Raw genomic sequence first — 115,343 nt, 5'->3', positions numbered from 1 at the left:
AAAGGGTAAAAGAATAAAGCTTCATGAATCAGAAGATCAGCTTTTATCAGGGTTGATGGCAAATAAAACCACACGTTATATCCTTATGTTTCCAAGAGATATCTCTCGTTTAGATTCATAAATAATATTAAAATTGAATATCTGAAATCAAAAGATGTTTGCAAATTATAGAATTTCTTATCTTTGCAGAATATGGAATTCACAGCTTCGCAAATTGCAAGTTTTATTGACGGAAAAATAATAGGTGATGAGAATGCACTTATTACAGGGGTTTCTCCAATTGAAAATGGAGAATCAGGACATCTTTCTTTTATAGCACAAGATCGGTTTTCTCATTTTTTAGATACCTCAAAATGCTCTGTAATCATCGTTTCGGAAAAACTTCTGAATGAAAATAGTTATAACCCAACCTTAATTGTAGTAAAAGATGCCTATTTATCTTTTCAGGTCCTGATGAACTTATATCAGGAGATGAGAGGAAGAAAAGAAGGTATTGAAGATGGTTCGTCCATCCATGATTCAGCTGTGATAGGTGATCAAGTGTATATAGGAGCATTTACCTATGTTTCTGAAAAAGCTAAGATCGGCGATGGGTCACAAATTTATCCACATGTATATATCGGTAAAGGGGTAAAAATTGGTAAAAACTGTAAAATAGACAGTGGAGCCAGAATTTACGATTATTGTATTATTGGGGATAACTGTGTCATTCACTCCAATACAGTAGTAGGAGGAGATGGTTTTGGGTTTCAACCCACTGCTGAAGGATTCAAAAAGATTCCACAGCTTGGAAACGTCATTATTGAAGATGATGTAGAAATTGGTTCAAACTGTAGTATTGACAGAGCAACAATTGGTTCTACCATCATTGGAAAAGGTACAAAAATTGATAATCTGATTCAGATTGCCCATAACGTGAAAATAGGACAGAATAATGTAATTGCAGCACAAGCAGGAATTGCAGGTTCTACTACCATCGGAGACTGGAATCAAATTGGAGGTCAGGTAGGAATTGTTGGACATATCAAAATCGGAAACCAAGTGAAAATTCAGGCTCAGAGTGGTGTGAATTCTAGTGTTACCGATAGAGAAACTTTATATGGTTCACCAGCAATTAGCTACAATGACTATTTAAGAAGCTATGTTCATTTCAGAAATTTCCCTGAAATAGTTAACAGAATAAATAATCTTGAGAATAACTCAAAAGATAATACTAATGAGTGATATGCAAAAAACGCTTCAGGAAGAGGTAACTCTTTCTGGAATAGGCCTTCATACTGGTAAAGAAGTAAAACTTACCATCAAACCCGCAAAAGAAAATACGGGATTTGTATTTGTAAGAACCGATTTAGAGGGACACCCTCAAGTTGAAGCTGATGTTAATTATGTAGTAGCAACAGAAAGAGGTACAACATTAGAAAAGCTTGGCGTAAAAATAACTACCTGTGAGCACCTTTTGGCTGCTCTGGTAGGTTGTGATATAGACAATGCAGTGTTGGAAATGGACGCATCTGAGCCTCCTATTTTAGATGGATCTTCAAAATATTTTGTAGAAGCAATCGAAAGTGTAGGAGTGGTAGATCAGAATGTTGCCAGAGAATATCTGGTGGTAAAGGAAGTGCTTACTTACAGTGATCCGGCTACAGGTTCGGAAATCACAATCATTCCTTCAGATACTTACGAAGTAACTACAATGGTAGATTTTGGAACTAAGGTTTTAGGAACTCAAAATGCTACCCTTAAAAATATTTCCGAATTTAAAGATGAAATCTCTTCAGCAAGAACATTTAGTTTCTTACATGAACTGGAAATGCTTTTAGATCACGGATTGATCAAAGGAGGAGATATCTCTAATGCGATCGTTTATGTAGACAAGGATCTTACTCCGGAAACTACAGAAAAATTGAAAAAAGCCTTTGGTAAGGATAATGTATCCATCAGACCAAATGGTATTCTCGATAACCTTAACCTAAATTATCCTAACGAAGCTGCAAGACACAAATTATTAGATGTAATTGGTGATTTAGCTTTAGCAGGGGTGAAAATTAAAGGCAAGGTTATTGCTAACAAACCAGGACATTTTGTAAATACTCAATTTGCAAAAAAATTAAACCGTCAGTGGAAATTGCAGAAAAAGAAAAACGTTCCGGATTTTGATTTAACAAAAGAACCGGTATTCGATATCAACGGAATTATGAAACTTATGCCTCATAGACCTCCGTTCTTATTAATTGATAAAGTTCTAGAACTTTCAGACTCTCATGTAGTAGGATTGAAAAATGTAACAATGAATGAGCCTTTCTTCGTTGGTCATTTTCCTAAAGAGCCAGTAATGCCTGGAGTTCTTCAGGTTGAAGCTTTAGCTCAGACAGGTGGTATTCTTGTTTTGGCAAGTGTTCCTGATCCTGAAAATTATTCTACCTATTTTATCAAGATTGATAAAGTGAAATTCAAAAGAAAAGTAATTCCTGGAGATACACTTATATTCAAAATTGAATTAATAGAGCCTATCAGAAGAGGTATTGTGCACATGCAGGGGTACGGATATGTAGGAGATACAGTGGCAGTAGAAGCAGAGCTTATGGCTCAAGTTGCAAAAAATAAAGTTGATTAAATGATTCATCAATTAGCAGCCGTAGATAAACGTGCGAAAATCAGCAAAAATGTAATCGTAGAACCATTTACTACAATTGCAGGGGACGTAGAAATTGGAGAAGGAACTTGGATTGGTCCAAATGTTACCATCATGGATGGAGCAAGAATAGGGAAAGATTGTAAGATTTTTCCAGGGACTGTAATTTCTGCTATTCCTCAGGACTTAAAGTTTGATGGTGAAGATACACGAACTATTATTGGAGATAATACTACTTTAAGAGAATGTGTAACAATAAATAGAGGAACAAAAGCCTTAGGTTATACCAAAGTAGGAAGCAATTGCCTTATTATGGCGACTTCCCACGTTGCCCATGACTGCATCATAGGAGATAATGTAATTATTGCCAATGGTTGCGGTATTGCAGGACATGTTGAAATCGGAGACTTTACTGTAATGGGAGGTCTATCTGCTGTTCAGCAATTTGGTAAGATCGGAAAACATACCATGATTTCAGGAGGATCTTTGATTAGAAAAGATGTTCCTCCTTATGTGAAAGTGGCAAGAGATCCTATTTCCTATGCTGGTATTAACTCAGTAGGCCTTAGAAGAAGAGGTTTTTCCAATGAGAAGATCTTTGAAATTCAAAAGATTTACAGAGCTATTTTCCAAATGAAGATGAACGTTTCCCAAGCATTGGCATATATTGAAAAAGAAATGCTTCCTACCGCTGAAAGAGATGAAATTCTTCAGTTTATCCAAAACTCTCCAAGAGGTATTGTGAAAGGATATGGAACAGGAAAAGACAGCAACTAAAAGTGCTAAAAATTAAGTAAAAAAAGATAATATATATTTAATGGCAACAAGTAACGATATCAGAAAAGGTCTTTGCATTGAATTCAGCAATGATATTTTTAAAGTAATTGAGTTCCTTCACGTAAAACCAGGAAAAGGTCCTGCATTCGTAAGAACAAAACTAAAATCTGTAACCAACGGAAAAGTATTAGATAATACATTCTCTGCGGGTCACAAAATTGAAGAGGTAAAAGTAATCACAAGAAAGTTCCAGTATCTTTATGATGACGAGAACGGATTCCACTTCATGAATAACGATGATTTTTCTCAGTTATATTTAAATAAAGAAATGATTGAAAACTCAAACTTGATGAAAGCAGGTGAAGAAGTAACAATCATTTTGAAAGAAGCTGATGAAACTCCGCTTTCTGCTGAACTTCCACAATCGGTATACCTGGATGTCATTGAAGCTGATCCGGGTGTAAAAGGAAACACGGCTACCAATGCTCTTAAAAATGCAATCGTTGAAACAGGAGCAAGAGTAATGGTTCCTTTGTTCATTGAACCAGGAGACAAAATTAAAGTGAGCACTGAAGACGGTAGCTACTTAGAAAGAGTAAAAGAATAAATAAAATTTACATAAATTCGGTTTGCATTAGCACTCCGAATTTTGTTTTATAAGAAAATCTATTGTTATGAGATTCCATTCTCCGCAAAAGCTTAAAACGATCGCTGATTTAATTGGCTCAAGGTTTATTGGCCCTGAAGACTTTGAAGTATTGGGAACCAATGAAATTCACATGGTAAAACCAGGTGATATTGTTTTTGTAAATCATCCCAAATATTACGACAAGGCACTAAATTCTGCTGCAACTATCATTTTAATTGATAAAGAAGTAGATTGTCCTGAAGGGAAAGCACTTTTGGTTTCTGATGACCCTTTCAGAGACTTTAATAAGATCAATACCCACTTTACAAGAATTTACAACTTTACAGAAGAACTTCATGATGTTGAAATTGGTGAAGGAACAAGAATCCATTCTTCTGCAGTCATTGGAAACAATGTAAAGATTGGAAAAAATACCTTAATTTTCCCGAATGTAGTGATTGGTGATAGAACAGTAATTGGCGACAATGTGATCATCCAGTCCAATACCGTGTTAGGAGGTGATGCATTCTATTACAGAAAATTAAATGGAAACTTTGACCGTTTAATCTCTGTAGGAAATGTAGTGATCGAAAATAATGTAGAAATAGGTAATGGGTGTACTATTGACAGAGGAGTTACAGATTCTACAGTAGTTGGAGAAGGTTCTGTTTTGGATAATCAGATTCAGATAGGGCATGATACAATCATTGGAAAGAAATGCTTAATAGCTTCTCAGGTTGGAATAGCCGGTTGCTGTGTGATTGGAGATGAAGTCACTTTATGGGGGCAGGTAGGTATCGCTTCCGGGAATAAAATTGAAAGCGGATCTGTGCTCTTAGGGAAAACCGGAGTGAATAGAGACCTCGAAAAAGGTACCTATATCGGAATGTTTGCAGAAGATTTCAAAACTTACTTGAAAAAAGAAGTAAAACTGAGAAATCTCAAATAAACAATTCCAAAGGTTTTGTCCAAAATCAAAGAAATTTAAGTAAATTTGTGAGCATTAATAAAATAATAAATAAATTAAAACAACAATAAAATGTCAATTTTAGTAAACAAAGATTCTAAAGTAATTGTACAAGGATTTACAGGGAACGAAGGTACTTTCCATGCTGGTCAGATGATTGAATACGGAACCAACGTAGTAGGTGGTGTTACTCCAGGAAAAGGAGGAAGCGAGCACTTAGGAAAGCCAGTATTCAACACAGTAGCTGATGCTGTTGAAAAAGCAGGAGCAAACGTAAGTATTATTTTCGTACCACCGGCATTCGCAGCAGACGCTATCATGGAAGCTGCTGAAGCAGGGATCAAAGTAATTGTATGTATTACTGAAGGTATTCCTGTAGCTGATATGGTAAAAGTAAAATCTTATATTGCTGACAGAGACTGCAGATTAATCGGACCAAACTGCCCTGGAATCATTACTTCTGAAGAAGCTAAAATTGGTATTATGCCAGGTTTCGTTTTCAAAAAAGGGAAAGTAGGTATCGTTTCAAAATCAGGTACCCTTACTTACGAAGCTGCTGATCAGGTAGTAAGAGCAGGTTACGGTATTTCTACAGCTATCGGTATTGGTGGTGATCCAATTATTGGAACTACTACAAGAGAAGCTTTGGAATTATTTATTAATGACCCTGAAACTGAAGCTGTTGTAATGATTGGAGAAATTGGTGGAGGACTGGAAGCAGAAGCTGCTAGATGGTATAAGGCTAGTGGATCTACGAAGCCAGTTGTAGGATTTATTGCTGGACAAACAGCTCCAAAAGGAAGAACAATGGGACACGCTGGTGCTATCGTAGGGGGTGCAGAAGATACAGCTCAGGCAAAGATGGAAATCATGAGAGAGAATGGTATCAACGTTGTTGATTCTCCTGCTGATATCGGTGCTACTGTAGCGAAAATTCTAGGATAATATAAAAACAAACAATATGAAAAAACTTTTATTAGCCTCAGCTTTAACCCTTTCTGCTTTATCCTTTGCACAAGTGCAATGGAAAAATACAAGATTCGGGGTTACGGCGGGATTAAACTATTCAAGAGTTTCCAATGCCCATAATCCTTCAGGCCCAAGATATACCTTTCAAGGTGGAGCTTTGGCTTTAATTCCCGTAGGAAAGACAAACCAGTTTTATATCCAACCTGAAGTTCTATACTATGGGGCAGGAGAAACTGGGAAAGATAGTGACGCTAAGAATGCGAGTGGTTATAACGCAGTATATGCTAATAACTATTTGAGTGTACCTCTTTATTTCAAAGGGTACTTTTCAGAATCAGCATCTGAGTTCTTTGGATTATTAGGACCTAGATTTAACTTTTTGATCAACCAAAATGTTAAAGATGCTCCTGCAACCAGACCTTATTATTATCCGGATGGAAGTGATCCTTCACAACCTCCCGGTGTAAATGGAAAAGCCAATAGCTTTAACTGGGGGATAGGATTTGGTGTAGGATATAGCTATAAGAGACAACTTGAAGTAGCTGTAAAATATGACTTAGGTCTTTCAGATACTTACCCGAATCTTGTAAAAGAAAAAGGTGGATCTGATAAGAAAAAATCTGAACAGGTGATCGCTCTTACCTTAAGCTACATATTCAAATAAACTATTTATTCAGAATATAAAATACAATATCCCGGAAATAACTTTCCGGGATATTTTTTTATGCCCTTATGTAAGTAAACAGAGAGCTTATATAGGAAATGAAGTGATTGCATTCTATAATTTTGAATATTTTATTTGAGGATAAGAGATAGGCTTCCTCATTTCTAAAATAAAAAAAGGGCAAATTAGCTTGTTGCCAATTTGCCCTTTAAATTTTCAATGTTTTTGTCCTAGGAATTAGCCCCTAATCCATTTCCAAAGCTCTTTTAAAGTAGCCTTATTTCCGTACATCAAAATTCCTACACGATAGATTTTTCCGGCAAGGAATATCATAAAGACAGTGGTAGCCAATAGCAGCACAATAGATAAGGCAATCTGCCATGCCGGAACTCCGAACGGTATTCTTGCAATCATGGCAACTGGTGAAGTAAAAGGAATAATAGATAACCAGAAACCCATTGGGCCGTCAGGATTGTTCATTAATGAGAAACTTCCATACATTCCCAACGTTAATGGTAAGATTGCAAATAAAGTGAATTGCTGGGTCTCTGTTTCATTATCCACAGCAGAACCAATAGCTGCATAAATAGAACTGTAGAAAATATATCCTAAAAGGAAGAAAACAATGAACACAAAGATGATCAATGGGAAATTCAGCTCCAGCAGACTATGAGAAATCTGGGTGGCAAGCTGAGTCATATCCAGTTTACTAGCAATTTGCTCATTGGTACCGGGAACGGTCTGTTGAAGAGGTGAAAATCCAGTATTTAAAACCAAAGCTCCAATTACTGACATGGTAATCCAGATCAAAAACTGGGTAAGAGCAACCAATGTTACTCCAAGGATTTTACCCATCATCAATTCAAAAGGTTTTACGGAAGAAATAATGATCTCTACAACACGGTTGTTCTTTTCTTCCAACACGCTTCGCATTACTCTTACTCCATAGATAATAATGAACATAAAAGTAACATACATTAAGACCATACTAAGTCCGGATTTAACACCAAAAGTAAGGTCAGAATCTTCTTTATTATTATCTGCAACATTAATTGTTTTCAGACTGAAACTCTTATCAAGATCGTTCAGCTGGGTTTCCTGAATCCCTAATTGTTTGATTTTTTCCTTTTTAACAACATTGCTTATATCAGAAACGATCTTCTGCTTGGTATCAAAGCCCATTTTACTGTTGATAACCAATCTTGCTCCCGATTCTAGCTCTTCGTAATTTTGTCCTTTTAATTCAGGTAAAATTAAGATCCCATCCAGAGATTCATTTCCTTTTAAATTGTTAATCTTGGATTTTTCATCTGCTGCAGAAACAAATACGTAGTTCAGTTTATCATTAGACTTCAGCTGATTCGTAAATAAACCACTTTTGTCAACAACCTCAATAATACTGTGCGATTCATTGGCTTTAAACATTAATCCGATTACGGCACCGAAGGCAATAATCATAACAGGTGCCAATAAAGTCAATATGATAAAGGATTTTTTCTTAACCTGTGTAAGAAACTCTCTCTTTGTAATTAAAAAAATATTTTTCATAAAATTAAGAATGGTTACTTACAGCGTTAATAAACACTTCATTCATACTAGGGATCCTTTCATCAAATGATCTTACTTTTCCTACGTGCACAAGGTCAAGAAGAATATTATTCTGATCCGCTTCATTTTTCAGATCAAAAGAAACGAGACTGTTCTCATTGGAAAAGTTGAAAAGCTCATATTTGTTTCTGAAGCTTTCTAATTGTTCATTATTCACTTCAGAAAGGGTAATGCCAAAAATATTTTTCTTGAATTTTTCCCTAACGTCAAAGACCCTTCCATCAATGATTTTCTTGGAATTGTTAATCAAAGCCACGTAGTCACACATTTCTTCCACACTTTCCATTCTGTGGGTGGACAGAATGATCGTAGTTCCGTTATTCTTCAAATCAATGATCTGATCTTTGATGAGATTGGCATTTACAGGATCAAAACCTGAGAAAGGTTCATCAAGGATTAAAAGATGAGGTCTGTGAAGTACTGTTACCACAAATTGAATCTTTTGTGCCATTCCTTTAGACAGTTCGGAAAGCTTTTTTTTCCACCATTGGTCGATATTCAGTTTTTCAAACCATTTTTTAGCTTCATTCAGAGCATCATTTTTGCTCATTCCCTTTAATTCTCCAAAGTACAGGATTTGATCTCCTACACTCATATTTTTGTATAGCCCTCTTTCTTCAGGCATATAACCGATATCTTTGATGTGATTTGGATTCAGTTTTTCTCCGTTAATTAAGATCTCTCCGGAGTCTGCCTGGGTAATCTGGTTAATGATACGAATGAATGAAGTTTTTCCGGCTCCGTTGGGACCTAAAAGTCCGTAAATACTTCCTTTAGGAACATGGATGCTGAAATCATCCAATGCGACCTTTTTTCCGGTATTATAGGTCTTTTTAATATGTTCAGCTTTTAGCATTAAGTTGTTTTTTTACAATTAGTAGAAAAAAGTGCTTAAAGTTACGTAAATATTAAAAGAGATTGTTATAAAAGAAAAAATCCTGATGATTATCAGGATCTTAATTTATTGTTTCACGATTTGAGTAACTTTCTGCGTGTTGTCGCTCAAAATATAACGGATCAGATATTTTCCGGGTTTTAATTTTTCAATATTGATCTCTCCGGAATTCATATTGACTGTATAATTGGCAACTTGCATACCCAAAATAGAATAAAAAGTCACACTTTTGATTCTCAAAGAAGAATCTTTTGCCTTAATGATAAGGAAATCCTTTGCAGGATTTGGATAGGCAAGCAAAACACCATCATCTGCCTTCTGAGTGATGGAACCCGGCTCTCTAAGCTGAGCTTGTAAATTGTTGGAAAAACCAACAAAAGCGCCTACAAATAAAAATAAAAGTAAAAATTTTTTCATCAAATTTATAATTTCTCGAATATATATAACAAATATAACAAATTCTACAATTTCATACAATAGTTTTTTGTATAACTTATAGTAAATTTGTAGAAACTTATTCAAAAAGTATTCCAAAATGATACATTCAAGAAATAGAAGACTTAGAGTTAATGAATCTATCAGAAGTTTGGTAAGAGAAAATGTGCTTACAACTGATGATTTTGTAATGCCAATCTTCGTAATGGAGGGCGAAAACATGCAGGAACCGATCCTGTCGATGCCGGGAATCTTTAGGCGAAGCATAGATTTAACAGTAAAAGAATGTAAGGAATTATTTTCTTTGGGCGTAAAAGCTGTCAATTTGTACATGAAGGTGTCCGAAAACCTGAAAGATAATACAGGAAAAGAAGCATGGAACAAAAACGGATTGATGCAGAATACGATCAAAGCCATCAAAGATGCAGTTCCGGGAATGGTGGTAATGCCTGATGTTGCCTTAGATCCTTATTCAATCTACGGGCACGACGGAATTATTGAAAACGGAAAAATCTTAAATGATGCTACCAATGAGGCATTAGCAAAAATGTCAGTATCTCATGCAGAAGCAGGAGCAGATCTTGTAGCGCCAAGTGATATGATGGATGGCAGAGTTCAGGTGATTCGTGAAGCATTGGAAGAAAGTGGATTTACAGATGTTGGTATCGTAAGTTACGCTGCAAAATATGCAAGTTCTTTCTATGGACCTTTCAGAAGTGCTTTAGACAGTGCTCCAAAAGAAAATGTTGAAATTCCGAAAGATAAAAAGACTTATCAGATGGATTTTCACAATACTCGTGAAGCTTTGAACGAAGTATTTAAAGATATTGATGAAGGAGCAGATGTTATCATGATTAAACCAGGTCTTCCTTATTTGGATATCGTTTCTAAAGTACGTGAAGCCATTGACCTTCCAATTGCTGTGTATAACGTAAGTGGAGAATATGCAATGGTAAAAGCAGCTGTTCAAAACGGATGGTTGGATAATGATAAAACAATTATTGAAAGCCTTACTTGTTTCAAAAGGGCTGGTGCAGACATGATCTTCACTTATTTTGCTAAGGAGGCAGCGATGATTTTAAATAAATAAAAGAAATTCAAATACCTTTTAAAATAGACTGTCAGTAAGGCAGTCTATTTTTTGTGAGCTTTCAAAAAAAAAAATTTGAAATAATTCTTTATATAGAGAATATTCTTATATTAGAATTCTAAAAATAAAATAGTTAATTATGAAAAATTTAAAGAAGATCGAAAGAAACCAATTGAAAGGAATTAAAGGAGGAGAAGTAATCATTGATGACCCAAATTGCGGGACATTATGTAAAGGTATTTGGCATCCATGCACAATCAATCATGTAGCTTGTCCTGATTAATTGACATACATACAAAAAAGAGATTGCTTGATCAGCAATCTCTTTTTTGTATAATGTAGCTTTTTATCCAAAACATGCTTTATAATCACGATGTCCTTCGCGAATAGGACTTTCTCCGCCTTTATCATCCACACAAACATTGGTAGGGCATAGGTACCAACCAGCCGGACATCTGCCTTCTGAATCAGGAAAACGAATACTTCCGCCATTGATTGTTTTCAAATCTTTTTTACTTAATTTTTTCATAATAATTATTTTTATTGGTTTGTGAGCCTAAGATAATAAAAATATCACACTATTTTGATATATTTTTCTTTTTTCGAAAAAATGAATGCTCAATATATTGGTATTAATTTACCCTTCTTAAAGATGGGTGTTATAAGAGTCTTTTACTACTGAAGTGATGAAACAGAAAATATGATTAAGAAGGCAAACCATTTTATTATTTAAGGGGAATAATGATCATAGAAGTAATATATAAAATAGGCTGCTCAGATTTGAACAGCCATTTTTTTTACCCAAAGCAAAACGAATCTTTTGGATCTATAGGTTTGTTCCCTCCATCATCAAAAATACAGACATTGGTAGGGCAAAGATACCACCCTGGAAGACAATTGCCATAGTCATCTGGGTATCCAATGTATCCGCCGTTGATTATTTTCAAATCTTTTTTTGTTAATTTTTTCATGGTGAATATTTTTATTAATTAGGTACTCTAAAATAATGAAAATATATCATACTGTTTTTGATATTTAATTATAACCAAGGTTTTCTTCCATAAACATAGGTGTCATCAAACTGTTTGTCATCCATACAAAGATAAATGATACCCTCAATAAAAGGAATAATAGAAGCAACCCCACAAGTAACAATATTCAAAACTAATTGGATAATTCCTTCTTTGGTATATCCAAGATAAAATTTATTTAGACCCAGCCAGCCAACAAGAATACCTAATAGAGCTGGAGGAAGCTTTTTTTCTGAGCGGTAAGGGGTAGTAGTTTGCTGTTGGTTTGCTGTGTTTTCTGTTTTGGTATAACCGTAATTTTCCATTTCTTAATGTTTGTAATTGATTTTGTACAATAAGTAGCTCAAAATAATGAAAAGTTACAATGATTTGGAAGTGAATGAGTTTACATGTAAGATCAACAAGTTTACATTAACCTATAAGTGAAGTTTATATTTTTGATATATTTGCCCTATGATTTTACGCGGAGAAAACTTAATCAAAGAATACGGTCCTAAAAAAGTTGTAAAAGGCGTTTCTGTACAGGTTCAACAGGGAGAAATTGTTGGTTTGCTTGGTCCGAATGGAGCAGGAAAAACTACATCGTTTTATATGATCGTAGGGTTGGTTAAGCCTACTTCAGGGAAAATTTTTCTGGATAAACAGGAAATTACTACAGATGCGATGTATCGAAGAGCCCAAAAAGGGATCGGATATCTGGCACAGGAAGCTTCCGTTTTCAGAAAATTGTCTGTAGAAGAAAATATTATGGGAGTATTGCAGTTGACAAAACTTTCAAAACGTGAACAGCAAATCAAATGTGATGAACTGATCGAGGAATTTTCTTTACAGCATGTTCGTAAAAACAGAGGAGATCTTCTTTCTGGAGGAGAGAGACGTAGAACAGAGATTGCCCGTTGTTTAGCTACAAGCCCGAACTTTATTCTTTTGGATGAACCGTTTGCAGGAGTTGACCCGATTGCGGTGGAAGATATTCAAAAAATTGTAAGAAGTCTTGTAGATAAAAATATCGGAATTCTGATCACCGACCACAATGTACAGCAAACCCTTGCGATTACCAACAAAACCTATATTATGTTTGAAGGAAAGATCCTTAAAGAAGGACTACCGGAAGATCTAGCGAATGATCCACAGGTAAGAGAAGCTTATCTTGGAGAAAACTTCGTATACCAAAGCATTTTAGACAAACCGAAAAAGAAAAAATATGCCTACAATATCTGGGCAGGTAATTTTGATTCAAAAGCTCAACTACAGGGATTCGTAGATGAAAATTTTAAACAATTTGATGATTTGAGACTCATGTATGGTTTTGAGGATATTAGCTTTGCTTCATTAGCCAATTCTGAAATTGAACATATCTTTAATGATGTAGTAGATAAAAATGCAAATAACTCATTTGTTTTCCAGAAAAAAGAAATCAATTCACAATATACGCTGGAACAGGCAGAAGCTGAATCTAAAGAGGTAAGCAGATCTGAGCTTCATTATCTGACGACGTATATGTATGAAGGATAACAAATTAAAATAGTATTCAAACCATTGTCTATATGATGATGGTTTTTTTTTGTCAAATTGTATTAAAATATTAGAAGTATTAATGAATTAATATAAAATAATGCCTTTTGGCTTAGATTTTGTAATTTATAATATCTATTAAATTGTAATTATTTAATCGAACGTTTGAATAATGCGCAATGTTATTATAGAAGATATAAACATTAAAACTATTTCATTTCTGTTGTTACTTTCTTATTTAACTAGTTTGATGTTTATCCATATTAATTCGTTATACTTTAAACCTCAGATGTTCTTGCGAGGGGAGATGGTGATTTATAGATTGACAATGTCACTTTAGTAGAATAATTCCGATCAAAGAAGCTGAATGAGAAAATGTAACGAAATAAATAATCATTAAATCCTCAATTGAATTCAGATGTGATCAGGTATAGATTGTCTAATATGTAAAATAACCCAAATGAAGAATATTAACATTAAAAAAATTATTGATATCCTAATGATAATCCTCCTCATAATATTTATCATACAGAACCTAGAAAGCGTTATGGTAAAGTTTATGACCATGAAGTTTGAATTGCCTCTTATTGTATTGATATTAGCTGTTTTTGCATTAGGATATTATACATCAAAAGTTTTTAGAAAAAGATAAATCACAAAAATATATCATTATGGCATTAAAAGAAATATTACAAAAATTAGCAAACGAAAAGAATAATCCGTGTGTAACGATTTCACTTAACACACATCGTACACATCCGGACAATCAACAGGACGAAATTATTCTTAAAAATCTTCTAAAAGAAGCTGAAAACAGGATTATAGATGAATTTGGGAAAAGGCCAGTATCTGAAATTTTGGAAAAAATAGAAAATATTTCCGAAAAAATTGACCATCAGCACAACCTTGAGAGTTTACATATTTTCTTATCAAATGACACGGAAGAAATTATAAAATTAACTTGGGAAACCCGGGAAAATATGGTGGAAATAGATGATAAATTTGCTGTAAGACCAATTATCAAAGCGACAGTAAGAGCTGAGGAATACCTTATTTTGGTTTTGACACAAAGTGGGACTAAACTTTATGAAGCATTGAATGATTCTATAGTGAAAGAAGTTAGAAATGAAGGCTTTCCATTTCCTAAAAATCCTTTTTATATAACACATTCTGATGTGAGAAGTGATGCGAAACAGGTTGATAATCAGATTAAAGAGTATTTTAATAGAATAGATAAATCGGTTGTTGAAATTCATAAGACGTCAAGCTTAAATGTTGTGGTTATCAGTACAACAGATAATTTCAGTAAGCTTATAGAAGTAGCTGATTTACCTCAAATTTATATTGGCCACGATCATAAAAATTATGAATCTGCAGAAGAACATCACATTGTAGAACAAGCTTATGAGATTATCAAGAGTCAACAAAAAGAGAAACGCACTTTAGCAATTGAAGAAATCAAAGAAGCGGTTTCTCAAGGGACTGTTCTTACCGATCTTCAGGAAATCTACCAAGCAGCTATAGATGGAAGAGGTGATCTGTTAATAGTTCATCAGGATTACGAGCAGTCAGTAAGAATGATTGATGAAAGAACATTCGAATATGAGGATAATTCAAAAGAGCCGGGAGTTATTGATGATATTGTTTCTATCATTGCTTGGGATGTTTTTTCCAAAAAGGGGAGAGTTTATTTTACCCATCAGGAAGAGCTTTTAGAATTAGGAAAGATTGTATTAAAGACAAGATATTAAATAAAACTTCTTTTTTTGAAATAAAAAAGCCTGTATTGTACAGGCTTTTTCATGATTTGTTTTAAAAAAGGCTTAATTTTACTAAAGACCTTTATCTTATATCCATGGCAAAACCATTCAACAGAACAGTTACTTTATTTGGGATTTATAAACAACTTGTTCCATTCATCAGACCTTATCGGCCGATGATTTACGGAACTTTGTTTCTTACATTTCTTGGGGCTTTGGCAGCACAGGTAAACCCAATTGTATTGAAGTATACAGTAGATGAGGTAACCAAGCTTACTCATCTTCCTCATCCGATGACAGAAGGAATTCATATCCTGATCATTATTTCTATTATTTTACTGGGAAAGGAGCTGTTGAATATTTTTATCAACTTCGGGCAGAAGTTTTATGGGGAAAAGATTAGAATTAATGTCAGTTCTGTGCTGGCACAATCTGCCATTGATAAAATTTTGGGCTATCGGGTGGCATACTTCAATGATGAAAACCACGAATCTGGAAAGTTACAAATCAGAATTGACCGCGGTATTGAAAGTTTAACAAAGCTAGTACAGAATTTTTTTATTGATATTCTTCCGCTTTTTTCCAATGCTATCATTGCGCTTATCATTATGTACATGCAGAATGTATACGTGGGAGCTGTTTCTACTATTATTGTTCCGATCTATTTTTACATAAGTTCGCTGCAGGCTAAGAAATTGAGTGGGGTACGCCGGCAACTCAGAAATCAAAGGGAGAAGAAAACTTCTGGTCTTTTGAATCTTGTCAATTCCATTATGGTCATTAAAAGTTTTGTTCGTGAAAAATTTGAAGGTAAAAAACAATATGATCTGCAGATGCAGCTGATGGAAAGCCAGATGTTCACCAGAAGAACCAACTTTATTTATGATGGATTAAAAACTTTCATAGAACAGTTTGGAGTGGTTTTAATTATCCTTTTAACGGTATACCTGGTACTCGATCAGCAGATGACCATTGGGGCAATTATGCTTCATATTATGCTTTTCAACAATGTATCAGCACCCATTCGACAATTACACAGGATTTATGATGATATGAATGATGCGATGATCTATGCTGAAGGATATTTTGATATTCTGAATGCAGACAATGAAGCAGAACCGAATGGAAGTTTTGTTGAAAAGAAAATTAAAGGAACTTTTGAACTGAAAAATGTAAACTTTACTTATCCTAACGGAACACAAGCCTTACACGATGTTTCTATGAAAATTGAAAACGGCAAAACGACTGCATTGGTAGGACTAAGTGGGGCCGGAAAATCAACGGTAATTAATCTGCTTTGTAAATTTTATTTGCCGGATTCAGGAGAAATTCTGCTGGATGATGTAAATCTAAATGAATTTGATAATACATTTCTGAGAAGCGATCTGGGACTGGTTCTTCAAAAAAACCACATTTTTCAGGGAAGTATTGAAGACAATATCCGCTACGGAGATATGAATGCTAGCTTTGAAGAAATTAAGGCTGCAGCTAAAAAGGCATATCTTCATGATCAGATTATGGATCTTCCTACCGGTTATCAACATGACGCCACCCAGCTTTCTGGAGGGCAACAACAGAGAATTGCTATTGCAAGACTGTTTCTAAAAGACCCTCCAATTATATTCCTGGATGAACCTACAGCAAGTCTGGATGCCATTGCTACTGAACAAATTAAAAATTCTTTAGATGCCATTAAAGAAGGGAGAACTGTAATCATTATTTCACATTCATTATCTCAGATTCTGGATTCAGATACGATTTATGTGATGAAAAAAGGAAGAGTTGTAGAAAATGGAACTCATGATGAATTGTATAATAAAGAAGGTACCTATCGTGAAATCTTTGATGCCTCAGCACGAAGCTTAAATCTTGATAAGCTGGTGAATACTTTTAAAGAAAATTAATAATTTTGTTGACATATTTTCAGTCAACAAGTGTCAATACATGAACGATCACTATTTAAAGAAACTCGACCGCGTTACAGCCATTCTTACCCAGCTGCAGTCTAAACCTGTAGTAAGAGCACAGGATCTGGCTGAAAAATTCGATGTCAGTGTAAGAACCATTTATAGGGATGTAAAAACCCTTGAGAATGCAGGAATTCCAATCGTTGGAGAAGCAGGAAACGGATACTCTCTGATGGAGGGTTATAAGCTTCCACCGGTGATGTTTACTAAAGAAGAGGTTTTGAGTTTTATTACTGCTGAAAAGCTTATGCAAAAGTTTTCCCATCAGAGTTTGGGAAATCATTATCAGACCGCGATGGAAAAAGTGCGTTCAGTGTTGAGGTATTCAGATAAGAATTTGATTCAGAATATTGAAAAACAGATCGATGTTTTTAATTTTCATACACAGCAAAAGGAAGAAGATTCTCTGAAGAACGTAATACCTATTATTCTGGAAAGTATTGCAGAGAAAACACAGCTGACTATTGAATATCAGACCGTAGATTCAAAAGTGACCAATAGAACGATTGAAGCGGTTGGGATTTTCTTTGAATTTAATTTTTGGTATATCATGGCATACTGTACGTTGAGGAAAGATTTCAGACAATTCAGGGTAGATCGTATTTTGCAGATTTTCAAAACACAGACTCCCTTTTTGCAAGAATATGGCCAGATTAATGATTACAGAAAATCACATGGGAATAAAGTGAAGGCAAAACTCCTGGTAGATAAAAAGATAATGGCTCACCTTGTCAATTCTAAAAAATATTATGGTCTGATTGAAGAAGTAGAAACCGACTTGGGAATGGAACTTACTTTTGAAACAGAATGGATCAACGATGGATTTCCCCGCTGGGTTATTACTTTTGCAGACTATGCCACCATCCTTGAGCCGGAAAGTCTTCGGGTTAGAATGGGCGAATTGCTTGTCAAAATGATGGAAAGACATCAATAAAAACCTCAGCAGAAAACTGCTGAGGGAGATTGACTTTTATTGGCAAATAGATGAAATGGTTTATTAAGGATACTTTTATTAGAATCTTTCCCAGAAGAAAGGCGGTTCAATTCCTAAAGCTCTCAGATAAACATATCCCTGTGCACGGTGGTGAATTTCGTTATCTACAAAATAAAGAATGTTCTCATATACCGGGAACTCATATTGTCCGAATAAATTAAACGTTTCCTGGAAGCGCGTTTCAGTGATTTGTCTGAAGTAATGATTGATAACCTCAGTTTCTTCATCCCATTTTTTAAGGAGTTCTTCTTTGGTTTTTGGGGTAAAACCTTCCTCATTGTAAGCTTCCATATTGTTTTCAATGATTCCTTTTAAAGCAACCCCTCCAATATTGAGTAGTTCTGTTGCCATTTTGGCGAATGGTCTCATTCCACCAATTGAAAATTCAAATAATTCTTTTTCTGGAAAAGCTTCAATTACTCTTCTTGTCAGGTTTCTGTGCCCTTGCCAATCCTTTAATAATTGCTCAGTAGTCATGAATTGCTGGGTTGCTGTTGCTGTAGTTGTCATAATGTATCGTTTTTGTTTGTTATTGTTGATACAAAGGTATGAGCGGGTGATGACAACAGTTTGTCAGTAGGATTTTTGATGATGAAAAAATATTTTATTTCTTTGCTAAAATATTAAAGACTACTTTTCCGTTTAAGATAAGTATATTAATAAAAAGAAAATGATTATTTAGAATTATGAAGAAGTATATTTTGCCTGTTATGGCCGCTTTTTTATTAGTATCATGTAATAAAATTGAAGACAAGATAGATCAAACAGTTCAGGAAACCACAGAAAAGATACAGCAGAAAGCTCAGGAAGCAGTAGAAGAGACTGTTAAAAAAACAGTGAATGAATCTATTAATTCACTAACTAATTCTGAGGATGTAAAGTTCAATACTGTTTTTCCTAACGCCGGATCTGATATGATTTCAGAAGAAAAAGGAAAAAAAATAAAACTTCCTACAGGAACCGAAGGTTATATCTTTAAATACAAAGCAGACATTGCAGTATTGCTTCCTTTTTTAGAAAATCAGGCAACTTCTAATGAAGAAAAATCGGATAAAACAGCAAGAAAAATTGATGGACAAAGTATTATCAATAAAATAAGTCTTCTTTCCAAATTTCTTCCAAATAATACTTTTGATACAAGCTTTTTAGAAGATATTAAAACAGATAAAAGTATTCAGTATTATAAGCTGAAAAGATTTCCTAACAGTAGTACCCTTATCTACAACCCAAAAAACCAGACCATCATACAATACGTAGAGGTAAATAAATAATTTGGATTGGCCGGCTTTTGCCGGCCGTTTTATATAAGAGTCATTACGAGAGTCTAAGACGACTCCGACAAAAAAACTTTGAATTTTTGCCATTTCTCTGATGAAGAGGGAATGTGTACAGTCTTTCAATTGAAATATGGTTGGAAATCGGAGATTTTCAGAAAACTTTAGTACACTTCTCAAGCAGTTAGTGGTCACTCAAAATAACTTAAGTGTTTAAAAACTTTTGCGCCTTTTGTGGCTAAATATATTCTAATAATAGTGTTACATACCTATCATAAATACATTTTACTTTTTACATTGTCCAAAAAAAGGTATTTTAGTACTATGAAAATTTATACAAAAACAGGAGATAAAGGTCAGACGGCACTTTATGGCGGAACAAGAGTTTCCAAAGCCAGTGCAAGAGTTGACAGCTATGGAAATATAGATGAGCTTAATTCATTCATCGGAATTGCAAAAAGTCATATTGAGGATGAAGAAGTTTTGAGACAATTGAAAAAAATCCAGTTTGATTTATTCACGGTAGGTTCAGAAGCGGCAACACCTGTAGATAAACTGATGTTGGCAAACGGAAAATCGCGTCTTCCCATCATTATTTCAGAAACAGAAATCGAGGAATTGGAGCAGTGGATGGATATTTTTGACGAAAAGCTGGAACCTCTTCAATATTTTATTCTTCCCGGAGGTGGAAAACCTGCAACCTTTTTACATGCGGCAAGAACCATCTGTAGAAGAGCAGAACGTTCATTGGTGTTCTTAAATGAGGCTGAAGAGGTACGTCCTGAATTAATAAAATATTTAAACAGATTATCAGATTATCTTTTCGTATTGGCAAGGTATATATCAAAATTAAACAACGAACCGGAAGAATATTGGAACCCGAATGAGAGATAAAGTATTACTTTTCATCAACGGAGAAGCTCCCAGAACTTTTCCAAATCCGGATTATTATGATTTGATTGCCTGTACAGATGGTGCTTTTCATTATCTCAAAAGGATCGGATTTCCTTTAGATAAACTGGATTTTATTTCCGGTGATTTTGATTCCCATTCCGGATCTGATGAAAATATTTACCAGGAAAAATTTATCCATACGCCGGATCAGAATCACACTGATTTTTATAAAGCACTGGATATTATTATTGAAAAAGGAGGGAAGAATGTAGATGTTTTTGGCGGAAGTGGGGGTGAGCAGGATCACTTTTTAGGAAATCTGACGGTTGCTTATGCATTTAAAGATAAATTGGAAGTGAAGTTTTATGATGAATTTTCAGAATATTACTTCATTCCTAAAAATTTTATAATAAAAGGAATAAAAGATAAAATGGTTTCCCTATATCCGTTTCCTTCAGCTGAAAAAATTATAACAAAAGGATTGAATTGGCCCTTGGATAATGGAAGTTTAAACATTACCTCAAGAATCGGAACCCGGAATTTTGCAGTGGAAGATGAGGTTTCCATTACCTATGAAAAAGGAGATCTGTTGATTTTTATTGGCAAAAATTATTTGTAATTTAAAAAAGCATGAATTACAAAAATGGTGTTAATCCATTTTTTCAGATAATAAAATTAATCTGATATTACATCAATAGAAATGGGTTTTAGTATAAAATAAAGTCTATTGGCTTTAGCCAAAACCTAATAATAAAGTAAAATTTTAAACCACAGAAGTCTCAAAATATGTTCTGAGAAGCTTTTTTTGAGCCTTTTGTGGTTAAACAAAAAAAAATATTGAATACATTCATCAAAATATCGGTTGTCACTATTTCATTATTCTGTATTTTCTCATGCAAAACACAGCATTTTGAGCGTCCTGAATATGGTAAAAACCAAACGGAAAAGGTGATTAAGATTAAAAAGGTTCATAATTTCCGGGCAGTTGGCAATATTAAAAATACCGAAGGACGATCTTTAAAAGAAGGAATGTTCTACAGAAGTGCTCATCTTCATAAACTTAAAGAGAAATCTTTTGATGAGTTTGAAAAATTAGGCATTACAGAAATTATAGATTTAAGGAATTCAAAAGAGATTTTTGAGAGCCCTGATCATTTGCCGAATGGAATTACGTATAAGAAATATTCAGCATTTGAAGATGAAGGAGATCAGTTGTCACAGGCAAGAAAACTTGTGCTGAAAGGAAAGGTAAATGCTTCAGATGCAGACAAAAGAATGATTGATTTTTATCGCGAATATGTTACCGAAAATCCGGAAATCATAAAAACCATCATTACAGAGATCCTGGAATCTGAGAAGCCTGTTCTTTATCATTGTACAGCAGGTAAGGATAGAACCGGGATTGTAACCGCTTTACTCCTTACAATATTGAAATTTGATAAAGAAACCATCTATAATGAATATCTTTTGTCCAACAATTTTCGAAAGCCTTTGGTAGAGAAAAGACTTCGATTAGCAAATAACCTTCATTTCCTGTACCCGAAGATGGATTTACAGGTTTTGGAGAAGTTAAGTTGGGTAGAAAAAAGATACCTTGATGCAGCTTTTGGAGAGATTGATAAAAAATATGGTTCTATAGATGATTATATTCAGCAGGTATTAGGTATTTCTGAAGTCAAAAGAGAGGGATATATTCAAAAGTTTACCCTCTGATTATCAGGGGTAAATTTCTCTAAACAACAATATTGTTGTTTTATTTAAAATTATAATAATTTTAACACCTAAAAATCAAACTTTTTTAGCAATTTTGCATTTCTTAATTCACTTGTTTAGAAATGAAAATAAAGTACTCGGAACTTATTGATCAGACATTATATTTTCCTACGGAGGAATTTAATGTTTCTGAGAACAATTTGTTGTTTCACGACGTTCCATTGATGGACGTAGTTGAACAATTTGGCACTCCGCTAAAGATTAGCTATCTGCCGAGAATTTCTCAAAATATTCAAAAAGCCAAAAGCTGGTTTAAAGAAGCTTTTGAAAAAATTGAATATAAAAAGAATTATACCTACTGTTACTGTACAAAATCCAGTCATTTCAATTTCGTATTGGAAGAGGCACTGAAGAACGATATTTCGATAGAAACGTCTTCTGCCTATGATATGGATATTGTAAAATCTCTTTATGAGAAAGGGAAAGTAGATAAAAACATTGAGGTAATCTGTAATGGATTCAAGACTGATGACTATCTGACCAATATTTCAGATATGATCAATAGTGGTTTTGGAAACATTACTCCGATTTTGGATAATTACCGTGAACTGGATAAGCTTACAGAAAGTATAGACTCTACGTTCAATATCGGGATCAGAATCGCTTCAGAAGAAGAACCTAAGTTCGAATTTTATACCTCAAGATTAGGAATCGGATATAAAGATATCATTCCTTATTACAGCCAGAAGATCGCTGAACACCCGAATGCAAGATTGAAAATGCTTCACTTTTTCATTAATACGGGAATCAAAGATACTTCTTACTACTGGAACGAATTGTACAAATGTCTTCGTGTATATGCACGTTTGAAGAAAATTGCTCCTGAAGTGGATTCATTGAATATTGGTGGAGGTTTTCCCATCAAAACCTCTCTGAATTTTGATTATGATTACCAATATATGGTAGAGGAAATTGTTTCTCAGATCAAAAAATTCTGTGAAGAAGAAGGAGTAGAAGAACCAAACATCTATACTGAATTTGGAAGCTTTACCGTTGGAGAAAGTGGGGCAAACCTTTATAAGATCATTTCTCAGAAACGTCAGAATGACAGAGAAAAGTGGAACATGATTGATTCTTCTTTCATGACGACACTTCCTGATACATGGGCCATTTCAAGACACTTTATTATGCTTCCGTTAAACCGTTGGGAGGATAGCTATGAAAGAGTATTTTTAGGGGGATTGACGTGTGATTCAGATGATTATTATAACTCTGAACAACATACGAATGCCATTTATCTGCCTGTTTTCAGTGATACGAAGCCGTTGTATATCGGATTCTTCCATACAGGAGCTTATCAGGAAACCATCGGAGGATATGGTGGAGTACACCACTGTCTGATGCCTCAGCCAAGACACGTCCTTATTCAGAAAGATGAAAACGGTGAATTACAGTATGAAATTTTCCGTGAAAAACAGGAACCGGAAGATATATTGAGACTTTTAGGTTATAAATAATTTTGTAATCAATAGAAACGGGCTAAACCCTGTTTACAAAAAATAATAAGTCAATTGGCTTTAGCCACAACTTATACATAACAAAAGCTCTCAGGATATCTGAGAGCTTTTTTATTTAAAAATATTTTGAAATTTTATCCAGTTCAAGGTCTTCATAATCAGAAACCACAGTGTCAGCTAATGTGTAATCCTGATTTTTTGAATGTGGACTTCTATAAGCAGCACAGAATATGTTAGCTCTGTGGGCTGCCAGAATGCCATTCGTAGAATCTTCAATCACCATACAGTTTTCAACAGATTCAGCTGCCATTTCAGCTGCCAATAGAAAAACTTCCGGATGAGGTTTGGATTCCTTTAAATCCGCACCGCTGATCTTTCCACTGAAATATTTTTCCAGTCCGAATTTCTCAAACACCATATTAATGGTTATCATCGTTGCCGAAGAAGCTAAAATAAGCTTGATACCATTTTCGTGATAATGCTGAATCAGGTTTTTTACTCCTGGAATCAGGTCAAACTCATCATCATTATAAAAATAATCTTTAAAATGTGATCTTTTGATCCCTGCAATCGCTTCATGTGTATGACTCAAGTCAAATTGACTGATTAATGTTTCACAAACCCTTTTTGTTGAAGCACCGGTAAAAGAAGTGTATAAATCTTCGGAAACTGCAATTTCCAATTCATCAAACGTTTTGAAATAGGCTTTTCTATGCAATGGTTCTGTATCTACAATTACCCCATCCATATCGAAAAGAACAGCTTTTAAAGACATATTCTAAGTTTTTCACAAAAGTAGGAAATTGAGCTGAAAGGTGAAAGTTAATGCAGAATTAGGGAAATATCATTTCTTAACTGACTGGGTTTGAGATAAGGAGTAGAGTAAGACCAGAAGATGGAGGCTGGACGTTATTATAAGGAAAGTTCATTTTTACCCAGAAACCTTCATTCACAAACTCTCTCAACTCTTACTCTCCAACTCACAAACTCTTCGTATCTTTGTCATTAATTACAACATTAAAATTTTAAAATAAAGCATGAAAACATACGCAGGAATTCCCGAGGAAAACGCAACGTTAGAGAATTCGAAAGTAATGTTGGTAACTGTTCCTTATGATGGAACTTCAACATGGGGAAAAGGAGCTGATAAAGGTCCGGAATTATTCCTAGACGCTTCTGAAAATATGGAGCTTTATGACATTGAAACACAAACTGAGCCTTACCTTCAGGGAGTCTATTTAGCTGGAGAAGTTTCAGAAAATTCTAGTCCTGAAGCAATGACAGAAGCTGTTTATCAAAAAACAAAAGAGCTATTGAACAATGAAGGAAAAGTATTCACTTTATTCGGTGGTGAGCACTCTGTTTCTATTGGTTCTATTCGTGCAGTAGGTGAGAAATTTGAAAACCTTACAGTTCTTCAGTTAGATGCTCACACAGATCTACGTCCTGAATTCCATGGTTCTACTTCTAATCACGCTTGTGCTGTGTTTGAAGCAAACCAGAAGCATAACTTAGTTCAGGTGGGAATCCGTTCTATGGATGCTGAAGAAGCTCAGTATTTACCAGAAGGTAGAGTATTCTTTGCTCACGAAATTGCTCACAACGAGAACTGGGTGAATGATGTATTGGAAAAAGTTTCAGGAAACGTATATATCACAATTGACCTTGATGCTTTCGATCCTTCTATTGCTCCATCTACAGGAACTCCTGAACCGGGTGGATTACAATGGTATCCAACATTGGAATTATTAAGAAAAGTATTTGAAAAATGTAACGTAGTGGCATTTGATATTGTAGAATTAATGGATTCTCCAATGGCTAAGCCAACAGCTTTCCTTGCGGCTAAGTTATACTATAAAATGCTTGCTTATAACGATATTTATAACAACGATAACTAATATTCCGCAAGAATCGGATTTTTTCTGCCGTATATTCTTTGGAAATTTGTGAGGTAAAAACAATACAAAATGTCCACACAAAGTCAAATAGATTACAACAGAATTGCTAAAGCGATAGAGTATATCCAGAGCAATTTCAGGCTTCAGCCAAGTTTGGAGGAAGTGGCAGAGAATATTCACTTGAGTCCGGCCCATTTTCAGAAGATTTTCACAGATTGGGCAGGAACAAGTCCGAAAAAATTTTTACAGTTCATTAGTCTTGAGCATGCTAAAAATTTACTGAAGGAAGAAAAGGCAAGTATTTTTGATACCGCTTATGAGACGGGACTTTCCAGTACAAGCAGATTGCATGATCTGTTTGTGAAAATAGAAGGAATGTCTCCGGCTGAATATAAAAATGGTGGAAAAAGCCTTGTTATCAATTATAGTTTTTCAGAAAGCCCGTTTGGAAATATCCTGGTAGCTTCCACAGAAAAAGGAATCTGCTATATGGCTTTTGAAAACGATAAAGAAACAGCATTAGGGAATTTACAGCATAAATTTCCTAATGCTTCTTTTTTTGAAAAGCAAGATATCCTTCAGAAAAACGCCTTGTCTATATTCAATAAAGACTGGACGAAACTCAATACGATCAAACTCCATTTAAAAGGTACCGACTTCCAATTAAAGGTTTGGGAAAGTTTATTAACTATTCCTATGGGAAAACTGTCTACTTATGGCAGTTTAGCAGAAAAAATAGGGAATCCTAAAGCTTCAAGAGCAGTGGGGACGGCGATAGGCAGTAATCCTGTGGCATTTCTCATCCCTTGTCACCGTGTCATTCAGTCTACGGGACATCTCGGCGGTTACCGATGGGGAAGTGATAGAAAGCAGATGATTGTGGGGTGGGAGAGTTCACAACTTTACTCCTAAGATATTCTTAACCACAAAGTCACAAAAGTTTTTTAAGTGACAATTAACTGCTTGAGGAGTCCACTTAGGTTCTTAAAAAATCTCTGATTTTATCAATATCTCAGTTAAAGAGAAAAATATTCTCTTCCTGCGGAGGGTGTCACAAATTCTTTGAATTTTTGACGGGATGGTTCACTACTTTAATTATTTCCAAAACATTACGTAATTTGTATTCTTAAAAACAAAAAATAATGCTCAGCCTATTCGACGAAACACCGGATTATCCTCTAAGCCTCTTATCCTATGATGGCACCGTGCTGTACTATGGAAAAGTGTTTTCAAAAGATGAATCTGATGTGTATTATGATTATTTATTGAATCAGATCCCATGGCAAAATGATGAGGCTGTAGTTTTCGGAAAATTAATTCTTACTAAACGAAAAGTAGCTTGGTTCGGGGAAAAAGCATTTGAGTATACCTATTCCAATAGAACAAAATATGCAAAACCCTGGACGCCAGAGCTGTTGAAACTAAAACAGAAATGTGAGGAAGTGTCAGGTGAAACCTATAACTCATGCCTGCTTAATTTATACCATGATGGTAGTGAAGGAATGGCTTATCACAGTGACGGAGAAACCGATCTGAAAAAAAATGGAGCCATTGCTTCCCTGACTTTCGGAGCTGAAAGAAAGTTTTTATTTAAGCATAAAACAACTAAAGAAAAGGTAGAAATATTTCTTGAAAACGGAAGTCTGCTTATTATGAAAGGAACCACTCAGGACAATTGGCTTCATCGGCTTCCCCCTACGACCAAAGTGAAAACGCCGAGAGTAAACCTTACATTCAGAACAATTGAAGAATAAAAAGCTCTCGCAGATTGATAACGCAATCATCTGTGAAAATCTGTGTAATCAGTGGGAAATAATCGTCTTTATTGAAGAATTAAAAGCTCTCGCAGATTAAGCAAATCACGCAGATTTATAACGTCATCTTCTGTATAAACCTGTGAGATCTGTGGGAACCCAAAAATAAAAAAAGCTGTTCATCCGAACAGCTTTTTCAATTTATTTTAAGATTTCAGCCTCAATAGAACTGTCACCGTATACTTTAATAAATGCCTTGGTATAATCTTCCTTAGAAGCAAAATTTGGATTATCCATGAATTTCTGAGGATTTAAAGCAAATAATGGAAACCAAGTACTGCTGATCTGAATCTGGATTTTATGTCCTTTTTTGAAGGTATGAACCACATCCTGAAGCCTGAAGTTTACCGCTGTTTTCTGATCAGGAACTAATGCTTCTCCTTTCTCTTTGGTATTTCTGAATCTTGCAGGCATAATCTCACTTCTTACCATTTGATGATAGTTTCCATAAATCACACCGTCTTTTTTTTCAGCCGGTTTGAAATCTTCGGGATAAACATCAATTAGTTTTACCGCAAAGTCTGCATCTGTAGAAGATGATGAAATATTCAATTTTGCCATAATTTCTCCTGCAAAAGTCATATCTTCTGTCAATACATCGGTTGTAAACGTTAATACATCAGGCCTTCCTACAGCAAATCTCTGATCTTCTGACATATAATTTTTAGGAGTAAAACCATTGAAATCCTTTAAATGGTCAGAACTTAAAACCGGATTATTAGGATCACTATAATATTCTGAATATCCTTGTCCTGAAGTATTTTTTAATGTTTTATCAGAAAGATAGAAATTTACTTTCTGAGCATTTTTAGGAGGATAAGAGGTAAACTCTTTCCATTGTTTTGCTCCGGTATCATACATCAAAGCTTCAGGAAGCCCGGCATCTTCTTTAGTATTTCCTTTCAGATAATGACTGAAGAATTTTGTTTCTACATTTTTCTGGTAATACGTTGCAATACTGTCTCCAAAATAAGTCTCACTGTGAAAATGCTTACCTTGTTCCTGAGACCATCCACCATGAGAGAACGGGCCCATTACAATCGTATTTTTAGCCTTTGGACTTGTTTTCTCAATCGTTTTGTAGATATTTAAAGGTCCGGAAAGATCTTCCGCATCAAACCAGCCTCCAACAGTCATTACTGCGTGGTTGATATTCTTAAGGTGTGGAAGCAATCCTCTTTTTTGCCAGAATTCATCATAATTGGTATGATTCATAATTTCCGTCATGAAGAAATTATTTTTATAGTACTTTTCATAGCCATCTTTCAGGGTTCCCATGTCTCTGTAGAATTTCAAACCATCTTCAGAAGTTTGTTTAATGAAGGAATCCATATACCAAGCCTTTTGCTCTGGTTTTGTTTTCTGAACTCCAAAAACAGGGAATGTTCTGAAATATCCCAGCATAAATCTTCCGTTGTGAAGAAAATCATCATTCCAGAAATCAGAAATAGGAGCTTGCGGTGAAGAAGCAACCAATGCCGGGTGCTGCGCTAATGTTCCTACAGCTGTATAGAACCCGGGATAAGAAGTTCCGAATTGTCCTACCTTACCGTTGTTATCTTTAACGTTTTTTAAAAGCCAGTCTATAGTATCATAGGTATCTGTACTTTCGTCAACATCTTTTTTAGTTTTACGTTCTACCTGTGGAGTCATATTGGTGAAAGTTCCTTCGCTCATATATCTTCCACGTACATCCTGATACACAAAAATGTATTTGTCTTTCATCAGATAGGTGTTAGGGCCCACTTTGGTTTTGTATTCATTTTCACCATAAGGAGCAATGCTATAGCACGTTCTCTGCATTAGAAACGGATATTTGTTCTTGGTTGAAATATCCTTAGGAATATAAACAGCAGTGAAAAGTTTCACGCCATCACGCATGGGGATATAAAATTCCTTCTTGGTAAAGTTATCTTTAACGAAATTGTCTTTTTGTTCCGTATTCTGAGCCTTTCCAAGAATGAAAAGAAGAATGAATACAACTGAAATAGGGGTCTTCATAAGTAAAATTTGTGGCTAATTTAGAAATAAAAATACTTTCCCAGCATTTTCTCAGATGAATCTTCCTTTAAAAGTGGATTTGTTTTGATTTTTTACTGTTGATTGTGGAATTTGTAATAGAATTTTGGGGTGGAAGGATGGTCATGGGCGGATAGAATCACCCTGTCAAAATCGTAGATTTTGTCACTTTTCCAATGGAGGCGAATATTTACGTCTTCAACTGAGATATTAATGAAATCTTAGGTTTTCGGGAGCTTAAGTGTACTTCTCAAACAGTTAGGAGTCGTTTAAAAATAACTTAAGTGTTTAAAATTTTGTGACTTTTTCGGTCAAAACTAAAAAAGCCGGAAAATTTCCGGCGATTTATAAAAATATATATAAGTATGGTGTTTATTTCTTTTTCGGTTTTTTACCGGCAAACTTATTGAGTTTCATACTAAGGGAAAACATGATGTATCGTTTCAGGATCAGATCTTCACGGTCTTCAAAATAAGAATCCGTAATCGTTCTTTTTACACTTTGATTTTGATTCAGTACATCATACACTTTGATTTTTGCGGTCAGCTGTTTATTGTAGAATGAATATCCTACACTGGCATTCCAGAAGTAGAAATCTTTTTTGAATCCCGGAGCAATATTTGAATTGGTATTATAAGAAAAATCATTTCCTATGAAAAAGGTCTTTTGAAACAGATAATTGGTGACTTCAACCTTTAAAGACTGGTTGGTTGTGTTCACTGTGTTCACATTATAGTTTGTATAGTTTGAAAAGCTATATCCAAGACTATAGGAGGGTTTTATGGTAAAAATATCTTTGATTTCATAATTCAGGTTAAGCCCTGGGTTGAAGCTATAGGCCCTGCTTTTATATGCTTCACCATTGATGAATCCATTATTGTAATTGTAATTCATACTGAATCTTGGAGCTATTCTTAGCTTATGGTCATTCCATTTAAACGTTTTGGTTAAGCCCGTGCTGAAGCTAAAGCTTTTATTTCCGCTTATATTGCTGTAGGTAATAATCTGCCTTCCTGAATTATCATATTTGGAATAATTGATAACATCATTATTTCTATAGGTGAATCCAGCCATGATATAATAGTTTAGATTCTTGATGATGTTATAACTGTTGAAAGATAGGTTTGTTTCATTGCTCCAGGTATTTTTAAGATCGGGATTTCCAGTATTGGTAATTAAAGGATTAGATTCGTCCTTAAAAGGAATCATTTTTCCGGGATCAGGAATCGTGAAACTGGAAGAGTTGGATAAAATCAATGACTGGCGATCCTTAAAAGAATATCGGATATTGGTTGAATACCTGGGAAGGACAAAGTTTTTCTGAAGGTTGTACAATTGCCCATTAAAGACGGAATTTACATTCATATCTGAGATATCAGCATTTACCATAGCCCATAAGCCGAATTTCTTTTTATAAAGATAATAAGATAGCTCAGGGGTAAATTGATTGATTCTTTGATCCATACTGTTGGAAAGACGGGTATTGTATTGAGAATACTGTCCTGTGGCAGGATCAAAATCATTGAAATCCTTTATATCTCTGGTTAATTTTGAGTTGTATTGTAAACTAAAACCTATTGTTGCAGAATCTGAGACAGGTTCCGTATACTTAGCCATAAAACTATAATTATTATCCTGGGAACGGGTTTTCTGCAACTGATCGCGGTTGTCGGTAGTCATCCCGGAATCTTTATAAAAAGTATTCAGTGACTGATTGATATTATTATTGTTAGACTCAGTAATAGAAGTATTGATCATGGCCATCAATGATCTGTTCTTTTTCCGGAAGTTTCTGAAAAAATTAATATTGGGGCTGAAAGTATTGGTTTCTCCTCTAGTTTGAGTGATGTTTTTACTTTCATTCAAAAGTTGATTATCTTTTAAAGTAGAAGATATGGATCGCCCAGCGCTGAATGTTTCTGACTTTGAAAACGAAGGAGCTATATAAACATTGGTCAGTGAATCCAGTTTTATTCCTACTGAACTGTTGAAATTATATTGCCTTGATTCATTTTCATTACTGCTCTCAGAATCCGTTTTAAGAGTAGAGTCGGGAAGAAGGGTCGTTTTTGAAGCTTTGGAACGGGTTTCTGTTTCAGAATCTGTATATTGTAAGCTGAGGTTGTCAAGATTAGCATCTTTTCCAAGTTTGTCATTATAATTCAGTCCAAAGCTGCTGAATTTTTGAATTCCGCCTCCCTGCTGACCGCTGCCACGTCCCATGGTATCAAAAATCTGATCTCCTGAACTGCTCTTTGAATTAATGTTATTAGCGGATGCTAAAGCACTGATTTTGGTATCTCCTTTAAAATAATTTAAAAATACATTTCCTTCATACCGCTTATCAGAACCATATCCCGCCAGTATTTTTGAAATAAGGCCCTTGTTCTTTTTCTCATCAATATTAAAATTAATGGTGGTATTTTGAGATTTGGGAGCTCTTTTGGTCAGTTCCTCTTCTTTAGTTTTAGTGGTGGTAAATTGGATATTTTTAATGATATCTGCGGGAAGATTTTGTAATGCTGTCTTTCCATCTTTATCAAAAAATGGTTTCCCATTGACCATAATCTGGTCTACGGCTTTTCCATTAACTGTAATTTTTCCATCATTGCCTATCTCTACTCCCGGAACCTGTTTTAAAAGCTCATCAATTTGACTGTCTGGGCGTACTTTAAGGGCAGAAGCATTAAATTCTATGGTGTCATTTTTAATTTTTACCGGAGAAACCGTGATCTTTACTTCATCGATATTAATCACCTTCTTTTTTTCAAGCTGTATATCACCCAGGGATAATGACTGCTCAATGTTCTCAAGAGCCTTTGAATAAGATAATTTTTCGGTATCAATTTTTAAAAATGACGGTTCTCTTACCTCATCAGTTTGCAATGAGAATTTTCCTTCTTTATTGGTTGCTGTATAGTTGATGATGGATGAATCTTTAGCCTTTAGCAGATATATGGTGGCATTTTCTACCGTTTTTTTTTCCGGATCAAATATTTTTCCGTCAATATGAAGTCTTTGAGCATGTACAATCAATAAATTGCATACCAAAAACACGAATAATAAGATTTTCTTCATTGAGCTTTCCAAAGCGTAAAAATAAAAAAACATCCCAATATAGGGATGTCTCTTAAGAATATTTCAAAAAATATTTTTATGCTCTTAAATATCTTGAATATGCATATCCTTCCTGGCCGTCAGCAGTTTTTACTTTCCACCAGTCATCAGAAGTCTGCTCAATTAGCGTTACAGCAGAACCTTTTGCAGCTTTTCCAACTACAGCAGCTTCCGTAGAAGGCTCTTGTCTGATGTTCAGATTAGATTCATCTGTAGCTACAGTAAGAGAAGCCCCTGAAGCAAGACCTGCAACCTGTACATCAATATTGATATCTGAAGCAGAGTAGGTAGAATCAATAGCTCCTAAAGCATTCCAAACAGCATCTTTCGCTGCTGTATTGGAAGCATCTCCGGAAACATATAAAATTCCGTCCTGTTCCTGAACCTGTAAGTTTGAAATCCCAGCAGACTGAGCTGCTGAAACTACGCCTGAATATTTATCTTGTAATGTGCTCATTTTAAATTAATTATTTTACTGTGTAGTTAAATTTTACTTTACCAACTTTTAACGCATCTACAGACTGCTTAATTTTCTTAGCCTGTTCTTTAGAAACATTTCCTGTAAGAGTAAGCTCGTCATTGATAACTTCTACTTTTACTGTAGGGAAATCTTTTACTGCATCCTGAACTTTTTTCTGAACAGCAGGATCTACAGCAGATTTAGTTTCAACAGGTGCTGGAGCTACTTCAATTTTAGACATGTCCATTACCTCTTTTACTCCTTTAATTGCCTTTAATTGGGCTATCATAGCATCTTTAGATTGTTGATCCGCGAAAGTTCCGCTTAAGTGAGCCACACCTTCTTTTACTTCAACAGAAGCATTGGGATTAGATGTTACTACAGTGGTAGCCTGAGTCTGAAGATCGGCATCAGAAACTTTTTTCTTACAAGAAACTGCCCCGAAAGATACAGCTACAGCTAATGCAGCCATTGCGATAGTTTTTTTCATATTGTATATTTATTAATGTTGTTATACAATCAAATGTAATAATAAAATTTGTACCAAAAGAATAAAAATTCAATAAATCTTTCTTAATTTTTTTACAATATTTTCTGAACCAGCGATTTAATTTTTATGTTTCAAAAACTTAATATGGCTTTTAACATGATTAGAATAAAATATCCTGTCAATTCAAAAACCATTATATTTGCGCAAATTGAACTATATATATGAAAGGACAGAATAAACTTTTTATAGCAATTATCATCGCGCTTATCCTGGGAGTAGGAATTGGAGGAATTGTACATGTGCAGTATCCAGAAAGCGCAGTACCTTTTTCCAAGAACATCAAACTGCTGGGAACGGTTTTCATTAGGCTGGTACAGATGATTATTGCACCTTTGGTATTTACTACACTTGTTGTGGGAATTGCTAAAATGAGTGACATCAAAATGATCGGAAGAGTAGGAACAAAAGCAATGCTTTGGTTTATTTCCGCTTCTTTGATTTCTCTTTTTATCGGGTTGATACTTGTGAATTGGCTGGAGCCGGGGCATGTAACTAAATTACCGGTTCAGGACGTTGCTTCAGCAGAAGATCTTTTGAAAAGCAGTAAAAGTTTTTCATTAGAAGACTTTGTAAAGCATATGATTCCTAAAAGTTTATTTGAAGCCTTTGCAACCAATGAAGTATTGCAGATTGTAGTGTTTGCGATTATGTTCGGAGTTGCTTTAGCTAATTTAGGAGAAGAATACTCTAAACCAGTGGTAAAACTTTTTGATATCATAGCTCATGGTATTCTTAAAATGGTAGGATATATCATGTGGTTTGCCCCTTTAGGAGTATTGGGAGCAATTGCAGCTGTGGTAGCTACGAATGGCTTTGAAATCTTTAAAGTGTATGCCATCTATCTGAGAGACTTCTTTTTTGCATTGGGTGTCCTTTGGCTGGTTCTTTTATTGGTAGGATATTTTATCTTAGGTAACAGATTATTTGATTTATTAAAAAGAATCAAAGAGCCGTTATTAATTGCATTCTCTACAACCAGTTCAGAAGCGGTATTCCCGAAATTGGTAGAAGAGCTTGAAAAATTCGGTTGTAACAGTAGAGTCGTATCTTTTATTTTACCTTTAGGATATTCTTTTAACCTGGATGGGAGTATGATGTATATGACATTTGCCTCTATTTTTATTGCTCAGATCTATGGAATTGAAATGACAATCGGACAACAGATCACAATGCTTTTAGTATTGATGCTAACTTCAAAAGGAATTGCCGGAGTTCCGAGAGCTTCTTTGGTAATTATCGTAGCAACCTGCTCAATGTTCGGAATTCCACCAGAAGGAATTGCTTTAATCTTACCGATTGACCACTTCTGTGATATGGGAAGAAGTATGACCAACGTATTAGGAAATACGCTGGCTACATCAGCAGTATCGAAGTGGGAAGGACAATTAACCGAACCTTTAGACAAAATTTAAATAATGAGTTTAACAAACTTATCACATTCTAAAAGCCATATTGAAAAATATGGCTTTTCAGTTATTAATGAAGTATTTGCAGAGGCAGAAGTTGCTCAAATCATTAACGTTCTTGATACTATAGACACTTCAAAAGAGAACTTTAGGAAATCTGGAGACCTATTTGCTATCAGACAGTTTTTAAAAGAAGTTCCGGAGATTAAAAACCTCATCTTTAATGACAATATTCAAAACCTCATCAAGGAAATATTTGGTGATCGATATTTTGTGGTAAAAAGTATCTATTTTGATAAACCGGAAACTTCCAATTGGTATGTGGCTTATCATCAGGATCTGACCATTTCAGTTGATAAAAAGCTGGAGCTACCTAATTTTGGCCCTTGGACTACAAAGCAGAATCAGTTTGCTGTACAACCACCATTAAGTATTTTAGAAAACATCTATACGATCAGAATTCACCTGGATGATACGGATGAACATAACGGAGCTTTAAAAGTAGTTCCTGACTCTCATGCAAAGGGAATTTACAGACCGGAAACTATAGACTGGAATATAGAAACTGAAGAGGTTTGTAAGGTTGAGAGAGGTGGTGTAATGCTTATGAAACCTCTTACGCTGCATGGCTCAAACCGAACAACCAACGGGAAAAAAAGAAGAGTCATTCACATTGAATTTTCTGATATGGAGCTGCCGGAAGTGTTGCAATGGGCAGAAAGAATGAATTAATAAAAGATAAAGCTTTTCGAAGGGCTTTATCTTTGGTTTGAAAAGCTGAAGTGAACTACTTTAGATGAACCTCCATTTTCCATCATTTTTACTATTATACAGAAATTTCATCAACAAAGATATATGTTTCACCACCAGTTTTCTGATGCCATCCGGGAAGTTTTCCAAAATAATAAGCTTTTACTTTAAGGTATCTTGCTTCGGTAGGAAGAATTTCTGTGGTAAAATCTTTGGTCTGAATTTTTTCATCTTTGGGATCAATATCATTGTCTATAGTATTCAGTAAAATAAAATCTTTAGCGTTCATGGAGGCATAGTATTCTACTTTTTTAGGCATTATAATACGTGCCTTATTGTCCTGAAGATAAGTAGAGGAAATCTGGGTGATTTGCAAAGGGGACTGAAAATCGATTACCGCTTCAAAATTGTGTCCCAGATATCCCTGCCAGTCTCCTTTTTTCCAGTCTATATCCCCTCTGATCCCATCGATTAATGCTAATTTTCCGGTGGCTTCATATTGAGGATCAACTTTTGAAAGAGTGGTTACTTCCCAGTAATTAGGTCTTCTGTTGAAATTTGCAGTTGCAATTGAGCTTTTTTCCCTTTTTCTTTCTGTATAGGCTTGAATCCGTGTGGTCCTGCTGATAGTGAATGGCTTTTTGTAAACTATGAATTTCTTTTTTTTATTGACATCATTAGCATCCATCATCATATAATAAATTTTATCACCCGGACTTTGTGGAATGATCTCAACTTTTGTAGAAAAATCAAAGATTCTGTCTGCTTTAATGTGAGGAGAAGCAATGACCTCCTGAAGAGTAGTAGTATGATCTTTAGGTTGAGAATGATTTTGTGCATCAATAATCTGGGTCATCAATAAAGACAATACAAACAGTCCTTTTTTCATGTTTTGATATTATAATGGGTGAATAAATCAAGTACAGTACCAAATATGAGGAGAAGGATGAAAAAATTGAGATAGAATGGGCTGGAAGCCGGGAGAGAGAAGCCGAAGGTTTTGTAAGAGATATAGATAATTTGCGGTCTGTCGATTATAATTAATTGATAAGTTTTGAAAATCTTATTAAAGAAATATCATTTGTAAGCAGATTTCAATAACCTCCCCCTTCCTTGCTTCTTTTCTTCAAATGTAATAAAACCCAATTTCAAGTTGTCCTATATAAAACTATGATTATCAAATTACATGAAGAAGATATTACTTTCAGCTATTATTTTGTTACCAGCAGCTCTTTTTTCTCAAACTATTACAGGGAAAATTACACAAACCGGAAAAGCCATTTCTTATGTGGAAGTGATTGCTGTAAAAGGTCAGAAAAAGCAGACTGCCATTTCTGATGAAAAAGGAAATTACTCGCTACGTCTTTCTGAAAATGGGAATTATACTATAAAACTGATTCAGGATGGAATGGAAATTTCCAATACAGATATTGCTGTGAATGGAGACGTAAAACAGGACTTTTTCATTGAAGAAAAAAAAGAAAAGCAAATTGAAGGAGTTACTCTTACAGCCAGAAAAAAACTGATTGAAAGAAAAGCTGACCGATTGGTTTTCAATGTTGCCCATTCTGTTGCCTCTCAGGGAATGGATGGAGCAGATGCGCTAGCTACAACGCCATTAGTGAAAGTTGATGAGAATGCCGGAGTTTCTATTGCCGGGAAAAGTGGTGTTGCTATTATGATTAATGAACGAATTCTGAACTTATCTTCAGCAGAACTTGTGACGTATCTTAAAAGCCTGAGATCAGAAAATATAGAAAAAATTGAAGTGATTACTGCTCCTCCTGCTAAATATGAAGCTCAGGGAAATAGTGGGCTTATTAATATCGTTCTGAAGAAGAATCAGAATCTGGGATGGAACGGAAGTTTTACTACAGGTTTTCAACAACAGACTTATTCAGGCTTTTCAAACAGCACAACGATCAATTATCAGAATGAAAAATTACGTTCCTCTTTGAAATTAAGACAAAGCAAATATCAAAAACATTCTTTTGAAAATTATAGGATAACAGGAGCAGAGGGGCTTAAAAGTCATGATGACAGAATAGACTTTGGGGATGGATTAGGCGCTAATCTAAGTGTTGATTATCAGCTGGGAAAGAAATCAAATATCGGGTTTATCTATGATTATGGAGTTGGGCATTCTAATATGGACATTCAGAATACTTCAGATTATTTTCAGAACGACAATTATACCAATACATTGTCTACTTATGCAGAACATAGAGGAAAATCCACACAGCAGACAATAAGTGCCTATTATGATGTCAAATTTGGAAAACGGGACAATAAACTAAGTATTACGGGGAATTATTTTTCTAATCTACCCAAAACTACCATAGATTTTACTACTATAGAAAATTCCGGAGATCAGTTTATTGTAAAATCGCCATCAGTGGTAGATTATAAAATCTATTCTGGACAAGCGGATCTTACTTTACCTTATGAATTTGCTAAAACAGAAGCTGGAATAAAGTTCACCAATTTTGATAATAATTCAAGCATTTTCTATCAAAATCTGGAGGATGGAAATTATGTAACGGATGTTTCGAAGAGTAATGAATTTAAGTACAATGAGAAAAATTATGCTGCTTACTTCAGTCTTGAAAAATCCTTCAATGAGAAATGGTCTGTAAAAGCAGGGCTTCGTTATGAATATTCTGTAGTGAAAGGAAATTCTCTCACTTCCGGACAACAATCGGAAAGTTCCTATGGGAATTTTTTCCCTACCGCTTATGTGAGTTATAAGAGTGATGAGAATAATACATTCAGTCTTAATTATTCCAAAAGGATTGATAGACCTGGGTTTCGTGCCATCAATCCGTATCGCTGGTACACCAATATAAATTCTTATTTTACCGGGAATCCTTTCTTACAGCCGTCTATCAATCATAATTTTGAATTTTCCCATGTCTACAAAGGGAAATTATCCACCACCCTTTATTTTCAGAGAACATTGGATGGATTTGGACAGCTGGCCAGCCTGTCCGGGGAAAGCAGAACGAGTACTTTTTTCAATTACTATAACCAAAACAGTATAGGTGCTACAATAAATTATTCCAATACATTCTTTAAACGTTGGGAAACCAATTATTCTGCAGATATTGCTTACAGCAGTATGGAGGTGTTTGCTACAGATGCCTTAACAAAGAAAGGATATAGCTATGTGTTCGATTTTCAGAATAATATATCACTGGATAAGAAAAAAAATATTCAGCTTATTGCCAACTATTGGCTCCGTCTTCCTTCCAATTTTGGAAATAAATATTCTGCTTTTGTAGGAAATTTTGTAGCAGGATTCAAGATGAACCTTATGGATAAAAATCTGCAGATGAGTGTCATTGTTTCCGATATTTTCAAGCAGGCAAGAAGTAGAGGAGAAATCTATTTTACAACTGGAACACATTATTTTAATAATTACTATGATGCCAGAAGGCTCACTGTATCAGTAACCTATACTTTCGGAAATAAAAAGGTAAAAGGAGTACGCCGTAATGTGAATTTTGACGAGAAAGATAGAGCGAATTAAGGCTGGAAGCTTGAAGAAGGATGTACTATCAGGCTATTGATAAATTGTAGTTTTTTGATTGCAATTTATTGACAGATTTTGGAAAAGAAATAGGCTGGAAGCTGGAAGAGGGATGCAGGAGGTACTGTCAGGTTATTGATAAATTACAGTTTTTTGATTACAATTTATTGACAGATTTTGGAAAAGAAATAGGCTGGAAGCTAAAAGAGGGATGTTGGAGGTACTTTTCATTTTACAACAATTAATTGAACTTTTATGGAAAGGTTTATATTTCAGTTAAATAAAATTTCAGTGGTTAATACACTACTATAACTTCCAGCCTCCCTCTCCCAGCTACACCTCGCCTTCAAACAAGTTATTAAGATATTCCAGCTTATGACTTTCATACCTTGTAGTTCCCAGGTATTTTTTCCATGCCTGGGACTCATGGTAAACAATGCCCATTTCCCAGACACAGTAAGTCGGGAGGTGGGTTTTATTTCTGTCCCATATTTCAAATTTTCCACTTCCGTCATAGTAGACGCTTTCCCATAATTCATTTTCACTTCGCCATGTACATACCAAAAGAAGGTAATTTTCGCCACATCGATGCATAATCACAAATCCAAGATCTTCGATATTTTGAAAGTTCTCATTGGCATTTTCAATGCATATTTTTGCATTTTGAATATCATCTGAAGAAATTTCTGAGGGATTATTGGCTAAATCATACCATTTAAATCTTGTTTTTCCTATCCTGAAGATTTCCTTCGGTAATGCATATTTAGATGGATAAGCAATAGTTTCCATAGATTTTGTTTTGGTGTCGGGTGATCCTTCATGATGAAAAAAGAAGATAAACAAAATTTTTAACGATCTGATTTATCACCTGATATTATAGATTTTATTGATTCTAAATTACCGAAAAAAAACGTAAATTTGTAAACAATTTATATTTATATGTTGACGAAAGAAAAGGTTCAGGATTTCCTTAAAGAAATAGAAGTAGACGATTTGGTGAGTAATTTTCAAGTTATGGGTAATGATGTTTATATTGACATGACGGCTCATTCACCTGCAATGCACGAAAAGAAAAAGCTGGAGGCTGCCATGAAGCAGGCTTTTGCCAGTGAATTTGGAGAAGAGATTCATTTAAAACTTAAAATCGTTTCTCCGGAACCTAGTGAAATTCAGCAAAGTCAGATCAAAGGAAAACAAATTCCCGGAATTCAGAATATTATCGCTATTGCTTCAGGAAAAGGAGGAGTAGGAAAGTCTACCGTTTCTGCAAATATGGCAGTTACGCTGGCTAAAATGGGCTTTAAAGTAGGTTTATTGGATGCTGATATCTATGGTCCTTCAGTTCCTACGATGTTTGATACGGAAGGAGCAAAGCCAATTTCTGTGGAAGTGAATGGAAAAAACCTGATGAAACCCGTTGAAAATTATGAGGTAAAAATGCTTTCTATAGGATATTTCTCAGGGGCAAACCAGGCTGTAGTATGGAGAGGTCCTATGGCTTCAAAAGCATTGAACCAAATGATCAGAGATGCTGCATGGGGAGAACTGGATTTCTTATTGATTGACCTTCCTCCGGGAACAGGTGACATTCATTTATCCATCATCCAGGAAGTTCCTGTAACAGGAGCAGTGATTGTAAGTACACCTCAGCACGTTGCTTTGGCAGACGTAAGAAAAGGGATTGCGATGTTCCAAATGGAAAGCATCAATATTCCGGTTCTTGGATTAATCGAAAATATGGCGTATTTTACACCGGAAGAACTTCCTGACAATAAATATTATATCTTTGGAAACCAGGGAGCACAATATTTAGCTGAAGATCTTGGAATTCCAGTATTAGGAGAAATTCCTTTGATCCAAAGTATCAGAGAAGCTGGAGATGTAGGAAGACCGGCAGCCCTTCAGGAAGGATCTAAAATTGCAGATATCTATACTGAAACGGCAAGAAAAATGGTAGAAAGCCTTGTAGAGAGAAATAAGAACCTTCCTCCAACTGAGGCTGTGAAGATTTCCACAATGGCAGGTTGCTCGCCAAAAGCAAAATAATAATAACTTTCAATCAAATTTGAAAAAACCGAATTGAACTGAAAAAAATATGGAAACAAACATAACGCACGAAGATACAGTAACAAGAGTAATGGAAGCTCTGGAAAGCATCAGACCGTTTTTGAATAAAGACGGGGGTGATATTGAGCTTATTGACGTGAAGGATAATCAGGTTTTTGTAAAACTTCTGGGTAACTGTTCCGGATGCTCGTTGAATTTTTCAACCTTAAAATTAGGGGTGGAAAATACAATCAAACAACATGCTCCGGAAATTGAAAAAGTAATAAACGTAGAATAAAACTCTATCTGAGATATTAAAAAGACAGGCTTTTGTATAAGGCCTGTCTTTTTTGTTTTCTGTTTCAAAAAGGCTTGATAAAGAATGGTTATCAAGCCTTAAACAAATAATCTAAAAATATAAGGTAACTCTATACAATTTTACACTGTTGTCATTGACTACGTCGAATCTTCGATTTCTGACGAAGGAAGAATCTCATATATGGCTTAGATTCTTCATTTTACTTCGTTGTATTCAGAATGACAGACTCATAATAACTAAAATATCACGATGAGTGTAAAATTGTATATAATTACCAAATATCATTATGAATTCTGAGTGAGAAATTTCTTATAACTCTCCTCATTTTTATTTTGTATAAAATTAATTTAGTGAAATCTTTACATTATAATCTTCAAAAATTTCGAGAATTTCTTTGAATTTAGATTTGAGTAGTTTTTTACTTTTTTGATGGTTTATCCAAATTAATTCTGAGACGGATTCTACACCAAAATTACCACCAAGACAATCATATAATGCAACTAAATTACGACCGAAATATCCTCCAGGTCCATGAATTTCCTCTCCCAAAGTACAGAGGAAACCATCCAGATTATGAAATTCATTTCCATCAATCTGAATGGTAATATTTGTCTTTGGCTTATCAATATTGTTGGAGTTTAAAGCACATACAAGCCATCCTTGTAGTTCATCTTTTTTGAAAGTCTTCCAAATATTTTTTTCAGTGATTTCTTTATTGATTTTCTTATCCAAAGCTCTTTGAAAGCCTTTAGGATGCTGCCATACATGACCCACAAAAGTGATATTATTATGTTTGGATTTGATGATCTTGATATTACTTATGAAAGTACGTGCTACAATATTTTTTTGTTCATCCAATACAGATATGAAACCATGGTTGTCATACGCTTTTGAAGAGCTTTCTATAGCAGATTTAAAGGCATCCATATCATTAACATTGAGAAGTTTTACCTTTTTATAAGCAATGCTATGAGTTCCTTCAATATTTTTTACCTCATCTATAAAGCTAATGATTTTAGAATTTTCACCCTGATCTAATTCAAATCCAAACATATAATTTATACCGAACGTTTTATTGTTTTGAAACCTTATTTCCTACTCCGGTAAGAGCGGCATTAGGTTTTCCTGATTTTGTTCCTGAACTTCTATAGTAAACTGTATTATTACCACCTTCTATAGTAACGTTATCCACTTTATCAATGTATATTTTGTTACCGGTTCCTGAGACCGAAACTTTTCTTGCACTTCCTTTAACGGTTACCGTATTATCGCCTCCTGAAACCTCAACATTTCCCCCATTTAAGGTATAATTAAGAGTATGGCCTACACCGTCTACCTGTATTGTTTTACCATTAGACTGTTCTACACCTTTTGTAGATTCCGTTTTTCTGGATTGAGAAAATGCAGTGCCTGTTCCGAGTAACAGAATCGCTAGAATACCTGCTGTTTTAATACTTTTCATATTGAATTTGGTTTTTGTTGTGGGTAAATATAAGTACAAAATAATTTTCTCATAGTTAATCAAAAGTTAAATGATTGCTTTTTTTGAGGAAGAAACTAAGCTATTTCAAAAGTGTAGATAGAACACTGTTTGTACTCTTAATTTAAATCCAACGATTTACTCAGTGAACTTTTTATGGTAAAGAGAAAGCTTTCAGGAATCATCCTTGTCAAGGTTTAAAACCTTAACAAGGATATTAGCCGTTTCTAACTTCGAGTTGGCATCATCATAAAAAAAGCCTCTAAAATAGAGGCTTTAATCAAATCGTAAAATGTAGATTATTTAACAATAACTCTTTTAAGGTGTCCTTCTGAGGTTTTTACAAGGTAAACTCCTGTAGAAAGGGTTGAGGTATTTATTAGCAAAGCATTTTTTTCCTTTCCAATCAGCTTTCCGGACATATCATAGAGTTCATAGTCCTGTTTTCTGTTGAAATATAAAGTATTTCCTTTATTCACCGGATTTGGGAATAGATTGAAGGTCTCTTTTTCAGATTTTACTTCGCCAGTTGCTAAAGTGGGTGACTGGGCCACTTCATACATAGATAAAGTTCCACTGATCTCATTGGCAATAATAGCATACCCTTTCTGAGTTGTAGTATTTTCCGGAGCAATATAAATGATTCCTTCAGGGCCGTTATCTCCACCGTACGCTGAGGTAGAACGGGAGTGTTTATAATCTGTAAAAGTAGGATTGTTTGGATTGGTGATATTGTAAACCATTACGCCGCCTGTTCTTTCCAGGGTAATGAAAGCATAGGTTTGCCCATTAATTTTTCCAAGAGCAACTCCTTCCGGCTCAGGACCTTTTGCCCGGCTTCTGCTTTTAATGGTATTAGACTCATTATCTGCATTGAAAATTAATGGATGATTAGCAGCAATATATCTTTCAAACTGATCTCCGCTGTCATAGACCTGTTGTTTCGTATCCGCATTAAAAATAGAGAACGAACGGGCTCCTAATGCTGCAATTTCTTCAAAATCGGCATCGCCATCAGTATTTCCGGTAGCAGATGAAACTCTGAATCTTCCCAGGTTGTAAGAAGCCTTTAATATATCGGCATTAGGGAAAATTGCAGGATCTAAAGTATAAATGTTGGCTCCCACAGTTGTTCTTTCACTGTATCCGGGAAGATCTTTTTCATCTCCTTCATTGGCGGTTACAATATAGTTGGTATTTCCTACCTTATAATTTTGTACAGCATCAGGAAGGTAGTACGCTTTTACAGGCCAGTTGGCGATAAGAATTTCTCCATTATTATCTGATGCATCAAAACCATTCCCCGGAAGACTCATATCCTTTTTACCTAGGCCCCAGATTCCCGTAATATTTTTAGTGGTAAGATCTACTTCAGCAATGGCGTTATTTTCCTGAAGCGTTACCCAGGCTTTTTGGCTGTCAGTACTTACTGTAACATATTCAGGTTCCAGATCTTGTGAAAGCGTATTGTTGGTTCTTACTTTTCTTAAACCTGTAGCGGTTAAAGCAGCTACCTGAGAATCAAAATTATTAAAGTTCAGAGTAGTGACGTTATTTTGGGTAAGGTTAGCAATACCTCCTGAAATATCAATAATACTGATGGTTCCTTCAGGATCTACCGTATAAGTATCATTAGGCTCTCCTTCATTAGCAGTAATCACTTTTGTTCCATCTGGAGTAAAGGTTACCATATCCGGTAGAGCTCCTACGGTTACTTGTTTCAGGAAATTTCCGTTAATATCAAAGAAAACGACAGAGCCATTTTGTTGTGGGTTGGTATTTGGAGAGGCTGCTGCAATAATCCCATTTTTTACAGCAATACTGGTGATACCGCCGTAGGAAGCCATATTGACGGTCTTAATTACCGATGGAGTAGTAGGACTACTGAAATCAATAATATCAAAGACATCTGTAAGAGAGCTGATGGTGAAAAGCCTTTGAGTTGCCGGATCATGGACAACAATTTCTGTAGAACTGTTATTGTTTCCGGAAGGATCAAAGCTTCCAATATAATTCAGTTTAATCTCATGAGAAGGAACAGGTGCTGGCTTATCATTATCTACAATATAAATGGTTGCAGAGTGATCTCCTGAAATGGTTGCTCCTGTTGGGTTTTCAAGACTTACTACAAAATATTCTGCTTTTTGTTCTTCCAGTGTATCATCAATAATAGGTATATTGACTGTATAGCTCGTGGTGGAAGGATTGATATTGATGGTTTGATTTGCTAGTGTGAAATCATTGCTGTCTGCCGTACTGAAAGGAGCCGGTTTTACAACCAGATTCACTGTTGCTGTAGAAGGATTTGCTACGTTAATTTTGAAAGCCAATGTCCCTGCATTCTCTTCCACTTTGATGAAGTTTTTCTCAAGAGAAATAGAGGTCCCGGCAGTGGTAAATGTGGAGGATGTTATGGCTGTTACTGCATTGTCACTAAAATCTTCAACCGTATTGGGTTTAAGCGCCAGATAATACATTTGGCCCGGTACTAAGCCGGAAGTTGGAATGATCGTGATGGTGTTGTTGCTAAAAGTTGTTGTGAAGGGAACTTGGGTGCCTGTAGCGTTTCCTAGACGGAAGTCTACAAGATTTTGTGCATTAGAATCGGTGATCGCAGAATTATCGGTCAATCTTACATTTTCATTAAAGGAAATGGTAGGATTAATAATACTTGAAGCGTTATTGGTATTGTTAGTTGGAAGATACGCGGTGGTTGGTGGAGTTGTATCAACACCTCCAGCCGGACTTGCATCTACCGTAAAGTTGTCAAAACGGTTGTTACCACCTGTTCCGCCGCCTATTGCAGAGAATTCAACCTTTAATTTAAAGTTGGGGTTATTTGAAACACCTGCTACGGCAGAAAAATCAAAACTAATTAATTGTGGATTGGCATCCTGAGGGGTAACAGTTTGATAGGGCACAAAAGTAGTTCCATCCGTTGTATAAGACCATGTCTGCGTTCCCGCTCCCTGTCCTGATCTTCTGGTTGTAAACTTTACGATGACATTATTGTAACCTGTTGTTGGCAGATTAAACTGTAAAGCACCCCCAATAGGATTGTTGAATCTTAAATGGGTTCCGGATAGATCTCCGTTTCTGGCATTGAGATTATCAATATTAAAGTTTTGTCCGGTACCGCCGGCAAAATCTATTACGCTTGTCCCTCCTGCTATAGAGACAAGAGAGCCATTGCCCAGTGTAGATGAAGGTGCAGTGATGGCGGCTTCGGATGAATTATTGTTAAAATTCCAATAATGGATAAGCGTCTGTCCGAATAGTCCGCTCTGAAAAAAGAATGCGGCTACAACAGACCCTTTTAATAGGTAGTTGTTGATCATTTTTGACTTCAATTAGATATTTACAAAAATGAACTTTATGTTTGATAACTATTTTAATAGAATTTTAAGAAATGTTTAAAAAATAGGTCTTTTTCTGATAATAAATAGAATTACGGTATTGAGATTCAGTTATTTTGCAGTTTTACCTGAAAAGTTTAACATTGTTCCTGATTTAGCTCCTTCCAGAGGATGTTTTTGCATATACAGAAACCCTGAAACTGCAGTCAGAACCAAGAGTACAAAAATAACCAGAACAATTCTTTTTAACATGTCTCTCATATCGCTAAATTTTTAATATCTCGAATTTCTAAAGTTGAAGAAGGATAGCCTTTTTTGACAGCATTGATCATTGCTTTTCCAACTTCATGTAAAGTTAGTGATTTTGATGGTAAAAAAATAGGAAAAAACCAAATAAAAGGTTTGAAAAACCATTTCACATTAATTTGGCCCTCAACAGGTTTCATAAATCCAGGTCTGAAATTATAAGCTCCTTTAAAACTCATTCTTTTTAAGGTGTTTTCTGTTCTGCCTTTCACTCGTGCCCACATCAATTTTCCGCTTTCAGTGCTGTCGGTACTGGCTCCGGATACGTAATTGAATACTATTTCGGGATTTTGATGTAAAACAGCTTCTGCAAAATGTATCGTGGTTTCGTAAGTGATTTTGGTGTAATCTTCTTCATTCATCCCCACGCTGCTTATTCCTGCACAAAAGAAACAGGCATCATAACCTTTGAGATTTTCATCATGGATATCGATGGATAAAAAGTCCGGAACGAGATATTCTTTCAGTTTAGGATGCTTTTTTCCTGATGGTTTTCGACTGACACTCAGGATCTCAGATACATTGGGATTTTCAAGGCATTCCATTAAAACACCTTCGCCTACCATTCCGGTAGCTCCTGTAAGAATTATTTTGATTGAGTTCATTGTTTTGCTATTGATAGTTGTATGACGAATAAGGGTAGAGAATTACTTTATTTTTTTTTAGATAAAGTAAAAAGTAAAAAGTAAAAAGTAAAAAGTAAAAAGTAAAAAGTAAAAAGTATTGCCGTTAAATACCTATTCTCCATACGGACATCAATATCAATAAGGATGAGCTTTAGCCAAAAGCTAAATAACGTGATGATTTGGGGTGTAATTTTCTGTTTGTAATGATGTTGAGATTGGCTTCGTCACATTAGTAATGAACGGCAAAAGTAGGTGATGAGCGATAAGATTTTAGCCCTGATTGAAACGGCATCCTTTTTCTGTATGGCTTTTGAAGATGAGGGTGAAAAAGATATAGTGGAAAGCAGGAATAGCTTCTAAAAAATAAAACCGAACAACAATTGTCCGGTTTTGATGAAAGTATGTTTTAAAACTATTTCTTATGTTGTAATTGGCTGTAAATATTCTGGATTAATCCATCTGCAACGGAAATTTTCGGAACAAAAATTTTATTGATATCCGACCAGGCCATTACGTTGTTGAAAATACTTAAAGCATGAACCAATACATCGGCTCTGTCTTCCCTAAGGCTATGTTTTGTCATTCTTTCTTCTACAGAAAGCTCATTAAATTCTTTGTGAACCTTTTTCAGATGGGCTAAAGACATTGGTTTGCCGTCTTTAGTTTTGCTCATGGAGAATACCTTATTGATATTACCTCCTGATCCGATGGCCACAATTGGTTTTTTGCTGACAATATTCTTTTTAATTTCTTCCCTCATTTCCTTCCAGTTTTCTATGGTAACAAGATTGTTAAGAAGACGGATTGTTCCGATATTGAAAGATCTTTCATAGACCATTTTACCGTTTTCATAGAAGGTAAGCTCTGTGGAACCTCCTCCTACGTCAATATATAAATAAGCAAACTCTTTGTCAAGACCTTCTGCTACATGGTTTTCATAAATCAAGGTAGCTTCTTCATCTCCGGAAATAATTTCAATATTGATACCGGAAGCTTCCTGCACTTGCCTGATAATTTCATCACCATTGGCAGCATCACGCATGGCACTGGTGGCACAGGCTCTGTAATGGTCTACTTTGTAGATCTTCATCAGGTCGCTGAAAATCTTCATAGAATCAACAACCATTTTTTCTCTTTCGGGACCTATTTTTCCTATGGTAAATACGTCCATACCCAATCTCAGAGGGATTCTAAGAAGGTTGAGTTTAATGAATTCCGGCTTTTTATTATTTATCTTTACTTCATTGATGAGAAGGCGGGCTGCATTACTCCCTATGTCTATCGCTGCTATCTTCATTTTTTTAATAGTCTTTTATAGATTGCTTATATAAAGGTAAGTCTTTACCTAAAAATTTCTCAAAATTATCAAAAAAATAGAAATCAGTAGTATTATTTCTGGTACTGATCATAATATAAAAATAATTTTTCTTTCTGAAAATGCTGCTGCTGTACGGTTCTTCTCCGTAATCATAAGGAGATTTTCCCTCTTTATTTACAAATGTACAACCTGGGTTGCTTATTCTTCATTACTTATAGTCCTCGATAGAAAAATGAGAAATTGCCTTTTGTTGAGCACTGACAAATACAACAGGAATCAGAAAAAAAAGAAGTTTTATCATTTAAAAATGTGTCATTTTTTATTGGTTTTAGCCTTTAGATAGTTATAAGTTTCTATTTGTGATCTGCATTCCTTTTTATCATTCCTTATGTATTCATTGCTCAGCTTTTTATCTAAAATCCTTGCTTTTACATTATCTCTAAGCTGAATGTCAAGAATGTCTTTTAATTCTTTTTTAAGGTTCTTATCGGTTATTTTGGCAGCTGCTTCAATTCTGTAATCAAGGTTTCTGGTCATCCAGTCGGCAGAAGAAATATACATATCTTCAGCTCCTTTATTGTAGAAGTACATTACTCTGGCATGTTCCAAATACTCGTCTACAATACTGATAGCCTTAATTTTTTCTTTAAATTCCCTTTGATTTACAGCACAATAAATTCCTCTTACAATGAGTCTTATGGTTACACCTACTGTGGCTGCGTCATATAATTTTTCAATTAATAATCGGTCACTTAAAGAATTGGCCTTAACGATGATTTCAGCTTTTCTTCCTGCTTTAGCTTCTTCAATTTCCCTATCAATATGGTGAACAATCTTTTCACGCATAAATTGGGGGCAAACCAATAAATTTTTACAGGTTTTCAAAATCGGAAGATAGTCATCTTTTGGTTTTTTCAGTACATTGAATACTTTGTTGATGTCTGCCATTATCCCACGATCAGAAGTCAGAAGCAAATGGTCTCCATAGATTCTTGCTGTCTTCTCGTTGAAATTTCCGGTACTTACAAATCCATATTGGATGGTTTTGTTGTGGGCTCTCTTTTTTATAACACAAAGTTTCGCATGAACCTTTTTGTTTGGAAGCCCTATCAGAACGGTAATTCCTTCCGGCTCCAGCATCTCTTTCCACTCCAGATTAGATTCTTCATCAAATCTTGCCTGCAGCTCAAGCATTACTGTTACTTCTTTACCATTTCTGGCTGCATAGATTAATGCATTGCTTATTTTTGAATTACTGGCCAGTCTGTACGCCGTGATTTGTATGGATTTTACATCCGGATCCATGGCTGCTTCACGCAGAAGATCAATCACCGGATTGTATTTATGATAGGGGAAAGTAAGCAGTACATCTTCCTTCATGATGACGTCTGTTACTCTTTCGCCATGTTCAAAGGCCTGATGAGTGAAAGAAGTTCTTTCAACAGGTCTTGTATAGGTTTCAAAAACATCAGGGAAGTCCATAAAGTGTTTGAAATTATGGATTTTTCCTCCGGGAATAATGCTGTCTTTCTTGGTCAGGTTTAGTTTTCTGATCAAGAGTTCCAGCAGTGCCTTATCCATATCTTTATCAAAAACAAAACGGGTAGGTTTTCCTTTTCTTCGGTTTTTAAGCCCCTTTTCTATTTTTTCTGCGAAGTTGGTACGGATGTCATTATCCAGATCCAGTTCAGCATCTTTGGTTACTTTAAAAGCATTAGCGGCAAATTCATCATATCCGAAATAAGAGAAAATGTGAGGCAAGTTGAAGGTAATTACATCTTCAAGAAGCATTACATTTTTTTCTTCAGGATTTTCAGTTGGAAGCAATACAAATCTTCCTACAAATCGGGAAGGAATTTCAATAATGGCGTAGTTGCTGGAATATTGCCAGTCTTTTTTCCTCATGGCCACTCCAAGATAGAGACTTTTATCTCTGAGGTAAGGCATTGGGGTATTTTCATGAAGAAGAATAGGGATTACATTAGATTCCACCACTTCGTCAAAGTAGTTTCTGACAAAATCTTTTTGCAATGCTGTCAGGTTTTTAGAATTTTTGATAAAGACTTTATGATCTGCCATTTCAGTCTGGATAGTTTTCCAGGTTTTATCGAAATTCAGCTGTTGCTTCATCACAATTTCATTGATTCGCTGAAGAATTTTAGAGGGAGGCTGATAAAAGGACTCGGCAATTACCTTTTCCTTAAAGTCCATGGCACGCTTTAATCCGGCAACACGTACCCGGAAGAACTCATCCAGATTGTTAGAGAAGATTCCAAGAAAACGTATTCTTAAATGTAAAGGAACTTTTTCATCCATGGCTTCCTGTAAAACCCTTTCATTAAAGGCTAACCATGTAATATCTCGTGGATTAAAGTGTAATGACATTCTAAAAGTGTATATTTTATCAAAAGTAATAATTCGTCCAGTTTCTGGCTCTATTTCTTAGGTTAAACTTTGATTAATTTTAATAGATGAAAAATAGAGAGGCACTGTCAACTTTTTATGATCGTATCTTAATGATATTATTTACTGAATAGTATTATTTGTCTATATGTTTTCTATGATGTGTGATTTATTTGTGGATTTTATTATATTTGAATATAAACACTAAAAACAACACAAATGATATACTCCCTAATCTCATCTACATGAGATCGTCCCTAATTCTTTGAGAAGAACAATTGACCATCAAATATTTAACGAATATTAAGAATAAAAGTTTCCTTTTGGGAGATTGGTTCACTATTTAAAAAACACACAAATGAAAAACAACACCAATGAAGTTCCCTCGAATGAGGAGTATTCAAAATTAAGAAAAAGAGCCTTTACCCACGAGAGCAATGCTAAAGCTATTTCGGAAAATCAGATAGCAGGAATTAATCGAGTGGTAAAACTTGAAGTTCATGCGAATGGCAAACCTGTCACGCATTTCAAACACTTCAAACTAATACAAAGTGCCGTAAGGCATCATGAATTTGAAATTATTCTTGCCCATGACAGTCTGGAAAACAAACAGACTCAAAAGCTGGAAGATGCCCATAAGCTATTGGGGAAAAGATTAACCGCTACTTTCTCTTACAAAGATGTAGAAGATACACCCAACATGTCATTTGTAGGAGTAATTACTCGGGTTGGGTTCAGCCGGGAAAAGACCAGTCTTGGAGATATTGTCCTTAAAGGGCAAAGCCCAACGATTTTGCTGGATGGAGCTTCCCATACCCAAAGCTTTGGCGGAAACCAACCCGTAAATATGGGAATTATTGCTAATGAAATCCTTAAACAGGGACTTGACAGCTCTGATTTTGATTTTAATATTGATACCAATGATACCTCTCAGATTCTTTATAGCAGTCAGTATGATGAAACACACTATAATTATCTGGCAAGAATGGCTGAAGCGTATGGAGAACAGTTCTTTTATGATGGGTATGTTCTGCATTTTGGAAAGCTTCCAAAATCCGGTAATCAACACATCCAGTTAATTGAAGGTAGCAATGTGAATGATGTAAGGATAGAACTCAGGGCAGTTCCTATCAAACCACAATTTTATGGTTATAACAGTAGTGAAAATGAAAAGCTGACTTCAGGAGAAATATCTGTAAAACATTTGGGAGATTTAGCCCAGACAGCTTATAAAAATAATAAAAGAATTTATAAGACTCCTTCTTTAAGAGTAGCTCCCATAAGGGCCGTTACGCATCTTGATGTAGAATATTCCCAAAAAAGTGCTTCTGGAAGTAAAGCCGTAGAGGTCATGAATGTTTCAGGCTCAACTTCCATTCCTTTCCTTCATCCGGGATGTGTGGCAGATATAAAAATACGAGAGCAGGACTCCAACAAAACGAACCACCTTACGACCCTTATGATTACCGAAACGGTTCATGAGGTAAATGCCCGAGGATATTATACCGGAAGCTTCGAAGCTATATCTGAAGGAACAGGCTATATGCCAAAACCGGAATTTTATATTCCAAGACCAGAGCCACAGATTGCAACAGTAGTTTCCAATACTGATCCTTCAGGACAAGGGAGAATCAGCGTAAGATTTGACTGGCAGCTTAATGAAACCACTGATTTTATCAGGATGATGAGCCCTGATGCAGGAGGAACAGACCAGATTACACAAAATCGAGGATATGTAGCGATCCCTGAAGTAGGAGATCAGGTAATGGTTAACTTCCAACATGGACATCCTGACAGACCTTTTGTGATGGGAGGAATGTTTCATGGCGGAACAGGTCTTGGAGGCGGTGCTAATAATCACATGAGATCCATACAGACCAAATCCGGAATAAAAATTCTGATGAATGATGATGAAAAGAGCGTGAATATTATAGATCCTAGCGGAAATAACTACCTGATGGACGGACAGGGAAATATTATTATTACAGCACCTAATGATATTACCTTCAATGCAGGTGGAAACTTATCAATGAATGTTGGACAGAATATGAATACTACAGTTCAAATGAGCTCAAATGAATCTATAGGAATTAATAAATCTTCCAGTGTAGGAATGATGAATATGCTTACGGTAGGAAAAGATTTTGTCACCAATGTCATTGGAAAACTTACGCATTACGTAAAAGGAGATATGGAAACCTATGGTGAAAAAGGACATAAAACCATTTCCTTAAAAGGGATGGAAGTAAGCAGTGGAAACAAAATAGAGCATCATGCTGAAAAGGAAATCAACAACAACAGTAATGAAAAATCTAAAAATCACTAATCAATTCTTCTTTCAGTGAACAAAAATAAGGTAGAAAATGGAAGGTTTTAGTAAAGAAAAATTTTTAATACCACGGGCATGAGTATAGAATATATAGTAGAAGGGAAGATAAAAACTCAGGTAAAAGGAGATTATCTGCTATTTTCTAAGGAAAATATCACCCACAATAGCGAAAACTCTCTGGAACAATCCGGGAAAGAATCCGGAGTTAGCTATAATAAAGCCAAAACGGTACATCCTAATGATAAGCCCGTTAACTTATTGGAGGTAAGACTCAATCTTTTTTTTGATGGGACGCAAAACAACAAGACCAATACCGATCTTGGAAAAGATTATGAGAAATCTAATCACGATGATGACAGCTATACCAATGATTATTCTAATGTAGCCAAGGGGTTTGATGCTATAGATCCCAACGCTGAACATCAATATGGAATATATATAGAAGGAATTGGAACCAAAGATGGGGAAAGTGAAATGCATTTATGGGGGAACGTTCCAAATAGAGGAATTTTATTTGGTACTAACGGACGTGGGGTAAAGGCAAAAGTAACCAAAGGATGTGTAGAAGCAGGAAAGAAACTGGCAAAATATACCCAGAAAGACATTCATCTGAAAGTAAACGTGTTTGGCTTTAGCCGTGGGGCGACCGCAGCAAGGCATTTTCTGCACATTGCAACTAATCCGGCTACCGTTCTAAAAGGATCAAGGAATAAAGGAATGGCTGTTCCCCCACACCCGGCTGAAGGAGGGTTAATAGAAGTCAGTCAGGATGATCAGCTTATCCTTAATCATGGGTATTTTGGAGCCTGTCTGATTGTCAATAAGGTAATTCCTAAAAAAATAACATTCAACTTTGCCGGGCTATATGATACGGTAGCGTCCTACGGGCTGGATCACCGTCCAAAGAACATAGGAGATATTACTATAATTCCTGGGGATACTGAACAACTTGGGCTGAAGGCTGTGAAAAAATCCTATTTCACTCTGCAGATTGCTGCTGATAACGAATACCGTGATAATTTTGATTTAACGAACATTGACAGTGCAGAAGCCGCGGGATTACAATTTACACTCCCCGGTGTACATTCTGATATCGGAGGATGCTATGTGAATCAGGCTGAAGAGAAAGTAGAATTGTATGAAGAAAGAGAAAATGAAGGCAGAAGATGTGAACAATTTAGAAAAATACTGATAGAAGAAGGCTGGTATACTCCGGAAGAAATTGTAGTGAAAAAAATTATCTCGGCTTATAAATATGGAGTTAATACCAAATATATATTGGTAGGAACGAGAAGACCTTTTAATACCTATGATAAAGTCTCTCTTAATACAATGTTTTTTTACTCAAGACAAGAGCAATTTGGGGTGAAGTATAAGACAAATGGAATAAATGATAATCAAATAGCAGATCCTTTCCTAATTGAAATACATAATCAGTTAAGAAATTATATGAATGCTTGTAGTACATTACGAAATACTTATGTAGAAGAATTCAATAAAAGTCACTCATCAGGAGATTATCTTGAGAAATTAAAAGCTATACATTATGAAGATTTTGTAGATTTAGATCAGCTTAAAATATTGAGAAATAAATACCTTCACTGGTCTGCCAGTGCTACTAAAATGGGATATGGGCCAAGAGTAGGAAAAATAACTAATGCTAAAGAGCGTACAAGAAATATACAAGATGGATAAGATAAATCGTAAAATACAATCCCTCATACAAAGCATATTATATACTGTATTATGCTTCAATTTAACACACTGTCAAAAGATGAATGATAAAAAAATGGCTTTCCATGTGGAAATATCGCAGCCTGATAATAAATACGAAGTTACTCCCGTATTCGATAAAATAAAAACCTTGGAAGGAAATCATGCAGGCTTGCCTTATGGGAGCTCATCGGGAAACTGGGGCGATTCAGGAAAATCATGGACAGAACAATACGGAACGCCTATTGGAGCAGATATTACCTATTATTCCAGATACGAAAATCTCTATTATCATTTGGATGTAGACTTTCCGATGGATACTATAAAGGATTATATGGAACGAGCCTATTCCATTTGGGACGACTTGAAAGGTGAAACTCAGGAATATAAAAGGTTAGGAAGAGGATATCGTGCTTCTAATGGAATTAACTCTTACGACAGTTTTTCTACATTGGTTTTCGGTTTTGCTCCTAAAGGGATGGTCGTTGTATGGCTTAATTTTGGAAATACCCGTATTGAACTGGGGCGTTACCAGGCACAGCCTGTTACAGATCCAACAGAAATTGCCAAAGCAAAAGAAAAATACATGGCAATGTACCGCATAAGTCCGGAACGTTACGAAGAAGCCAAGAATGAATTATTTATTCCTGATGCCAGTCCCAAAGAATGGGATGATTACAGACAACGTTACCATTGGCGACCGGTGGTAACTTCTACAAATCCTAAATTCAGATTGTTTGAAGTACTCAATTATACTTATAATGGGGAGAAAGAAGGGGCATTAAGACCATGGGTTTTAAACATGCCATACAAAGAAAGAGCGATTCCTCAGGAAATGGTATTTACATGGGAGACCGGAAAAGAAAAGCAGGAACAGCGAAACGCACGAGCTTTTTTCAATTGGGAACAGACTAACGAAGCGTTTAAACAGGCAGGCAACAAAATTGATATGCAGGTAAAAATTGCAGCAGACAATAGTTCTATTGAAATTTTACTCAATGGTAAACCTTTAGAAACAGACAGTATTCGTATTTACCAATGGTCAGGGGATTATAAGGAAAGTTATAAATAATCCAATATTGATAGTTGTATGAGAGTGAATATAGGATATGTTTTGCTGAGTGTTTTGAACTTCATACTCTGTATTCATTTAATACAATGTCAGAAGATGGATGATAAAAAAATGGCTTTCCATGTGGAAATATCGCAGCCTGATAATAAATATGAAATCACCCCTGTATTTGATAAAATAAAAACATTGGAAGGAAATCGTGCAGGCTTGCCTTATGGGAGCTCATCGGGAAGATGGGGTGATTCAGGCTCAACTTGGACAGAACAATATAGAACTCCTATTGGAGCAGATATTACTTACTATTCCAGATATGAAAATCTCTATTATCATTTGGATGTAGGCTTTCCGATGGATGTTATAAAAGATTATATGGAACGAGCCTATTCCAGAGTAGAGAATCAGAAAGGAGAAACTCAGGAATATAAAAGATTAGGGAGAGGCTTTGAATCTGGAGGAGGAAAGGCTTATGATAGCTTTTCTACATTGGTTTTTGGTTTTGCTCCTAAAGGGATGGTCGTTGTATGGCTTAATTTTGGAAATACCCGTATTGAACTGGGGCGTTACCAGGCACAGCCTGTTACAGATCCTGTAGAAATTGCCAAAGCAAAAGAAAAATACATGGCAATGTACCGTATAAGTCCGGAACGTTACGAAGAAGCCAAGAATGAATTATTTATTCCTGATACCAGTCCCAAAGAATGGGACGATTACAGACAGCGTTATCATTGGCGTCCGGTGGTAACTTCTACAAATCCTAAATTCAGATTGTTTGAAGTACTCAATTATACTTATAATGGTGAAAAAGAAGGAGCATTGAGACCATGGGTTTTAGATATGCCTTACAAAGAAAGAGCAATTCCACAGGAAGTGGTCTTCTTCTGGGAAACGGGAAAAGAAAAACCGGAACAGCTGAATGCTCGCGCTTTTTTCAACTGGGAAAAGACTAACGAAGCATTTAAACAGGCGGGCAACAAAATTGATATGCAGGTAAAAATTGCAGCAGACAATAGTTCTATTGAAATTTTACTCAATGGTAAACCTTTAGAAACAGACAGTATTCGTATTTACCAGTGGTCGGGCGATTATAAGGAAAGCTATAGGTAAGTCTTTCTATCAGTTTTTCTTTTTAAAGCATCTGTCAGAACACTCCCTTTTTTAACCCTTTTTCGGAACATAAGAGAAAAAATTTCCACATTAAATAAAATGAAACCTTGATTATTTCAGGGTTTCTGTCTTGATTGTGTCATTTTGTCACAAAAAGGGATATGGTACAAATGTTGTGAAATAGTGAGTGTAAATTAAATATAAAAATTAGAAAAAAATAAAATATTATGAGTAAAATAATTGGAATTGACTTAGGAACAACCAACTCTTGTGTTGCTGTAATGGAGGGTAAAGACCCTGTTGTTATTCCTAACGCAGAAGGTAAAAGAACGACTCCTTCTATTGTAGCATTTACAGAAGATGGAGAAAGAAAAGTGGGTGATCCTGCAAAAAGACAGGCTGTAACGAATCCAACAAAGACCGTTTACTCTATCAAAAGATTTATTGGTACACACTTCAAAGAAGATGCTGCCGAAATCTCAAGAGTACCTTATAAGGTTGTTGCTGGACCAAACGATACCGTAAAAGTAAAAATCGACGACAGAGAATATACACCACAGGAAATTTCTGCAATGACACTTCAGAAAATGAAGAAAACAGCTGAAGATTACCTTGGTCAGGAAGTAACAAGAGCGGTAATTACTGTTCCTGCATACTTCAACGATGCACAAAGACAAGCGACTAAAGAAGCTGGTGAAATTGCAGGTCTTAAAGTAGAAAGAATTATCAACGAACCTACAGCGGCAGCATTAGCTTACGGTCTTGATAAAAGCCATAAAGATCAGAAAATAGCAGTATATGACCTTGGAGGAGGTACTTTCGATATCTCTATCCTTGATTTAGGAGATGGTGTATTTGAAGTATTGGCTACAAACGGTGATACTCACCTGGGAGGTGATGACTTCGATGACGTGATCATCAACTGGATGGCTGACGAGTTCAAAGCTGAAGAAGGGGTAGATTTGAAATCAGATGCTATTGCTCTTCAAAGATTAAAAGAAGCAGCTGAAAAAGCAAAAATCGAATTATCTTCTTCTGCACAGACTGAAATCAACTTACCTTATATCACCGCTACAGCTACAGGTCCTAAACACTTAGTGAAGACTTTAACTAAAGCTAAATTCGAGCAATTATCTGCTGACCTTGTAAGAAGATCTATGGAGCCGGTTGCTAAAGCATTAAAAGATGCAGGTTTATCAACTTCTGATATCGATGAGGTAATCTTGGTAGGAGGTTCTACAAGAATCCCAATTATCCAGGAAGAAGTAGAAAAATTCTTCGGTAAAAAACCATCTAAAGGAGTAAACCCAGATGAGGTTGTAGCAATTGGTGCAGCGATCCAGGGAGGTGTATTAACAGGAGATGTAAAAGACGTATTACTTCTTGACGTTACTCCACTTTCTTTAGGTATTGAAACGATGGGTTCTGTATTCACTAAATTAATTGAAGCGAACACTACCATCCCAACTAAAAAATCTGAAGTATTCTCTACAGCTTCTGATAACCAGCCAGCAGTAAGCATCAGAGTAGGACAAGGAGAAAGATCTATGTTCAACGATAACAAAGAAATCGGTAGATTCGACCTTACAGATATTCCACCATCACCAAGAGGAGTTCCTCAAATTGAAGTAACTTTCGATATTGATGCGAATGGTATCCTAAGTGTATCTGCTAAAGATAAAGGAACTGGTAAAGAGCAGTCTATTAAAATTCAGGCTTCTTCAGGTCTTTCTGACGAAGAAATCGAAAGAATGAAGAAAGAAGCTCAGGAAAACTCTGCAGCAGATGCTAAGAGAAAAGAAGAAGTTGAAATCTTCAACAAAGCTGATGGATTGATCTTCCAAACTGAAAAGCAATTGAAAGAATTCGGTGAAAAACTTTCTGCTGATAAAAAAGCAGCAATTGAAGCAGCTCACGGAGAATTAAAAACGGCTTTCGAAGCTAAAAATTCTGATGATGTAAAAGCTAAAACTGAAGCATTAGATGCAGCATGGATGGCAGCTTCTGAAGAATTATATGCAGCTGGTCAACAGCCAGGTGCTGATGCAGGTGCTCAAAACCCTGGTGGAAACAACGCTGGAGGTGAAGATGTACAGGATGCAGACTTCGAAGAAGTGAAATAATTACTGATTAATAACAGTTAATAAAACATAGAGAAACCGTCTTAGATAACTATCTAAGACGGTTTTGTTTTGTGGTATTTGCTGATTTTATTTTTTTGTGTTTTTGATTAATTATTTGTATCAGCATAATGGTAAACTTAAGAACATATACAAATTGATATCGTCAAAAAGTTATATACATTTGTACTCCAAACAATAAATCATATTAATTATAGTTGCAAATGAAATTGAAATTATCTTTTATTTTGATTATATTTTTTATAGCGATCAGGGCACAATCAAAAAATGATTTAAACTCTGAAGAGAAAGAATATATTTCAAAGTTTATATATCCAATAAAGACTTTTAATCCGGAAGAAAGCGACAATAATGATTTGCTGATCTTAAACAAATTAATTGGAAATTCTACAATAGTAGGATTAGGAGAATCTACTCACGGTTCGAGTCAAGTGTATCAAATGAAATATAGGATAAGCAAATATTTGATAGCTCATAAAAATTTCAATGTCTTTTCGCTCGAAGCCAATATGCCTGAAAGCTTTTTAATGAATCAATATATTCAGGAAGGAAAAGGGAATCCAAAAGATATTCTAAAAGGGATGTATTTTTGGCTGTGGCAAACCGAAGAAACTTTAAATTTTGTTGAATGGTTAAAAAAATATAATGAAAATCATGATTCAAAAGTATTTTTTGATGGTTTTGATATGCAGTATGCAAAAGGAGCGATAGATCAGATAAGAAAAATATATCAGGAAAATCACTGGCCCGAACAAGAGATTAATGAACTTGAAACTGCTTTAAAAGAAAACAATAGAGGCTTTAGAACTTATTCTAAAAAAGGTCAAAACACTATATCTGAGTATCTGTTTTTAATAAAACAAAAATCTATCTCAATAAAAAATCCAGAAGAGAAATCGCGTTTCCTGCAAAATGCAGATATTATCAGACAATATATCGGACTCAGTTTTATTAAGAGGGACCAATTTATGGCGGAGAATGTTCAATGGATGAAAGAAAACTATCAGAATTCTAAAGTAATTGTCTCGGCTCATAATTATCATATTGCCAAGTTAAAATCAGATAGAATGGGGTATTGGATAAATGAAATGTTTAGTAAAGATTTTGTAAATTTTGGATTTGCCTTTTATGAAGGTACTTATTCTGCAAGTATTGATGGTAAACTAGGTACTTATAACTCAGAAAGAGCAAGGCCGGGAACATTAGAATATAAGCTTAATTCACTCGATATTCCAATTTTTATTTTGGATTTAAAAGCAATCAGAAAGGATGACAACAAACTTGGCCATTGGGTATTGAAAGATATTCTATTTCGTAAAACGGGATCAGGGACAGATAAAAATGAATTCAAAAAAACAAATGTTGCTAATTCTTTTGACTATTTGATATTCATCAATAAGTCAACCAATTCAAAACTTTTAAATAGTATTTCAAAATAAAGATATCAGAAGCTACTATTTAATTATAAAATAACCCGACGGTAAAGGAAGTTTACCGTCGGGTTTGTTTTTTCAAAAAAAGTTTATCAAAAGAAAAAAATATAATTGTAAGGCTAAAGTTTTAAGTTATAAAAATTTACATAGATTTGCTGATGTGAATAGTATCTAATAAGTAACCTTCCAGACAATAGTTTTTGAAAAAGAATCACATTCATATTTATTCTGAACACGATAGTTTTCCTAACAGCACATTGGAAAACTTTTATATTAACTATTACCAGGATGTAAATCTTAAAAATACGAATAGACTTACTATACATCAACATACTTATTACGAAATTATCTGGGTAGAAAAAGGAAGTGGAATACATACAATTGATTTTGTTGATTACCATTATTCTGGTCCGTGTATTTTCTTATTACACCCAAGGAATGCTCATAAAATTCAAAAGGATATATTATCTTCTGGTGGAGTTATCAAATTCAATGAGCATTTTTTTACCAATGATGAGCCTGCTTCAAAATTCTTATTAAAATTTGCCGTTTTTAATGATATTGATGTTCTTCCGGTTCTTAATTTATCTATATCTGAAGCAAAAAAAATCAAATATCTTTTTGAAATTATTTTTGCTGAAATCAATGAAAGGCAAATTCCGATGACAACATTAGTTTTAAGTCTCTTAAAGTCTCTATTGTTAAAGATATACCAAATCAAAAAAGAAAGTTTCCCGATTGATAACCTTTATAACCCAGCTTCTATCCGGTATCAGGAATTTCAGGAATTGGTAGAAAAATATTTCAAGCATCAGCATACCCTCACTTTTTATAGTGAGAAGCTTAAGTTTTCAACCAGAACCTTAAATGAATTGTGTAAAAAGAATAGCCATAAAACAGCTCATCAATTAATCAAAGACAGACTTTTATTGGAAGCTAAAAGGATGTTGACTTATACTGATTTTTCTGTCAAAGAAATTGCTTTTCAATTAGGTTTTGATGATTCTTCATATTTTACCAGGTTTTTTATTGTAAATACTCAGATGAGTCCTACGGCATTCAGAAAGCTAAACTCTTAGCTTCCCGAAAATCCATTTCTTTTGATGTTTTGTCCATTTCATCGGGATGATCTTCTTTATAATTTTGAAATATGAAATTCATGGAAGTCTGAACTATCATAATGCTTACGTATTTAATGATTAGTAAGACTTCATGAATTAACAAGAACCTTATTATTATAAAAAGAATAAAATGAAAAAAATATGTACGGCTTGTGGGACTCAGTTTCCGGAAGGTTATCATTTGACGTTGTGTACAATATGTTCAGAGGAAAGGCAATATGTACCTATGGAAGGACAGTTCTGGACAACGCATGAAAAATTATCAGAAACGTATAAAACCAACATTCTGAAAATCAGAGAAGATCTTTATGAGATTACAGTTACCCCAAGATTTGCCATAGGACAAAGAGCTTTTCTGGTTCTTTCAGAAAATGGTAATATTCTTTGGGATTGTATTCCTTTATTAGACCAACATGTAATCAATTTTATCAATGAAAAAGGAGGAATAAATGCCATCGCTATCTCTCATCCTCATTACTACAGTAACATGAATGATTGGGCGCAGCAATTTAGCTGTCCTGTTTATCTTAATGAATTTGATAAAGAATATATTGTTGAAAATGGAGAATATATCCATCTTTGGTCTGGTAGATCATTTAGATTATGGGATGATATAACAATTGAAAATATTGGTGGTCATTTCAATGGAAGTAGTGTATTGATGCTGAATAATGATCCGAAGAATGGAGTGATGCTTTGTGGAGACACCATGTATCTTTCACCGAGTATGAAATTTTTTGCTATAATGTACAGTTATCCTAATAGAATTCCTTTAGAGAGATCTGAAATAGTAAGGATAAAAAAACGTCTTTCAGAATTGAGTTTTGATTCTGTTTATGGTTTCTATAGTTATCAAAATCTGACCATAAATGCTAAAGATATTCTTGAAAAGTCTATAGAGCAATATTTGAAGTAAAGAATTATCTATAATTTTAAACCTGATATTAAAATTATAAAATCATTACCATGAAAAAAAATCTTTTAAAAAAGGAAGCTGCTGATCTTATTATTGCAAGAGTTAAGAATTTATCAGCAATTCACCAACCTCAATGGGGAACCATGACAGCCAGTGAAATGCTTCATCATTGCAATTCCTGCAACCGGCAAATCTTGGAAGAAAGCAGAGGTAATAAAAAGACTCAAATAAAACAGTACCTGTTGAGAATTCTCGCTCTTTATATCGCTCCCGATTTTAAAAAGAATATCCAAGGTGAACCGGAACATAATGCCAAAGGCAAAACAAATGAGTTTGATTTTGAAAAGTATAGAAATGAGTTTGTTAATTTAATTAATAAATTCCCTGGCAATACTCGCTCTTTAACCCTTTCTCACCCTGCTTTTGGAAATATTTCAACCCACGAATGGGGCATAGCAGCATACAAGCACATGGATCATCATTTGAGACAATTCGGAGTCTGATTTTCTATTTCATTGGCTATTTTTATCCTTTGCTATTCTTAATTTTTACTGTATATTGTAATAAAAAATGAACTTCTTACAGGTATTTATACAAACTTCAGATATCGTAATGGGGGCTGCCTTATTTGGAGTATTGAGCTATATCATAGGAGGTGGTATTACTGCACTCATTACCTATATAATGATTCCGAAAACATTGCCTAAAAGTAAATCTTATTATAGAAATATCTTTTTAATTGGGGGAGCCGTGAGCTTTATTCCTGTTTTTATCCTTCTGTTGTACTTTTTGAGTCTTTAGAATTGACGGTTTTTTCATAAGGAGTATGTAGATTTGAAGAATGAGAGTAATATAATTTCTTTTTTTATTGTTTATTTGCGAAAACTATTTTGCATATCATGAATTATACTAAAGGGAAACTCATTACTTATTCTTCTTTACTGACCCTTTTATTAGGAATACTTACCAGTATTATTTTTTATAATTTTTATAAAGGTGAAACAATAAACGGCTGGATCTCATATTTTTATCTGTTGAAGCCTTTATACCTGTTTAAAGCGCCTTTAGAAACTCCTTTTAATCTGTGGGAAACCATTATTTATTTTATTCTCTTTCTTGGGATTATTTTTTACCTGAAAACCAAAGGAAAAGAAAAAAGATTGCTTGGGTTTGTTTTTTCTGTGGTACTGATAAACAATATCATGTTAGTGCTTTTCGGAATTTTTAATAGTTTATATTTTTCTTTTAACCCTCCGTCAGAAATTTCTTTGGAAGGCCAATCTACAGCTATAGCTTCAATAATACAACTTCTGATTCAGATAGGTTATAGTATTGTGAGCTTCATGGTTCTTAGAAAGATCAAACAGGAAAATGAAAAAGAAAGAACAACTTCTGCTGAAGCCCCGAAATATACTGCTCAATGGCAAAGAGGGTTCCATTTGCTGATTGACAGCTTGGTAATGATAGCTGTGTTTACAAATTTTGTTTTGGGATTTTCCTTCACTTTAAAGAACAATGACATTTTCCAAAGCTACTTTAATAATTATTGGGGTTTGGCAGTCATCATTGTTTTGATCAGGCTGGTTTTTTATCCCGTTTTTGAATTTTATTTTGGATCAACGCCAGCGAAATTCTTAACAGAATCAAGAGTGGTAGATCAAAATAATAATCAACCTGGATTTAAGACTATTTTTAAAAGAAGCCTTTATAGAAGTATCCCTTTTGATTCTCTCTCTTTTTTTAGCAAAAAGGGATGGCATGATTCATTTTCTGAAACCTCTGTTATCACAGAAAAAAAAGAAGGAGTACATCCAAAACAGTTTTTGTGGATTCTGGCTTTTGCTGTTCCGGTTCTCACTTATCATTATTTTATTAAAGAAAAAATAAGCGACTATAAATATACTCAGCTTTCAGAAAAAGAAGAAGGATATGATGAACAATGGTATGCTCACAGCAGAAATAATATTAACACCAATCAACTTTATGTAGTTCAGGCTATGGATTATGCTCCTGATAACAATGTCTTAGGTTTAAAGATAGAAAAAATCAAAGGAGATGATGTAGAAGTAAAAAAAATAAAGCTGATGGATGGTTTTAGCAATGATTTTTGGGGAGTGAAAATGGATTATGATCGTCAGGTTGATACTGCTCAGGTTTATACCATATCCCGTATGAAACTGGAAAATTTATTTCCACAAAATAATATGGAAAAACATAAGGGAGTCCATGCTCAGGATCTGTTCAATAACGGAGTAAGATATAATTTTAACAATGTATATGAAGTAAATGTTCCCTATTTCGATCTGGGAAATACCTTTTATGATACCCAGCAGGAAACTCAAAGTAATAGTGGTAAATTGATCATCGGAAACAGAGGGAAAAGTGGAAGAGTTATTTCTGTTAAAAATATAAAAGGTGACATTGTCTGGAAAGATCATTTTCCGGTAAATTTTGGTGCTGCAAAAGGGAATACTGAAGAAAAAATTGTATTAAAAACCAATTATTCAACTAAAACGAAAAATAGTACCTCTGAAATTACAGTAAAAGATTCTCTAAATAATCAACAAAATTATATTTTAGAAATTAATGAAGGGGTTTTAAAAATTTTTAGGGTAAAATAATGTTCCCTATGGATTCTATTATATTGCTGTATCTTTATCGTTTCAATTTTATCATCGGAAATACAAAATATATGAAGAAGATCATCTGTATCATAGGGCTGCTGGCAGTGTTGGCAAGTTGTAACCAATCTGAGCATACAGGGCAGCAAAAAGATGAATCAAAAGAAGAGAAGTCTTTATCCAAAGAACAAGAATCAAATCCAAAAGAATCGAAAGACAGGATTTCCAAAGAAGAAGCTGTAAAGTTGGCTGTAAAACAATTTGAAGCTTATTTACCTAAGATTCTTAAAACTTATGATGATGGAGTCATTGACCTGCAGGATCCTCATGTTGGAGATTTTACCGGTGATGGGATAGAAGATGTAGCTATTTACTGGAATATTGCCCCTGAAGGCGGAAATGCACTGATAGGACAGGGATTATCCTTATACAAAAATGATGGACATTCCGTTAAAGTGATAGCCGGATATGAACCGGATTACCTGTTTGCCTTTGATACCATTAAAAATGGAAAAATTATTGTAGAAAAACTGGAATATACCGAAGAAGATGGAAGATGCTGTCCTTCAATAAGGACTAAACATGCCCTAACCATCAAAGGAAGTAAAGTATATTAAATGAAGCTAACCTCTTAAAAATCTGAGATATTCGAGTTTTTAAGAGGTTTTTCTATTTTCCAAAATATTTTTACCCCATTCATTGATATTATCCAACAATGGAATGAATGAAGTGCCCAGCTCTGATAAGCTATACACTGTTTTTACAGGAGGTTTTATTCCGAAAACAGTTCTGGTAATCAACCCATCTCTTTCCAACTGCCTCAACTGAAGACTTAGCGTTGTTTCAGTGATAAAGGAAAGGTCTTTTTTGAGTTCCCCAAACCGCTTGTCTCCGTTTTTTAAGTGACAAAGAATTACCCCTTTCCATCTTCCGCCAATAAGGTCCATGACAAAGCTTACCGCACAGGGATAAGATTTTTGGTCAACATTGATATAGGAAGTCTCACATTCTTTTTCCATCTTTTTTATAGTATCTAAATTGATAGTTATTTTATTCTAAGGCTGAGGAATCTATTTTTACACAATAATAGACATAAAACAGGAAATAATAAAATGTATCAATTAGCACAGATTAACGTGGCCAGAATGATTGGGATGAATATTGAAGACCCGGTAATGAAAGAATTTGTAGAGCATTTTGATTCAGTGAATCAACTGGCGGAAGAGAGCAATGGTTTTGTATGGAGATTAAAGGATGAAGATAATAATGCCACAGGTTTTAATCCGTTTAATGATGAGCAGGTGATCATCAATCTCTCTGTATGGAAAGATAAAGAATCATTAGAATACTTTACTTATAAGACTTTTCATGTGGATTTTTTACGAAGAAGAAAAGAATGGTTTCAAAAATATGGGAAAGCGTATTATGTACTGTGGTGGATTAAAGATCATCAATATCCAAGTATAGAAGAAGCGTTGGAAAGATTAGAATATCTCCAGAAGAATGGTCCTTCGGAATATGCTTTCAGTTTTCAAACTGCATTTCAGAAGCCGGAATTAAATTTTTAAGGCTAAAAATCTAAATTTTGTATCTTGTCTGTTCATTACCAAATATAAAATTTTAATATAATATATAATCTCCCATGAAAAGCATTCTGATTGTACTACTTGGTCTTCTGTTTTCGGTCTCCATCTACGGGCATAAAAATAGGTCTGATGATGAAATTTCTGCCCAGGATAAGATTCTTTTACAAAAATTCTGGAGAGATTTTACAGATGCTGTGACCAGAAATGATAAGGAAAAAATAAAAACACTCTGTGAATTTCCTTTCTATTGCAGACCTTGTCTTAATTATACAGAATATAAAAACAGTAACCCTGTCACAGTGAAAGTAACCAAGGAATTATATCATAAAAAACATTATAAAGTCTTTTTTGAAAAAGAGCTAAAAGCTGAAGTTAAAAAACATCGGAAATTTAATGTACAGTTTTTTCATCCTTATTTTAATAAAGAAGTGAATATACACGGAATTTCTTTTTTATATACGCTGGTTCCGCCTTCAAAAACTAGAGAGGGTACTCAGGGAATGATTACCCTGGTGAAAAAAGCGGGAAAATTTAAAATAACCGGAATTGACATTATTCCATAATTTAATCTAAACCTAAAAAAGAATTGTTAGAAGAAAAATCATAGAAGGAATGATAGCTAAGTTTAAGATGGTTTTGGTGGGTTATTAAAACTCAAAGTAACTTCTAGCTTCCCGCATTAAAACAAATCATAAACGATGCTGATGGGGCCATGGCTTTCCTTTCCCTGTTTCGCAAAGTAATTTTAAGCTTCTCAAAAACTGTCCCCAGGTGTAATTACATTCAGCGAACATAGGCGAGTACATATCCCATCCTTTGTGATAGAAAATTAATAAAGTACCGCTGTCATATACTAACTGATCAATTTGGCCTGCCATTTCCGGATGCATTTTGCGTAATGTTTCTTTATCTCCTGATAAAAGATGAAATGAAATATCAGTTCCTATCCACTCATGAGCGCCTGTAATACAATGCCACTGAATTTCTTCAAAAGGAACAAGCTTTACAATTTTCATTTCTTTAAAATAATCCGGACCAAAAGAGAACCGGGCAATGCTACCCACTTCAGTACTGGTTTTGGTATGGGGTGTCCACCACGCAGACAACCCGGATTGACTGGTGATGGCATGATAAACTTTTTCTCTTGATGCACCAATCAGTAAAGAATGATAAATGTTCGACATATTCAATGATGAGTTATAATGGTTTGGTTTTTAATTTAATACTAAAAATACAAAATAAAAATAAACCATAAAAACGAAAACTATTTCTACCATCATTTCAAATTATTAAAGGAACAAATATCAAATGTAATAGTGGCCTAATAAACCGTTTTTTGTACTTTAGTAATGATAAAACTATGCTGCCATGAGAAAAAAGAATTGAAGTCCAATGTTTTTTCTACAACCGAACAATGATATCTATTGTTTTGATATTACCAGCTATAAGACACCGTTGAACATCAAAAAGTAATAAAAATAAAACCACTAAAAATAGTAACAATGAAGTTGACAAAATACTTATCCTTATTCTTTCTGATCGGATTACATCTGGCGTACTATGGACAAAAAAAACAGGTAAATCAACCGTTGCAGATAAAGGCTGAAGTGTTTACTCAAAAAATAATCCATCTGATTACTGAGAAGAATTATACCGCCTTGAACCAATTAACAACTAAAAAGGTGTATTGTTCTCTATGCTTTGATGAAGCACCGGAAAAAAGTTATTTTATGGGAAAAGATCTTTTTTACAATAAACATGTCAGTACTATTTTCAACAAAGAATTATTGGAAAGACTGAATCGTAATGAAACAGAGTTTTCCTATGATGGAGCTGATCCCGGATTTAAAGACAGAGATTATATAGTATTATACACCACTTATCGCCCAAATGAATTTGGTGACGGCCATGAAGGGGCTCAGTTTGTCTTCTGGCTAAAAGAGGAAAAAGGAAACTTTAAGCTTTCTGGAGTAGAAACCATACCTTAACAGATTCAAATGTTGAAAATATTATCATTTTTATGGATAGCTGTCTATATCATGACCGCCTGCAATTGTGCCAAAGGAAAAAATGATGCTTCCAAAAAAGACGATGGTATCATTTCAAAAATATATCACAAAAGTGGCTCTAATGATACAGATACTCTATGGGTTTCACAGAATGACTCTACTGTTTTCAGACAGGAAGAGGTTATGATAAAGCATCCTGACAGTTATCCCAAATTAACAGTACGCTATAATTTGATAAATCCTAAAAATAATGCGTATTATTTCATTTATAATGACAAACAGCAACTGATAGAAGAAGGAAAATATACGGCTCAGTACATGTATGAAGGAATCACTTACAACGATGGTAATTTTTATAATCTCAAGAGCTATTCTTATAAAAAGAACGGGAAGCTGCGAACGAAGCACTATCAGGAAGACGGAAGAAATTTTAAAACCGAGTTTTTCAATAATGATGGACAGTTGACGGAAATAAAATATTTCAATAAGAAATCTTCAGATATAGAAAAAGTGGAGATCTATAAAAAAGGAGAGCTTAAAGAAACCAGAATCTATAAAGGATTTAATAATTATGATACCGTGAAAGCAGGGGAATAGCTTTTATTTTGTTTTCGGATTATATTGCACCTATTTTTAGAATAGTTTGAAGATGTTAATAAGAGTAAATGGATCTGGATTTTAACTTTAATTCGTCCCATTAATGTCTTTTAGGTCTTATGAGATAGTAGAGCTGGTTTTCTTCATCAATTAACAGCATATAGTCTCCGTTTTTAGGCTGGTATACAAAATAAGAAAAAGGATCTTTTACAGCATTATCAGGATGTTCTATGATAACATTCTGTTTGTAATGCAGTACTTTTTTGGGCATCTTGATGGAAAAGTAAGACGTCCCTGTCCATCCCTGACGGCCGGAACTATTTCCGGTTCCCCAGCTTAGGTTTTTTAAGCTCCAGAAAGTATGGGCATTCCATTTTTCTTTTTGAACATGTTCTCTTTTAATAAGTCCTGAAGGTTTATCTACCTCATAGCCGGAATTTCCGTAGTTAATTGATTTTTTATTAGGAGTGTTCTTCGGATAGCCGTGCCAGTCTTTTTCAGCGTAAAAATAATTCCAGACATTATCTTTAAATACAGTCAGTTTATATTTATACTCATTTCCGGGTGATTCGGAATGAATAATGTCATCATACATATAGTCTCTGTTGGCAATGATATCTTCCGTTTCTGCCACGGAAAATATTTTAGCATCATCTAAATTTTTATAATGATAATGTGTAGTGTCACCATCTTTCATCCAGTTGCTGTAGGTGTTCTGATCTACATCTACAATATAATCATTGAAGGTTTGATAATTATGGATACCATTTTCAGTATTGTACTTGTATTGAAGGCTATCTGTTATCTGACCTTTCAGGTTTATTTTATACCATGTATAGGTATTATCCTCGCCTTCTTTTTCAGAATTATGATCTCTTTTGGTAATGATGACAATAGTGCTGTCGTTTTCCTGAATGACAGGTTCGTGGATCCCACGGGACAGTTTAATGATTTCATAGTCATTATCTTTCAGGCTGTCTAGTGTGGGATATGATTTATATTGTTTCGGAAGTTTTTCAGATCTGAGCTTATACCGTTGATAATACATTTCCGAATCAGGCAAAATAATAATGGCAATGGCAGCAATGCTCCAGAGTATAACAGATTTTTTTTTAAAATTAAATTTCATCGTGTTGGTTTTTTAGTCTTTTATGAGGGAAGGCAAAATACGATAAAATAAAGAATCTCGAAAATAAAATGTTGTTTGTATTGATTTATATAAGAGATTTAAAAATAGTTGATTCTATTATCAAATGCTATAATTTTACTTTAATTCTGAAAAGATAGTGATACTTATTTAAAACAATATTTCATGAAATGCCCTATTGATCAGATTAGAACCATCTACCGTAAAAAAAACATACTAAAACCGGGTTTTCCCTGTATTGAGAATTATAAATAATTTTTATATTCACGAAAAATATAAATGAATCATGAAAAAAAAATATCTAAGTGCATTGTTTCTATGTACTACTTTGGGAGTTTCAGCTCAGCAAACAGAGGTCTATTTTAAATACGATGAGGCCGGTAATCAGCGATATCGTGGGCCTGAAGTTAGTTCTAAACAGACAACTGATACTATATCAAAAACAGAATCTCAAACAACTTCTTCATCCCAATCCCTAGCTATAGATGAAAAAGAATTCTGGAAGCAGATCCGTTTATATCCCATTCCGGTTAATGATGTATTAACGATTGATTGGACAGATAAAGTAGACGGCTTAATTGAGTCTGTATCTCTTTACCAGCACAGTACTGTCAACTGGAAGTTCCAACAACAAAACATACCTAGTCTGAATAAACAGCTAAAAATCAACATGACCGGCTATGATTGGGGAGTGTATGTACTACGTTTTACCTTAACGGATGGAAGAATTTTCAGTAAGAACATTACTAAAAGATAATAAAAACACAATTTGAAATCATGAAATATTACAACAAGAAAATAAAATTATTTTCTACTTTTATCTTGTCCTGTATATCCATTTTAGGATTATCGCAGACTTCATCCCCTCAAAAATTTCACGACACCAAAGGAAATATAGAAGTAACCCAGGCGGGACAGCTTCAATATACATTACCTATTGATCTTCCTCCCGGAGTAAAAAATACAGCACCCAATATGAGCCTTGTTTATGTGAGCGGGGCCGGCAACGGACTGGCAGGTTATGGATGGAATATTTCGGGAATTACATCAATCTCGAGAGTTGGGAAAAATTTGGAGAAAGATGGCGTTAAAAAAGCTGTAAAGCTCGATTATTATGACCACTTCAGCTTTAACGGACAGCGTTTAATTTTGAAATCAGGTGAATACGGTAAAGATGGGGCAGAGTATGTGACTGAAAAATATTCGAATATAAAGATAAAATCATTTGGGACTCTGATCGGACAGATACAGGGGCCCTTTTATTGGGAAGTTACTTTTGAAGACGGCTCCCAGGCCTGGTTTGGAGAAACGTCTGCTGAATCGGCAACGGCACGAACTTTTATTGATTATAATATTGTAAAGTCAAAAGATGCAAATGGTAATACCGTTAAATACAACTATCAGCTAGAGGACAATGTTGCTGTTATCAAAAGTGTTGAATGGGGCGGAAATGAGGATCAGAATACGCCACATTTTAATAAGATTGAATTTACTTATACTACAAGACCGATACCTGAGACTGCCTATGTTGCAGGAATGCTCTTTTCACAGTCCAAGCTGCTAGCATCTATTACCATATCGACAAACAGCCAGCAGTACAAAAAGTATAATGTTTCTTATAAAAAAGACCTTCAGGAAACAGGCTACAGGTATCTGGATAAAATAACAATTTTAAACGGCAAAAATGAAGAAGCCAATCCTGTGACTTTCACTTATGAAAAATCAATGGATCTTCCCAATCCCAATATAAGAACATGGGAAACCAGTTCTTCATTAAGGCCTAAGGAAGGGGAAGACCTTGTAGGCGATTTTGATGGTGATGGTAATCTTGATTTATTAAGATATCATTCTGCAACATCACAGACCATACAACAGATCGGTTTATACCTGTACAGTAACCTCTATAATGCGAAATATAATGCAATAGTTCCAAGTTATTTAGGAAACATCATTACGCTAACGGATTTTAAGGGTGCCACAGCCGTTAATTTAAAAAAGGGTAACCTGATTCATAACCGGCAGGGATTTGTTACCAATAAATCTGTTACTAATCCTTCTACATCGAAAAAAGATCTGGAGTTATCTTTTTATAGCCTTACAGGGAGTAATCAATTGAATCTGGATTATAAAAAGGTTATTCCCTCTGCAAGTTGGGACCACACTTCCGGAACGAGCCAAAATGGAACAAAAACAGAAGTTAGGGGGTTAACAGGTGTTGATTTCAATGGTGATGGTTTAAGTGAATTGGTTTTAAAGCTTAGTGATAAGGTGTGTAGCTCAATACCTGCAAACAATTCTGACAAACTTCCTTTTGAGTGTAATTATTATATGAGGTACCACGTTATTGACCCTGATGAATCGATCCCGAATAACGAATGGTTTTACCTTTTAAATCTTTATCCTGATTTTGAAAAGAGGGATAAGGATGTATTTACTACTCACAGAGTCGGTGACTTTAACGGAGATGGGATATTTGACTTCCTGAAATTGGATCAGAATAAGAAACCATTCCTTATTACTTTTCAGAAAAACCTTCAGGGAAAGTATACTTCTGAAGTAGCTCCTTATCCAATAAACTCAGTGAACAATCAAAGCTTGCTCGGTCTTTGGGAAGACTGTGTGGTTGGAGATTATAATGGGGATGGTCTTAGTGATATCATGGTACCCAGTTCAGATGATTCGCCTCTTTGGTATCTCTATACTTCAAAAGGGAATGGTTTCATAGATAATACTGTAAATTTTGAGAAACCGAGAAAAAACAGGGTAGTGACTAAGGACCCAAATGATAGAATAGATGTATTGAACCCTAGAACTTATGTTGCCTATGATATTAATAATGATGGAAAAGCAGAACTTATTCGCCTTACTTCGGATAGAATGTATCTGAAAGACCATATTCAGGATAGTAACCAAGGGGTAAGATACCTGAGGGTTCGTGGCACGACGGTAAATGTATTCTCAACTTTTGGAGGTGGGGGAAACCCTCCTGCCAGCGATAGCCAACCTTATCCAAATAATACTATTCTGTATTTAAATTCCAGCAATATTGATGCAGAGCTGGCAGTCAATGAAACTGATAAAGTAGGTCTGTCTGTGGACCAATGGACAGGAGCGATGCTTCGGCAATTTTTATTAGTTTCAATGGTTCCTGCTGTTGGATATGCAGCTGGTGTAGAGCAGCTAATATCCTATCATTCTTATTATGATATTTCTAAAGAAGCCCGTATCCAAAGTATCTCACAAGGAGGGATAACGACGAATATTACGTATAAGCAGTTGGATAGAAGCATAAACCCGGGATTATATGATGTTTCTCAAACAGAAAACTATCCGTATGTTCAGGTTAGCCAATCCGTGGGAATGTACGTTGTTTCGGGTCTTACCCAGTCTACGGCGACGGATAAAAAGGTGAAGCAGGATTTCAGGTATAGAGGGCTTACCTCAAACATCCTTGGAAGAGGAATGATTGGATTCAGAAAAACAGCCCTCAGCTCATGGTACGCAGATGGATTTGAAAATACTAAAGTATGGTCCGGCGTTGAAATTGATCCTACAAATGAAGGTATCCCGATTAAAGAATGGTCAATTAGAACCAATGATGAAACTAAGATATTTCCGGCCGATATTTCTGAAAATAATACCCAGTTATTAAGCTTTAAGTCTACCACCTATCAAGTTGATAAACTCTTGAACGGACAGCTGATAACCACTGTTTCGAATGCTGATAGAGCTAAGGTGGTTACTGTAATTCTTCCTAAAATCAATAAAGGAAAGGACTTTTTAACAGGTATTACCGCTGAAAGTACAATCACTTATGGAGAATATTATCTTCCGGTGCAAAATACTTCGAATATCAATGCTGGATTTTCTTTAAAGACTTCTGCTTATGATTATAATAATAACCCTACAGGAGCAGGTAAAGATTATTATATCGGGCGCTTGAAATCTAAAACGGACGTTGTTCAGGCATATAATGATACCAAATCGGGTAAGGAGGAATATACCTATGAAAATACGAATCTGAAAACGATAAAAAAATGGAACACTGACAATACAGGATATCTTCTGGATACCTTTCAGTACGACGGGTTTGGAAATGTACTTCAAAAAGTGACTGCCAATAGTGTGGATTCCCAGACAGAAACTTCAAAAACCGAATTTGACGCAAAAGGAAGGTTTGTTATAAAGAAGACCGATAATTTGGGTCTGGAGACTCAATTAACTTATAATGATTGGGGGCAGCTCCTTACCCAAACAGATCCGATGGGAAATACTGTAAGTAGCACCTATGATGCATGGGGGAAATTATTGACCTCTAAAACCAATTTAACCGGAATGACGACGTATGCCTATGATAGGGATAGTAATTCCAATACCACTGTAACTCAAAACAAACCGGATGGTGATGTATCAAAAACTTTCACTAACAGATTGGGGCAAGAGTACAAAGTTTCTGCTAAAGCTTCGATGCAGGGACAGTACATTTCCAAAGAAACCCAATATGATATCTTGGGTAGAAAAGTCATAGAATCGGAACCCTATTTTGAAAGGGAAAATGCGAGCCAATGGAATGTGATGGAGTATGACGATTCTGTTTTCCCTGCCAAAGTAAAGGTTACAGCATTTACCGGTATGCGGTCTGAGACTGTTGTTTCAGGTCTTACAACAACTGTTACGGAATTAAGCGGGTATGGAAGGGTCACATCCAAAATCAAGGATGCTTTAGGTAACGTAAAATCTTCCACTGACAAAGGAGGAACAATACAGTTTTCCTATAATGCTTCAGGGGACCAGACGCAAGCGAAATATGCAGAAAATGTTGTGACTACGAAATATGACGCATGGGGGCGAAAGTCTGAATTTAATGATCCGTCAAATGGCATCTATAAATATGAGTATACAGGTTTTGGCCTGCCTAAGAAAACGATAAGTCCGAAAGGAAGTAAAGAATATACTTATAATACTTTAGGGCAGCTAATTTCGCAGAAAGAATTTTCTACGATAGATAACGGACAGACAACCAATAAAACTATTTCTTTTACTTATAATGGAAAAGGACAGATTACTGGCAAATCAGGTACGGTTAAAGGCCAGACCTTTAGCACTGTTTTAACCTATGATCCGCAGGGAAGATTAATTTCCTCAACTGAAAATAGCAATGGAAAAACCTATACTGAAAAAGGGATTACCTTTGATGATAAGGGAAAGGTCGTTTCTTACGAAAAAGAAGTACAGTCTGGCGGAATCTTAACTAAGGTTGCTATAGAAAACATCTACAACGCCTGGAACGGAGAACTCCATCAGATTAAAGACAAGAATTCTGGTAAGATTCTTTGGGAGCTGAAAGACGCAAATGCAAAAGGACAGGTTTTAAAAGCTAAACTAGGGGAATCTGAGATTTACAATAGATATGATCCAACTGGTTTTCTTCAGGAAACTAAACAAGGGGCTTCTCTCCAGCAGCCAATTCTGAATATCCAGTATGCTTTTGATGCGGTCAAAAATGAATTGATGTTCAGAAAAACCATGGGTGATTTTTATATTGAAGAATCTTTTGATTATGATGATAATAACCGTCTTGTTAACTGGACAGATCCGGTAACGGGAATTAAACCCTCTGCAAGCAGGAACCTATATGATGTAAAAGGAAGGATTACAGAAAATGACGCTGTAGGAACAATGAAGTTTGACAATTCTGCGAAAATATATCAGCCCACCGGTATGACCTTAAATTCAGCGGGAACGCAAAACTATAAGGGAGATCTGATTCAGACTATTCTTTATAATGAAAATAATGATCCGGTGTATGTTCATGGAGAAAAGACACGTCTCAACTTTGGGTATGGATTAGGGAATATGAGACAGAGGGTTGATATCGAAAGACTAAAAAGCACAGGGGGAGTTTCTGAGTTAGATAAAAATGGAGACGGGATTTGGGATCCTAATGTACCTCAATGGCAGCTGGCAATCTCTAAGTTTTACAGTGAAGATGGAAGCTTTGAAGTGGTGAGAGATCAGTCTACGGGGCTGGAAAAGCATATTCTGCATATTGAAGGAGGGCCGTATGAATCTAATATCATATATTTGAAGAACTTTGGTGAGACTTCCGGTTCTTATAAGTTTTTGCATAAAGACTATATAGGAAGTGTCCTTGCCATTAGTGATGAAGCCGGAAACAAGCTGGAACAAAGGCATTATGATGCGTGGGGGAATTTTACCCATCTAAAATTAGGTAACGCACCCGTCATTACAGATAAGGCAACTATTCAGGGAAATTATTGGCTTATTGACCGTGGGTATACCGGCCATGAACATTTTATGGAAGTGGGCATTATCCATATGAACGGGAGGTTATATGATCCTTTGCTCAGAAGGTTTTTAAATGCTGATGAAAATATTCAGGATCCTATGAATACCCAGAATTACAATAAGTATGGGTATGTGATGAATAACCCGCTGATGTATAACGATCCTGATGGAGAATTTTTGTGGTGGGCAGCCGGAGCTTTAGTAGGTAGATATTTAAATGGCGTAGCTGCTAATGGTGGAAACTGGAACCCCGGAAAATGGGATTGGGAAAGAACATGGAGTGCAGTTTTGGGAGGTGCTATTGGTGGAGCCGCTGTTTCAGGAGCATTGGGGAATATAGTAAATAATGGCGGTGCCATTAAAAACTTCTTACCAGGAATTGTTTCAGGAGGTTTGAATTCTGCTTTTAGTGGTGGCAATTTTTTGGGTGGTGCTATTGGTGGGTTATCTTATTCTGCTAGTGTATTTACCAACAATATTACTTCTACAAATGGAATTAGTACTAGCTACAAATATATTATTTCTCCAGGATATGAGTATTCAGGAGATGATTGGGAAGGTTTAACAAAAAGCATACTGTTAGGCTATGTTAGATCTAATTTCTGTGAAGATTGTTCTTATGGACAACTACAACAAAAGGCTGGAACTAAGTTTGAAGAAGCATTTCATAGTATAATGAGAATTAAATTATCTAACTTGAATTATACTAGTAATAAAAATAAATTTCAAGGAATGTATAAAGATAGGCCCAGAAATACAATACCTGATGGGGTATTTGATATTGTCGATATGCAATTTGATAGTAGATTTAAGTTCAAGACATATTATGGGGCAGCATTTGCAGAAGTCAAAGCGATGGATGGTACTTTGTATAGCAGTTCAAATCAAGGACAAATTTCCTCAATGCTAAATTATATGGGATTTAGTAATGCAGTACAAAAAGCAGGAAGAGGAAATCTTATGATAGGAACAACTTCAGATACTTATGTTGCGCCTAGCTTATATGAACTTTCTAGTAAAATGAATATCAGTATTATTCATTATAGGGCATATTATAGAATGGTTTCTGGCACAATGCACATCCGGTTTAGTTATAGATGGACAGACACTACGGATTCAGTCATCCTAAAATAAAGTATAATATGAGAACATTATTTTTTTTAATATTAATGGTTAAATTTAATATCATGGGAGCACAGAATAATACAGGTCAGGATTACAAGGCTATCACTTTTGAAGAGTCGAAAAAATATGACTTCAGAAATATGAAGGATCATGAATATTCTGATTATAATGGCGCTACTTCGCTTTATGTTGATGACAACACATTATTTGTATTTCCCAATATAGACAGAGGAAGCTGTTTAATTATATCAAAAGAGAAGTATGAGCAAATGCTTAAAAACAATTCTTATCCTGTTTTACCTGAAAATAATACTCCATATTTTTTGTATAAAGACCTGATGAATAAAGAGGGCTTCACAAAGGAAAATATGATTAGAATTTTAAAGGATATTGGGTTGGATTATAATGAAGAAACTTTCTACAGTGATGCAGAAAAACTGGCGAAAACTTTATCCAAAGAGGATAAGAAGAAACTTTTGGTTCCTGCATTGTATTTTATTGGCGAAGACCTGCATAAGCTTTGTCAAGATGCTGAATGGAGTTTTAATAAAAGATGGTATTTTCATCCGTTTACTGAACCCATCTTATTTTATGAGGATCGGTCATATTCATTTTATGACTTAAATATTTTATTAGAAGAAAAGCTTTTAAAAGGGAAAAATATAACATTTAATAAGATTTATAAAAGAGTTGAAGGATATTATTTGAAGAAAAAGTGGATGTTTGATTAAAATTAAAATATCAAATAAAAGTAATTACTTAAATAATAAAAGCAAAAGCAGGAATTCCTGCTTCTGCTTTTTCCAGATTCACTAAAACCGCTAGGTTCTAGGAGAAATTTTATGTTCTTTAGTGGAAATGTAGCTCAACATGTATATTAATTTACGGATACGAACGATATCAAATTACTAAAATAAATGATGGTAACGAATAGTCAAAAGTATCCCCGCCATGAACATTTTATGGCATGAATGGCAGGTTAGAAGACCCAATACTCAGAAGGTTTTTGAGTACCGACGAAAACATCCAGGATCCTATGAATACCCAGAATTACAATAAGTATGGGTATGTAATGAATAATCCACTGATGTACAATGATCCCAATGGAGAATTTTTGTGGTGGGCAGCCGGAGCCTTAGTTGGGGGATATTTAAATGGTGTAGCTGCGAATGGTGGAAACTGGAACCCTGGGAAATGGGATTGGGAAAGAACATGGAGTGCTGTGCTAGGAGGGGCTATAGGCGGAGCCGCTGTATCAGGTGCATTGGGGAATATAGCCAGCAATGCAGGAGCCATTAAAAATTTCTTACCAGGAATTGTTTCAGGGGGATTAAATTCTGCTTTTAGTGGTGGTAATTTCCTAGGAGGTACTATTGGTGGAATATCATATACAGGTAACGTATTTGAGAATAGAGTTACTTCAACTGATATTTTAAGTAAAAATAACAAATATATAATCTCTCCTGATTATTATGAGAATAGATCATCATTATATGATTTAACGCCACAATTGATGGGAGTTTATGCACATAGAGCAATGGCTAACTATTTTAGTACTACACCTGGATTACAGGAGAATTGGTTTCCAGAAAGAACTCAATCTATGTGGAAATGGGATATTAAATTAAGACCAGATTTGTATTATATGAATAATGGTACTAATTCAGTATGGGAACTGAAGCCAATGAGACATTTTATGGAGTCGTCGCTTTCATTGAAAGGGAAATATCAAAATCAGGTATATGCTGATGCCCTAACAATGCTTAAAAATGAAAAGTTTTATGTGGGATCATCGCAAGGATCCCCTATAGCACCGATACATGGTAAATTGGTAACTGATTTTATAACAGGGTATCAATTTAGTTATACTGTTCCTATGGGGACTGATGGTATGATTTATTATAATTGTATAAACTGCCAAAATCGTCAACGTGATCCAGTAAGACAGCCACAGTCTCAAACAGCTAATCAAATGGGAACGGGTTTAGCTGTAGCCTTAATTGTTTTAAATGTCCTTATCAGATTGATTCCTAATTAATAAATAAATTTATGAACGAATTTGCACATATAGAATTAGACGGGAAAAAGTTTGTAGATGAAACACTTCAATATATTCTTGAAAATCAAAAAAAATGTTTAGAAAGTAGTTTATTTATATGTATCCTAGATCCTAGAATTAAATATGGTGATTTAAATGATCATATTGAATTTCTTAAGGAAAGATTATCACATCTAGAGTTCTTTATTGATTATGATACAGTAAGGTTTGAAAATAAAATGGGGGGGTACCAAGTCTTGGGAACTGATAATTTAGGTAGAACTATTGACAATTCTAGAATATTAACGCCTTTAAAAACTGAAAAAGAGAATTTTTCAAAGGAAGTATTTTGGGCGGATCCCAAAGAGGAAGAATCTTATCAAAAAATATGTCAATTCAATTGTTTTGAAGACAAAATAGTTGATGAAAAAAAACTTTATAATATATTGATAAATAGTCCCTTCTTCAATGTAAAAGGATGGATACTTTATTATCAGAATTTATTAGATTTAAAGTTTGCAGAATTTTCTGAAAAAATTGTTTTTGGAAAAACCATTATAAAATATAAGCCTTTTAAAGGAAAATATTTAATAGGTATAGAAACGGATTATCAATCATGTAAAATTAATTTTAGAAAAGGATCATGGGAAGCCCCAGAATATAGGCTAATTATCTTCGAAAAAAATGGCACAAAAAAAATATATAAAACTGTTGTTTTTGAAAAGTTTATGCACCCATATTTTGATCCTCCAGCATTTTCTTTTTGGTGGTTCTTTGGATCTAAAACAATTAATGATGTCAACGATATTGAAATTGTTATGGATAATGGAACAAGGAAAGATTTTCTAGATAATGGTACTATAAGATTGTATAATACGGATGAGTTTTCAGATGATTATAAGCGCCATGCTTATTTCTATTATGATATGCTGTATCATACTACGAAGGAATATATAAGATTTATAGAAGAATCTTTCAATCCTGAATAGTAATTCTTTCTCAATCAATTATAAAAACAAAAGCGGGACTTTTCCGCTTTTGTTTTCTTAGGAGTTACCTTCAACCTAGCTAGAATGTGTACTGTTTACAGCTATCGGGAGCCTTAGTAGGCCGCTGTATTAGGAGCATTAGGGAATATAGCCAGTAATGCAGGAGCCATTAAAAGTTTTTTAGCCGGAATTGTTTCAGGGGGATTAAATTCTGCATTTAATGGCGGAAACTTCTTAGGAGGTGCAATTGGTGGTATTTCTTATACTGGAAATTTTTCTGGTAACAATGTAACGTCCACAGACGGAATTAATGCCGGATATAAATATATTGTTTCCTCTGAGGAAGAATATTCAGGCGGAGGCTGGGATGACTTGACAAAAAGTATATTACTCAACTATGTTAAGAATAATTTTTGTACAGATTGCTCATATGGAAGATTACAACAAAAAGCAGGAACAAAATTTGAAAACGCTTTCAATGCTATCATGAGCTCGGATTTGGCCTCATTTAATTACATGAGTAATGATGAAAGAATTGCGGGGATGTATAGAAATAGACCAAGAAATACTATCCCTGATGGTGTTTACGATTTAGTGAGAGATGAGATAGAATATAGAAAGGATAATGTTAAAATCGGCCCTTTTAATATCAGAATACCAATTCCAACAGGATTGAACACTACAAGATATTCAGGTGTTCTATATGCAGAAGTAAAAGCTATGGATGGCACATTATATAGCAGTTCCAATCAAGGTCAATTGTCTGCAATGATTACCTCTATGCACACTAATAATGGTGTTAATAGATTTGGTGGTCAATTTTTGATAGGAACGACATCAGATACTGTTATTTCACCTAGTATTATTTCACTGGGAGCGAGTTTTGGCAAAAGTGCAATTAATATTGTTCATATGACCAGCCAATACAGAATTATTTCCGGAGCAATGCAGGTCAGGTTTACCCAAGGATGGGGCAGAGTAACAAGTACCGCTTACATCAAATAATTTGTATTATGAAAAATATAATATTTGTAATTTTAATTTTAAAATTTACTACTATGTTCAGTCAGAAATATGTGACAATAGATAAGAAAGAAGTTTATAATAAATATCCCTTGGAAACTTTACAAAAAATAGAGCGTCAATCAAAATTCAACCTTACTACCGCAACCAAAGTTGGCGATAACCAATATTTACTAGAGGCTATGAAGGGTGAAAAAAGTATTTTAGTTTCTAAAGAAGTATATGAAGAAATGTTTTCTAATAATAATTTTCCATTATTTCCTGAGAATGATACCCCATACTACAGAAATAGGGATTTAATGAATAATGAAGGTTTTACAAAGGAAAATATGTTGAAAATATTAAATGAATTAAATTTTAACTATCATCAAGATACCTTTTATCGGGATGTAGAAAAATTATCAAAAACTCTATTAGAAGACGATAAAAAAAAACTCTTTATTCCCATGTTATATTTTATAGGTGAGGATTTACGTGAACTTTGCCCGAAAGCCAATTGGAATTTTAGCCCCGTTTATTATTTTCAACCTTTTAATGAACCTCGTTTGTTTTATAAAGAAAATTCCTATTCATTTTATGATTTAAACGTATTATTAGAAGAGAAGCTACTCCACAGTAAAAAAATAACATTTAAGAACATTTATAAAAGAGTTGAAGGGTATTATTCGAAGAAGAAATGGATGTTTGATTGACCCTTGAAGTTTTTATTAAGTCTACGCTATCGTCTATTAAATTATCACACTAGAAGCAGGAATTCCTGCTTCTAGTTTCTTAGAATTTACTTTCAACCAACCTAGAATATGCATTGTTTATAGTTATCGGGAGTCTTAGTAGGTGGATATTTAAATGGTGTAGCTGCCAATGGTGGAAACTGGAACCCTGGGAAATGGGATTGGGAAAGAACATGGAGTGCTGTGCTAGGAGGTGCTATTGGGGGAGCCGCTGTTTCAGGAGCGTTGGGGAATATAGCAAGCAATGCAGGAGCCATTAAAAGTTTTTACCAGGAATTGTATCAGGAGGATTAAACTCTGCGTTTAGCGGAGGTAATTTCTTGGGAGGTGCCATTAATGGAATATCATACACAGGAAACTTATTTGATAATAAACTGACTTCTACAGGTAAGGATATAAGTTATAGATATATGAGATCTTCAGATACTGAAAATGGAGTATTTGGAAATTACCTGGGATCAACGAAAACAGATCCATTGAGCGTTGTACTAAGTATTTATGGATTAGATCCCAAAGCTCCGGCAAATATATACAGTCTTAGTATAATTGCATCATTATTTGCACCTAAAGATGCTTGGATTGCAGTTGGTAATAATGATACAATGAATGAATGGGCAAAAGATTATATTAAGTTTAGTATTGATAAAGATGGACTTTATATTGATCCTGCAAATTCTAAAGTCAGAATAAAAGGGATAACTAATCCAGTTACTGGAAAAATAATATTGGCCCCAGGTCTTTTTAATGGAAAGAAAACAAATTATGGGTTAGGTGATGTAGTAATACATGAAGTTGGTCATTTTGAGAATTGGAAGAAAAATATATTGCAGGGTAATCATCCATTGATTCAAGATTTGAATGAAGTTTCATCTTATATGAAAGCAGCAGAATGGACAATAAAACCAGATCCAGGAATAAAAGATTATTTGAATTCAATAGTAGATTATATGTTAAACCTTAGAAGATAATAAAATGAAAAAAATCATATTAATAACAGCCTGTTTTAGTTTTATTTCTTGCTCTACACAAATGAAACTAAATAAGAGCAAAAATATTGATATACTTATAAAAGTACCTGTAGAGCTCATTGCAGATAAGCCAGTAATTTATACCTTTAAAAATAATACTGATCAAACATATATTATTGATCCATATGGTTTTGTGGGGAAATCATATTGGGAATTGAATAATGAGGTATTAAATCCTATAAATTTTTCGAGAGGATATTACTCTAGGGAAGATGAAGACTGCGGAAATGATTTAATTATTTTGAAACCTAAGCAAAAAATTGATACAACTTTAAGTCTAAATTATATGGAAAGAGGCATATATGATTTTTCCAAAGCAGGTAAATATAGTAGAATTGTGGAATCAAAGCATAATAAAGATAATGGTATGCCTTCAAGCTGTAAACAATATATTAATGAATTGGAAATTAAGGGATATCATTTTTTAGAAGATAGTATTGTTGCTAAGATTCCATTTATAAAATAAACGCTTCTATAAATCATTGGTTTATGTCAATGTAAGTTCGTTTTGAAAATATATTTTAAACAAAAGTAGGAGAAATTCTGCTTTTGTTTACTTAAAAAATTATTGCTATTCCTACTTACATAACGATTTGAATAGTGTATTCTAGTTTTAGCTAGATTCAGACCAAAGGATCGTGGAACCCTGGAAAATGGGATTGGGAAAGAACATGAAGTGCTGTGCTAGGAGGTGCTATTGGGGGAGCCGCTGTATCAGGTGCATTGGGGAATATAGCCAGCAATGCAGGAGCCATTAAAAATTTCTTACCAGGAATTGTTTCAGGGGGATTAAATTCTGCTTTTAGTGGTGGTAATTTCTTAGGAGGTGCTATGAGCGGTATTTCTTTATACAGGAAATTTATTTGATAATAGAATGACTTCTGCAAATACGAATGACAAACAATATGCTAGATTAAATCAATTATTTAATTCAGAAACAGCTACAATACTAGGTAAAACATATTGGCTAGATTTTTGGAGAAAAACGGAATAATGCCTTATAATCCTGCTACTGCTACGAGTTTGAATAAAATAATATCATTGTTTTCATCACCTGGGCAATGGGTTAAAGTTGGAGATGCAAGCACTATTGTTGATTTTTCTACAGGATATTTAAATTATTCTGTAAATTCTACTACAAAACTTTTAGAATTATTTATAAATGGTAATTTAGAAAGCATAGCTTGGGGAGTAACGAATCCTATAAATGGTAAAATAATATTAGCACCCCGTTTAATAGATAAAATAGAGCATAACTTTTGGGCAGCCTCGATCGTTATACACGAACAGGATCATTTCTCTAATTTTAAAGCAGGCCTTTATCAAGGTAATAGTTATATTGCCCAAGAACTAAATGAGTTGTCAGCTTATAGAGCTGCTGCCAAATGGACAGGGTTTATGGAGAAACAAGGACTTGTTCATTTACAAAATGTTATTGAATATTTTTTAAAACTATCTGAAATTAAATTTTAATTATGAGAAAAATTATTTTATTACCTTTTTGTTTTTTATTTATTTTTTGTTCGAATCAAATTAAATTGAATAAAGGAAAAGATATTGATATTATTTTTCCGTTAAAACATATTGATACCCAATCAACAGAAGCTACTAAGGAAATTATAAAAAATAACACTAATAATACTTATATTATTGATCCTTTAGGTTTTTATGGAAAATCTTTTGTGTTAGAAAATGGAAAAGTATTAGATCCTTATTTATATTTTAAAAGTGGATATTATTCTAGAAATGATAGATCATGCTACGAAGATTTGATTATTTTAAAACCATTTCAAACAATACATCATTCAATAATCTTCGATAAAAATAATCGAGCAGTTTATAGATATACGAAATCTAATAACTACGAGGAGATTATTAAATCCGTTCACAACAGATATAATGTCACAATTTTAGGTTGTGAATCTTATGTCAAAGTCTTAGAGGCTATAAGGTTTTAGAAGATAGTATAGCAGCTAAAATTCCTTTACAACCTTAATATCTTATTAGAAAAAAGCTTTTAAAAGGTAAAGATATAACATTAATAAGATTTGTAAAAAAAAATTAAGAATACTATCCAAAGAAAAAGTGGTTGTTTGACTAAAATTAATCAATTAAATAATCCACCAAAATGTGGAATTCCTGCTTTTGGCTTTTAAAGTTTTGCTTTAACCAATATTTATAAACGTTCTCTGATGAAGAATTACTATGTTGCAGGCCTCTTGAACCTTAATAGATGGATATTTAAATAACAAATCATGCAACTCAGGGAAATGGAATTTGGAAAAATCATAGAACATGATATTAGGAGTTGCTGTTTCAAATACATTCCGGGAAAATCTTTATTCATGATGTAATTTGATAGTCAAAAATCCATTTTTTGAAGTGAAGAAAATCATAGGTAGAAGTCAGCCTATCAACAAAAGAAAAATACCTACATTCGTATGGCATAAAATAAAATTCAATGAAATATTCAAAGATTATTGTCATCGTTGCGCTATTGCTGTTTCAGCTGGGTGCAGCACAGGAAAAAGCGGATGTTGTATTAAAGAAAGCATCTACTGAAGCGAAAGTGGGTAAGAAAAATGTTTTATTAGTATTTCATGCTTCGTGGTGCAAATGGTGTAAGATGATGGAAAAAAATATGAATCTTCCAGAAACGCAACCTATTTTCGGGAGCAGATTTATCACAGCTTATGTAGATGTTCAGGAAAGAGGAGAGAAGAAATCTCTTGAAAATCCTGGTGGGCAGGAATTGATGAATAAATACAAAGGAGAAAATGCAGGGCTTCCGTTTTGGCTGATTTTAAATCCGGAAGGAAAAGTGCTGGCAGATTCATTTAATGCCAAAGGAGAAAACTTGGGATCACCTTCCACTCCAGAAGAAGTGGCCACTTTTATCGCGAAGCTTGAGAAAGCTTCAAAACTGAAGAAGGAAGAGATTTCGATCATTGAAAAGGTATTTACCAAAAAGTAAAAATTTCTGATTCACAGATCAGAATAAAATCGCCTCAAATACTGTTATTTGAGGCGATTTTTTATCTATTAAAACTTATTTTATAATGATCTTAAAAGTAAAATCATTATTCTTTTTCTTTGCATTGTAAGCCAATTTCTTCTTTATATTTTATTTTCCAAAATAAATCTGGTCCTGCTTCTGCTGCTCATTATAAATAATCTGGAAGCTTACCGGCATATACTGATAAAGAAGTTTCCAATGGGCAATCTTAGCGTGTTTTTTAAAGCTTTCAAAAGACCTTACGAAGATATTTTCAATCATCGTTCTTACATAGGAATTTCCATTTCTGTAAAGTCCGTCCATCAGTTTGATATGATGGGCAATAATGTTGATCTTTGATTCCTGCAGCAGACCTTTCAGATAATTAACCGTCATTTGCATAATTCCTGCAAAGTTATCCTGTACAGACAACTGTATGATTTCATTGCGAAGTCGCGGATAGAAAAATTTTAAGTATTCAACAGCTATTTTTTGATTAATAGTTTGCATTTGTACTTTCATCATAATTAAGAATTTTTCAAACACTTTTTATTGCAGCGAAATGTATACCAAAATTTAAAGACATGCTGCAAAAATAAATACGCCTACAATCACAGCGATGTGAGTGATTAATATCTCTGAATTGTGTCTGTTAGTCGTGTTTTTCCATGTTTTCCAATCGGAAATTCTTCTGATTTTATTTTTCATAATCTATTGATTGTGAGTTATTTTAAATTTTGTTTAATTTAAACACTTTGTAATGAAACAGTCTAAAAATGTAATAAAAGCTTTATATGCCATGACTGTAAATTTGTCTTGAATAGCTGTTTTTCAGGTCCGAAGAAATGTGACTGAAGATCATTTGTCTGTATTCTTTGCTGCAAAACGCTGTAAAATTGTCCAGAGAGTAGATAAAAGTGTTCTCAATGGCATTTTTTAAGAGGATATCTCCATCCATGTACATTTTGTCAATCTTTTGTAAACTTTTGAACAACAGATTACTGTCATTCTGGCGGATCATATTTTTGATACGTTCCGTGAAAGTCCGGATCACACTGTATGAATTGGGGCTTTGGGTTTCATTTAATTCCGTTTCAAAGTCAGGAAACAGCTCATTGATTTCCTGTACAGCTTGTAAATAGTTCATAGTATATAGTGTTAAATATGGTTTTGTTCCAATAGTTTGATGAAAGCTCCAAACATGAAAATGATTAAAAACGCAATAAAGAGAAGATGATAAGGCTTCAGCCATTTAGGAGTTTGCGGTCCTCTGCTTTTTAATCTTCTTAGTTTGTCTATTCTGTTCAATGTTTTCAAGTCCATTTTTGTATGTTTTGAGAATCATGATGCCAATGGTATACCTTTGAAAATGGATTTTATTTAATATGTTGATATGTAATTACTTGTGTGTTTTGTGCTGATGGTTTTAATTGAGAAAAGCATTTCAAAATGATAAGGATTTTATCAAATTGGAAGAAACAGGAATCTTTTAACAGCATTACCTGTTTTTGAGATCAACCACAAAAGTCACAAAAGAATTATAACACTTAAGTTATTTTTAAATGACAAGCTTGATGTATAAGAAGTACACATAAGTTTTGAACATCTACGATTTTCATCTTTTGAATTTATCTTTTAAATTTTCCAATGTAAACTAAATTGGAGTCTTTGTACTTGTCATTCTGAAGAAGGAAGAATCTCAATAACAACTAGAGCAAAGAGATTCTTCATTACACTTCTGAACTACGTTCGCAAACCTTCAGTGTGTATTCAGAATGACAAGTACTAACCTATTAAAGTATCATCAAAGTTTAATCATAAGGAGATTTCTCAAGTGAACTAAAGTGTTTAAAAATAAAACTTTTGTGACTTTTGTGGTTTAAAAATTGAGTACCATCAAACCTGTTTTTTAAGTTTCAGGAAAAGAATAGAATGAATATCTTTGCAGTCCAAATATTCAGAAGATGTTTTCAAAAATTATAGTACACAGAGTCGGAAATAAGATCAACGGAGATTCTCTAACGCTTTCCCAGGAGGAATTGAAGCTGGAGGAAGGAATGGCAGAGATGCTTGAGGATTACTTTTTAGGATCATTCAAATCGGAAGAAACTTTTCATTTTTACAGTGATACCTATCTGGTGAATAACCCGGTTTACAGTGCGGTATCTGAAATTTTTGAGGATAAATCCAAATTTATCTGGGAATCTGAAAATATTGCCAAACACCTTTTCGAAGCGGCTGAGAATCCTAGAGTTCAGAGTGGAGAATTATTTATCGTTCTTTTCGAAGATGAAAGTGACCGTCCTGACAGAGTGGATAAGATTGGAATTTTTAAAACCGAGAAGAGAGAATCTTTCCTTAAAATTAATCCTGCCGAAGAAACATTTGATATTGAAAAAGATCAGGGTATTGGGTTATCTAAGATTGACAAAGCAGCTCTGATATACAATAACGATAAAGATACAGGGTATGTACTTTCCGTGGTTGACAACAACAAAAACGGAGATATGTATTACTGGTTTGAGGATTTCCTAAAGGTAAAGCAGCGTGATGATGAGTATTTCCACACTCAGGAAGCATTGATGGTTTACAAAGATTATATCACCAAACAGCTTCCACAGGAATTTGAGGTTTCTAAAGCAGACCAGGCAGACTTTCTGAACAAATCGATTAACTTCTTTAAAGAAAAACAAGAATTTAAATTAGATGATTTTGCCAGTGAAGTATTGGGAGACGAGCATGTAATCGAGAGTTTTGTTAACTTTAAAACTGATTACGAGCAAGATATGCAGGTGAATATTGCTGAAGAATTCCCCATCAGTGAAGCGGCGGTTAAGAAAACTCAAAGGCACTTTAAAAGTATTATTAAACTTGATAAAAACTTCCATATATATATTCACGGCGACCGGCAGAAAATCGAAACCGGAGAAGATGATAAAGGGAAGTATTACAGATTGTATTTCGAAAAAGAAGTATAACAAAGAGTCCTTTTCATAATAATATCATAACTTTATCACGCACCGCAAAATAACAGTTATGAAATTTATGATCATTTTCTGGACACTTTATATGCTGGTTTTCTGCATACCATTTCCTATCTTCCTGTATATAATGATTGAGGAAGTAAGTACAGAACCGAGAAATTCATTAGCCGTGAGCTATGGATATCTCGGTTTTTCTATTTTTATCTGGATATATGTTCTCTTTTTTCTCATCAATAATCTTATGATGAAGACTTTAAAAGAAAAGAAAACGATCAGCCATATCATGCAAAATGGAATTCCCAGAAATGCTGAAATTATAGACTATAAATTGGTAAAATACAATCCAAAGAACAATATGAATATGATTCATATTGTTCTTTCTTTTCAGAATCTAAGAAATGTACCTATCCGACAGGAAATGATGTTTTATGATACAAAACCACAAGAAAAAAGATTCGAGAAGGGGAAAGCGGTCAAAGTTCTTTTAAATCCTTTACCATCCAAAGAACCTTATTTTATTTTAAGGGGTATGCAGACTAAATTTAAAATCAATAATCTGACGATACGACTTGTATTTATTGCATTTATGATTGTTTATATAATAGGGCTTTATAGCTATTTTTATAGTAGGGAATCTTTTGATTTTGGGTGGAGGTTTCTGACTTTTGTGCATCCCATTATTCTCAGTGGTGTTATATTCTTAGTTACGGTCTTGATAGTCAGTTATATTGTTGGGAAATTTGTGAAAAATAAAAAAGATGAACAAATTCTTTTTGCCGGAAGAGATGCTGAGGCACAGCTTATCAGTGTGAATCAAACAGGCTTAACAGTGAATGACCAACCACAGCTTATATTTCAGGTCAGTTTTAAAGATTTTAGAGGAAATGACCACATTGCCGTTTATAAAAAGGTTGTGAGTCTCTTAAATCTTTCCTCTGTACCCAAATCAGGAACTATAGAGATTATATATGATGAAAATGACCCAAAGAAAATCATGATTCCGAAGATATTTTAAAAGGTAGGAAGCTGGAAGTTACTTTCGGTTTGGTAATTATATACAATTTTATACTGGTGCTGATATTTTTTTACTATGACTCTGTCATTCTGAATGAAACAACGTGAAATGAAGAATCTCTTTATTGTAACAGGTATTGAGATTCTTCCTTCGTCAGAATGACAGTAGTGTTAAATTATATTAGTAACCTTAAGTTATTATTGTTATTATTGATCAATGGAGACAATTAATTCTACATTCAATAAAAAGATAATTGGTTATGTTTTATGACCTTCATGGCTTTCATCTTTCAATCTAGCTAAATCCGAAATATTGATTCCGAACTGACGTTATTTACTATCTTTACTTTCTAACTTGATCTTATGAAAACAACTATCATCGATTTATCCAAACCTATTCAATATAACGCTGGAGATCCATGGTTTATGAGAGTGAAAATAAAACATAAAGCGCATAGAAAATCCCATTGGCTGATCCGTCTGGCATTAAATCTTCCCTTCAGACTTTTTCCTAAAAACTGGACTGGTTGGGCTGATGATACGATCAAAAATATGGGACTCCATGCGACAACCCATATTGATGCACCATGGCATTACGGTCCTGAGGTAGAAGGAAAACCTGCTAAAACAATCGATCAGATTCCATTAGAATGGTGTTACGGAGACGGTATTGTTATTGATTGCAGCCATAAAGAAGACTTTATAGCCATCACTATAGAGGATTTGAAAAGAGATTTAGATAAAAACGGAATTACCATTCAGGAAGGAAATATAGTTTTGATCAGAACTGGCCGGGATCAGCTGATGGGAAGTCCTGATTTTGTAGAAAAAGGAACCGGAATGAGCAAAGAAGCTACTGAATGGCTGATTGATCAAGGAGTAAAAGTAATGGGAATCGATCAATGGGGATGGGATTTACCATTAAAATTTATGGCTAAAAAAGCAAAAGAGCTCAATGATCCGGAATATTTCTGGGAAGGTCACCGGGTAGGAATAGAAAAAGAATATTTACATATAGAACAGCTAACTAACCTTAAAGCATTACCTTCTTCGGGTTTCAGAGTCTGTGTATTTCCATTAAAGATTGTAGGAGGTTCTGCGGCTCCGGCAAGAGTAGTGGCCATGATAAACGAGTAAAAGATGCGGGGTAGGCTTGGAAAGTAAAAAGGTAGATTCACTATTTTATATGTTGAAATTGTCGAGGGTTTACAAAACCACATAGATTTCTATGTGGTTAATCATAAAGTCTTTATACTAAACTATTTCTTTTTAAAGAATAAAGCTCTGTTATATTCAAAATTCATTCTGGCAATATTCAGTACAGAGATACCTTGCGGACATTCTACTTCACAAGCTTCCGTATTGGAACAGTGCCCAAATAATTCAGTATCCATCTGGAAAACCATATCCAAAACACGCTTGCTTCTTTCTTCTTTGCCTTGAGGCAATAATGCCATGTGAGCTATTTTTGCAGAAGTAAACAAAGCGGCACTTCCGTTTTTACAGGTTGCCACACAGGCACCACATCCGATGCAGGCAGCAGAATCAAAAGCCTCTTCAGCAACCTGATGCGTTACCGGAATAGCAGTCGCATCCGGAGCCTGGCCGGTATTTATTGATACGAAACCACCGGAAGAAATAATTCTGTCAAAAGCAGAACGGTCTACTTTTAAATCTTTTTTTACAGGAAAAGCTTCTGCACGAAAAGGTTCTATCAGAATTGTTTCCCCATCTTTAAAAGAACGCAGGTGAAGCTGGCAGGTCGTTGTATTTTTTAAAGGGCCATGTGCAATACCGTTAATCATCATTCCACATTGTCCGCAGATTCCTTCACGACAGTCGTGGTCAAATTCTACTGGTTCATCTCCTTCGGTAATCAGTTTTTCGTTTAATGTATCTAACATTTCAAGGAAAGACATGTGAGAATTTAATCCTTTAAGGTCATAGCTGACCAGTTTTCCCTCACTTTTTCTGTCTTTCTGTCTCCATATCTTAAGGTGTAAATCCATAATTTTTGTTTTTTATTTGTAACTTCTTACCGTTGGCTGTATTTCTTCGAAGGTTAATGGTTCTTTAACCAGTTCAGGTTCTCCATTTTCACCTGTCCATGCCCATGCTGAGATGAATTGATATTCTGCATCATTTCTCATTGCTTCTCCATCCGGAGTTTGGTATTCTTCACGGAAGTGAGCTCCACAGGATTCATTACGGGTTAAAGCATCATAACACATCAGCTCTCCGATTTCAAAATAATCAGCAACACGACCTGCTTTTTCCAGTTCAGCATTCATCTTATCCCCTTGTCCGGAAACCCTTACGTCTTTATAGAACTCCTGTTTTAGTTTTCTGATCTCCTGAATAGCATATTTAAGCCCTTCCTCGTTTCTTGCCAGTCCGCAATAATTGTACAGCAACTTTCCTAATGTTTTATGGAAGTAGTCAACAGTTTTGGTTCCTTTGATATTCATTAAATCTTGAATCTGATTTTTAACAGCATTTTCAGCCTGTTCAAACTCTGGAGCATCCGGTGAAATTTTCCCGGTATGAATTTCATCTGCTAAATAATTTGCAATAGTATAAGGAGCGATAAAATATCCGTCTACAGAAGCCTGTAAGAGAGAGTTTGCTCCCAATCTGTTGGCTCCATGATCTGCAAAATTAGCTTCTCCCAATGCAAATAGTCCCGGAACAGTGGTCATCAGTTCATAATCTACCCAAAGACCTCCCATGGAGAAGTGAGCAGAAGGAGAGATCATCATTGGTTCTTTATAAGCATCATATCCTGTAATCTTAAGATACATGTCGAATAAATTTCCGTATTTCTCTTTGATCTTATCTTTTCCTTGTTCTTTAATCGCCTTGGAAAAATCCAGGTACACTGCATTTTTCAAGGGACCAATTCCGAATCCGGCATCAATTCTTTCTTTGGCAGCACGGGACGAAATATCTCTTGGAGCCAGGTTTCCAAATGCAGGATATCTTCTTTCCAGATAATAGTCTCTTTCATTTTCAGGAATGTCATTCGGGAGTCTGTTTTCATCTTCTTTTAAAGGAACCCAGATTCTTCCGTCATTACGCAATGATTCAGACATTAATGTTAATTTAGACTGATAATCTCCGGATTGCGGAAGGGAAGTAGGGTGTACCTGAATCCAGCTCGGCGAAGCCATTAAAGCTCCTTTTTTATGTGCTCTCCAGATCGCAGAACCATTACATCCCATAGCTAATGTAGACAGGTAATAAATCTTTCCATAGCCTCCGGTTGCTAATATTACAGCATGGGCTGCATGTCTTTCAATTTCTCCGGTATCTAAATTTCTTACGATAATTCCTCTTGCTTTCCCATCAATCGTAACCAAATCAAGCATTTCATGTCTTGAAAACAATTGTACAGAACCTTTTCCAACCTGTCTCATCAAAGCCTGATACGCTCCCAGAAGCAACTGTTGTCCGGTCTGTCCTCTGGCATAGAAAGTACGGCTTACCTGGACCCCACCAAAAGAACGGTTATTAAGGTACCCTCCATATTCACGACCAAAAGGAACGCCTTGTGCTACAGCCTGATCGATAAGGTTTAAAGAACATTCTGCCATTCGGTACACATTGGCTTCACGTGCCCTGAAGTCGCCACCTTTCAAAGTATCAACGAACATTCTGTACACACTGTCACCATCATTTTTATAATTTTTAGCAGCATTTACTCCACCTTGAGCCGCTACAGAGTGTGCTCTTCTCGGACTGTCCTGAAAACAAAATGCCTTCACATTATATCCCATCTCTCCTAAAGAGGCAGCGATAGAGCTTCCGGCAAGACCTGTTCCTACAACAATCACATCAAGCTTTTTACGGTTGGCCGGATTGACAAGCTTGGCTTTCTTTTTATAATATGCCCATTTTTGTTCCAATGGGCCTTGTGGTATTTTTGAATCTAAAATCATGATGAGGTCTTTTTAATGATAAGTAAAGAATACATAAACAGGCATAAGGGCAAAACCTAAACTTATAATGACAGAGTAGGCTGTTCCAATAATTTTAACCCATTTCACAAATTTAGGATGGTACAATCCAAGAGTTCTTACGGAGCTGTATAATCCGTGGATCAGATGATAACATAAGGCAATCATAGAAAGAACATAAATCACCACGTACCACCACTCTTTAAACACTGTTACGACCAAAATATATAAGTCCTTATTTCCATTCTCATCCAATGGTGGGTTTCCGAATTTATAGACATACCAGAAATTTTGGAAATGAATGACCAGAAAGATCAGGATTAATGTTCCCAGAATTCCCATATTTCTGGATGCCCATTTGCTGGCTCTTCTACGTCTGTCGTTCTGATAATCACCACCGGATTTTTTGTTTTTCAGAGTAATCATCAATCCGTCTAGGGCATGCAGAATAATACTGGCATACAATACATAAGAAACTATTTTGATGATGATATTTCCTGATAAAAAATGAGAATAGGCATTAAATTGCAGATGGGCTTGTTCCTGGGGGAGAAAAAGCTGAAGATTTCCGAGGAAATGAATCAACAGGAAGAATCCCAAAAAGAGTCCTGTAAGGCACATCAGCATTTTTCTTGACAATGTTGATAACATATATTTGATTTAATAATTAATAATATCCTAAAACTTTCATCCATAAGCCTCCTACAACCATGTAGATGATTAAGAGCACGATTCCTATTTCAAGGCCACGAAGCCACCAGACTTTCAGATCAACATATCCGCTGCCGAAGAATACGGGAGCAGGTCCGTGCCCGTAATGAGTAAGCACTCCATAAATTGATCCCATGAAACCTAGCATCATTGCTAATAACATCGGAGGAATGCCTAAAGAAACCCCTACACCCAATAAGGCTGCATACATAGCCGCTACGTGAGCTGTAGCACTTGCGAAAATATAATGACTGAAGAAATAGACGACAATAATAACCGGGAAGGCTACCTGCCAGCTTAAGCCTCCGATTTGAACTTTGATAAGGTTACTGAACCAGCCAATGAAGCCCAATTCATTCAAAGAACTTGCCATCATGACCAAAACAGCAAACCAAACGATGGTATCCCATGCTCCTTTTTCACCTTTTACATCTTCCCAAGTTAATACTGAGGTTAATAGCAATAAAGTTAATCCGATAAAGGCTGTAGTTGTTGCATCAATAGAAAGTGCACCACCAAAAATCCAAAGGAATAAAAGGATAAAGAAAGCCAATAGCATCAACCATTCATTTCTGGAAATAGGTCCCATTTCTTTTAATTTCTGAGCGGCCATTTTCGGGGCATCACCTGTTTTTTTCAATTCAGGTGGATACAATTTATACAATACCAAAGGAACAACGAAGAACGCTACTAAACCGGGTAGAAAACCAGCCGCTGCCCAAGACATCCATGTGATATCAATTCCAAGGTTGGCGGCAAATTTCTGGCACATAGGGTTACTTGCTGTTCCGGTTAAGAACATAGAAGAAGCGATGAGGTTCATATAGTAACTGTTCAATGTTAAAAATGAACCCAATTTTCTATGAGTTTCGGGTTTTTCAGGAACGGAATCAAAGCTTATGGCCATAGATTTCATGATGGGGTAAATAATTCCCCCTCCTCTTGCCGTATTACTAGGGATAGCAGGAGCCAGACAAACGTCTGCAAGTCCTAATCCATAAGCCAGCCCTAATGAACTTTTACCGAAAACCCTGATGAATAAAAAGGCAATACGGTTTCCAAGTCCTGTTTTAATAAATCCTCTGGCAATAAAAAATGAAATCCCGATCAGCCAGATCACTTTATCTCCAAATCCGGAAAGTGCTTTGGTAATAGATTTTCCCGCGTCTCCGGGAGCCACTACTTGTGTAAGCGCTGTAAATCCTATGGCCATCATACACATGGTTCCCATAGGAGCTGCTTTTAAAATAATTCCTAAAATGGTTGCGGCAAAGATGGCAAACAAATGCCATGCATTCTGGGCAACTCCCTCAGGTGCCGGAATGAACCAGATGATTAACGCAACGACAAATGTGATCGCAACGTTTTTAATATTAATTTCTTTCATAATACTCACTATTTAATCTGTTAAAATCTACTTTGTACCTGAACGATGAATAGATTATTGTTGTATTGATTGGTGTTTTCTACCTGATATTTGTAGCGGTCAAATTGTACTCCCAGTTGAATTCTGGCCCCATAATTTTTCAGAAATTCTAATCCTACCATTGGTGTGATGGTTTGTCTGGGGTTGGATTCCATTCTAAAATTGGTGTCTAGGTATTCATATCGGCAAGACAATTCAAAAGCACTGAGATTTTTGTGATTGATTTCATATCTCAGATTTGGAAGGAAATAGACCCCTCGAACCAGATACTGGTCCGGATTATCAGGTCTTATTTCAGGAGCGATAGAATTGTATAGAACGTGATTGGTGGCCTGTTTGGCTTCCAGTTGCATATCAAGACTCCATTTGGGATCAAAATGAATCATTGAGCTGAGATCAACCCCTACAGCATATACTTTTTTGCTGAAAACTTCACCAATCCCTCCGTTTAAACCAACATTGAAACTGTATTTCTTGGATAATCCGAAAAGTAAACGGGTAGAATATTGTTTTCCGTTGTCATTATCATTGATTTGGTTTTTTCCGTTTCCATTCACTACAGAGACCGCATATTGGAGGGGAATTTCTCCTAATTTTACTTGTCCTGTGGCAGAAAGCCCTATCTGGAAACTCGTCCAGCCCAGTTTCCCAAATTCGGAATACTGATTAGACCAGTCCAGGGATTTAATAATATCGATAGGATAAGTCTCCTCAATACCAAACCAGGGTCTAAACTGGCCCACAGTGAATGCCAACTTGGGACTGAAGGTATATTTCAGATAAGCATTTTCAAGAACTCTGCTTTTAGGATCGTTTTTAAAGTCGGCAAGGTTGGCCAATGCAACAACTTCAGTACGCTTACTGATTTGTGCCCGTACCTGAATCCTCATGTATTTCAGCATGAAATTATTGCTGGTTCCTGATCCGTCAGAATGATGAAGTCCGTTGACGTCAACATCCTTGCTCATTCCTACCAGATAACGTGCCTGAAAAAGTCCTTTGATCTGAAGCTGAGGATATTTTACATGATCTTCTTCTTGTGGTTGGGGGGTGGTCTGTAGAGAGTCTTGTATTTGTGCATTTGCTGAAAACCAGCCCATGAGTATACACAGAATCAAGCTTCTCTTTTTTAATGAAAAAAAGGCCATATCTATTTGTTTAATTTTTGCTTTTTTGAATTTTTAATAAGCATAAAAGTTCCTGTCTCTGTCCTTGAAAAGCTGAGGTAATGCACTGAGCGTGCCCATGAATGATTACTAAACCCTTCCGTTACATCTCCGATGTATACTTTTCCAGAGGAAGGAATGATCATTTACCTCATCCTGAATGTAATCATTCATTATGTACAGAGACTCAGGTGCTTCTAACCTATTCTTATATAAAGAAACACTTAAGTCCAAATCTTTACTTTTAAACCTGAATTTTTTATTCTAAGCCTAAAAATCTGAAAGATGGAGTTTCTTTGAAACTAGTGTTCGATTTACCGTGATAAGTTTGATAGTTGCTTAGATCAAGCTTCATTACCTTCCCTTTTGCGCTTAGGTCAAAATCTTTAAGATCTACCCAGAATGTGTTGGGGGTAAAAACAGTTTCAAAATAATACACCAGATTTTTCTGATCCGAAACAGAGCGCCATCTTGTAGAAGAAATATTGGGCTCGGTAGGAGAAGAAATACCGTAAGGGACAGAACAGTTTCTGATCACACTAAACACGCTGGCCACAGCAGTACGGGTATCGGCAGTTTTTGGAATTGCATCAATATAATAAGAAGCTCTTACAAATCGGTCTGCAGCGCGATTGGTTCCCGGAAGCATGACAGTTCCCGGTATCCCTTTCCAGTAATTATTAAGTGCAAGTTGTTCGTCAAAAATAGGAGAGTTAGTCATTACTGTGTAAGAAGGATCATGATGAATAACCAGTTTTCCGTTAATATATTCAAATACAGCACTATCTCCTGAAGCATCAGAAAGAGAAAGATGAATGGTGGTAAACCTTTCCGTTCCTGGAATATAGTCACTTACGACAACGAAGGGTTCTTTTCTTGAAAATTCTACGGCTTCTTTTACCGTTGAGAAATTATCAAGATAATATTGGGCCCATAAAGAAATAGCCAGTCCCTTTTTACTTCCTTTAGGATCAAATTTTGGGTATTGAGATTCCCCCAGCCATAATAAGTTCGCTACCAATCCTTTTTCATTCATTCCATCTGAAGAAGCAATATCCCAGCTAGAGCTGATGATGCTTCCGTATTTTGAGCTCCATTTTACAGATTTAGGACCAGTTTGACCATTACGGTCTATTCCTTTTGGAAAAACCCAAAGATTGGCTGGAATTTCATCACGCCAATCCATAGAACGGGCGGTAAGAATAGTATTTTGCGGACCTTTGTACACCACGCGGGTGCACGCTTCTGATGGATTCCATAATCCTACTGAAAGGACAAGAGAAAATAAAATTAATGGGAACTTTTTCATAATAGTATTATTTGAATTTAAATTTTATATTGAATTTGTTGTGAATAATTCAATGTATTTTGATCATATTCATTATTTGGTGATATAAATTTAGCAAAATTTAGTTAAATAACATAATTAATTTAACTGATAAGCTGCATTTCATGTTATGAATCATGCTTTAAGGAATGTTAATTTCATTATTGGGAAATTTTTCGTATATTTTAGAAATGTCGTAGTGAAATCAGGCGAAAAACAATAATTGTTCAATACAGATAATTGCTGGTTTTTTATTGTGTGATACCACATGAACAGGGTGAAAATTAAATACCACATCACCAAAATCAGTTAAAAAAAAGCCTTATATTTGATAGATAGACTGAAAGAGATATGAATTTTGTAGAATGTCACGAAGAACCTATCCATATTCCAGGCTCTATACAAAGTTTTGGTTATTTGATTGGTATTGATGCAGTATCTCATTCCATTACTTTTTTAAGCCAGAACCTATCGGATATTTTTAAAATCAGAAGCTTGAATGAGCTATTTGAGAGAAAGCTTACGGATTTCCCAGAAAGTTTTGAGAATATTATAGAGTCAGATATTTATACTTCACTGGATCGTTTTACCAGACGGGAAAATGAAACGTATTTTGATAAGATCATTATAGGTGAAAAAGAATACCACTTTTCTGTTTTCAGAAGTGGCGGGTCTATTTTCCTGGAATTTGAAGAAGTTCTAATTAATCCAGATAAACGGATTTCCAATAAATATGATAATTTTTATGTTATTGATGATGAACAGGAACTTTGGAACCATCTTCTAGAAACTCTTTCTAAGGTGGTAAATTATGACCGTACAATGGTGTATAAATTTATGATGGATGGTTCCGGAAAAGTAATTGCCGAGAAGAAAAATGAAGAGATGGAAAGCTTTCTGGGACTTCATTATCCAGAATCTGATATTCCGAAACAGGCTAGGGAACTCTATCTTAAAAAAAGAAAAAGAATCTTCAGCAATGTATATGTTGATACAGTCCCGATCTTGAGTAAAACAAATAACAATATTGATCTTAGTTTTTCTGCATCACGGGCAATGTCTCCTGTTCATGGGCAATATCTTAAGAATTCAGGAGTTTCTTCCAGTTTCAGTATATCGATTATTATTGATAATCACCTTTGGGGGCTGGTAACCTGTCAGAATGTACAACCTAAACATATTGATCTTGAAGATAGGGTTCAGGCTGGCATTTTTACGGCCTTGGCATCTAATGCTTATTCCTCTTTTAAATCAAAAAATGAACTGAATTATCGTCTTGAACTGAATGAAAGAATTTCTGATCTTAAAGCGGAATTTTTAAAACATAATCATTTATTTGATTCTCTGTGGGAAAATAAAGTTGAAATGATGAATCTGCCGGAAGCGGATGGTTTTGCCATTATATCTGATGAAAACATAGTTACTGAAGGAGATGTTCCGGCTATGGATTGTATTAGCAGAATTGTACACTGGGCATTGGAAAATACGAGTGATAGAATTTACGTTAACCGTAGTTTTCTTAGAAATCATGGTGCAGAACTCGAATTATCAGAAAATGCAGCCGGAATTATCATTTATTTTATTGAGAGAGATAAAAATGAAATGCTGATCTGGTTCCGTAAAGAATTTAATGAGCATATTGACTGGGCAGGAAATCCGGAAAAGAAATTAGGTGTGTTTTCTCAAAATGGAGAAGACAGACAGATGATTTCTCCAAGAACTTCATTCCGCATTTTTACTGAAAATATTAAAGGCCATTCCAAAAGATGGAATTCAAGAAATGTGAGTGCGGTACAAGCTGTAAGGGATCTTATTTTAGAAACTTCTCATAAGAATTATAATGCCATTAAAAGGCTTAATGATGAGCTTAAAAAAGTGAACGAAGAACTTGATAGTTTTTCCTATACGATTTCTCACGACCTGGGAACTCCTTTAACAGTTATGAAACTGAATGCACAAATGCTGTTAGGAAATCTCACGGATGGTTCTGAAAAGAGCAAAACTAAAATTAATACAATCATTGAGGAGATCGACAGCATGGCTGAAATGATGCAGGATGTCTTGCAGCTCAGCAGGGCCAAACACAGTGAGATACAGCTGGAAAGTCTCAAAACCACTACTACGATTCAAAAGATCTCAGATAATGCCAGGATGACTTATGGAAGCCCGAGAAGTGAGATTATTATTAAAGAATGCCCTGATGTTTTGGCTGATAAGACATTACTTCATCAGGTATTTCTGAATATTATCAATAATGCGGTCAAATATTCATCTCATAAAGATCAGCCTAAAGTGGAAATTGAGGGAACGGAAGACGGACAAACTATTGTTTACAGAATTTCAGACAACGGAATTGGGATTCCTGAGGGGGAAAAGCATAAGATGTTTAAGATCTTCAACCGGATGGATAATGCGAAGAAATTCAAGGGAAATGGAGTAGGATTATCCATTGTACACCGTATTATGAAAAGGATAGGCGGAAATATAGATTATGAGAGCAACAAAGAAGGAACTTCATTTATTTTAACGTTTAAAAAGCCTTACATTTGAGAAACTTTTAAAACGTAATTATGGTATCAGAATATCTTAAGCAAAATACAGCAGACTATCACGACGCAGCCGAGAAACTTTTTAATTCTGAAAAAATTTTTAATAAAACCTTCACTTTAGAAGATTATAAAAAGATTATCCATACCAATTATCTGATGCTTCTTCATAGTGAAGATAAAATATTCAGCAGCCTTTCCGAAAAGTATGCGGATAAACTTCAGCTTGCTAAAAGAAAAAAGCTTCCACTTATTGAAAAGGACCTTGAAAGCCTTTCTTTGGAAAATCAGTTGGCCTCTCACGATCTTGAATTTGAGAATGAACATGAAGCTTTGGGAGCAATGTATGTGATTGAAGGTTCTACATTGGGTGGAAATGTAATTGCTAAACAACTTTCTAAAACGGAAGGTTTTGATGCGGTGACTTTTAACTTCTTCGGATGTTATCAGGAGAATACAGGACCTATGTGGAAGAACTTTAAAGAGGTTTTGGATACTGAAGTGGCAGAAGAAAAGTATGGAGAAGTACTATCTGGCGCAAAAAAGCTGTACTCATTTTTACTGAACGTCAACTAATTCCTTTTAATTCGAATAAATTTCCTGAAAAATTGCGCATTTTTTCAGGATTTATTAAATTTGGGAAGTTTCAAATTTAAATAGTAACTCAACAAATAAATAATTAAAAAAGTAACAATATGAAAGTAACTGTAGTAGGTGCAGGCGCTGTAGGAGCAAGCTGTGCAGAATACATCGCAATGAAGAACTTCTGTTCAGAAGTAGTTTTGGTAGATATTAAAGAAGGGTTTGCTGAAGGTAAAGCAATGGATTTGATGCAAACAGCATCACTTAATGGATTCGATACAAAAATTACCGGAACAACAGGAGATTACAGTAAAACTGCAGGTTCTCATGTAGCAGTAATCACTTCAGGGATTCCAAGGAAACCTGGAATGACAAGAGAAGAATTGATAGGTATCAACGCAGGTATCGTGAAAGAAGTTACTGAAAACTTAGTAAAACATTCTCCGGAAGTAATCATTATTGTGGTTTCTAACCCAATGGATACTATGGCTTATTTAGTACACAAAACTTCAGGTCTTCCTAAGCACAAAATCATCGGAATGGGTGGTGCATTAGACTCTGCAAGATTCAAATACAGATTAGCTGAAGCATTAGAAGCTCCAATTTCTGATGTTGACGGTATGGTAATCGCTGCTCACAGTGATACAGGAATGCTTCCATTATTGAGCAAAGCTACAAGAAATGGAGTTCCAGTTACTGAGTTCTTAAGTGAAGATCAACAAAAATATGTAATCGAAGAAACGAAAGTAGGAGGTGCTACTCTTACTAAATTATTAGGAACTTCTGCTTGGTATGCACCAGGTGCTGCTGTTTCTGTAATGGTTCAGGCTATTGCATGTGACCAAAAGAAAATGATTCCTTGTTCATTAATGCTTGAAGGTGAGTACGGTCAAAACGATATCTGCTTAGGAGTTCCTGCGATCATTGGAGCAAACGGAGTGGAATCAATCGTAAATGTAACATTGACTGCTGAAGAGCAATTGAAATTCGCTGAAGCTGCTAATGCAGTAAGAGAAGTGAACGGAGATCTTAAATTCTAATCTACTGAATTTTATATAGAAAACTCCGCGCCCAAAGGGCGCGGGGTTTATTCAAATAAATTGGTTTGGATTGATTGATTTATAGATTGGATATTTGCCTTATTTGAAACTATTTTTCTTATTATAGATGATAAATTTTTACGATTTATAATAACAATATCAGTTTGTTGATTAATTAATTGTCTATTTAAATCATACTTTGGGTTTTTTATATCTGTTTGAGGATCATAAATGACGGAGCGAGCAATAGAATAGTTTAAAGCATATTCCATAGCTAATCTAGATCCACTATCATTTCCTAACTCATTTTTTGCATAACTAGCTGATAATATAACATTATCACTAAATAAAGCTTGTAATCGATTACGTTCTTGATATCTACTATTTAATTCAATTTTAGATTTAGCATCTTCGTAATATTCAGTAACTAATAAACCATTATTAGCTATAATATCATTTGCTAATTCCTTGTTTGTTGCTGGTAAGATATTACTTAAGGAACTAGGTAAAATAGCAATTGTTTTCCCTTTTGAAAGAAGAGCCTGCCTATGGGCAATGGAATCACACCCTAATGCTAAGCCACTAACAATATTAGCTCCATTTTTTACCAATTCAGAAACTACTTCTTTTTCAATTATTTCAGTACTATTATCAGGATCAAGTAAACCTATAACAGTGATGTTTTTATTTGTAGGTTTTAATAGATTTATATTTCCTCTATAAAATAAAACAATTGGATGTTCACTATTTTTCACTTTACCACGATATTGGGGGAAGTCTTTATCACCAATAGCTACAACTCCATCAATTCCATTTAGATTATTAATTTTATTTTCAACCATTTTTTTATGGGTTATAAAATCATTAATTGTAATAATTGAATCTTCTTTAGAGTCTTTATTTAATAGAGATACTAAAGTTTCAATAGGTTTATTAATTGATAGATTTCTACTAATCCAAGCTTTTCCAATACCTTTATAATTTTTAGCAGTTAATACATTAATTACGTTATCTGAATATTTCATTTTTTAATTTTTTAAGTTATCCTCTATAGCCAATTGAATAAAAAAACACAGATCGTGCTCCATTATCATATAATGCTTGAATAGCATCTTCATCAATATTAATACTACTTGTATATATATCATCTATTAATAATATATTACTATTGGTAATAAAATTCGAAAATCTGCATGTTTCATTAGTTATTCCTGGAAATGGTTCGCTACCATTATTAGTATAATTAGTTAAATTCAAATTTTTAAGATGAGTTGTCATTGTATCTTGATATCTTGTAATGTATTCTGTTCCATCAACGAAATCATCAATTCTATTGATTACATTTTTAACTGTAGATTTAAATCGCAATTGATTAATGGAATAGTTAACTTTTGCCCTAGGAACTACACAAACGGTTATGTTAGGCAAATCTAATGAATTAGAAATCAATTGCAAATCATTCATAAGAACATTTTCTAGTTGTTGGGCCGCTTTATTCAGTTTATCTAGAGAAAAGTTGTTAAATGTATTTTTTAAATCATTAATATAATCAGGATTTCCAGGATTATTCATGCCAGTGTAAATAGTGTGATAATAGCCTTGAATGTTTTGGTTCAAAAAGTTATTTGCATAAATTGTAAATTTTTCCATAATTATTTTTTAATTAAATATTGAATATATTTTCTTTAGGTATTCCTGCTAATTCTGCAGAAACAATTTCTGTTTTTTCATTTTCAAAAACTAGTATAGAGCTCGGTTTTATTTTTAATGTATTTATAGCATTTTTATATTTATTAATATCCTTTCTTTCTAATTCTTCTTGATAAATTTTTTCAGTAAAAAGATTTGAAATTTTATGGTATTCTAAAGTTTTTTTTGCTCTTTCTTTGCTAGAATTTGTAACCAAAACAATTCGATTAGTATTATAATATAGCTTTAATATATCTGCTATAGTAGTATTTAATATTGTTTCGCATAAATATTGTGGATATATTTGTTTTTTTACATTAATAATATCTTTGTATTGTGATGGATTTAGATTAGGTAAAAAAGAATAAATATTATTTCTATTAAACCTTTCTTTAGGATTATATGATGGTATATTTATTTTTGTTGTAACTACTCTTTTAATGGCTTCATAATATGATAAATAGTTAGCAAAGTTTGTATATATTAACGTATCATCCATGTCAAAAAATAATACAGATGCATTATTAATTTTCAAAAGAAAATCAAATAATGAATTGAAACTATTTTCCATTTATTTTTTTTAGAACATCTAGTAATTCAGGTATTTTATTTACTTGTGATTCTGTCCAGAAGTAACGTTCATTATCGATAACTCCATAATCTTTTAAATAAATAGAAATCCTTCGAGTGTTTTTTTCAATATAAAAATTGAAAGATATTTCCTTAGAATTAAAAATATAATTTGTTGATTGTTTATTTTCTGTTTTATCTTTTATGTTCGGAATGACATATTTTTCTATAAACTGAATAAATTCTTCTACTTCATCCACGTCAAGCCATGAAGTTTTGAAAAAGTCTTTTGATTTTCCCATGAAATCTGTTTTTGCATTCATGTTAACTTGAATGGATTTCATTTTTTGATTTGTTTTAAGGTTTATTGCTTCAACCGGAAAAAAAGATACTTGCTCTCCCAGACCAGATCTGAAATCAGCAGTTACATTCCAATCTTTATTGACTTGGGTAAAGTCAGCATTACTGATAAAATTTCTAGTAGTTGAATTTAAATTGGTTTTTTCTTGTGCGAAGGAGAATAAGCACAAGAATAAAAAGAAGATAGTAGAGACTCTTCCCATAATAATTGAGTTTTTAGATTATAGTTTTTACTAATATAATAATTAAATTTCAATGCATATCAATGGATTTTAATCAGCTTTCTAAACCTTTATTATCATAATAATTCAATTTATTCTTTGATAGCTAATTTAAAAGAATTGATACTGTGAAGCAGTATGAAAAAATGAATTGCCTTGTTTATGGTTTTGAAAAACAATTACTCAAAAGTAATTGTTTCATCGCCAAATCTATTACGGAAATCCGTAAATAAAGTATCGGCGAGGCCAAAGGCCTCGCCGATACTTTATTATAAAATAATTATTCAGGTACTCAGAGAAGTCAAATAATATTATCTTCCCTTAGCTTTATCACCTTTGAATGTCATAATTGTACTGGTCACCACAGTTACTAACTTTCTTTCAGTATTGGTGACTTCACAGAGATAAACAGTGATTATTCTTCCAGATTGGTTTTTTCCATCACAACAGGTTGTAAACATTGAGTGATATGATCCTTAAAGTTCGATGAATAATCATATTTTTGCTTGAAATTATAATAAAACCATGCAGCTAAATACAGAAAGATTAGTTTTACGCGATATAATCATTGAAGATAAACAGGCTTTTTTGATTATCGTTCAGATGCTGAAGCCAATAAGTTTCAAAGCTGGATTCCTGAAACGTTAGAAGAGGTGTAAAGCTTTATTCAGAGAAATAATAGAGAATTTAATACTCCCGAAAGCTGGTATCAGCTTTTGATCACTCATAAGGAAACAAAAGATGTTATCGGAGATATTGGAATTCATTTTTTAGGAGATGAAAACCTGCAAGTAGAATTAGGAATTACATTAAACACAGCTTTTCAGGGGTAAGGATATGCTTCTGAAGCATTAAAAGGAGTTATTGATTTCCTTTTTAATGATTTGAATAAACACAGGATTAGTGCTTCTATTGATCCTGATAACACCGATTCACTGAAATTAATGGAAAGAATTGGTTTAAGAAAAGAAGGGCATTTTGTAAAAAGCCTTTTCTGGAAGAATAATTGGGTAGATGATGTGATTTATGCGGTTCTTCGAGAAGAATGGATTAAAAAATAAAAAAAACATCTCAACTGAGATGTTTTTTATTGCAGGTTGATATTCTATAGTGACTTCCTGCTTTTATCTTTCGAGTTATCAATAAAAATCATAATACAAACTCCACTCTCCAGTCTCTTTATTCTTCGCAAACATAAAGCTTCCACTGTCAATCACATTCAAATGCGCTTTATTATCTGAAGACACCTGAAAAACAAATTCAAACCCATCTCCAAACCCATCTTTGAAACCAATGCCGGGCTGACAGAATGATGGGTAACCACCCAATTTAGTACTATAACAGTGCTTAATGATGTCAAAATAGCTGTTGAAATGCCCTTTTCTTTCAAGTTTAACAATTTCAGAGATTAAGTTGTAATCTATATCTTCAATTCCGCCACCATCCCATAAAGGGGCATCTTTAGGATATAATTCGGAGCGTAAGGGAAATGGTTTTAAATAAGAAACCGGACTTTGCAAATCCTTGATGACAATATTCTCCAAATTATCATATTCCCGAATAACCCAATTGTCACCCATTTTTTCAAGCATTTCCGGAAAGTCATGGGAGATAAATACAGTAATTAATTTTTTATCCTTTATCAGTTCCGGTACAAAAGGCTGGTTGGGAAGATAGAACTGGATAAGCGGCATCATAGGATCTCCATTTTTATCCAAAGGAATCTCTTCATCTTCAGCATAGGCAAATACCCGCCCGATCCATGATTCTTCTAATACGTTCAGAGGTCTGAAACCACCAGTAAAAAATTCTGTAGCAGGCCTTTCTATTTTATCTTTAATTTCCTGAATTCTGTTATCCATTTTGTTATAAGTTATTAGTTTTCATCTTCTTTAAAATCTTTCCGAGCCAGATTCAGATATCCGTTGATTTGAGTTTTTTCTTCTTCTGTAAATACATCAAGTTTCAAGGTCATTTCTATAGATTCTGAAAGGGAAATTTGTTGATTATGCTGGATAAACGCAAAACAACCGAGAAATGAAACTTCATTGTCTTTTAATTCTTTTATTTTATCGCTCAGTTCCTGTTGGTTCAATGTTTTACAGGCAATGGCAGCTTCTTTTATTTCATTAATGGTCATAGTAATGGTGTGCTGAGGTTTAAGAAAATTCAGCAATTTTTTCAAATAATCCAGGATAATTGACTACCAAACCATTATCATCGACTAAAATGTCAGCCTCAAAATCGGTTTGAAGATTGTCATAATGATAAGTATGGGGAGCAATTCTGGTATATTGCTGAGTCACCGGTTTTACCAGGTTATTCAGAACATCAATATAAATGACCTGGATTTTCTGGGCATCGTTTTCAGCCAATATAAGGTTGTTGATGGGTAAGGTATTCGTAAAAGGAGTTAATGAGATATCAATGAAGGGAATTTCTTTAAAATCGGGATTGATTACATTGTTGATCTCCCAGCCGTCCTGTAATTTTCTCCCGGTTAATTCATTTTTAACCGTGTTGACTTCAGATTTGATGATAAATTCCTGGATATTCCAATTAATATCGATGATTAATTGATAATCTACAGTATACATTTTACTTTCATAGTAACCAATAATTCTTGATTCTACGATTGAGCCTTTATCATTTTCTTTAAGACTGAAATATTCCAGGGATTGAAAAGCAATTCCTTGCCAGATCAATGTTTTCATTTTATTTTGGATTGGTGTTAATTTTTTTATATTCTTTTGATCAGGAATTCCGGTTATTGAGAAATTCTCCGTTTCCTGATTCTGCTTAATGTTTCTCTGGCTACTCCCAGAAATGAAGCCAGTTGGGACAACGGAACTCTTTGTAATATCTCTGGATGTTTTTTTTCAAGATATTCAAGTCTTTCCTGCGCTGAATACAGTTTGAAGAGGTTGGAGAACTCTTCCTGTTTGTAAGCAATTTGTCGAATACAATGGCGCCCCAGAGACTCTATTTCAATGTATTGTGCTGCAATTTTAAAGAGTATCTCTTTATTAAAGATAACAACATGTAATTCTTCACAAGCCATCATATTGAATTCCGAAGGTTTTCCACTGCCAAAACTACTGATATTGGTAGCAATTTCATTTTCAAAAAAGAAATCAGTGTTTTTTGTTACACCATCTATTTCGTAATAAGACTTACAGTATCCTTTATCAATGTAAAATAATGATTGACATATTTCGCCTTCCTTTAAGATCAGTTCATTCTTTTTATATTGTTTTTCGGAGAGTGCAGCTTGAAGTAATGTCCAGCTTTCATCTGAAAATGGAGTGAGAGAACGGATATAGGTAAGAAGGTTTTCCATGTGAGATATCTATACTTTTTTATTTTTAGGAATTTTTAAAAGAAGTACAACAGCCCATGTTTGAAAAATAAGTTGAAAAATATTGATGATTCCGAGAATTGGCTCGGTGCTTAAATGGGTTATTATTACAGGTATTCCAAGGATACCGATCACAAAAAGAAAGATAAACAGATATTTTGCCACTGCATTTCCCTTTCCGATCATATAACCGGTTCCAAAGACAAAAGCAATTACTGCGATTGAAATGAAAATTGCCAAACCTGAATTTAATTGTTCTGATGTCCAGATTAAACCGGCAATTCCTATTGCTCCAGACAGGTAGATAAGATTAGACGCTTTTATGTGATTAGGATGTATTATGACGGGTTCATTACTTCCAACTGTAGAAATAAGAGAGTTAATGTGATCCTGTTCTTCATTCGTAAATGTTCTTCCTCTTGACTGTAAAATTTCATAAGCGTACTGTATCGCTTGAGGTACAAATTTACTGTCAGGTTTTATGTATTGCTCAAGTTCTCGGTCAGACATTTTCTCCAGAACGTTTTTCTTTGTATCCATCTGATATAAGGTTATCTTTTTGCGAAAATACTGAAATTTTAATTTAATGATTTTGTTAATAAAGTTTGTTGTCTTTTTTGTAATTTTATTTAATAACAAATAAACTGTAAAAGATTAATCGACTGTTCTGTTATGAGAAAAATAATATTCACTTTGTTCTTTATTCCTGTTGTATTTCATGCTCAACAAACGGTTCAGCAGGATACTGAAATCCTCAATTATGTTTCACAGGTAAGTACAGATTCTCTGAAAAGTCATATCAATTCTTTGGTGAGCTTTGGAACAAGGCATACCATGAGTTCTACTACAGATTCCAAAAGAGGAATAGGAGCTGCGAGAAAATGGGTGTCGAAAAAATTCAATGACTATGCAAAAAACGCAGCTGGAAGAATGGAAGTCTTTATGCAGAATCAAACCATCCAGCCGGATGGAAAAAGAATAGACCGACCCGCTGATTTAGGAAATGTTATTGCCATTATTCATGGAACCAATCCTAATGATAAACGATTGTTTATGATGAGTGGACATCTGGATTCAAGGGTAAGTGATGTCATGAATAACAAAGACAATGCTCCGGGAGCCAATGATGATGGAAGTGGAGTAGCAGGACTTATAGAAAGTGCCAGAATATTGAGTAAATCTAAATTTCCGGCAAGTATTGTATTCGTCGCTTTTTCTGGAGAAGAACAAGGATTGCTGGGTTCTAAAATGCTGGCTGAGAAAGCAGCTAATGAAGGTTGGCAGTTGGAAGGTTTGTTGAATAATGACATGATTTCAAATAATCTCAGCAGTGATACTCATTTGATTAATACTCATCAGCTGAGGGTCTTTTCAGAAGGTCTGCCTCAATATGAGTTGGATAAAAAAGCTCAGGAGATTAGAAAATTCGGACTGGAAAATGATGGCGAATCGAGACAGCTGGCAAGATATATTAAAGAAATAGGTGAACGGTATGTAGATAATCTTCAGGTCAAATTAATCTACAGAAACGATCGTTTTTTGAGAGGTGGAGATCATACGCCTTTTGTTGATAAAGGATTTTCTGCTGTACGATTAACGGAATTCAATGAGAACTTCGATCATCAGCATCAGGATATCAGAAAAGAAAACGGAGTACAGTATGGAGACTTGCCTGAGTTTATGGACTTTGAGTATTTTAAAAAGAATGTAAGCGTAAATATTGCGGTTCTTGCAAATCTTGCAAAATCCCCTTCAAAACCTGAAAATGTAAAAATAGAAGTGAGTAAACTTACCAATTTTACAGATCTTTCCTGGGAAAAGCCTAAATCAGGAGAGGTAGCAGGATATTATGTATTGTTACGTGAAACGGATGCTCCTATGTGGCAGAAAAAAATATTTACCAAAGAAACTGTTATCAAGTTACCTTATTCTAAAGACAACTATTTCTTTGCCATACAAGCCGTAAACGCTTCCGGAAATGAAAGCTTGATCGTTTTGCCGAAAATAAAATAAATTTAAATATGAATAGAAGCGGGCTCAAGCCCGCTCTCCAATACATAAACTATCTATTGACTGTAGCCAAAGCCTGAAAATTTTCACAAGCTATTCTATATCCAATGTCATAAAAAGAGCAATTTCATCGGAATTATTATACAATCTTGTATTTACTCCGGTGATATTAAACCCCATTCTTCTATAAAACTGTATGGCAGGATAGTTTGTGTTCTGTGTTTCCAGTTCAATAACCCGGCAGTTAAGGTTTCTGGCTTCTTTAATTGCGCTTTTAATCAGCAGGATTCCCAATCCCTGTCTTCTGTATTTTTCATTCACAAGAATGTTTTCGATATAGAAGCTATTGTTCCAGGTTCTGTGTTCACAGATGATCCAGCCCTGAAGTTCACCATCTGCAAAAGCTCCGAAAGATGAATTTTTTTCAATGATTGTATTGAGTTCTTCGATATCATCAGAATTGGTTTCCCATACTTTAGTGTAGGATAATTTTTTTTCTCTCAGAGTCAATTCAAAGGTGCCACTGAATTCTATTGAAGAAACAGAGTAGATGATATCTGTTGAATATCCATTATGTCCCCATTCTAAACCAGAATTGGAAGTCAGCTTTTGTAGTTTTTTAATTTCCACGGAATATGTTTTATTGAATTTCAGTACAGATTTCTACAAGGTAATTGTTGGGATCTTTAATGTAAGCAGTCTTTTGTCCCCAAGGTTTTACAGCAATATCTTGATACAGAATGGCGCCGTTTTTTACAGCTTTTTCAACTAAGGTTTCTACATCGTCAGTTACAAATCCCAATTCAATCCCAAAAGGTTTAGCTTCTGTTTTGGAAAGGAGAAATCCCTTTTTAATATTGGAGCTGGCCAGAGCAACGGAAGCAAAAGAAAGAGTCGTTTCTCCAGTAATCAGTTCTCCATAATCTTTTTCAGGAGTAATGAATTTTATTTTTGCATCGAAAGTATTTTGGTAGAAATTCATTGCTGATTCTACATTTTCTACATACAAAATGACATATTTAAACTTAATCATGTTATTAGATTTAGTGTAGTTTTGGAATTCAATTTTGTTTTATTTTCTATCTATAATATATTCTTCATCTGCAATTAGCTCAATGTGAGGACCATGTTGAGGATAATATTTCAAACCTTCAAGATGCCCAAAATAAAGCGCATATTTTTGAGTAAGTTGTCTTACTTTATTTCCAAATGAATTAAGATTGATGGATTGAACGGCATCTATTCTTTGGCGGCCATTCGTAAAGAAGAGCATTAGATTGGAATGAGTACTGAAATCATAATCTTTATAATAAAATACATTGATATTTTCTTCCCGGCAGATAGAACCAAGATCATTGATGAAAAATTTTTTATCTGCTAAAGGAAGGTTACAGTCAATCCTTATAGAAAGATTTTCCGCATTATTCTTTTTTAAATCTGAACCTACAATTTGTAAAAAGCGATGTTCATTGGTCTCCCAATTTTCTCCTTCACTATGATAAGCTTTAGTAGATTGTGTTTTAAATGGAATGTTAACATCCAATAATACTGCATTTTCACGAATCAACAGAGCTTCCACTTCCAGGGCAAACTGAAAATAGAAATCAAAGAGCTGATGATCTCCAACACTGATGATAAGCTGATTATCATTGATATTAAGAAACAAAAATACTTCTTTAAACCTGGTTCTCAGATTTTCCAGTTTTTCGATAAAATCATTGATGTCTTCCACCTGAACTCTTGCTGCCAACTCTGCATCATTATCTGCATGCCCGCCATATCCCTCAAAAAACTTAAAAAACCTGAAATGATATAAATTTTCAGGGAATTTAAAGTACCAATATACTCCTAAAATCATGATGAATGGGGTTGAGAATTGAATAAAGATCAAATTTAAATAAAAATTCACGTTCTAAAACATTCAAAACTCCTAAATTTGTGATCAATAAAATTTTACTTGGATGCTTAGGAACATTTCAATTGCGGCAGCTACTTTTTTGTCCGTAGTTACAATCAATGCACAGAAGAACAAAAATTCTCAATTGGAAAGACCCAAATTAGTAGTAGGTCTTGTAGTAGACCAGATGCGTTGGGATTATTTATACCGTTTTTACAACAAATATGGAAATGACGGTTTCAAAAGACTTTTGAATACCGGTTATTCTTTAAATAACGTACACATTCCTTATGTACCTACCATTACCGCTTTAGGACATACTTGTATTTATACAGGATCTGTACCTGCGATTCACGGAATTGCCGGAAATGACTGGACAGATAAAGAAACAGGTAAAGGTGTATATTGTACTGCCGATGACAGCGTTCAGCCAGTGGGGACAACCAATACCAAAACAGGAAGCCACTCACCTAAAAATCTTTGGTCAACTACAGTAACGGATGAGCTGAGGCTGGCAACAAATTTCCAAGGGAAAGTAGTCGGAGTTTCTTTAAAAGACAGAGCTTCTATTCTTCCTGCAGGTCATACACCAAACGGAGCTTTCTGGTTTGATGACAGTACAGGAAACTTTATTACCAGCACATGGTATATGAATGATCTTCCTCAGTGGGTAAAATCATTCAATTCTCAGAATTTACCGGAGAAATTGGTAGCTAATGGGTGGAATACTTTGCTCCCGATCAATCAATATACAGAAAGTGCACCAGACAATTCTCCTTGGGAAGGATTATTAGGTAGTGCAAAAACACCTACATTCCCTTACAATGATCTTGCAAAAGATTATCAAACCAAAAAAGATAATATTCGTTATACTCCTTTCGGAAATACGTTGACATTGAAGTTAGCAGAAGCTTCTGTAGAGGGAGAAAAATTGGGAGGTGATAATATTACAGACTTTTTAGCCATCAATTTGGCTTCTACGGATTATGCCGGGCATAAATTTGGACCGAACTCAATTGAAGTGGAAGATGTTTATATCAGATTAGATCAGGATTTAGCACAATTCTTCAATTATTTGGATTCAAAGGTTGGAAAAGGACAGTACACAGTGTTCCTTTCTGCTGACCATGGTGGAGCACACTCTGTAGGTTTTTTAAAAGAACATAAAATTCCTACGGGATTCTTTGGAGAAGGTGCTGAAAAGAACCTCAACCAAAAGCTGAAAGATAAATTCGGAGCTGATAAATTGATTAACGCTATTGATAACTATCAGATTTATTTCGATAGAAAAGTATTGGCAGACAGCAAACTTGAATTGGATGATGTAAGAAACTTCGCTGTTAAAGAACTGGAAAAAGATCCTACTGTTTTATATGCAGTTTCTGTAGACAGAGTGTCTGAATCAAGCATTCCTGAGCCAATCAAGCAAAGAATTATCAATGGAATCAACAGACAAAGAAGTGGGGATATTCAATTGATCTCTCACGACTCTATGCTTCCGCCATATTCTAAAACAGGAACTACTCATAGTGTATGGAACTCTTATGATTCACACATTCCGTTGATCTTTATGGGTTGGGGAGTGAAACAAGGTGAAAGCAATAAGGCTTATCACATGACGGATATTGCTCCTACAGTTTCTTCATTACTGAAAATTCAGTTCCCAAGTGGAAATGTTGGAAATCCAATTACAGAAGTTATAGGTCAATAATCTTAATAACATATTAAAAAA

General features: G+C 34.7%; 111 protein-coding genes and 1 pseudogene (1 of these 112 running past the window's edge). 66 read left to right on the top strand and 46 right to left on the bottom strand.

Going from position 1 to position 115,343, the window contains the following annotated elements:
* The 8 genes from EL260_RS20445 to EL260_RS20410 form a co-directional block, all read left to right on the top strand.
* Positions 1 to 121 carry the end of an HD domain-containing protein gene (locus EL260_RS20445; protein WP_123857356.1) on the top strand. It extends 1,106 nt beyond the left edge of the window, so 121 of the gene's 1,227 nt are visible here — the last part of the coding sequence; the start codon falls outside the window, past its left edge; its stop codon occupies positions 119 to 121.
* Between the two features lie 71 nt (positions 122 to 192).
* Positions 193 to 1,224 carry a UDP-3-O-(3-hydroxymyristoyl)glucosamine N-acyltransferase gene (lpxD, locus tag EL260_RS20440; RefSeq protein ID WP_123857355.1) on the top strand — a complete coding sequence of 344 codons (1,032 nt, stop codon included), beginning with the start codon at positions 193 to 195 and terminating at the stop codon, positions 1,222 to 1,224.
* Complete coding sequence (locus tag EL260_RS20435; RefSeq protein ID WP_045500260.1) at positions 1,217 to 2,614, top strand: bifunctional UDP-3-O-[3-hydroxymyristoyl] N-acetylglucosamine deacetylase/3-hydroxyacyl-ACP dehydratase; 1,398 nt, start codon at positions 1,217 to 1,219, stop codon at positions 2,612 to 2,614. The genes lpxD and EL260_RS20435 overlap by 8 nt, the downstream gene beginning before the upstream one ends.
* The gene (gene lpxA / locus EL260_RS20430; RefSeq protein WP_068944369.1) at positions 2,615 to 3,409 is read left to right on the top strand and encodes an acyl-ACP--UDP-N-acetylglucosamine O-acyltransferase; all 795 of its coding nucleotides are present in this window, start codon (positions 2,615 to 2,617) and stop codon (positions 3,407 to 3,409) included.
* Between the two features lie 40 nt (positions 3,410 to 3,449).
* Positions 3,450 to 4,016, top strand: a complete 567-nt coding sequence (efp, locus tag EL260_RS20425; RefSeq protein WP_045500255.1) for an elongation factor P — start codon at positions 3,450 to 3,452, stop codon at positions 4,014 to 4,016.
* 67 nt (positions 4,017 to 4,083) lie between these two features.
* On the top strand, positions 4,084 to 4,986 hold the full coding sequence (locus EL260_RS20420; protein ID WP_123857354.1) for a UDP-3-O-(3-hydroxymyristoyl)glucosamine N-acyltransferase: 903 nt from the start codon (positions 4,084 to 4,086) through the stop codon (positions 4,984 to 4,986).
* Positions 4,987 to 5,076: 90 nt separating this feature from the next.
* A complete protein-coding gene (sucD, locus tag EL260_RS20415; RefSeq protein ID WP_002977143.1) occupies positions 5,077 to 5,949 on the top strand; it encodes a succinate--CoA ligase subunit alpha in 873 nt (290 codons plus the stop codon).
* Positions 5,950 to 5,965: 16 nt separating this feature from the next.
* Entirely contained in the window at positions 5,966 to 6,637 is a 672-nt protein-coding gene (locus tag EL260_RS20410) for a porin family protein (protein WP_123857353.1), read from the top strand.
* A gap of 237 nt (positions 6,638 to 6,874) precedes the next feature.
* On the opposite strand, the gene EL260_RS20405 is transcribed toward EL260_RS20410, so the two are convergent.
* The 3 genes from EL260_RS20405 to EL260_RS20395 form a co-directional block, all read right to left on the bottom strand.
* On the bottom strand, positions 6,875 to 8,185 hold the full coding sequence (locus tag EL260_RS20405) for an ABC transporter permease (RefSeq protein ID WP_123857352.1): 1,311 nt from the start codon (positions 8,183 to 8,185) through the stop codon (positions 6,875 to 6,877).
* A 4-nt stretch (positions 8,186 to 8,189) separates the two neighbouring features.
* On the bottom strand, positions 8,190 to 9,101 hold the full coding sequence (locus EL260_RS20400; RefSeq protein WP_123857351.1) for an ABC transporter ATP-binding protein: 912 nt from the start codon (positions 9,099 to 9,101) through the stop codon (positions 8,190 to 8,192).
* 105 nt (positions 9,102 to 9,206) lie between these two features.
* Positions 9,207 to 9,557: a T9SS type A sorting domain-containing protein gene (locus EL260_RS20395; protein WP_123857350.1), complete on the bottom strand. Its 351-nt coding sequence runs from the start codon at positions 9,555 to 9,557 to the stop codon at positions 9,207 to 9,209.
* Between the two features lie 118 nt (positions 9,558 to 9,675).
* Here EL260_RS20395 and hemB point away from each other — a divergent pair, with 118 nt between their 5' ends.
* Together hemB and EL260_RS25725 are read left to right on the top strand one after the other, a co-directional pair.
* Positions 9,676 to 10,665, top strand: coding sequence for a porphobilinogen synthase (gene hemB / locus EL260_RS20390; protein WP_123857349.1), 990 nt, complete (start codon positions 9,676 to 9,678; stop codon positions 10,663 to 10,665).
* Between the two features lie 139 nt (positions 10,666 to 10,804).
* Entirely contained in the window at positions 10,805 to 10,948 is a 144-nt protein-coding gene (locus EL260_RS25725) for a bacteriocin-like protein (protein ID WP_164464451.1), read from the top strand.
* 63 nt (positions 10,949 to 11,011) lie between these two features.
* Here the strand turns inward: EL260_RS25725 and EL260_RS20385 are convergent, their stop codons facing one another.
* From EL260_RS20385 to EL260_RS20380, 3 genes are all read right to left on the bottom strand, one after another.
* On the bottom strand, positions 11,012 to 11,194 hold the full coding sequence (locus EL260_RS20385) for a bacteriocin (protein WP_123857348.1): 183 nt from the start codon (positions 11,192 to 11,194) through the stop codon (positions 11,012 to 11,014).
* Between the two features lie 268 nt (positions 11,195 to 11,462).
* A complete protein-coding gene (locus EL260_RS25720) occupies positions 11,463 to 11,636 on the bottom strand; it encodes a hypothetical protein (protein ID WP_164464452.1) in 174 nt (57 codons plus the stop codon).
* A gap of 68 nt (positions 11,637 to 11,704) precedes the next feature.
* Positions 11,705 to 12,001, bottom strand: coding sequence for a TM2 domain-containing protein (locus EL260_RS20380; protein ID WP_123857347.1), 297 nt, complete (start codon positions 11,999 to 12,001; stop codon positions 11,705 to 11,707).
* Between the two features lie 148 nt (positions 12,002 to 12,149).
* Here EL260_RS20380 and lptB point away from each other — a divergent pair.
* From lptB to EL260_RS20360, 4 genes and pseudogenes are all read left to right on the top strand, one after another.
* Positions 12,150 to 12,875, top strand: a pseudogene (lptB, locus tag EL260_RS20375) (LPS export ABC transporter ATP-binding protein); the annotation flags it as partial.
* A gap of 1,007 nt (positions 12,876 to 13,882) precedes the next feature.
* Complete coding sequence (locus tag EL260_RS20370) at positions 13,883 to 14,962, top strand: baeRF3 domain-containing protein (protein ID WP_123857345.1); 1,080 nt, start codon at positions 13,883 to 13,885, stop codon at positions 14,960 to 14,962.
* Positions 14,963 to 15,147: 185 nt separating this feature from the next.
* A complete protein-coding gene (locus EL260_RS20365) occupies positions 15,148 to 16,875 on the top strand; it encodes an ABC transporter ATP-binding protein (protein WP_123860589.1) in 1,728 nt (575 codons plus the stop codon).
* A 40-nt stretch (positions 16,876 to 16,915) separates the two neighbouring features.
* Positions 16,916 to 17,872, top strand: coding sequence for a helix-turn-helix transcriptional regulator (locus EL260_RS20360; protein WP_123857344.1), 957 nt, complete (start codon positions 16,916 to 16,918; stop codon positions 17,870 to 17,872).
* Positions 17,873 to 17,950: 78 nt separating this feature from the next.
* Here EL260_RS20360 and EL260_RS20355 read toward each other — a convergent pair whose 3' ends face one another.
* Positions 17,951 to 18,442 (bottom strand): DinB family protein, encoded by a 492-nt coding sequence (locus EL260_RS20355; protein ID WP_123857343.1) that lies wholly within the window; start codon positions 18,440 to 18,442, stop codon positions 17,951 to 17,953.
* Positions 18,443 to 18,618: 176 nt separating this feature from the next.
* Here EL260_RS20355 and EL260_RS20350 point away from each other — a divergent pair, with 176 nt between their 5' ends.
* From EL260_RS20350 to EL260_RS20330, 5 genes are all read left to right on the top strand, one after another.
* Complete coding sequence (locus EL260_RS20350) at positions 18,619 to 19,203, top strand: hypothetical protein (protein ID WP_123857342.1); 585 nt, start codon at positions 18,619 to 18,621, stop codon at positions 19,201 to 19,203.
* Positions 19,204 to 19,530: 327 nt separating this feature from the next.
* Complete coding sequence (locus tag EL260_RS20345; protein ID WP_115969229.1) at positions 19,531 to 20,100, top strand: cob(I)yrinic acid a,c-diamide adenosyltransferase; 570 nt, start codon at positions 19,531 to 19,533, stop codon at positions 20,098 to 20,100.
* Entirely contained in the window at positions 20,090 to 20,719 is a 630-nt protein-coding gene (locus EL260_RS20340) for a thiamine diphosphokinase (protein WP_123857341.1), read from the top strand. Before EL260_RS20345 ends, EL260_RS20340 begins: the two co-directional genes overlap by 11 nt.
* Before the next feature lie 218 nt (positions 20,720 to 20,937).
* Entirely contained in the window at positions 20,938 to 21,813 is an 876-nt protein-coding gene (locus EL260_RS20335) for a tyrosine-protein phosphatase (RefSeq protein WP_123857340.1), read from the top strand.
* Between the two features lie 122 nt (positions 21,814 to 21,935).
* Positions 21,936 to 23,330 (top strand): type III PLP-dependent enzyme domain-containing protein, encoded by a 1,395-nt coding sequence (locus EL260_RS20330; RefSeq protein ID WP_123857339.1) that lies wholly within the window; start codon positions 21,936 to 21,938, stop codon positions 23,328 to 23,330.
* A 115-nt stretch (positions 23,331 to 23,445) separates the two neighbouring features.
* Here the strand turns inward: EL260_RS20330 and EL260_RS20325 are convergent, their stop codons facing one another.
* Positions 23,446 to 24,105, bottom strand: a complete 660-nt coding sequence (locus EL260_RS20325) for an HAD family hydrolase (protein ID WP_123857338.1) — start codon at positions 24,103 to 24,105, stop codon at positions 23,446 to 23,448.
* Positions 24,106 to 24,367: 262 nt separating this feature from the next.
* On the opposite strand from EL260_RS20325, the gene speB reads away from it, so the two are divergent.
* The 3 genes from speB to EL260_RS20310 all read left to right on the top strand — a co-directional run bounded on the left by speB (position 24,368) and on the right by EL260_RS20310 (position 26,982).
* Positions 24,368 to 25,228 carry an agmatinase gene (gene speB, locus EL260_RS20320; protein ID WP_123857337.1) on the top strand — a complete coding sequence of 287 codons (861 nt, stop codon included), beginning with the start codon at positions 24,368 to 24,370 and terminating at the stop codon, positions 25,226 to 25,228.
* 69 nt (positions 25,229 to 25,297) lie between these two features.
* Positions 25,298 to 26,140 (top strand): bifunctional helix-turn-helix domain-containing protein/methylated-DNA--[protein]-cysteine S-methyltransferase, encoded by an 843-nt coding sequence (locus EL260_RS20315; protein WP_123857336.1) that lies wholly within the window; start codon positions 25,298 to 25,300, stop codon positions 26,138 to 26,140.
* Positions 26,141 to 26,370: 230 nt separating this feature from the next.
* The gene (locus tag EL260_RS20310; RefSeq protein ID WP_123857335.1) at positions 26,371 to 26,982 is read left to right on the top strand and encodes an alpha-ketoglutarate-dependent dioxygenase AlkB family protein; all 612 of its coding nucleotides are present in this window, start codon (positions 26,371 to 26,373) and stop codon (positions 26,980 to 26,982) included.
* Between the two features lie 201 nt (positions 26,983 to 27,183).
* Here EL260_RS20310 and EL260_RS20305 read toward each other — a convergent pair whose 3' ends face one another.
* The 4 genes from EL260_RS20305 to EL260_RS20290 all read right to left on the bottom strand — a co-directional run bounded on the left by EL260_RS20305 (position 27,184) and on the right by EL260_RS20290 (position 33,128).
* Entirely contained in the window at positions 27,184 to 29,043 is a 1,860-nt protein-coding gene (locus EL260_RS20305) for a CocE/NonD family hydrolase (protein WP_123857334.1), read from the bottom strand.
* Positions 29,044 to 29,433: 390 nt separating this feature from the next.
* Complete coding sequence (locus EL260_RS20300) at positions 29,434 to 32,139, bottom strand: TonB-dependent receptor (RefSeq protein WP_123857333.1); 2,706 nt, start codon at positions 32,137 to 32,139, stop codon at positions 29,434 to 29,436.
* 76 nt (positions 32,140 to 32,215) lie between these two features.
* A complete protein-coding gene (locus EL260_RS20295) occupies positions 32,216 to 32,635 on the bottom strand; it encodes an SH3 domain-containing protein (protein ID WP_123857332.1) in 420 nt (139 codons plus the stop codon).
* 10 nt (positions 32,636 to 32,645) lie between these two features.
* A complete protein-coding gene (locus tag EL260_RS20290; RefSeq protein ID WP_123857331.1) occupies positions 32,646 to 33,128 on the bottom strand; it encodes a BON domain-containing protein in 483 nt (160 codons plus the stop codon).
* A gap of 221 nt (positions 33,129 to 33,349) precedes the next feature.
* On the opposite strand from EL260_RS20290, the gene EL260_RS20285 reads away from it, so the two are divergent.
* Entirely contained in the window at positions 33,350 to 34,600 is a 1,251-nt protein-coding gene (locus tag EL260_RS20285) for a dicarboxylate/amino acid:cation symporter (RefSeq protein WP_123857330.1), read from the top strand.
* Positions 34,601 to 34,603: 3 nt separating this feature from the next.
* Positions 34,604 to 35,326, top strand: a complete 723-nt coding sequence (locus tag EL260_RS20280; RefSeq protein WP_123857329.1) for a phytanoyl-CoA dioxygenase family protein — start codon at positions 34,604 to 34,606, stop codon at positions 35,324 to 35,326.
* Positions 35,327 to 35,420: 94 nt separating this feature from the next.
* Here the strand turns inward: EL260_RS20280 and EL260_RS20275 are convergent, their stop codons facing one another.
* Complete coding sequence (locus tag EL260_RS20275) at positions 35,421 to 36,233, bottom strand: discoidin/SUN/FTP domain-containing protein (RefSeq protein WP_185145922.1); 813 nt, start codon at positions 36,231 to 36,233, stop codon at positions 35,421 to 35,423.
* A 297-nt stretch (positions 36,234 to 36,530) separates the two neighbouring features.
* Here EL260_RS20275 and EL260_RS20270 point away from each other — a divergent pair, with 297 nt between their 5' ends.
* The gene (locus tag EL260_RS20270; RefSeq protein ID WP_123857328.1) at positions 36,531 to 38,873 is read left to right on the top strand and encodes a TonB-dependent receptor domain-containing protein; all 2,343 of its coding nucleotides are present in this window, start codon (positions 36,531 to 36,533) and stop codon (positions 38,871 to 38,873) included.
* Between the two features lie 68 nt (positions 38,874 to 38,941).
* Positions 38,942 to 39,118 carry a hypothetical protein gene (locus EL260_RS25715; RefSeq protein ID WP_164466558.1) on the top strand — a complete coding sequence of 59 codons (177 nt, stop codon included), beginning with the start codon at positions 38,942 to 38,944 and terminating at the stop codon, positions 39,116 to 39,118.
* A gap of 88 nt (positions 39,119 to 39,206) precedes the next feature.
* Here the strand turns inward: EL260_RS25715 and EL260_RS20265 are convergent, their stop codons facing one another.
* Positions 39,207 to 39,662: a hypothetical protein gene (locus EL260_RS20265; protein ID WP_123857327.1), complete on the bottom strand. Its 456-nt coding sequence runs from the start codon at positions 39,660 to 39,662 to the stop codon at positions 39,207 to 39,209.
* Positions 39,663 to 39,812: 150 nt separating this feature from the next.
* Between EL260_RS20265 and EL260_RS20260 the strand changes: the two genes are divergently transcribed.
* The gene (locus EL260_RS20260; RefSeq protein WP_123857326.1) at positions 39,813 to 40,919 is read left to right on the top strand and encodes an Mrp/NBP35 family ATP-binding protein; all 1,107 of its coding nucleotides are present in this window, start codon (positions 39,813 to 39,815) and stop codon (positions 40,917 to 40,919) included.
* A 49-nt stretch (positions 40,920 to 40,968) separates the two neighbouring features.
* Positions 40,969 to 41,217: a NifU family protein gene (locus EL260_RS20255; RefSeq protein ID WP_002977212.1), complete on the top strand. Its 249-nt coding sequence runs from the start codon at positions 40,969 to 40,971 to the stop codon at positions 41,215 to 41,217.
* Between the two features lie 363 nt (positions 41,218 to 41,580).
* On the opposite strand, the gene EL260_RS20250 is transcribed toward EL260_RS20255, so the two are convergent.
* The 7 genes from EL260_RS20250 to ppk1 form a co-directional block, all read right to left on the bottom strand.
* A complete protein-coding gene (locus EL260_RS20250) occupies positions 41,581 to 42,291 on the bottom strand; it encodes a barstar family protein (RefSeq protein ID WP_123857325.1) in 711 nt (236 codons plus the stop codon).
* A 19-nt stretch (positions 42,292 to 42,310) separates the two neighbouring features.
* Entirely contained in the window at positions 42,311 to 42,700 is a 390-nt protein-coding gene (locus EL260_RS20245) for a DUF3060 domain-containing protein (protein ID WP_123857324.1), read from the bottom strand.
* Positions 42,701 to 43,017: 317 nt separating this feature from the next.
* Positions 43,018 to 46,056 (bottom strand): choice-of-anchor I family protein, encoded by a 3,039-nt coding sequence (locus EL260_RS20240; RefSeq protein WP_123857323.1) that lies wholly within the window; start codon positions 46,054 to 46,056, stop codon positions 43,018 to 43,020.
* Between the two features lie 129 nt (positions 46,057 to 46,185).
* Positions 46,186 to 46,335 (bottom strand): hypothetical protein, encoded by a 150-nt coding sequence (locus tag EL260_RS25710; protein WP_164466557.1) that lies wholly within the window; start codon positions 46,333 to 46,335, stop codon positions 46,186 to 46,188.
* Positions 46,332 to 46,985, bottom strand: a complete 654-nt coding sequence (locus EL260_RS20235) for an NAD-dependent epimerase/dehydratase family protein (RefSeq protein WP_123857322.1) — start codon at positions 46,983 to 46,985, stop codon at positions 46,332 to 46,334. Before EL260_RS20235 ends, EL260_RS25710 begins: the two co-directional genes overlap by 4 nt.
* A 433-nt stretch (positions 46,986 to 47,418) precedes the next feature.
* Positions 47,419 to 48,303: a Ppx/GppA phosphatase family protein gene (locus tag EL260_RS20230; protein ID WP_123857321.1), complete on the bottom strand. Its 885-nt coding sequence runs from the start codon at positions 48,301 to 48,303 to the stop codon at positions 47,419 to 47,421.
* Between the two features lie 333 nt (positions 48,304 to 48,636).
* Positions 48,637 to 50,709: a polyphosphate kinase 1 gene (gene ppk1, locus EL260_RS20225; protein ID WP_123857320.1), complete on the bottom strand. Its 2,073-nt coding sequence runs from the start codon at positions 50,707 to 50,709 to the stop codon at positions 48,637 to 48,639.
* A 376-nt stretch (positions 50,710 to 51,085) separates the two neighbouring features.
* Between ppk1 and EL260_RS20220 the strand changes: the two genes are divergently transcribed.
* From EL260_RS20220 to EL260_RS20165, 12 genes are all read left to right on the top strand, one after another.
* Complete coding sequence (locus tag EL260_RS20220; protein WP_123857319.1) at positions 51,086 to 53,053, top strand: type VI secretion system Vgr family protein; 1,968 nt, start codon at positions 51,086 to 51,088, stop codon at positions 53,051 to 53,053.
* A 78-nt stretch (positions 53,054 to 53,131) separates the two neighbouring features.
* On the top strand, positions 53,132 to 54,751 hold the full coding sequence (locus EL260_RS20215) for a phospholipase effector Tle1 domain-containing protein (protein WP_123857318.1): 1,620 nt from the start codon (positions 53,132 to 53,134) through the stop codon (positions 54,749 to 54,751).
* A gap of 79 nt (positions 54,752 to 54,830) precedes the next feature.
* Positions 54,831 to 55,841: a DUF2931 family protein gene (locus EL260_RS20210; protein ID WP_228445555.1), complete on the top strand. Its 1,011-nt coding sequence runs from the start codon at positions 54,831 to 54,833 to the stop codon at positions 55,839 to 55,841.
* A 96-nt stretch (positions 55,842 to 55,937) separates the two neighbouring features.
* On the top strand, positions 55,938 to 56,945 hold the full coding sequence (locus EL260_RS20205; RefSeq protein WP_228445553.1) for a DUF2931 family protein: 1,008 nt from the start codon (positions 55,938 to 55,940) through the stop codon (positions 56,943 to 56,945).
* Positions 56,946 to 57,172: 227 nt separating this feature from the next.
* On the top strand, positions 57,173 to 59,068 hold the full coding sequence (dnaK, locus tag EL260_RS20200; RefSeq protein ID WP_123857315.1) for a molecular chaperone DnaK: 1,896 nt from the start codon (positions 57,173 to 57,175) through the stop codon (positions 59,066 to 59,068).
* Between the two features lie 221 nt (positions 59,069 to 59,289).
* Complete coding sequence (locus EL260_RS20195) at positions 59,290 to 60,525, top strand: erythromycin esterase family protein (RefSeq protein WP_123857314.1); 1,236 nt, start codon at positions 59,290 to 59,292, stop codon at positions 60,523 to 60,525.
* A gap of 194 nt (positions 60,526 to 60,719) precedes the next feature.
* Positions 60,720 to 61,598, top strand: coding sequence for an AraC family transcriptional regulator (locus EL260_RS20190; protein ID WP_123857313.1), 879 nt, complete (start codon positions 60,720 to 60,722; stop codon positions 61,596 to 61,598).
* A 172-nt stretch (positions 61,599 to 61,770) separates the two neighbouring features.
* A complete protein-coding gene (locus EL260_RS20185) occupies positions 61,771 to 62,556 on the top strand; it encodes an MBL fold metallo-hydrolase (RefSeq protein ID WP_123857312.1) in 786 nt (261 codons plus the stop codon).
* Between the two features lie 50 nt (positions 62,557 to 62,606).
* Positions 62,607 to 63,059 (top strand): DUF1569 domain-containing protein, encoded by a 453-nt coding sequence (locus tag EL260_RS20180; protein ID WP_123857311.1) that lies wholly within the window; start codon positions 62,607 to 62,609, stop codon positions 63,057 to 63,059.
* A gap of 67 nt (positions 63,060 to 63,126) precedes the next feature.
* Positions 63,127 to 63,357: a hypothetical protein gene (locus tag EL260_RS20175; RefSeq protein WP_123857310.1), complete on the top strand. Its 231-nt coding sequence runs from the start codon at positions 63,127 to 63,129 to the stop codon at positions 63,355 to 63,357.
* A gap of 98 nt (positions 63,358 to 63,455) precedes the next feature.
* The gene (locus tag EL260_RS20170) at positions 63,456 to 65,177 is read left to right on the top strand and encodes an RDD family protein (protein ID WP_123857309.1); all 1,722 of its coding nucleotides are present in this window, start codon (positions 63,456 to 63,458) and stop codon (positions 65,175 to 65,177) included.
* Positions 65,178 to 65,185: 8 nt separating this feature from the next.
* Positions 65,186 to 65,794, top strand: a complete 609-nt coding sequence (locus EL260_RS20165; RefSeq protein WP_198418054.1) for a membrane lipoprotein lipid attachment site-containing protein — start codon at positions 65,186 to 65,188, stop codon at positions 65,792 to 65,794.
* Positions 65,795 to 65,833: 39 nt separating this feature from the next.
* Here EL260_RS20165 and EL260_RS20160 read toward each other — a convergent pair whose 3' ends face one another.
* Complete coding sequence (locus EL260_RS20160) at positions 65,834 to 66,196, bottom strand: winged helix-turn-helix transcriptional regulator (protein ID WP_123857308.1); 363 nt, start codon at positions 66,194 to 66,196, stop codon at positions 65,834 to 65,836.
* Positions 66,197 to 66,289: 93 nt separating this feature from the next.
* Here EL260_RS20160 and EL260_RS20155 point away from each other — a divergent pair, with 93 nt between their 5' ends.
* Together EL260_RS20155 and EL260_RS20150 are read left to right on the top strand one after the other, a co-directional pair.
* Positions 66,290 to 66,745, top strand: a complete 456-nt coding sequence (locus EL260_RS20155; RefSeq protein ID WP_123857307.1) for a DUF3291 domain-containing protein — start codon at positions 66,290 to 66,292, stop codon at positions 66,743 to 66,745.
* Positions 66,746 to 66,819: 74 nt separating this feature from the next.
* Positions 66,820 to 67,326 (top strand): hypothetical protein, encoded by a 507-nt coding sequence (locus EL260_RS20150; RefSeq protein WP_123857306.1) that lies wholly within the window; start codon positions 66,820 to 66,822, stop codon positions 67,324 to 67,326.
* Positions 67,327 to 67,452: 126 nt separating this feature from the next.
* On the opposite strand, the gene EL260_RS20145 is transcribed toward EL260_RS20150, so the two are convergent.
* Entirely contained in the window at positions 67,453 to 67,947 is a 495-nt protein-coding gene (locus EL260_RS20145) for an SRPBCC family protein (RefSeq protein WP_198418053.1), read from the bottom strand.
* Between the two features lie 318 nt (positions 67,948 to 68,265).
* Between EL260_RS20145 and EL260_RS20140 the strand changes: the two genes are divergently transcribed.
* Together EL260_RS20140 and EL260_RS20135 are read left to right on the top strand one after the other, a co-directional pair.
* Positions 68,266 to 68,751, top strand: a complete 486-nt coding sequence (locus EL260_RS20140; RefSeq protein ID WP_123857304.1) for a hypothetical protein — start codon at positions 68,266 to 68,268, stop codon at positions 68,749 to 68,751.
* A 9-nt stretch (positions 68,752 to 68,760) separates the two neighbouring features.
* Entirely contained in the window at positions 68,761 to 69,369 is a 609-nt protein-coding gene (locus EL260_RS20135) for a hypothetical protein (protein WP_123857303.1), read from the top strand.
* 100 nt (positions 69,370 to 69,469) lie between these two features.
* On the opposite strand, the gene EL260_RS20130 is transcribed toward EL260_RS20135, so the two are convergent.
* Positions 69,470 to 70,498: a hypothetical protein gene (locus EL260_RS20130; protein WP_123857302.1), complete on the bottom strand. Its 1,029-nt coding sequence runs from the start codon at positions 70,496 to 70,498 to the stop codon at positions 69,470 to 69,472.
* A gap of 304 nt (positions 70,499 to 70,802) precedes the next feature.
* Here EL260_RS20130 and EL260_RS20125 point away from each other — a divergent pair, with 304 nt between their 5' ends.
* The 13 genes from EL260_RS20125 to EL260_RS20065 all read left to right on the top strand — a co-directional run bounded on the left by EL260_RS20125 (position 70,803) and on the right by EL260_RS20065 (position 86,733).
* A complete protein-coding gene (locus EL260_RS20125) occupies positions 70,803 to 71,273 on the top strand; it encodes a hypothetical protein (RefSeq protein WP_123857301.1) in 471 nt (156 codons plus the stop codon).
* A gap of 20 nt (positions 71,274 to 71,293) precedes the next feature.
* Entirely contained in the window at positions 71,294 to 77,959 is a 6,666-nt protein-coding gene (locus EL260_RS20120) for an RHS repeat-associated core domain-containing protein (protein WP_123857300.1), read from the top strand.
* Between the two features lie 8 nt (positions 77,960 to 77,967).
* Positions 77,968 to 78,681 carry a hypothetical protein gene (locus EL260_RS20115; RefSeq protein WP_123857299.1) on the top strand — a complete coding sequence of 238 codons (714 nt, stop codon included), beginning with the start codon at positions 77,968 to 77,970 and terminating at the stop codon, positions 78,679 to 78,681.
* Between the two features lie 236 nt (positions 78,682 to 78,917).
* Positions 78,918 to 79,988, top strand: a complete 1,071-nt coding sequence (locus EL260_RS20110) for a hypothetical protein (protein ID WP_123857298.1) — start codon at positions 78,918 to 78,920, stop codon at positions 79,986 to 79,988.
* Between the two features lie 11 nt (positions 79,989 to 79,999).
* Positions 80,000 to 80,977: a hypothetical protein gene (locus EL260_RS20105; RefSeq protein ID WP_123857297.1), complete on the top strand. Its 978-nt coding sequence runs from the start codon at positions 80,000 to 80,002 to the stop codon at positions 80,975 to 80,977.
* Positions 80,978 to 81,493: 516 nt separating this feature from the next.
* Entirely contained in the window at positions 81,494 to 81,982 is a 489-nt protein-coding gene (locus EL260_RS20100) for a hypothetical protein (protein ID WP_123857296.1), read from the top strand.
* An 8-nt stretch (positions 81,983 to 81,990) separates the two neighbouring features.
* The gene (locus tag EL260_RS20095; protein ID WP_123857295.1) at positions 81,991 to 82,692 is read left to right on the top strand and encodes a hypothetical protein; all 702 of its coding nucleotides are present in this window, start codon (positions 81,991 to 81,993) and stop codon (positions 82,690 to 82,692) included.
* A gap of 449 nt (positions 82,693 to 83,141) precedes the next feature.
* Positions 83,142 to 83,699, top strand: coding sequence for a hypothetical protein (locus tag EL260_RS20090; protein ID WP_123857294.1), 558 nt, complete (start codon positions 83,142 to 83,144; stop codon positions 83,697 to 83,699).
* A gap of 4 nt (positions 83,700 to 83,703) precedes the next feature.
* Complete coding sequence (locus EL260_RS20085) at positions 83,704 to 84,225, top strand: hypothetical protein (RefSeq protein ID WP_123857293.1); 522 nt, start codon at positions 83,704 to 83,706, stop codon at positions 84,223 to 84,225.
* A 215-nt stretch (positions 84,226 to 84,440) separates the two neighbouring features.
* Complete coding sequence (locus EL260_RS20080; RefSeq protein WP_123857292.1) at positions 84,441 to 84,626, top strand: hypothetical protein; 186 nt, start codon at positions 84,441 to 84,443, stop codon at positions 84,624 to 84,626.
* 108 nt (positions 84,627 to 84,734) lie between these two features.
* Positions 84,735 to 85,232 (top strand): hypothetical protein, encoded by a 498-nt coding sequence (locus tag EL260_RS20075; protein ID WP_123857291.1) that lies wholly within the window; start codon positions 84,735 to 84,737, stop codon positions 85,230 to 85,232.
* Between the two features lie 2 nt (positions 85,233 to 85,234).
* A complete protein-coding gene (locus tag EL260_RS20070) occupies positions 85,235 to 85,717 on the top strand; it encodes a hypothetical protein (RefSeq protein ID WP_123857290.1) in 483 nt (160 codons plus the stop codon).
* Positions 85,718 to 86,220: 503 nt separating this feature from the next.
* Positions 86,221 to 86,733 (top strand): thioredoxin family protein, encoded by a 513-nt coding sequence (locus EL260_RS20065; RefSeq protein WP_123857289.1) that lies wholly within the window; start codon positions 86,221 to 86,223, stop codon positions 86,731 to 86,733.
* Between the two features lie 150 nt (positions 86,734 to 86,883).
* Here EL260_RS20065 and EL260_RS20060 read toward each other — a convergent pair whose 3' ends face one another.
* The 4 genes from EL260_RS20060 to EL260_RS25705 form a co-directional block, all read right to left on the bottom strand.
* A complete protein-coding gene (locus EL260_RS20060) occupies positions 86,884 to 87,279 on the bottom strand; it encodes a DUF7674 family protein (protein ID WP_123857288.1) in 396 nt (131 codons plus the stop codon).
* Positions 87,280 to 87,330: 51 nt separating this feature from the next.
* Positions 87,331 to 87,462: a hypothetical protein gene (locus EL260_RS26125; RefSeq protein ID WP_262697017.1), complete on the bottom strand. Its 132-nt coding sequence runs from the start codon at positions 87,460 to 87,462 to the stop codon at positions 87,331 to 87,333.
* Positions 87,463 to 87,544: 82 nt separating this feature from the next.
* Entirely contained in the window at positions 87,545 to 87,901 is a 357-nt protein-coding gene (locus EL260_RS20055; RefSeq protein ID WP_123857287.1) for a DUF7674 family protein, read from the bottom strand.
* Between the two features lie 11 nt (positions 87,902 to 87,912).
* A complete protein-coding gene (locus EL260_RS25705) occupies positions 87,913 to 88,077 on the bottom strand; it encodes a hypothetical protein (RefSeq protein ID WP_164464455.1) in 165 nt (54 codons plus the stop codon).
* Positions 88,078 to 88,718: 641 nt separating this feature from the next.
* Between EL260_RS25705 and EL260_RS20050 the strand changes: the two genes are divergently transcribed.
* From EL260_RS20050 to EL260_RS20040, 3 genes are all read left to right on the top strand, one after another.
* A complete protein-coding gene (locus EL260_RS20050) occupies positions 88,719 to 89,732 on the top strand; it encodes a nucleoid-associated protein (protein ID WP_123857286.1) in 1,014 nt (337 codons plus the stop codon).
* Positions 89,733 to 89,790: 58 nt separating this feature from the next.
* Positions 89,791 to 90,753, top strand: a complete 963-nt coding sequence (locus EL260_RS20045) for a hypothetical protein (RefSeq protein WP_123857285.1) — start codon at positions 89,791 to 89,793, stop codon at positions 90,751 to 90,753.
* 362 nt (positions 90,754 to 91,115) lie between these two features.
* On the top strand, positions 91,116 to 91,889 hold the full coding sequence (locus EL260_RS20040) for a cyclase family protein (protein ID WP_123857284.1): 774 nt from the start codon (positions 91,116 to 91,118) through the stop codon (positions 91,887 to 91,889).
* A gap of 122 nt (positions 91,890 to 92,011) precedes the next feature.
* Here EL260_RS20040 and EL260_RS20035 read toward each other — a convergent pair whose 3' ends face one another.
* The 6 genes from EL260_RS20035 to EL260_RS20010 all read right to left on the bottom strand — a co-directional run bounded on the left by EL260_RS20035 (position 92,012) and on the right by EL260_RS20010 (position 99,320).
* Positions 92,012 to 92,761: a succinate dehydrogenase/fumarate reductase iron-sulfur subunit gene (locus EL260_RS20035; protein ID WP_123857283.1), complete on the bottom strand. Its 750-nt coding sequence runs from the start codon at positions 92,759 to 92,761 to the stop codon at positions 92,012 to 92,014.
* Positions 92,762 to 92,773: 12 nt separating this feature from the next.
* Positions 92,774 to 94,690: a fumarate reductase/succinate dehydrogenase flavoprotein subunit gene (locus tag EL260_RS20030; RefSeq protein ID WP_123857282.1), complete on the bottom strand. Its 1,917-nt coding sequence runs from the start codon at positions 94,688 to 94,690 to the stop codon at positions 92,774 to 92,776.
* A gap of 12 nt (positions 94,691 to 94,702) precedes the next feature.
* On the bottom strand, positions 94,703 to 95,359 hold the full coding sequence (locus tag EL260_RS20025; RefSeq protein ID WP_123857281.1) for a succinate dehydrogenase cytochrome b subunit: 657 nt from the start codon (positions 95,357 to 95,359) through the stop codon (positions 94,703 to 94,705).
* A 16-nt stretch (positions 95,360 to 95,375) separates the two neighbouring features.
* Positions 95,376 to 96,806: an anion permease gene (locus EL260_RS20020; protein WP_123857280.1), complete on the bottom strand. Its 1,431-nt coding sequence runs from the start codon at positions 96,804 to 96,806 to the stop codon at positions 95,376 to 95,378.
* 20 nt (positions 96,807 to 96,826) lie between these two features.
* On the bottom strand, positions 96,827 to 97,945 hold the full coding sequence (locus tag EL260_RS20015; protein WP_394343529.1) for a porin: 1,119 nt from the start codon (positions 97,943 to 97,945) through the stop codon (positions 96,827 to 96,829).
* A 325-nt stretch (positions 97,946 to 98,270) separates the two neighbouring features.
* On the bottom strand, positions 98,271 to 99,320 hold the full coding sequence (locus EL260_RS20010; RefSeq protein ID WP_123857278.1) for a linear amide C-N hydrolase: 1,050 nt from the start codon (positions 99,318 to 99,320) through the stop codon (positions 98,271 to 98,273).
* 369 nt (positions 99,321 to 99,689) lie between these two features.
* On the opposite strand from EL260_RS20010, the gene EL260_RS20005 reads away from it, so the two are divergent.
* The 3 genes from EL260_RS20005 to EL260_RS19995 all read left to right on the top strand — a co-directional run bounded on the left by EL260_RS20005 (position 99,690) and on the right by EL260_RS19995 (position 103,506).
* Positions 99,690 to 101,888 (top strand): ATP-binding protein, encoded by a 2,199-nt coding sequence (locus tag EL260_RS20005; protein WP_123857277.1) that lies wholly within the window; start codon positions 99,690 to 99,692, stop codon positions 101,886 to 101,888.
* A gap of 20 nt (positions 101,889 to 101,908) precedes the next feature.
* Entirely contained in the window at positions 101,909 to 102,460 is a 552-nt protein-coding gene (locus EL260_RS20000; protein ID WP_123857276.1) for a biliverdin-producing heme oxygenase, read from the top strand.
* Between the two features lie 119 nt (positions 102,461 to 102,579).
* Positions 102,580 to 103,506 carry a malate dehydrogenase gene (locus tag EL260_RS19995; protein WP_045500033.1) on the top strand — a complete coding sequence of 309 codons (927 nt, stop codon included), beginning with the start codon at positions 102,580 to 102,582 and terminating at the stop codon, positions 103,504 to 103,506.
* A 47-nt stretch (positions 103,507 to 103,553) separates the two neighbouring features.
* Here the strand turns inward: EL260_RS19995 and EL260_RS19990 are convergent, their stop codons facing one another.
* From EL260_RS19990 to EL260_RS19975, 4 genes are read right to left on the bottom strand one after another with little or no spacing between them, the layout of a single operon-like run.
* Entirely contained in the window at positions 103,554 to 104,531 is a 978-nt protein-coding gene (locus EL260_RS19990; protein ID WP_123857275.1) for a DNA-processing protein DprA, read from the bottom strand.
* A 16-nt stretch (positions 104,532 to 104,547) separates the two neighbouring features.
* Positions 104,548 to 105,156 carry an amidophosphoribosyltransferase gene (locus tag EL260_RS19985; RefSeq protein WP_123857274.1) on the bottom strand — a complete coding sequence of 203 codons (609 nt, stop codon included), beginning with the start codon at positions 105,154 to 105,156 and terminating at the stop codon, positions 104,548 to 104,550.
* 13 nt (positions 105,157 to 105,169) lie between these two features.
* On the bottom strand, positions 105,170 to 105,766 hold the full coding sequence (locus EL260_RS19980) for an HAD hydrolase-like protein (protein WP_123857273.1): 597 nt from the start codon (positions 105,764 to 105,766) through the stop codon (positions 105,170 to 105,172).
* Positions 105,756 to 106,328: a hypothetical protein gene (locus EL260_RS19975; protein WP_123857272.1), complete on the bottom strand. Its 573-nt coding sequence runs from the start codon at positions 106,326 to 106,328 to the stop codon at positions 105,756 to 105,758. The genes EL260_RS19980 and EL260_RS19975 overlap by 11 nt, the downstream gene beginning before the upstream one ends.
* Before the next feature lie 962 nt (positions 106,329 to 107,290).
* On the opposite strand from EL260_RS19975, the gene EL260_RS26075 reads away from it, so the two are divergent.
* Positions 107,291 to 107,407 carry a GNAT family protein gene (locus EL260_RS26075; RefSeq protein WP_232534817.1) on the top strand — a complete coding sequence of 39 codons (117 nt, stop codon included), beginning with the start codon at positions 107,291 to 107,293 and terminating at the stop codon, positions 107,405 to 107,407.
* Between the two features lie 78 nt (positions 107,408 to 107,485).
* Here the strand turns inward: EL260_RS26075 and EL260_RS19965 are convergent, their stop codons facing one another.
* From EL260_RS19965 to EL260_RS19945, 5 genes are read right to left on the bottom strand one after another with little or no spacing between them, the layout of a single operon-like run.
* The gene (locus EL260_RS19965) at positions 107,486 to 108,208 is read right to left on the bottom strand and encodes a YwqG family protein (protein ID WP_123857271.1); all 723 of its coding nucleotides are present in this window, start codon (positions 108,206 to 108,208) and stop codon (positions 107,486 to 107,488) included.
* Positions 108,209 to 108,222: 14 nt separating this feature from the next.
* Positions 108,223 to 108,522 carry a hypothetical protein gene (locus EL260_RS19960; protein ID WP_123857270.1) on the bottom strand — a complete coding sequence of 100 codons (300 nt, stop codon included), beginning with the start codon at positions 108,520 to 108,522 and terminating at the stop codon, positions 108,223 to 108,225.
* Positions 108,506 to 109,060, bottom strand: coding sequence for a putative glycolipid-binding domain-containing protein (locus tag EL260_RS19955; RefSeq protein WP_123857269.1), 555 nt, complete (start codon positions 109,058 to 109,060; stop codon positions 108,506 to 108,508). Before EL260_RS19955 ends, EL260_RS19960 begins: the two co-directional genes overlap by 17 nt.
* Positions 109,061 to 109,113: 53 nt before the next feature.
* Positions 109,114 to 109,686, bottom strand: coding sequence for a Crp/Fnr family transcriptional regulator (locus EL260_RS19950; protein WP_123857268.1), 573 nt, complete (start codon positions 109,684 to 109,686; stop codon positions 109,114 to 109,116).
* A 9-nt stretch (positions 109,687 to 109,695) separates the two neighbouring features.
* The gene (locus EL260_RS19945; protein WP_123857267.1) at positions 109,696 to 110,244 is read right to left on the bottom strand and encodes a hypothetical protein; all 549 of its coding nucleotides are present in this window, start codon (positions 110,242 to 110,244) and stop codon (positions 109,696 to 109,698) included.
* A gap of 132 nt (positions 110,245 to 110,376) precedes the next feature.
* Between EL260_RS19945 and EL260_RS19940 the strand changes: the two genes are divergently transcribed.
* Positions 110,377 to 111,717, top strand: coding sequence for a M28 family metallopeptidase (locus EL260_RS19940; protein WP_123857266.1), 1,341 nt, complete (start codon positions 110,377 to 110,379; stop codon positions 111,715 to 111,717).
* A 90-nt stretch (positions 111,718 to 111,807) separates the two neighbouring features.
* Here EL260_RS19940 and EL260_RS19935 read toward each other — a convergent pair whose 3' ends face one another.
* Genes EL260_RS19935 through EL260_RS19925 form a run of 3 tightly spaced genes read right to left on the bottom strand, consistent with a single transcriptional unit; the run spans position 111,808 to position 113,572 of the window.
* Positions 111,808 to 112,344 (bottom strand): GNAT family N-acetyltransferase, encoded by a 537-nt coding sequence (locus EL260_RS19935; protein ID WP_123857265.1) that lies wholly within the window; start codon positions 112,342 to 112,344, stop codon positions 111,808 to 111,810.
* 10 nt (positions 112,345 to 112,354) lie between these two features.
* Positions 112,355 to 112,747, bottom strand: a complete 393-nt coding sequence (locus EL260_RS19930) for a VOC family protein (protein WP_123857264.1) — start codon at positions 112,745 to 112,747, stop codon at positions 112,355 to 112,357.
* Between the two features lie 39 nt (positions 112,748 to 112,786).
* Entirely contained in the window at positions 112,787 to 113,572 is a 786-nt protein-coding gene (locus EL260_RS19925; protein WP_123857263.1) for a hypothetical protein, read from the bottom strand.
* Positions 113,573 to 113,675: 103 nt separating this feature from the next.
* Between EL260_RS19925 and pafA the strand changes: the two genes are divergently transcribed.
* Positions 113,676 to 115,322 carry an alkaline phosphatase PafA gene (pafA, locus tag EL260_RS19920; protein WP_123857262.1) on the top strand — a complete coding sequence of 549 codons (1,647 nt, stop codon included), beginning with the start codon at positions 113,676 to 113,678 and terminating at the stop codon, positions 115,320 to 115,322.
* The last annotated feature ends 21 nt before the right edge of the window (positions 115,323 to 115,343 follow it).

The sequence above is a fragment of the Chryseobacterium nakagawai genome (assembly GCF_900637665.1).
Taxonomy (GTDB): Bacteria; Bacteroidota; Bacteroidia; order Flavobacteriales; family Weeksellaceae; genus Chryseobacterium; species Chryseobacterium nakagawai.
Note: the sequence above shows the minus strand (reverse complement) of the source record. Positions and strands in the feature narration are given on the sequence as shown.

Bases quoted from the DNA above. Each gene is read 5' to 3' on its own strand.
- EL260_RS19925 (WP_123857263.1), bottom strand. From the start codon at position 113,572: ATGATTTTAGGAGTATATTGGTACTTTAAATTCCCTGAAAATTTATAT.
- EL260_RS20420 (WP_123857354.1), top strand. From the start codon at position 4,084: ATGAGATTCCATTCTCCGCAAAAGCTTAAAACGATCGCTGATTTAATT.
- EL260_RS20330 (WP_123857339.1), top strand. From the start codon at position 21,936: ATGAAAATAAAGTACTCGGAACTTATTGATCAGACATTATATTTTCCT.
- EL260_RS20085 (WP_123857293.1), top strand. From the start codon at position 83,704: ATGAAAAAAATCATATTAATAACAGCCTGTTTTAGTTTTATTTCTTGC.
- EL260_RS20005 (WP_123857277.1), top strand. From the start codon at position 99,690: ATGAATTTTGTAGAATGTCACGAAGAACCTATCCATATTCCAGGCTCT.
- EL260_RS20410 (WP_123857353.1), top strand. From the start codon at position 5,966: ATGAAAAAACTTTTATTAGCCTCAGCTTTAACCCTTTCTGCTTTATCC.
- EL260_RS20255 (WP_002977212.1), top strand. From the start codon at position 40,969: ATGGAAACAAACATAACGCACGAAGATACAGTAACAAGAGTAATGGAA.
- EL260_RS19985 (WP_123857274.1), bottom strand. From the start codon at position 105,156: ATGGAAAAATTTACAATTTATGCAAATAACTTTTTGAACCAAAACATT.
- EL260_RS19995 (WP_045500033.1), top strand. From the start codon at position 102,580: ATGAAAGTAACTGTAGTAGGTGCAGGCGCTGTAGGAGCAAGCTGTGCA.
- EL260_RS20105 (WP_123857297.1), top strand. From the start codon at position 80,000: ATGAACGAATTTGCACATATAGAATTAGACGGGAAAAAGTTTGTAGAT.
- EL260_RS20095 (WP_123857295.1), top strand. From the start codon at position 81,991: ATGAAAAATATAATATTTGTAATTTTAATTTTAAAATTTACTACTATG.
- efp (WP_045500255.1), top strand. From the start codon at position 3,450: ATGGCAACAAGTAACGATATCAGAAAAGGTCTTTGCATTGAATTCAGC.
- EL260_RS20060 (WP_123857288.1), bottom strand. From the start codon at position 87,279: ATGATGAAAGTACAAATGCAAACTATTAATCAAAAAATAGCTGTTGAA.
- EL260_RS20275 (WP_185145922.1), bottom strand. From the start codon at position 36,233: ATGAAAAAAGGACTGTTTGTATTGTCTTTATTGATGACCCAGATTATT.
- EL260_RS20010 (WP_123857278.1), bottom strand. From the start codon at position 99,320: ATGAAAAAGTTCCCATTAATTTTATTTTCTCTTGTCCTTTCAGTAGGA.
- EL260_RS20140 (WP_123857304.1), top strand. From the start codon at position 68,266: ATGAAGTTGACAAAATACTTATCCTTATTCTTTCTGATCGGATTACAT.
- lpxA (WP_068944369.1), top strand. From the start codon at position 2,615: ATGATTCATCAATTAGCAGCCGTAGATAAACGTGCGAAAATCAGCAAA.
- EL260_RS19990 (WP_123857275.1), bottom strand. From the start codon at position 104,531: ATGAAATATTCAGATAACGTAATTAATGTATTAACTGCTAAAAATTAT.
- EL260_RS20185 (WP_123857312.1), top strand. From the start codon at position 61,771: ATGAAAAAAATATGTACGGCTTGTGGGACTCAGTTTCCGGAAGGTTAT.
- EL260_RS20230 (WP_123857321.1), bottom strand. From the start codon at position 48,303: ATGAAGATAGCAGCGATAGACATAGGGAGTAATGCAGCCCGCCTTCTC.
- EL260_RS20070 (WP_123857290.1), top strand. From the start codon at position 85,235: ATGAGAAAAATTATTTTATTACCTTTTTGTTTTTTATTTATTTTTTGT.
- speB (WP_123857337.1), top strand. From the start codon at position 24,368: ATGAAAACATACGCAGGAATTCCCGAGGAAAACGCAACGTTAGAGAAT.
- EL260_RS20300 (WP_123857333.1), bottom strand. From the start codon at position 32,139: ATGAAGAAAATCTTATTATTCGTGTTTTTGGTATGCAATTTATTGATT.
- EL260_RS20295 (WP_123857332.1), bottom strand. From the start codon at position 32,635: ATGAGCACATTACAAGATAAATATTCAGGCGTAGTTTCAGCAGCTCAG.
- EL260_RS20170 (WP_123857309.1), top strand. From the start codon at position 63,456: ATGAATTATACTAAAGGGAAACTCATTACTTATTCTTCTTTACTGACC.
- EL260_RS20215 (WP_123857318.1), top strand. From the start codon at position 53,132: ATGAGTATAGAATATATAGTAGAAGGGAAGATAAAAACTCAGGTAAAA.
- EL260_RS20025 (WP_123857281.1), bottom strand. From the start codon at position 95,359: ATGTTATCAACATTGTCAAGAAAAATGCTGATGTGCCTTACAGGACTC.
- EL260_RS20250 (WP_123857325.1), bottom strand. From the start codon at position 42,291: ATGTTTGGATTTGAATTAGATCAGGGTGAAAATTCTAAAATCATTAGC.
- EL260_RS20195 (WP_123857314.1), top strand. From the start codon at position 59,290: ATGAAATTGAAATTATCTTTTATTTTGATTATATTTTTTATAGCGATC.
- EL260_RS20240 (WP_123857323.1), bottom strand. From the start codon at position 46,056: ATGATCAACAACTACCTATTAAAAGGGTCTGTTGTAGCCGCATTCTTT.
- EL260_RS20155 (WP_123857307.1), top strand. From the start codon at position 66,290: ATGTATCAATTAGCACAGATTAACGTGGCCAGAATGATTGGGATGAAT.
- lpxD (WP_123857355.1), top strand. From the start codon at position 193: ATGGAATTCACAGCTTCGCAAATTGCAAGTTTTATTGACGGAAAAATA.
- EL260_RS20395 (WP_123857350.1), bottom strand. From the start codon at position 9,557: ATGAAAAAATTTTTACTTTTATTTTTATTTGTAGGCGCTTTTGTTGGT.
- EL260_RS20310 (WP_123857335.1), top strand. From the start codon at position 26,371: ATGCTCAGCCTATTCGACGAAACACCGGATTATCCTCTAAGCCTCTTA.
- EL260_RS20150 (WP_123857306.1), top strand. From the start codon at position 66,820: ATGAAAAGCATTCTGATTGTACTACTTGGTCTTCTGTTTTCGGTCTCC.
- EL260_RS20350 (WP_123857342.1), top strand. From the start codon at position 18,619: ATGAAGAAGTATATTTTGCCTGTTATGGCCGCTTTTTTATTAGTATCA.
- EL260_RS20265 (WP_123857327.1), bottom strand. From the start codon at position 39,662: ATGGAAACTATTGCTTATCCATCTAAATATGCATTACCGAAGGAAATC.
- EL260_RS26075 (WP_232534817.1), top strand. From the start codon at position 107,291: ATGGAAAGAATTGGTTTAAGAAAAGAAGGGCATTTTGTAAAAAGCCTT.
- EL260_RS20030 (WP_123857282.1), bottom strand. From the start codon at position 94,690: ATGATTTTAGATTCAAAAATACCACAAGGCCCATTGGAACAAAAATGG.
- EL260_RS20205 (WP_228445553.1), top strand. From the start codon at position 55,938: ATGGATGATAAAAAAATGGCTTTCCATGTGGAAATATCGCAGCCTGAT.
- EL260_RS20130 (WP_123857302.1), bottom strand. From the start codon at position 70,498: ATGAAATTTAATTTTAAAAAAAAATCTGTTATACTCTGGAGCATTGCT.
- EL260_RS20290 (WP_123857331.1), bottom strand. From the start codon at position 33,128: ATGAAAAAAACTATCGCAATGGCTGCATTAGCTGTAGCTGTATCTTTC.
- EL260_RS20065 (WP_123857289.1), top strand. From the start codon at position 86,221: ATGAAATATTCAAAGATTATTGTCATCGTTGCGCTATTGCTGTTTCAG.
- EL260_RS20405 (WP_123857352.1), bottom strand. From the start codon at position 8,185: ATGAAAAATATTTTTTTAATTACAAAGAGAGAGTTTCTTACACAGGTT.
- EL260_RS20180 (WP_123857311.1), top strand. From the start codon at position 62,607: ATGAAAAAAAATCTTTTAAAAAAGGAAGCTGCTGATCTTATTATTGCA.
- EL260_RS20305 (WP_123857334.1), bottom strand. From the start codon at position 29,043: ATGAAGACCCCTATTTCAGTTGTATTCATTCTTCTTTTCATTCTTGGA.
- EL260_RS20000 (WP_123857276.1), top strand. From the start codon at position 101,909: ATGGTATCAGAATATCTTAAGCAAAATACAGCAGACTATCACGACGCA.
- EL260_RS20045 (WP_123857285.1), top strand. From the start codon at position 89,791: ATGAAATTTATGATCATTTTCTGGACACTTTATATGCTGGTTTTCTGC.
- EL260_RS20210 (WP_228445555.1), top strand. From the start codon at position 54,831: ATGAATGATAAAAAAATGGCTTTCCATGTGGAAATATCGCAGCCTGAT.
- EL260_RS20040 (WP_123857284.1), top strand. From the start codon at position 91,116: ATGAAAACAACTATCATCGATTTATCCAAACCTATTCAATATAACGCT.
- EL260_RS20090 (WP_123857294.1), top strand. From the start codon at position 83,142: ATGAGATCTTCAGATACTGAAAATGGAGTATTTGGAAATTACCTGGGA.
- EL260_RS20245 (WP_123857324.1), bottom strand. From the start codon at position 42,700: ATGAAAAGTATTAAAACAGCAGGTATTCTAGCGATTCTGTTACTCGGA.
- EL260_RS25705 (WP_164464455.1), bottom strand. From the start codon at position 88,077: ATGGACTTGAAAACATTGAACAGAATAGACAAACTAAGAAGATTAAAA.
- EL260_RS20260 (WP_123857326.1), top strand. From the start codon at position 39,813: ATGTTGACGAAAGAAAAGGTTCAGGATTTCCTTAAAGAAATAGAAGTA.
- EL260_RS20360 (WP_123857344.1), top strand. From the start codon at position 16,916: ATGAACGATCACTATTTAAAGAAACTCGACCGCGTTACAGCCATTCTT.
- EL260_RS20125 (WP_123857301.1), top strand. From the start codon at position 70,803: ATGAAAAAAAAATATCTAAGTGCATTGTTTCTATGTACTACTTTGGGA.
- EL260_RS20345 (WP_115969229.1), top strand. From the start codon at position 19,531: ATGAAAATTTATACAAAAACAGGAGATAAAGGTCAGACGGCACTTTAT.
- EL260_RS20100 (WP_123857296.1), top strand. From the start codon at position 81,494: ATGAGTAATGATGAAAGAATTGCGGGGATGTATAGAAATAGACCAAGA.
- EL260_RS19980 (WP_123857273.1), bottom strand. From the start codon at position 105,766: ATGGAAAATAGTTTCAATTCATTATTTGATTTTCTTTTGAAAATTAAT.
- EL260_RS20400 (WP_123857351.1), bottom strand. From the start codon at position 9,101: ATGCTAAAAGCTGAACATATTAAAAAGACCTATAATACCGGAAAAAAG.
- EL260_RS20135 (WP_123857303.1), top strand. From the start codon at position 68,761: ATGTTGAAAATATTATCATTTTTATGGATAGCTGTCTATATCATGACC.
- EL260_RS20285 (WP_123857330.1), top strand. From the start codon at position 33,350: ATGAAAGGACAGAATAAACTTTTTATAGCAATTATCATCGCGCTTATC.
- EL260_RS19930 (WP_123857264.1), bottom strand. From the start codon at position 112,747: ATGATTAAGTTTAAATATGTCATTTTGTATGTAGAAAATGTAGAATCA.
- EL260_RS20280 (WP_123857329.1), top strand. From the start codon at position 34,604: ATGAGTTTAACAAACTTATCACATTCTAAAAGCCATATTGAAAAATAT.
- EL260_RS20055 (WP_123857287.1), bottom strand. From the start codon at position 87,901: ATGAACTATTTACAAGCTGTACAGGAAATCAATGAGCTGTTTCCTGAC.
- EL260_RS20355 (WP_123857343.1), bottom strand. From the start codon at position 18,442: ATGACAACTACAGCAACAGCAACCCAGCAATTCATGACTACTGAGCAA.
- EL260_RS20235 (WP_123857322.1), bottom strand. From the start codon at position 46,985: ATGAACTCAATCAAAATAATTCTTACAGGAGCTACCGGAATGGTAGGC.
- EL260_RS20035 (WP_123857283.1), bottom strand. From the start codon at position 92,761: ATGGATTTACACCTTAAGATATGGAGACAGAAAGACAGAAAAAGTGAG.
- EL260_RS19955 (WP_123857269.1), bottom strand. From the start codon at position 109,060: ATGAAAACATTGATCTGGCAAGGAATTGCTTTTCAATCCCTGGAATAT.
- EL260_RS25725 (WP_164464451.1), top strand. From the start codon at position 10,805: ATGAAAAATTTAAAGAAGATCGAAAGAAACCAATTGAAAGGAATTAAA.
- EL260_RS20340 (WP_123857341.1), top strand. From the start codon at position 20,090: ATGAGAGATAAAGTATTACTTTTCATCAACGGAGAAGCTCCCAGAACT.
- EL260_RS20315 (WP_123857336.1), top strand. From the start codon at position 25,298: ATGTCCACACAAAGTCAAATAGATTACAACAGAATTGCTAAAGCGATA.
- EL260_RS20220 (WP_123857319.1), top strand. From the start codon at position 51,086: ATGAAAAACAACACCAATGAAGTTCCCTCGAATGAGGAGTATTCAAAA.
- EL260_RS26125 (WP_262697017.1), bottom strand. From the start codon at position 87,462: ATGAAAAATAAAATCAGAAGAATTTCCGATTGGAAAACATGGAAAAAC.
- EL260_RS20050 (WP_123857286.1), top strand. From the start codon at position 88,719: ATGTTTTCAAAAATTATAGTACACAGAGTCGGAAATAAGATCAACGGA.
- dnaK (WP_123857315.1), top strand. From the start codon at position 57,173: ATGAGTAAAATAATTGGAATTGACTTAGGAACAACCAACTCTTGTGTT.
- EL260_RS20115 (WP_123857299.1), top strand. From the start codon at position 77,968: ATGAGAACATTATTTTTTTTAATATTAATGGTTAAATTTAATATCATG.
- EL260_RS19940 (WP_123857266.1), top strand. From the start codon at position 110,377: ATGAGAAAAATAATATTCACTTTGTTCTTTATTCCTGTTGTATTTCAT.
- EL260_RS20325 (WP_123857338.1), bottom strand. From the start codon at position 24,105: ATGTCTTTAAAAGCTGTTCTTTTCGATATGGATGGGGTAATTGTAGAT.
- EL260_RS20145 (WP_198418053.1), bottom strand. From the start codon at position 67,947: ATGTCGAACATTTATCATTCTTTACTGATTGGTGCATCAAGAGAAAAA.
- EL260_RS20385 (WP_123857348.1), bottom strand. From the start codon at position 11,194: ATGAAAAAATTAAGTAAAAAAGATTTGAAAACAATCAATGGCGGAAGT.
- pafA (WP_123857262.1), top strand. From the start codon at position 113,676: ATGCTTAGGAACATTTCAATTGCGGCAGCTACTTTTTTGTCCGTAGTT.
- EL260_RS20120 (WP_123857300.1), top strand. From the start codon at position 71,294: ATGAAATATTACAACAAGAAAATAAAATTATTTTCTACTTTTATCTTG.
- EL260_RS20110 (WP_123857298.1), top strand. From the start codon at position 78,918: ATGAATGGCAGGTTAGAAGACCCAATACTCAGAAGGTTTTTGAGTACC.
- EL260_RS20380 (WP_123857347.1), bottom strand. From the start codon at position 12,001: ATGGAAAATTACGGTTATACCAAAACAGAAAACACAGCAAACCAACAG.
- EL260_RS20435 (WP_045500260.1), top strand. From the start codon at position 1,217: ATGAGTGATATGCAAAAAACGCTTCAGGAAGAGGTAACTCTTTCTGGA.
- EL260_RS25710 (WP_164466557.1), bottom strand. From the start codon at position 46,335: ATGAGAGACATGTTAAAAAGAATTGTTCTGGTTATTTTTGTACTCTTG.
- EL260_RS25720 (WP_164464452.1), bottom strand. From the start codon at position 11,636: ATGAAAAAATTAACAAAAAAAGATTTGAAAATAATCAACGGCGGATAC.
- EL260_RS20365 (WP_123860589.1), top strand. From the start codon at position 15,148: ATGATTTACGGAACTTTGTTTCTTACATTTCTTGGGGCTTTGGCAGCA.
- EL260_RS20165 (WP_198418054.1), top strand. From the start codon at position 65,186: ATGGATTCTATTATATTGCTGTATCTTTATCGTTTCAATTTTATCATC.
- EL260_RS19950 (WP_123857268.1), bottom strand. From the start codon at position 109,686: ATGGAAAACCTTCTTACCTATATCCGTTCTCTCACTCCATTTTCAGAT.
- EL260_RS20370 (WP_123857345.1), top strand. From the start codon at position 13,883: ATGGCATTAAAAGAAATATTACAAAAATTAGCAAACGAAAAGAATAAT.
- EL260_RS19965 (WP_123857271.1), bottom strand. From the start codon at position 108,208: ATGGATAACAGAATTCAGGAAATTAAAGATAAAATAGAAAGGCCTGCT.
- EL260_RS20175 (WP_123857310.1), top strand. From the start codon at position 63,127: ATGAACTTCTTACAGGTATTTATACAAACTTCAGATATCGTAATGGGG.
- ppk1 (WP_123857320.1), bottom strand. From the start codon at position 50,709: ATGTCATTACACTTTAATCCACGAGATATTACATGGTTAGCCTTTAAT.
- EL260_RS20015 (WP_394343529.1), bottom strand. From the start codon at position 97,945: ATGGGCTGGTTTTCAGCAAATGCACAAATACAAGACTCTCTACAGACC.
- EL260_RS20020 (WP_123857280.1), bottom strand. From the start codon at position 96,806: ATGAAAGAAATTAATATTAAAAACGTTGCGATCACATTTGTCGTTGCG.
- hemB (WP_123857349.1), top strand. From the start codon at position 9,676: ATGATACATTCAAGAAATAGAAGACTTAGAGTTAATGAATCTATCAGA.
- EL260_RS20160 (WP_123857308.1), bottom strand. From the start codon at position 66,196: ATGGAAAAAGAATGTGAGACTTCCTATATCAATGTTGACCAAAAATCT.
- EL260_RS20270 (WP_123857328.1), top strand. From the start codon at position 36,531: ATGAAGAAGATATTACTTTCAGCTATTATTTTGTTACCAGCAGCTCTT.
- EL260_RS19975 (WP_123857272.1), bottom strand. From the start codon at position 106,328: ATGGGAAGAGTCTCTACTATCTTCTTTTTATTCTTGTGCTTATTCTCC.
- EL260_RS19945 (WP_123857267.1), bottom strand. From the start codon at position 110,244: ATGGATACAAAGAAAAACGTTCTGGAGAAAATGTCTGACCGAGAACTT.
- sucD (WP_002977143.1), top strand. From the start codon at position 5,077: ATGTCAATTTTAGTAAACAAAGATTCTAAAGTAATTGTACAAGGATTT.